The organism is Candidatus Pantoea formicae (assembly GCF_011752625.1).
Classification (GTDB): Bacteria; Pseudomonadota; Gammaproteobacteria; order Enterobacterales; family Enterobacteriaceae; genus Pantoea; species Pantoea formicae.
Window position 1 is genome coordinate 171,816 of record NZ_VWXD01000005.1, and the last position, 115,343, is coordinate 287,158.

The following is a 115,343-nucleotide window of genomic DNA, read 5'->3' on the forward strand; positions in this document are numbered from 1 at the left end:
AATAGGTGGTACCCAAGGCGATGCGGTAGGCATCGTGGTAGCCTTCATCTTTGTAGAACAGCGTTTGGCCATTGCTGCCAGTGGCTTTCAGCTCCTGGAACTGACTCCAGCTGGTGTAAGCCATGCTGTAGTGAACTGCCCACTGTGGCGCCACTTTATGCCAGCCAGATATTTCCCACATTTCTGGCAGATTGAGCGTCAACGAACCTGGAATCGTCGCTCCACCGGTACCATAAGGCAGTCCTAACAACTGCGCTTGCGGTAAGGAGTTAACAAAGGTAGGTAAGTCGCTGCGGTAGTTGCCGTCGAAATCGATTTTTACCTCAGAACGGTAGGTAAAGCCGAAGCGGTTGTTTTTGTCCACTTCATACAAAATACCTGCGTTCCAGCCGTATCCCCATTTATTACCGTTCAGGTGTGCCACTTTGGTGTCAGCTGGCAGGCCCAGTGCAGAACCGGCTTCACCGGCATAACGTTCGATTTTGGCTTTGGCATAAACCGCATCAAATCCAAGGCCGAAGCTGAAATGCTCATTCAAACGATAAGCCGTACTGATGTTAAAGTTACCGGTCTGCAGATCGGTTTTACCGCCGTATCCGCCTGCGGTGTAACCATCATTAAACTCTGTTGCCAGGCCATAGTTCGACGTAACAGATGCACCAACCCACCATTGATCGTTAATCGGTTGGACATAATGAATATTGGGCACCCACTGATTCGGCGCAATATTGCTGGCATTCAGGCTGCGTCCGGTAGGGCTTTGGCCCGTAATATTCACATCAGGGTCAATATAAACAGCACCGATAGAGAACGAAGGGCGATCCATCAGTGCCATGGTCGCGGGGTTGCGGCTGGCGGATGCAGCGGTATCGCCCATCGCACCTTCACCCGAATATGCACGACCTAAACCAATTGCTGAGAATTCATTAAGTTGAAAGCCTGCGGCGTAAACTTGGGATGAAATGAGCGCCACTGCAGCTGCCACAGCTGACTTTGCAAACAGGTTCTTATGGTTCATGACCACAACCTCATCTAGATTTATTATTAAACGTTGTTACGTCGCGTAACAAAGGACGGCGGATTGTAGGGACTGACGATAAAGACACATATCAGACCAGTGCGACGAGTATAGGTCCGACCTGTGTATTTGTTGCAATATTGTTTTTTAAATATTTCCAATTTGATCGATAAAATCAGATCTGCTTAACAAAATCTTGTCGGTGCTCATTCAGCATAGCGGTCAAATTTGTTCTGGATCAATTTTTAGTGTGATATTCGTCACTTAGCCGCAGGGAGATAGATGGCAGCCCGCATGGGGCGTACAATTTGCGTTAGGAAATGATCCGCTTGAATTGATTTATCGTCAGGAGAGAGCAATGACTGATGCCATTAAAAAATGCAGTGCTAACGAAACCGCAGCCTGCTGCTGTGTGGATGTGGGCACTGTGATGGACAATACCGATTGTACCGCCAGTTGGTCTGGTGTGTTCGCTGACCGCCATGCCGCGGAGGCGATGTTGGTGCACCTGAGCGACAAAGCGCGTCAGGTGGAATCCGATCCCTGTGATATTCGCTCCGCTTTTATCGAGGAAGCAGCTGGGGTACGCCTCAATGTTGATTTCACCTTTGCTTGCCAGGCTGAAACCCTGATTTTCCAGCTCGGCTTACGCTAATCCTACTGCTGCCGGAAGCCCTTTCGGCAGCGTTTTCTCTTTTTCGTGTCTTCCCTCGCACTTTTTTTCTTCTGTTATTGGCGACTTAGTGACACCTGGTTAACACTGATGATCAGGTCAGACCTGTTTGGCAATGATGCTACGGTCGTAAATTACAGGTGAGTGCAATGAGCAAAGCGCAGCCGCTGCTGACGCGTCAGGGCGAACGTATCGCCATAACCCACGGATTACGCACACCTTTCGCACGTCAGGCGAGTGATTTTCACGGCATTCCGGCGTTAGAGTTGGGACGCATGGTGGTATCTGAGCTAATGGCACGCAGCGAATTACCGGTTGAGGTGATCGATCAACTGGTATTTGGTCAAGTGGTGCAGATGCCGGAAGCGCCGAATATCGCGCGCGAAATTGTTCTCAGCAGCGGGTTGAGTGTGCACACCGATGCCTACAGCGTCAGCCGCGCGTGCGCCACCAGTTTTCAGGCGGTGGCCAATGTGGCGGAGAGCCTGATGGCCGGTACCATTGATGCCGGCATTGCAGGGGGAGCGGATTCCTCTTCGGTACTGCCGATTGGCGTCAGCAAAACGCTAGCACGCGCATTGGTCGATCTCAATAAAGCACGGACCTTCAGCAAAAAACTGCAAATTTTACGCCGTCTGCGTCCGCGCGACCTGTTGCCGGTGCCACCCGCGGTGGCGGAGTTTTCTACCGGGTTGCGCATGGGAGATACCGCAGAGCAGATGGCAAAAACACATGGCATCACGCGCGAGCAGCAAGATGCGCTGGCGCTGCGATCGCATCAACATGCGGCACGCGCCTGGCAGTCCGGTGTATTGGCGCAGGAAGTGATGCCCGCGTTTGTACCACCGTGGAAAGCGCCGATTGAGCAGGATAACAATATCCGCTTCAACGCCAGCGCCAGTGATTACGCCAAACTCCGCCCGGCATTTGATCGTCGCCATGGTTCAGTTACTGCCGCTAACAGCACGCCACTCACGGATGGCGCAGCGGCGATGATATTAATGCGTGAAGGTCGCGCACGTGAGCTGGGTATCACTCCGCTTGGCTATCTACGTAGCTACGCCTTCACCGCAATCGATGTCTGGCAGGACATGCTGCTCGGTCCCGCTTATGCCTCACCGCTGGCGCTGGAACGTGCGGGGATTACCCTCAACGAGTTGACGCTGATCGATATGCATGAGGCTTTTGCTGCCCAAACCCTGGCCAATTTGAAAATGTTCCGCGATGAGCGCTTCGCCCGCGACGTGCTCAATCGGCCGCATGCGCTGGGTGAAGTCAATGAAGAGCGTTTCAATGTGCTGGGCGGTTCGATTGCTTATGGTCACCCCTTTGCTGCGACGGGTGCGCGTATGATCACTCAAACATTGCAGGAACTGCGGCGACGCGGTGGAGGACTGGGATTGGTCACCGCCTGTGCGGCGGGGGGGTTAGGCACCGCAATGGTTCTGGAGGCCGAGTAATGAGTTCATCCGCATTCCATTTACAGATGCGCCTCGATCATGTGGGTGTCATCACCATCGATGTGCCTGGCGAGAAAATGAATACGCTCAAGGCCGAGTTTGTACCACAAATAAAAGCGGTGCTGGCCGAAGCGCGCAGCAACCCGCAATTAGCAGGATTGGTGCTGATTTCGGGTAAGAGCGATAACTTTGTGGCAGGTGCTGATATCAGCATGATTGCCAAATGCCAGACCGCAGAGGAAGCTGAAGGATTGGCACGGCAGGGGCAGGAAGTGATGGCGGAAATTGCCGCGTTACCCTTCCCGGTGGTGGCGGCCATTCATGGCGCTTGCCTCGGTGGGGGGCTTGAACTGGCGCTTGCCTGTAGTGCCCGCATCTGTACTCTGGATGAGAAAACCCGGCTAGGACTGCCAGAGGTGCAGTTAGGTTTACTGCCGGGTTCAGGTGGCACACAAAGGCTGCCAAAGCTGATCGGCGTGCCACAGGCGTTGCCGTTAATACTCAGTGGCAAACAGCTGCGTGCCAAGCAGGCGTTAAAGCTTGGCGTGGTTGACGATGCGGTTCCGCTGTCCATTCTGCTTGAGACAGCAATTGCACAGGTACATAAAGGAAAGGTTTTACGGCGTGAGCTAACACTTCGCGACCGCATCATGCAGGCTCCCTTGGTGCGTTCCTTACTATTTGCGATGGCAAAACGTCAGACCGACAGCAAAACCCAGGGCAATTATCCGGCAACAGATCGCATCCTGCAGGTCGTTCGCATAGGGCTGGATCAGGGCAGCAACGCCGGGCACGCTGCCGAGGCACGTGCTTTTGGTCAGTTGGCGATGACGCAGGAATCAGCCGCACTGCGTAGCCTGTTTTTTGCGTCGACCACCATCAAGAAAGAGGCAGTGGCGGACGCAGAACCACGGCCACTGAAACAAATTGGTGTGCTGGGTGGTGGGCTGATGGGCGGAGGCATTGCCAGCGTCACTGCGCTGAAAGCCGGTTTACCGGTGCGTATTAAAGATGTTGATCTCAACGGCGTGAATCATGCGCTGCAGTACAGCTGGGATCTGCTAAGCCAAAAGGTGAAGCGGCGCCAGATGAAACCTGCTGAACGGCAACAGCAGATGGCTCGCATCAGCGGCGGGACTGATTATCAGGGGTTTAGTCATCGCGATGTCGTGGTTGAAGCCGTATTTGAAGATTTGGCGCTCAAACAGCAGATGGTGGCGGAGGTTGAGAATCACTGCCAACCGCAGACGATTTTTGCTTCTAACACCTCATCGTTGCCGATTGGGGATATCGCAGCCAATGCGCAGCGACCAGAGAATGTGATTGGTCTGCATTATTTCAGCCCCGTCGACAAGATGCCGCTGGTGGAGGTGATTCCTCATGCGGGGACTTCAGCCGCAACCCTGGCAACCACCGTACAACTGGCGCGCCAGCAGGGCAAAACAGCGGTAGTGGTGGCGGATCGCCCTGGTTTCTACGTCAACCGTATTCTCGCACCCTATATAAATGAAGCCATGCGCTGTCTATTGGAAGGCGAACCGGTTGAGCATATTGACAGATCACTGGTGAAGTTTGGTTTCCCGGTCGGACCGTTGCAGTTACTGGATGAAGTGGGTATTGATGTCGGCAGCAAAATCAGTCCCATCCTAAAGCAAGCTTATGGTGAGCGATTTAGCGCGCCAGAAGCGGTGAATGCTATCCTCGCCGACGGCAGAAAAGGGCGCAAAAACAACAAAGGTTTCTACCTTTACACGCGTTCGCGTTGGCCGGGGAAGCGCAAAGTTGATGACAGCCTCTATAGGTTGCTGAATATCAAACCTCAGGCAAAACAGAGTGAAGAGCAGATTGCAGAGCGCTGTGTGATGATGATGCTAAACGAAGCGGCACGTTGCCTTGATGAGGACGTGATCCGCAGTGCGCGCGATGGTGATATTGCTGCTGTGTTTGGCATCGGTTTCCCCCCATTTCTGGGTGGTCCGTTCCACTATATGGATCAACGTGGCGGACTTGACATCACCAACACATTACGCGCATTAATGCAGCAACAGGGGGAGCGTTTTGCGCCCTGTGAAGCATTGATGACATTGTCAGAAACGCAAACGAATTTTTACACTTCTGCACAATCATGAATAGGCGCACAGATTCAGCGGGTTAGTTATGGCGTGATGGAGTAGGTGCTGCGGCGCCATTCTGAGATATGCTTATTTAATAAACAACCGGTTGACTATACTGAAGCCATTGGGGTAAAACACAGCGTTCATTCGTAGAATGACGCGTCTGGTGCTGTGGTACCCGACGATATCGACAAACAACAGCGGTGCTTTATGCAAGTTTTTATCATGCGTCATGGCGACGCAGCTCTGGAAGCAGCGAGTGATTCGGTTCGCCCTTTAACGATCTGTGGTTGTGACGAATCGCGTCAGATGGCGAGCTGGCTGAATGGCCAGGCGCTGGATATCGAACGGGTGTTAGTGAGCCCTTATTTGCGTGCTGAGCAGACGCTCGCCACGGTGCGCGAAGCCCTGAAGTTACCGGAAGGGCAGGATGTGTTGCCTGAACTGACGCCGGGTGGCGATCCTGGCATGGTGGCTTGTTATCTCCAGGCTCTGGCACAGAAGGGTGTAAAATCGGCGTTGGTTATTTCGCATCTGCCGCTGGTGGGTTATCTGGTCTCAGAACTTTGCCCGCAGGAAGCGCCACCGATGTTTGCGACCTCGGCTATCGCCTATGTGAACTTTGATGCAGAAGCCTGCGAAGGCAAACTGGAGTGGCAGGTCAGCCCGTCCAAATTGGCCAAAGCGATGTAAATTCGCCGTTCTATGGGCCGCAGCAGCGGCCCTTTCCTTTTCCCCGTTATCACTGCCGCATCCACTCCAGTCACTTACGCCTGTAAGCCCGCGGGGAGCCTTTCGCTTACCACCTTATTACCGTTTGAATCACTGCGGATGAAAGTGCTGCGTGTTGATTTAAGGCAGTTCCGGCGGTTGCCACTCTTCCACTTCAATCAGCACCAGCAATGCGGCATCGCCACCAAACAGTTTTGGCGCCTGATGGAACGCCATCACATGCGGATGCTGCGCCAGCCACAGCGGAGTCTGCTGCTTGAGAATATGCTTGCCATGTCCAGTCATCACACTGGCACAGAACAAGTGTTCGCGGCGGCAGGCGGCAATCAGTGCACCTAACTCTTGTTTCGCCTGTTGCTGTCTTAACCCGTGCAAATCTAAAAAAATCTCTGGGGTGTAATCGCCACGACGTAATTTCTTTAATTCGTAGTGGCTGACATCCGCGCGGACATAACGCATCGGGCCGTCACTGGAGAGCAGCGGCTGAAATTCATCGGAGAAGTAGTGGCTATTATCGGCTTGCTCAGAAAGCAGTCTTTTTAACGGTACTTCACGTGTTTTCACTACCGTTTTATGTACGATAGTGTCTTGTTTCAACTTGCGCGTCCCACTCATTAATTCGCGGAACAGTGACTGATCGTCCTGGCTTAGCGGCGTTTTCTTACTCATGGCTCGACAATAGGGTTAAAAGGCTGGTTATCAGCCGGTGACATACCTTAACGCGGGGCGTTAACAAATGTCAGCTTTTTCGCCTTGCTGCGCTGAATTCTGCCCGGCTTCGTGGCACACTATCGGCCGATTGATTTTAAGGCCTGCGGAGGGCTACGTGGACAAGATTTTCGTCGATGAGGCAGTGAGTGAACTGCACACCATTCAGGATATGCTGCGCTGGGCTGTTAGCCGTTTTTCGGCGGCAGGCATTTGGTACGGCCACGGCACGGACAATCCCTGGGACGAAGCAGTCCAACTGGTTCTGCCTACGCTCTGGTTGCCGCTGGATATTCCAGAAGATATGCGCCACGCGCGCCTCACCGCCAGTGAGCGTCACCGCATTGTTGAACGCGTGATTCGCCGCGTCAACGAGCGTATTCCGGTCGCGTATCTGACCAACAAGGCTTGGTTCTGCGGTCACGAATTCTATGTTGATGAACGCGTACTGGTGCCACGTTCCCCGATCGGCGAGCTGATTGAGAATCGGTTTGCCGGCCTGGTGAGCGAGCAGCCCCATCATATTCTCGACATGTGCACCGGCAGCGGCTGCATTGCCATTGCCTGCGCTTACGCCTTCCCAGAAGCTGAAGTGGATGCGGTCGATATTTCTACTGATGCGCTGGCGGTGGCCGAGCAAAACATTGAAGAACATGGTTTGATGCACCACGTCACGCCGATTCGCGCCGATCTGTTCCGTGGTCTGCCGCAGGTGAAATATGACCTGATCGTCACCAATCCACCGTATGTTGATGCGGAAGATATGGACGACCTGCCAAACGAATATCGTCATGAGCCAGAACTTGGCTTAGCGGCGGGCAGTGATGGCCTGAAACTGGTGCGCCGTATTCTTGCCTGCGCGCCAGATTACTTGAGCGAGCAGGGCGTGCTGATTTGTGAAGTCGGCAACAGCATGGTGCACATGATTGAGCAGTACCCAGATGTGCCATTCACCTGGCTGGAGTTTGATAACGGTGGTGACGGCGTATTCATGCTGACGCGCGAGCAAATTGTTGCAGCACAGCATCACTTCTCCTTCTATAAAGACTAAAAATCGGGGCGAGCGCTCGCCCGCAACATCGCAACAAGGAACCACAATGGCCGGAAACAGCATCGGACAAGTTTTTCGCGTAACCACCTTTGGCGAGTCGCACGGTATTGCGCTGGGCTGCATTGTTGATGGCGTGCCACCTGGCATTCCACTGACGGAAGCGGATATTCAGCACGATCTCGATCGCCGCCGTCCTGGCACATCGCGCTATACCACGCAGCGCCGTGAGCCGGATCAGGTGAAAATTTTGTCTGGCGTGTTTGAGGGCGTCACCACGGGCACCTCTATCGGCCTGCTGATTGAAAATACCGATCAGCGTTCGCAGGACTACGGTGCAATCAAAGATCTGTTCCGTCCAGGCCATGCGGATTACACCTACGAGCAGAAATACGGCCTGCGTGACTATCGCGGCGGCGGTCGTTCGTCCGCACGTGAAACCGCGATGCGTGTTGCCGCAGGTGCAATCGCCAAGAAATATTTGCAGATGAAGCATGGTATCCAGGTGCGTGGCTACCTGGCGCAGATTGGTGATGTTGCCTGCGAGCTGAAAGACTGGAGCATTGTTGAAGAGAATCCGTTCTTCTGCCCGGATGCATCAAAGTTGGAAGCACTGGACGAACTGATGCGTGGCCTGAAGAAAGAGGGTGATTCCATCGGCGCGAAAGTGACTGTGATGGCGGAAAACGTGCCGCCAGGTCTGGGCGAGCCGGTATTTGATCGTCTCGATGCCGATCTGGCGCATGCCTTGATGAGCATCAATGCGGTGAAAGGCGTTGAAATCGGTGACGGTTTTGCCGTGGTGAGTCAACGTGGTAGCCAGCATCGTGATGAAATTCGTGCCGACGGCTTCCAGAGTAACCACGCGGGTGGCATTTTGGGCGGAATCAGCAGCGGTCAGACCATCAGCGCTAATCTGGCCATGAAGCCGACTTCAAGCATCACCGTACCGGGTAAAACCATCACCCGTGATGGCGAAGAAGTGGAAATGATCACCAAAGGTCGCCACGATCCTTGCGTCGGTATCCGTGCGGTACCGATTGCCGAAGCGATGATGGCGATTGTGTTGATGGACCACCTGCTGCGCCAGCGTGCGCAAAACGGTGACGTCAACAGCAGCGTACCGCGCTGGTAAGCCAATGATGCGCCGCCTGCTCACCACCGTTGCCGCGCTGTTGTGCAGTGCGGCCGCCTTTGCCGCCACTCCCTGGCAGCAAATCCATCAGCCCATTGCGGGCAGCCCGCAGTCGATTGGTGGTTTCGCCAATGGCTGTATCGTTGGTGCACAGCAATTACCGCTCAACTCACCGAACTATCAAGTGATGCGCCAGGATCAACGGCGCTACTACGGCCATCCCGATCTTATTGCATTTATTCAACGCCTAAGTACGCAGGTGCATCAACTGCAGTTAGGACAGGTGTTGATTGGTGATATGGGCATGGCGGCAGGTGGGCGCTTTAGTAGCGGGCATGCCAGTCATCAAACCGGTTTGGATGTTGATATCTGGCTGCAACTGCCGCAAACGCGCTGGACGGCGCAGCAACTGTTGAAGCCGCAGCCGTTGGATCTGGTGGCAGCAGACGATAAGCAAGTTATCGCGCGTCACTGGCAGCCGCAAATAGATAGTTTGATAAAACTAGCAGCGAAAGATGATGAAGTGACGCGCATCTTCGTCAATCCAGCGATTAAAAAGCAACTATGTGCCGATGCGGGAAGCGATCGTGCGTGGTTGAATAAAGTCCGCCCCTGGTTCGCGCACCGTGCGCACATGCATGTGCGTTTGCGTTGTCCTGCGGGCAGTCTGGAGTGCGAAGATCAGGCCGCTCCGCCGCCAGGTGATGGTTGCGGTGCTGAACTTGATAGCTGGTTCTTGCCCAAAAAACCAGGCAGCACACCGCCAGTGAAGAAAGCGCCACCGCCGTTGCCGCCATCCTGTCAGGCACTGTTAGATCGCCATTTATTATAACAATTTGTAGAGGCATGCCAGGTTGCGCCAGCCGGTGGCTTCAAGGCCCCTCTACGCTGTATTTTAAGGATTATCATGGAGTGGTTTGTTGTCAGCCCGTGGATTCTCTGCGTGCTGTTTCTGGTTGCGGTGCTGGCGGCGTTTATCGACTCCATCGCCGGCGGTGGCGGTTTACTCACCGTACCTTCTTTACTCGCCGCAGGACTTTCCCCCGCGCAGGCCTTAGCCACGAATAAGCTCCAGTCGGTGGGCGGATCCTTCTCCGCTAGCCTCTACTTTGTTCGGCGTGGCGCGGTGAAATTGCGCGAACAGCGGCTCAATATCGCGATGACCTTTATTGGCGGTGTATGCGGCACCGTATTGATCCAGCATATTCAGGCCGATGTGCTGCGACAGATCCTGCCGATCTTGCTCATCAGCATTGGTCTATGGTTCCTGCTGATGCCACGTTTGGGTGAAGCGGATCGCGAACATCGTCTGCAAGGATTTGCCTACGCATTGGTGGGCGGCGGCTGCGTCGGCTTCTACGATGGCTTTTTTGGACCGGGTGCCGGTTCATTCTATGCGCTGGCATTTGTCACACTGTGTGGATTCAATCTGGCCAAAGCAACTGCCCACGCCAAAGTCCTAAATTTCACCTCTAACTTCAGCAGTCTGCTGTTCTTTATGTTCGGCGGAAAAGTGGTGTGGGGCACCGGCGTGATTATGCTGATTGGCGCATTTTTAGGTGCACGCCTGGGCGCAAGGCTGGTGCTGAGCCGCGGCCAGAAGCTTATCCGTCCGATGGTGGTGACGGTCTCAGCGGTCATGAGCGCCAAATTGTTATGGGATAGCCACGGCAGTGCGATACTGGCGTGGATGGCCACCCTGTAAACCAATACTCGTCAAGACGGGCGACCAGTGCGACAATGGCAGTAATTTTTTTAAAGATTAAAATATTATGAGTACAGAACATCATTACCAGCAGCTGGTGGACATTTTTGATGGCTGCTTTGTTGACGACTTTCAGACCCGTCTAATTAAAGGCGACGATGAACCTATCTATCTTCCAGCGGATGAGGAATCACCGTGGAACCGTGTGGTGTTTGCTCATGGCTTTTATGCCAGTGCGCTGCATGAGATTTCCCACTGGTGCATTGCAGGTGAAGCACGCCGCAAGTTGGTGGATTTTGGTTACTGGTATTGCCCGGATGGACGCGATGCGCAAACGCAAAGCCAGTTCGAGTCGGTAGAGGTGAAACCACAGGCGCTGGAATGGCTGTTTTGTGTTGCGGCAGGCTTTCCCTTCAATGTTAGCTGTGACAACCTCGAAGGAGATTGTGAGCCGGATCGCATCGCATTCCAGCGCAAGGTCCATGCTCAAGTGATGGCCTATTTCGAGCAAGGAATCCCGGCACGTCCCGCTCGATTTATCGATGCGTTAACAAACTATTACGGTACACCTGCGCTGACGGCGGCACATTTTCCGTGGCCGGAAGATCTGTGATTTGCCAGCCCATAATTAAAGGATAGAAAAGATGATCGTAGAATTCGAAACACGCATCCTGGCTCTGATTGACGACATGGTTGATCACGCCAGTGACGATGAGCTATTTGCCGGTGGCTATCTGCGTGGTCATCTGACCCTGGCGGTGGCTGAGATTGAGGTCAGCGGTGAACACACGCCCGAAGCGCTGCAAATTCACGTGACCAACAGCCTGCAAAAAGCCATTGCAGCGGGTGAACTATCGCCACGTGATCAAGCTTTGGTGATTGGCATGTGGGATAACCTGTTCCAGCAGGCCCGCCAGCCTGCATAACAACATGGGGCGTTCTCTCGCCCCTTGGTTTACCGTCCGGCTTTCTTCCCCTTAAGCAATTTCCTTATCCAGTAGCGGTTCGGATTCATGGCCGACAACGTCGTGGTGTCTAACGGTTGCGGCTCACCGCTCATCTGCGCTGCTAGCACTTCTGCCGCCAAAGGAGCACTGCACAAACCGCGTGAACCGAGCGCACCCAGTACAAATAAGCCGCGATGGGTAGGCGCCTCGGCAATGTTTTCGCCCCGTACACGCTGCTCCGGCAAATCCGCATATTGTGCCAGCGTTGCTTCATAATCTGGCGCGCTGCCGCTCATCGGCAAATGATCGCGCGTTGCGCAACGGACCCCATTACGTGCTTCATTCTCGCTGATATCCACCTGTAACGGCCATTCCGCATCGGGTAAGCAATCAATGAGTCGCTGGCGGTTTTCCTGCTGGTCGTCAAGGCGGAATGCGGTGGCGGTATCTCCACGGTGGTAGCTGGCACCAACACAATGCGTATTGAACGTTGGGCTAACCGGGGTGAGATATCCGTCGTAACAGAGTACCGTTTTCAGGCTACCCAGCAGCGGTGCGGTGGGGACATGGCTGACCTGGCCGGCGACGGCATAAACTGGTAGGTCCTTGCTCTGATCGATCTCCAGCAACGCATGGCCATTAGCAAGGACCACCTGCGCATGTTGCACGGCTGGCTGGTCACTGAATTGCAGAGTCCAGTTATCATCGTGACGTTTCAGTTGCGTTACGCGATGCAACCAGTGGACGCGTAAGCCCAGTGTTTGCGCATACTCCAGCAGATTGCTGGTGAGTTGCGAAGGGGAAAGCCATCCCCCCTGAGGATAGAAAATCCCACCCCATTGCGTATCGACCCCCGCCAACTGCTGCGCTTGTGCTACATCAACGCCGTAGGCGATATCGTGCGGCAGCCCCATGTTCAGCATCTGAGCGATCTTCTCGGCGCTTTTACTGTCCCAGCCAAGTTGTAAAACGCCGCTCCAGTCATGCTCAAACATCACGGGCAATTGATCGTATAAACGGCGGGCAAAGGTGAACGCAGCAGGGAAAAAGGTGGCCAGCGCCGGATCGTGCTGGTTGAGCAGCGGATAAAGCGCACCCTGACGATTACCTGAAGCCCCCAATGCCGGTGCTGCATCTGCGCAATAAAGAGAGACATTCCAGCCTCGGCGTAACAGCGCCAGCGCCAGAACGGCACTGGCTACGCCACCACCAACCAGCGCGACGTCGTGGCTACTGGCGGCGGGTCGCGCATACCAGGGCTGGCTATGAGGCAGATCAATCGTCTGTTCCATTACGCCTGTTAACATTTCACGCTTGTGGCCGAAGCCTTTACGCTTCGCCACGGTGAAACCCGCTTCTTGCAATCCGCGGCGGACAAAACCGGCGGCGGTAAAAGTGGCCAGCGTCCCGCCCGGTCGGGCCAGACGTGCCATGGCGGCGAACAGTTCAGGTGTCCACATTTCCGGATTTTTCGCGGGTGCGAAGCCATCTAAAAACCACGCATCAACCTGGGCGTTAAGACTGTCATCAAAGGTATTAATTAGCGCGTTAATATCTCCGAGCCAGAGGTCGAGCGTGACTTTACCACCGTTAAACAGTAAACGCTGGCAACCCGGTAGCGCTTGGGGCCACTGTTGCTGTAACTGCTCTGCCCAAGGCGCCAGCTCTGGCCAGTGAGCATGGGCTGCTACCAAGTCGGTTTGCGTCAGTGGGAATTTTTCGCAGCTAATGAAGTGCAGGCGCTTAAGTGTGGCGTCGGGATGTTCGCTACAGAAGCGATCGAATGCTTGCCACAGGGTAAGAAAATTCAGACCCGTCCCAAAACCGCTTTCTGCGACAATAAAAAGATCGTGTGCATGTTCGGCAAAGCGGGCCGGAATGTGGTTGCCATTAAGGAAGACATAGCGCGTCTCTTCCAGTCCATTGTCATTGGAGAAGTAGACATCGTCGAATGCTCGGGAAACAGGTGTACCCTGATCATTCCAATTTAATTGCGCGTGTTCAACCGGGGATAACTTCACGGGAAAGGCTCATTTTTCAGGCAGTGGCGCGATTTTAACGACTGCCGTCACATGACGCAAATTTACAAAAGGAAATGGCTGATCGGACTTGTTCGGCTTACAACTGTAAGCTAGAGTGCACGTCAATCCAAAAGAAGTGGAATGAGGACTATTGAATGAAACGTGCAGTGATTACTGGCCTGGGTATCGTTTCCAGCATTGGTAATAACCAGCAAGAAGTGCTGGCTTCTCTGCGTGAAGGCCGTTCGGGTATCACCTTCTCTGAAGAGATGAGAGATATCGGTATGCGCAGCCACGTATGGGGCAACGTCAAACTGGATACCAACGGGCTCATCGATCGCAAAATCGTGCGTTTCATGAGTGATGCTTCAATCTACGCTTATCTGTCTATGGCAGAAGCGATTCAGGATTCCGGTCTGACTGACGAGCAGTATCAGAACAACCCACGTGTGGGTCTGATTGCCGGTTCAGGCGGTGGTTCTCCGCGTTATCAGGTGTTCGGTGCTGACGCAATGCGTGGCCCGCGCGGCTTGAAAGCGGTCGGTCCTTATGTGGTGACCAAAGCCATGGGTTCAGGTGTGTCAGCGTGTCTGGCTACGCCGTTCAAAATCCACGGCGTAAACTACTCGATCAGCTCTGCGTGTGCGACTTCAGCACACTGCATCGGTAATGCGGTTGAGCAGATTCAGTTGGGCAAACAGGACATCGTGTTTGCTGGCGGCGGCGAAGAGCTGAGCTGGGAAATGGCCTGTGAGTTCGATGCGATGGGCGCACTGTCCACCAAATACAACGAAACCCCAGAAAAAGCTTCTCGTACCTATGATGCAAACCGTGATGGTTTCGTGATCGCAGGCGGCGGCGGCATGGTAGTGGTCGAAGAGCTGGAGCATGCTCTGGCACGTGGCGCACACATCTATGCAGAAATCGTTGGCTACGGCGCGACTTCTGACGGTGCTGATATGGTGGCTCCTTCAGGTGAAGGCGCAGTGCGCTGCATGAAGATGGCCATGCAGGGCGTTGATACCCCAATCGATTACCTCAACACCCACGGCACTTCTACGCCAGTCGGTGATGTAAAAGAGCTGGGCGCGATTCGCGAAGTGTTTGGTGATAACTCACCGTACATCTCTGCCACCAAAGCCATGACCGGTCACTCACTGGGTGCGGCGGGCGTGCAGGAAGCGATCTACACCTTGCTGATGCTGGAGCATAGCTTCATCGCGCCAAGCATTAACATCGAAGAGATTGATGAAGCCGGTAAAGGCCTGAACATCGTGACGCAGCCGACTGAAAAAGCGCTGACCACCGTGATGTCCAACAGCTTTGGTTTCGGCGGCACCAACGCTACCTTGACCATGCGTAAGCTGTCAGCGTAAATACCCGTCATACTTCAACATGCAGACCCGCTCACTGATTTCAGTCAGCTCTGGGGATGTAAATTGAATGCTACAGGGTCGTTGATTGCGTAGTTCTAAGGGCCGGTTAATCCGGCCCTTGTTGTTTTTGACATTTGCCCCGCCGCTTGCCTACACTCTTCCCGTTGCCTCAATGAAACAAAATAATCGTTTGCGCACTTTGTGAATCAAATCACCCATTTCTGCCTCGTGCAGTCAATGGATGTATTGCGCATGCCCTGAACAAGGAGTTCCTACCATCATGACCACGGCTGCCGATACGCAGACGCAATCTGTGCTGCCCTTAGGCTGTATCTCATTTGCGGTCTTTCTCACCTACCTCACCGCTGGCCTGGCGTTGCCGGTTATCCCGCTGTATGTGCATCAAGAATTAGGGATGAGCAATCTGATGGTGGGCGTCGCAGTGGGGATTCAATTTTTTGCCACGCTGCTGACACGCAGTTTCGCTGGGCGTCGCGCCGATCAGCACGGTGCCAAACTTACGACCCAACACGGAATGATCGCTATCGCTTTGGTGGGCGTGGCTTATCTGGCTGCGGCATTGCTGCCGGTGTCGCCATGGGCCAAGTTTGGTCTACTGGCATTGGGGCGTCTGCTGCTGGGTTTTGGGGAAAGTCTATTGCTGACAGGCAATCTGACCTGGGGCATGGGCTTGGTGGGTAGCAAACGCTCCGGATTGGTGATGTCGTGGAACGGTATGGCGATCTATGGTTCGCTGGCGGCGGGCGCACCGCTCGGTCTGCTGATCAACCAACAGGGTGGATTCGCCGCCTTGGGCGCGGTAGCACTGCTGCTTCCGTTGTTGTCCTTGGCCATCAACAGCTGGGTTAACAAAGTACCGGTGGTCGGCGGGGAGCGTCCCTCACTGTTTAGCGTGGTGAAAACCATTTTCCAGCCGGGTATGGCGCTGGCGCTGCAAGGCACGGGTTTCGCGGTTATCGGCACCTTTACCTCACTCTACTTTGCTGCTGAAAACTGGGGAAATGCCGGTTTTGCCCTGACCGCATTTGGCTGTGCTTTTGTCTTGGTGCGGGTTTTTTTTGGCGGTTTACCCGATCGTCACGGCGGTGTGCGTGTGGCGATGGTTTCTCTGCTGGTGGAGACGGTGGGTTTATTGTTGCTGGCGCGTGCGACGTCGGGCGGGATGGCGCTAATTGGCGCCGCACTGACGGGTAGCGGTTGTTCACTGCTCTTCCCGGCACTGGGTGTGGAAGTGTTAAAACGCGTGTCACCGCAGATTCGGGGAACGGCGTTGGGCGGCTTCTCCGCTTTTCAGGATATCGCTTACGGTGCCAGTGGGCCGCTGACCGGCCTGCTGGCGACGGCCTTGGGTTATGGCTCCGTCTATATTGCGGGAGCGTGCTGTGCCGCATTGGGCATACTGGTTACCTGGTCGTTTGCGCGTAGCGCGACAACAGCATAACCAGCGTATCGCAGGCACTGACGATCTCACCGGGCGTCAGTGCAGCGAACCCCAGTATCCAGCCTTTCTGCGAGGTGTTTCCGGCATAGAGCGGCGACAGACGGGGGAGCCGCAGGCCCAGTTCTGCGGCATGCTGAGTCAACTTTACTTCTTCACCCTGCTTTAGACAAACCGTCAACTGCAATCCGCCCGCAGCCTGTAGTGGCTTTAGCCAAGGCTGCATGCGTGTGTTGATTTGCTCCAGCAACCGATCGCGACGGCTATGATAGAGCTGACGCATCAAGCGCAAGTGACTGGCAAAATAGCCTTGCTGCATAAACTCGGCGGTAATCGCCTGAGGCAGCAAAGCGCTATGACCATCCATCACACTGCGTGCGCGGCCCAGGGCATCAACCAGCTGTGGCGGCACCACCATCCACGCCAGCCGCAGCGAGGGAAACAACATCTTAGAGAAAGTGCCAAGGCAAATGACCCGACTGTCACTCTCCAACCCCTGAAGCGCTGGGGCGGGACGATCGTCATAATGAAACTCACTGTCGTAATCGTCCTCAATCAACCAACTCTGCTGTTCGCGTGCCCAGGCAAGCCAGTGTAAACGGCGTGCCAGGCTCATCGGAATGCCAGTGGGGTAGTGGTGCGCGGGTGTCAGATAGACCAGCTTGGCGCGTCCACTTAGAGGTATTGCGCCTTCGCTATCCAGCGGCATTGCCCGACAGCGCGCACCAGCGGCGAGAAAGGCGTTGCGCGCGCCGGGATAGCCAGGTTCTTCGAGCCATACCTCATCGTCATTATCGAGAAACATCAGCGCCAGCAGCTGCAACGCTTGCTGTGAGCTGGTCAGCATCACCACTTGTTCAGCTGAACACCTTACACCACGCGACAACGCCAGATAATCGGCCACAGCCTGACGCAGTGGCTGATAGCCCACCGGGTCGCCATAACCCATCACCTGGCTGCCTAAGCGACGTTGAACACTGCTGCTGATGCGGCGCCACTGTTCATGCGGAAAGGCGCGTAATTCTGGCGAGCCCGCCGCGAAAGCGTGGGGAAAGGGTGGATCCTGACAGCCACCGGTGGCCAGAACTTGTTCGCCCCGGCGGGAGAAGGGGGGAGAATCTTGGCTGGCGCTGGAGGCAAGACGCTGTGGTATGGCAATCGACACAAAGGTGCCGCGTCCGGCCCGTCTTTCCAGATAGCCTTCGCTCTCTAACTGCGCATACGCTGCTTCCACCGTCACGCGCGACAATGATAAGTCGGCTGCCATCTGGCGGCTGGAGGGCAGTCGCGCATGATGCTGCAAATGACCTTGCGTGATGGCCTGGCGTAACATCATGCACAGGCGTTCACGCAATCCGCCTTTGGGCTGGTGGTTAAACAGGGCCAAAAATTGCTGGCTCATGGTGGTCTTATCATCTTGGAGAAAGTGGTATCAGTTTAAAGACCACTTTGCCGTAAACTGAGTCCCAATCACAACAGGAGAATGCCATGTCATCAGTGTTACGTTTCCCCGCAGCCAGCCCACAAGAGAGCCTTGCCTATTTGCAGCACAAACTCAGTTATTACACCGATGCCTGGGACCTGGCTGAAGATCTGGCGCAGGGCATCAAGGCGATTGTGGTGATCGATGCACGTGCCAGCGAGGTGTACCAGGCGGGGCATATCACCGGCGCGATTTCATTTCCTCATCGCACCATGAATGCCGAATCCACTGCACAGTTAGATCGCGGCAAAGTGTACATCACCTATTGCGATGGTATTGGCTGCAACGGATCAACCAAAGCGGCATTGAAGCTGGCCTCACTGGGTTTCCAGGTGAAAGAGCTGATTGGCGGGTTGGATTTCTGGAAGCGAGATGGACATCCACTGACGTGGGGCGAGGCACCCGGAGAATGGCCGCAAGCCACCCCCGGTGCCCATTGTGGTTGTTAAGCTACAGGAACAGCCACAGTAGGAAGAAGAACAACGCTAAACCCAGGATCAGCGTTAAGGCAGGACGCTGCGCCAGCGGGCGCGGCAAAATCTCAACCCATGGCGACCAGATGGGCTGCGGACGCAATTCGCTGGCAGCATGCGGTTGCTCCAGCATTTTCTCAGCGCGGCGGCTGAATAACACATTGAGCAGATCTTGCGTTTGCGCAGGGGTCAGAACCGTTTGTGGCGTAGTCTGGAAACGTTGCTGGCTGTAATCCTCCAGCAGGCGCTGTTCATCATGCGTCAGCGGCTGCTTCAGCGAGCTTTCCAGCATTTGCAGCGTTGGCGCACTGTGTTGGGCCAACGTCTGGCGTACCTGAAGATATTGCGTCAGCAGCGGGAAGTGGCGTGAAGGAATCGGATCGCCACTTTTCAAATTGACCAGTTTCAGCGTATCGGCCAGCAGTTTGACCGGTGATTCCCCGGTCGTGGCAGCAAGGCGTGTCACTTGTTGATTGAGCGACTGCTGTTCGGCAGGGAGCAGTGTACGGTCGGAAACGCGCGTCTGTTGCGGCTGGGGGATCGCCATCTGCCCATTTTGCAGCATCGTCAACACCTGCCGTAGCTGGTCTTGAGACAAGGCGCTTAACACGGTCTGATTAAATTGCTGACGAATAAAGTCGCTCACGGCTTGGCGATTGTTACCCTGTGGCAATTTTTCTAACAGCTGCTGCAATAACTGGCGCGTCGCAAGGCTATTTTGTACCTGCGTCAATCGACCATTCAGATGCTGTTCGGCGACGGGGAAATGGCGCGATTGCAGCTCCGCATCATTTTTAACCCCCACTTCATGGCGCACCCCGGCCCAAAGTTCAGGAGCTTTCAATGTGCTGAGTGACATGATGCGGACAATCAAGCGTTCGAGCGTGGTGCGCTGCGCAGGTGATAACGGCTGTTCACCTGCTGGTCCGCCGGGGCGAGTAGGGCCAGTCGCGTTAGTGAGCGTTGAACGATCGCCCGCGGGCACACCGGGACCGCTAAGAGGTTGCATGGCGGAATCCTTGAAAAACGAGGTCAGATCCGGGTGCGCCGGAAAAACGAGGACATATGATAGCAAAAGCCCCCGGGAAATCCACGGGGGCTAGGGGCTTTCAGGGCAATAAAATCAGGCCGCAGGATCGGGAAGGGTGGTCTCACGCGGCTTGCGCAGCGGTGTTTTCAGGCGTTGCGCCAGAATCACCCCCACTAACGTCATCCCGCCACCAATCCAGTGATACGCATGCAACTGCTCGTGCAGGAACATCACCGCGATAATGGCGGTAAAGGCGGGCACGAAATTCATAAAAATACTGGTGGTGCTGGCGCCAAGTCGCTGCACGCCAAGGATCCACAAAAAAGGCGCAACAATCGAAGCAAAGAGTCCAGCAAACAGCACCAGCGGAACATTATGCACATTGAGCGAGACATCCGGCGCACGCAGGAAACCGGGCAGCAACAGCAGTACACCGAAGAAAATTTGCACGTACAAACTCTGCCACGTTGGCAGGGGAATCGCCCAGCGTTTGGTGAGCACGCCGTAAAGTGCGTAAGACGTGGAAGCCGCCAGCATCATCAACTCTCCGTTGCCAAGACGCTGATTCAGCAACTGAGCCGGGTTGCCCTCACTTACCAGCCACACCAAACCGGCAAACGACAGCAGGCCACCAATCAAAATTCCGCGCGTGGGCGCCAGGCGCAGGACGAACAGGCTGAGCAGGATGGTCAGCAGTGGAATCGTCGCGCCAAGGATCCCCATCATGACGGCGGAGACGCTGTGCGCCGCATAGTAAGCAAGACTTTGATACAGCACCATGCCCAGCAGACCAAGGATCAGCAGTCGCCATAGATTCGCCCGGATGGTATGCCGATGCCGCCATACGCCGGGTAGGCAAAACGGTGCCAGAACTACTAACGCCAGTAACCAGCGATAGAAGGAGATGGCGGCAGGATCAATGCTCCCGGCAGAAAGTTTGCTGACGATGGTGTTGATCGACCAGATCATCACCGCGACCAGCGGAAACAGCAAATTCATAGTACGGCTCCTGAAGTTTATCGCGAACAGTTTACGTTTGACCGGTTTAAACCAGATAGTTAAAATCGGACAATATTCGTTAGCCACCGGACAGAATGAATCTACAAGTCGAGTATCAAGCACCTGTTGATGCACCGCTGCTGCGCTTCTTTATGCGTTACGACGAAGCCAATGCGAAAACCGAATATCTGCCGCATGCTCACGACTGGGGACAGGTGATTTTTGTCACCAGCCACATATTGGAGATGGAAGTCGCGGGTGAGCGCTTGCTCGCACCTTCTGACATGCCGATTTGGATCCCTCCTGCACACCGCCACAGTAGTTATAACCACAACCACGCGCGTTTTCGGACCTTAAATATTGCAGCGGAGCTCTGTACGGGCATGCCGGAAAAAGCCTGTTTACTGAACGTCGATGCCATTGTCCACGCCGTCATGAATGACTTTGCTCGCCGTGCGTTGGAGCAGCCGTTAAGTGAGGCTGACTGGCGTTTATGTGAGGTACTGGTGGATCGCCTGCGTCTGGCACCTGTGCACACCAGCTATTTACCCATGTCGGATGACAAATTCCTCGCACCTATTTTGCGCGCGCTGGAAGAGAACCCCGGCGATAACACCACACTGGCACAATGGGCGAAGCGCGTATTCACCACCGAGCGTACGCTGGCTCGACGCTGCCAGCAGCTGTTGAAAATGTCATTTAGCGAGTGGCGACAGCGCCTACGTTTTCTGCGCACTATTGCGCTGCTGGAGCAGGGCTGCAGCGTGCAAGGTATCGCGCACCAACTCGGTTACAGCTCGGCGTCCGCATTGATTGTCATGTTCCAGCAGCAGGCGGGCACCACGCCCGATCGCTATCGCAGTCGGTTAGGTTAATCCCCGGCTTTATGGCAGACTATGCGCCTCAAAATCTTCAGCAGACAGGACCGCCGCAGTGAAAATTCTCGTCGATGAAAATATGCCTTACGCCCGTGAGCTGTTCAGCCGTACCGGAGACGTGCTGGCGGTGCCAGGACGCCCATTACCGGAAGCGGAATTACAGGACGCCAGCGGACTGATGGTGCGCTCGGTTACCAAAGTGAATGCGGCACTGTTGGCGGGTACGCCGGTGAAGTTTGTCGGTACGGCCACGGCAGGCACTGACCATATTGATGATGCATCGCTGGCGGCGGCGGGAATTGCCTTTTCTGCGGCACCCGGCTGTAACGCCATTGCCGTGGTGGAGTATGTGTTCTCTTCTTTACTGCTGTTAGCCGAACGCGATGGCTTTGCGTTACGCGATCGTACCGTGGGCATTGTCGGTGTCGGCAATGTGGGGGGGCGTTTGCAGAAACGTCTCGAAGCCTGGGGGGTGAAAACCCTGCTGTGTGATCCGCCGCGTGCCGATCGTGGCGATCAGGAAGATTTTCGCTCGCTCGATGAGCTGGTTGCACAGGCCGATATTCTGACGTTCCACACCCCGCTGTTCAAAGACGGTCCCTACAAAAGCTGGCACCTGGCTGACATGGCGCTAATGATGGCGTTAAAACCTCACACCATCCTGATCAATGCCTGCCGTGGGCCGGTGGTGGATAACGCTGCGCTGCTGGAAGTCTTAAAAATGCGCAGCGATCTTAGCGTGGTGCTGGATGTGTGGGAGCCTGAGCCGGACCTGAATCTGGACCTGCTGGACAAGGTGGATATCGCGACCGCACACATTGCCGGTTATACCCTCGAAGGCAAAGCACGCGGCACGACACAGGTGTTTGAAGCCTGGTGTGACTTTATCGGCCAGCCGCAGCAGGTAGCGCTGGAAAGCCTGCTGCCGGCACCTGAGTTTGGCACCATCACCCTGCATGGCAAGCTCGATCAGCCTACGCTGAAACGGCTGGTACACCTGGTGTATGATGTGCGCCGCGATGATGCGCCGCTGCGGAAAGTGGCCGCCCAGCCGGGTGAATTTGACCGTCTGCGCAAGCAATACGAAGAACGCCGCGAATGGTCATCTTTGCAGGTGAAATGTGATGATGCCGAGACGGCTGCGATGCTGGAAAAACTCGGTTTTCGCGCCAGTTTGTAAAGTTAAATCAATCCCCTGCGATTTCGCGCGGGAAAAGTCTTAAATGTCAGGCGGTCTGAGTACCGCCTCTATTTTTTATGTCATTGTCTGGAGTAAACCAACATGTCTGACGGCTGGAATATCGCGCTTTTAGGCGCAACAGGCGCAGTAGGGAACGCTGTACTGGAACTGCTGGCTGAACGCCAGTTCCCGGTTGGTGAATTGTATCTGCTGGCGAGTGAGAACACCGCCGGTGAAAATGTCCGTTTTGATGGACGCACCTTGTTTGTAAAAGATGCAGCAGATTTCGACTGGACGCAGGCGCAGTTGGCATTTTTCGCGGCCGGACGTGAAGCTTCAGCGCGTTATGCGGATGAAGCTGCCAGTCAGGGATGCCTGGTGATCGACAGCAGCGATCTGTTCGCGCTGGAGCCGGATGTGCCACTGGTGGTGCCGGATGTGAATCCACAGGTGCTGGCCGATTACCGCAATCGCACTATCGTGACGGTGGCCGATGCACTGGTCAGCCAACTGCTGAGCGCCATCAAACCTCTGGTGGATACGGCCGGTTTAAGCCGTTTGCAGGTGACCAATCTGCTCTCCGTGTCGAGCCACGGGAAGGCGGCAGTGGATGGTTTGGCGGGTGAGAGCGCTCGCCTTTTGAACGGCGTACCAGCGGATGAGCACTATTTTGGCCGCCAGTTGGCGTTCAACCTGCTGCCACAGTTAGCGGATAACAATGGTAGCGTCGAAAGTGAACGTCGCTTAGTGGATCAGGTGCGCAAGGTATTGCAGGACGAAGGTTTACCGATTGCGGTCAGCAGCGTTCAGGCACCGGTGTTCTACGGCAACACCCAGATTGTCCATGTGGAAAATTTGCGTCCGTTGTCGGCTGAAGAAGCACGTGATGAACTGGCGCGTGCCGAGGACATCAATCTGAGTGAAGACGGCGAGTATCCCACGCCCGTCAGTGATGCGTCAGGCAACGATGCACTGAGTATTGGCAATGTGCGTAACGATTATGGTGTACCTGAGCTACTGCAGTTCTGGTCAGTCGCTGACAACATCCGCTTTGGCGGTGCGCTGATGGCAGTGAAAACCGCCGAGAAATTGGTGCAGGAGTATTTCTATTAATGTTGTCTGAAGCTACGACATTTAAGCTGGCGTTAGGGATTGAGTACGACGGCAGCCGTTACTATGGCTGGCAGCGACAAAATGAAGTTCGCAGCGTGCAGGAAAAACTGGAAAAAGCGCTCTCGAAAGTGGCGAATCATCCTGTGGTAGTGTTCTGCGCGGGACGTACCGATGCCGGTGTACATGGGACGGGGCAGGTGGTGCATTTTGAAACCACCTCACAACGTGCGGACAGCGCCTGGACGCTGGGTGTTAACGCCAATTTACCTGACGACATTGCGGTGCGTTGGGTGAAAGCGGTGCCGGATGAATTCCATGCCCGCTTCAGCGCCACGGCGCGTCGTTACCGCTATGTGATTTTCAATCAACGCCTGCGGCCGGCGATTCTTGGCAATGGTATCACCCATTTTTATCATCCGCTGGATGCCGAAAAAATGCAGCGTGCCGGACAGTGTTTGATCGGCGAGAACGACTTTACCTCGTTCCGGGCTGTGCAGTGCCAGTCGCGGACGCCGTGGCGTAACGTGATGCACCTTAACGTCACACGTTACGGGCCTTATGTGATTGTCGATATCAAAGCGAATGCGTTCGTGCACCACATGGTGCGCAACATCGTCGGCAGCCTGATGGAAATTGGCTGCGGCAACCAGCCGGAAAGCTGGATGGCTGAGTTGCTGGCGGCAAAAGATCGTACTCTGGCGGCAGCGACCGCTAAAGCCGAGGGGTTGTATTTGGTGGCGGTGGATTACCCATCTCACTTTGCGTTACCTCAGCCTGCGTTAGGACCTTTGTTCCTCGCAGATTAATTTAAATGAGTAAGGATGTTTGGGAGCCGGAACATTATGGAATTTATCCACTTTTTGATCGACTTTATCCTCCATATTGATGTGCATTTAGCCGAACTTGTGGCGCAGTACGGCGTGTGGATTTACGCCATTCTGTTCCTGATCCTGTTTTGTGAAACGGGTCTGGTTGTTACACCTTTCCTGCCAGGGGATTCGCTGCTGTTTGTTGCTGGCGCGCTAGCGGCATTGCCAGGAAACGATCTTAACGTGCATCTCATGGTCACGTTGCTGGTGATTGCCGCTATCCTTGGTGATGCGGTGAACTACACTATTGGTCGGTTGTTCGGTGAGAAACTGTTCAGCAACCCGAACTCGAAAATATTCCGTCGCAGCTATCTGGATAAAACCCACGCGTTTTACGATCGCCACGGTGGCAAAACCATTATACTTGCGCGCTTTGTACCAATCGTGCGAACCTTTGCCCCCTTTGTGGCGGGAATGGGACACATGTCTTATCGCCACTTCGCACTCTTCAACGTAACGGGTGCGCTGTTATGGGTGTTGCTGTTCTCTTACGCGGGCTACCTGTTTGGCGACTTACCGGTAGTGCAGGAGAACCTGAAATTGCTGATTGTGGGCATTATTGTCGTCTCCATACTGCCAGGCGTGATTGAAGTGTGGCGCCATCGCCGTCAGGCGCGTCAGCAAAAGCCACAGTAAACCCATAACCAGATTTTTATCCACAGCGAGAACGGGTTGTGGTTTAATGAGCGACATTTACGGCCTGCTGGAGGTGATTTCAGCAGCCACAAGAAGACTGGACCAGGTCAGCATTAAACAGAAAGGTCATCAATGAGCTGGATTGAACGCATACTGAATAAAAGCACTACCACGCCAACGCGCAAAGCCAGTATCCCGGAAGGGGTCTGGACTAAATGCGATAGCTGCGGCCAGGTGCTGTACCGCGCCGAACTGGAGCGTAACCTTGAGGTCTGCCCGAAGTGCGACCACCACATGCGCATGCACGCCCGTGAGCGTTTGCACAGCATCTTGGATGAAGGTTCTCTGGTTGAGTTAGGCAGCGAGCTGGAACCGAAGGATCTGCTGAAATTCCGCGATTCTAAGAAGTACAAAGATCGTCTGGTTGCCGCGCAGAAAGATACCGGTGAAAAAGATGCATTGATCACCATGAAAGGCACGCTGCATGGTATGCCAGTGGTGGCCGTGGCCTTTGAGTTCTCCTTTATGGGTGGCTCAATGGGCTCTGTGGTTGGCGCGCGCTTCGTACGCGGTGTTGAGCAGGCACTGGAAGATAACTGCCCGCTGATCTGCTTCTCTGCCAGTGGCGGTGCGCGTATGCAGGAAGCGCTGCAGTCGCTGATGCAGATGGCGAAAACCAGTGCAGCCTTGGCGAAGATGCAAGAGCGCGGCTTGCCGTACATCTCTGTGTTGACCGATCCTACCATGGGCGGTGTATCTGCCAGCTTCGCCATGCTGGGTGATTTGAACGTGGCGGAACCGAAAGCGCTGATCGGCTTTGCCGGTCCACGTGTTATCGAACAGACCGTACGTGAAAAACTGCCACCTGGCTTCCAGCGCAGTGAGTTCCTGATTGAAAAAGGCGCGATCGACATGATCATCCGTCGTCCGGAAATGCGCTTTAAGCTGGCAAGCTTGCTGGCGAAAATGATGAACCTGCCAGCGCCGCTGCAGGATGGTGATCAGCCTTCTACGGCTGTGCCGGAGAGCAACGAGGCCTGACAGGCAACGAAAAGCGGTTTTTAAACGCTTTTCACCAATGAACCGTAAACACGACATCATTCGAGTTGCAGCAAGGCGGCAAACGAATGAATCCCAGGGCGCTTACACCGATAAGCGACTGGGGTGATTGAGTGCAGCCAACGCCGCTGCGGCTTGAATGATGATGTGTAAGATGAGAAAACGGGACACATGGACACTCTTCATCTTCCTCAAGCCACGTCGCCTTTGGCCACGTGGCTTCATTATCTTGAGCACTTGCATTCTCAGCCCATTGAACTGGGCCTGGATCGTATTCAACGCGTCGCAGCACGCCTCGATCTGCTCAAGCCCGCTCCGTTTATCTTCACTGTCGCCGGAACTAACGGCAAAGGCACCACCTGTCGCACCTTGGAAACGCTGTTGATGGCCGCAGGCTACCGCGTGGGGGTGTACAGTTCACCACATTTGGTTCGTTACACCGAACGTGTGCGCGTACAGGGTGCAGAACTGGATGAAGCGATGCACAGCGCCAGCTTTGCCAGCATTGAAGCCGGACGCGGTGATATCTCCCTGACCTATTTTGAATTTGGTACGCTCTCGGCACTTAATCTGTTCCGCGATGCCAGTCTGGATGTCGTGATCCTCGAAGTGGGCCTTGGCGGTCGTCTTGATGCCACCAACATTGTGGATGCGGATGTGGCGGTCATCACCAGCATTGCCTTAGACCATACCGACTGGCTTGGCCCGGACCGCGAAAGCATTGGGCGTGAAAAAGCCGGTGTATTCCGCGCGGGCAAGCCTGCGGTCGTTGGCGAAGCGGATATGCCGCACACCATTGCTGAGGTCGCGGCAGAGAAGGGCGCGCAACTGTTGCAGATCAACCATGACTGGCAATGGACGAAGCAGGAGAGCAGTTGGACGTTGCAAGATGCCGATGGTGAACTGCGCGATCTCCCGTTGCCGCAAGTTCCGCTGCCCAATGCGGCGACCGCACTGGCTGCACTGCGCGCTTCTGGTCTTAACGTCAGTGAAGCGATCATTCGTGAGCACCTACCTTTGGCGATTTTGCCTGGCCGCTTCCAGACGGTCAGTGAGCATCCGCGAGTGATTCTGGATGTCGCGCACAACCCCCATGCCGCGAATTATCTGGCTTCACGACTGGCAGAGCTCCCCAACAAGGGTAGCGTCCATGCGGTGGTGGGCATGCTGCATGACAAAGATATCGCGGGTACTTTGGCGGCGTTGTCGCCGCAGGTGGATTACTGGTACTGCGCGCCGCTGGATGGCCCACGTGGCGCCACCGCCGAGGAGTTAATCGCGCATCTTGATGGCGCTAATGCCTATGCGCATGTCGATGCGGCATGGCAGGTGGCGCGTCAACGGGCAGCGACTGAGGATGTGATTCTGGTGTGCGGATCTTTCCACACCGTCGCACAGGTTATGGAATCGATGGCAGCGGAGAACGGCAGTGGCAAGTAAGTTTCAAAATCGCTTAGTCGGTACCGTCATTCTGGTGGCGATTGGCGTCATCGTTTTGCCGGGTTTGTTGGACGGCAAGAAGAAGCATTATAAAGAAGAGTTCGCGGCGATCCCGCTGGTGCCGAAGCCGGACGATCAGCAGGACAGCGAAACGGTGCCACCGGTCACGCAGCCTTTACCCGCGCAACCGCCGGAAGGGGCCAATGCTGCGCAGAATCAAGACAATGGCAAAGCGACGAGCAACGCCAGCAACGGCAGCGCACAACCTGCGCAGAACAACGAGCCAACGTTGGTGACACCGCCGCCGGTGCATCAGCAGGTGAAACCGGTTGAGCAATCGAAGCCAAAGCCTGTCGAGCAGCCCAAACCGAAACCGGTGGAGCAGCCGAAGCCGAAACCAGTAGAGCAACCTAAACCTAAGCCGGTGGAACAGCCGAAAGAGAGAGAGGTTGAGCAACCTAAAGCCGTGGAAGCGCCGAAGCAGAGTGAACCGGAGTCAGCTCCTGCTGGCCAGGCTTACGTGGTGCAATTAGGGGCGCTCAAAAATGCTGCGAAGGTCAATGAAATTGTGGCTCAGCTGCGTCTTTCGGGTTATCGCGCCTTTACAGTGCCGTCAACGCCGGTTCAGGGACAGATCACCCGTATTTATGTCGGACCGGATGCGTCAAAAGCGAAGCTGCAGAGTTCGCTGAGTGAACTGCAGGGCATTTCTGGCCTCGGTGGGGTGATAAAACCTTACGGCACACGTTAACAGATTGATAAGCCGCGCCGATGGCAGAAAAAGGCGCGGCACAGCACAAGCTGTTCATCAAAATGTTATGAAAAAATGATTTTATATCAGCAGGTTAAATCGCTGGTGACACTCAGGGCGAGGAAAGTTTTTTTCATCGCCCTTTTTATGGATGCAGAACCGGAAAACCCTACGCAAACGTTTTCTTTTTCTGTTAGAATGCGCCCCGAACTGGATGCAGGGGTGCTTAGCACTGGGTTGGAAGCGTTCATGATCTGGATTGATTACGTCATTATTGCGGTAGTTGGTTTTTCGGCTCTGGTCAGCCTGATTCGTGGGTTTGTCCGGGAAGCCTTATCTCTCGTTACCTGGGGATGCGCGTTTTTTGTCGCCAGTCATTACTACACCTACCTTGCAGTCTGGTTTACAGGTTTTGACGACGAACTGGTTCGTAATGGCATCGCGATTGCGGTGTTATTCGTTGCTACCCTGATTGTGGGTGCCATCGTGAACTATGTGATCGGCTCGCTGGTGGAAAAAACCGGCTTGTCGGGAACCGACAGGGTGTTGGGGGTCTGTTTCGGGGCGTTGCGTGGCGTGCTGATTGTTTCCGCTATGCTCTTCTTCCTCGATACATTCACCGGCTTTTCGAAAAGCTCTGACTGGCAACAGTCGCAACTTATTCCCCAGTTCAGTTATATCATCAGGTGGTTTTTCGATTACCTGAAAAGCACGTCCAGTTTTATACCCCGGTGACACCATCGGGAGTGCGGCTAATGAGGAAATGACAACATGTGCGGTATTGTTGGTATCACCGGTTTTATGCCAGTAAACCAGTCGATCTATGACGCGTTAACGGTGCTGCAGCACCGCGGGCAAGATGCCGCCGGCATTTGTACCATCGATGCGCTTAACTGCTTCCGTCTGCGTAAAGCGAATGGTCTGGTGAGCGATGTCTTCGAAGCACGCCACATGCAGCGTTTGCAGGGTAACATCGGGATTGGCCATGTTCGCTATCCAACAGCGGGCAGCTCCAGCGCTTCTGAAGCACAGCCATTCTATGTTAACTCCCCTTATGGCATTACGCTGGCGCACAACGGCAACCTGACCAATGCGCACGAGCTGCGTAAGCATCTGTTCGAAGTGGGCCGCCGTCACGTTAACACCACCTCTGATTCTGAAATCCTGCTGAACATCTTTGCGCAGGAGCTCGATCGTTTCCAGCATGACCCGCTGGAAGCTGACAACATTTTTGCTGCGGTGGCGGCAGTGCACCAACATGTGCGCGGCGCTTACGCAGTGGTTTCAATGATCATCGGGCACGGGATGGTGGCGTTCCGCGATCCGAACGGTATCCGTCCGCTGGTGCTGGGCAAACGCGTGATCGAAGATGGCCGTACCGAATACATGGTGGCGTCTGAAAGCGTAGCACTGGATACGTTAGGCTTCGAGTTCATCCGCGATGTCGCGCCAGGCGAAGCGGTTTACATCACCGAGCAGGGCCAGCTGTCTACCCGCCAGTGTGCTGAAAACCCGAAAACCAATCCTTGCCTGTTCGAATACGTCTACTTTGCGCGTCCAGACTCCTTCCTTGATAAAGTTTCTGTGTACAGTGCGCGTGTGCGCATGGGCACCAAACTGGGCCAGAAAATTGCCCGCGAGTGGGAAGACCTGGATATCGACGTGGTCATTCCGATCCCGGAAACCTCTACTGATGCTGCGCTGGAAATCGCCCGTATTCTTGACAAGCCATACCGTCAGGGCTTCGTGAAAAACCGCTATGTGGGCCGCACCTTTATCATGCCGGGCCAGCATATGCGTCGTAGCGCCATTCGTCGCAAGCTGAATGCCAACCGTGCTGAGTTCCGCGATAAGAACGTCCTGCTGGTCGATGACTCGATTGTGCGTGGCACAACCTCCGAGCAGATCATCGAGATGGCACGTGAAGCGGGTGCCAAGCGCGTCTATCTGGCGTCGGCGGCACCGGAAATTCGTTTCCCGAACGTCTATGGTATTGATATGCCAAGCGCCACTGAACTGATCGCCCACGGTCGTGAAGTGGAAGAGATTCGCCAGCTGATCAAAGCGGATGCGCTGATCTTCCAGGACCTTGATGATCTAATCGAAGCCGTGCGTGAAGAGAACCCGGATATTGCACAGTTTGAGTGCTCGGTGTTCAACGGCGTGTATGTGACGAAAGATGTCGACCAGCAGTACCTTGAGTATCTGCAGTCACTGCGTAACGACGATGCGAAAGCGATTCAACGTCAGAACGAAGTGGAAGGTCTGGAGCTGCACAACGAGGGGTAATCTACTCGTTGCGGCAAATTAAGACAGGGCGGGAGCAATCCCGCCCTGTTTGTTTTTGTATTTTTGTTCAGTGAGCAGCTATCATTGCCGCAATCTGAACGGGCAAGGCTGAATTATGAAACGACTCATCATTGGAATTTCCGGCGCCAGTGGCGCGATCTACGGCGTGCGCATGTTGCAAGTCTTGCAACCGTTAGCCGATGTGGAAACCCACTTGGTGATGAGCCCTGCGGCACGCCAGACGCTGGCTTTGGAAACAGACTACAACCTGCGCGATGTGCAGGCGCTAGCCGATGTGGTGCACGATGTGCGTGACATTGCCGCCAGCATCTCATCAGGATCGTTCAAGACCCTCGGCATGGCGATATTGCCCTGTTCAATGAAAACCCTCTCCGGCATTGTGCACAGCTACAGTGATAGTCTACTGACACGTGCGGCGGATGTGGTGCTGAAAGAGCAGCGCAAACTGGTGCTGTGTGTGCGTGAAACGCCGCTGCATCTGGGGCACCTGCGTATGATGACCACCGCGGCCGAGCTGGGGGCGATGATCATGCCGCCTGTTCCAGCGTTCTATCATCGTCCGCAGCGGATTGAAGATTTAATCGATCAAACGGTCAATCGTGTCATCGATCAGTTTGATATTGAGCTGCCTGAAGACCTGTTCACCCGTTGGCATGGCGCATAATGGTGCAAAAGTGCACTCATTGTGTGCAAAATCGCGCGCCCGATCACTCTTCGTGCATCTTGTGCACCAAAAGTTAACAATGTCGCTTTTTCTTCCTCACACCGCTGTTATATTCCCCTCACAAACTAAGTGCTTGCGCCCGTAAGGCGCGCGGTATTTAGTGCGCCGGAGCACGCTTTCGCCGTTTTGCATAACTGGCATGAAACCTGCAAATCATTCAGCGCAAACACACATCACGACCATATAACAATAAGCACTTCACTTGAGGGTTACCTATGAAAAAGCGAGTTCTGGCTCTTTCCCTGTTGCTGGCAATGACCAGCGCTGCGAGCGTGTTCGCTGCGGTACCAAAGACGCTGCGTATCGGGACGGATCCAACCTACCCACCGTTTGAATCCAAGAATGCACAAGGCCAGTTAGTGGGTTTTGATATCGATTTGGCGAACGAAATCTGTAAACGTATTGATACCAAATGTACGTATGTGGAAAGTGATTTTGATGCGCTGATCCCCTCGCTGAAAGCGAAGAAGATAGATGCCATCATCTCTTCTCTCTCCATCACCGAGAAACGCCAGGAAGAGATCGCCTTCTCTGAGAAACTGTACGCAGCCAATGCCCGTTTAGTGGCGAAAAAAGGCTCAACTCTGCAACCGACTATTGAATCGCTGAAAGGCAAAAACATCGGTCTGTTGCAGGGCACCACCCAGGAAACTTATGCCAATGAAAACTGGCGTCCAAAGGGTGTGACCGTCACGCCTTATGCGAATCAGGATCTGGTCTATCAGGATCTGAATGCAGGCCGTATCGATGCGGCATTCCAGGACGAGGTACAGGCTAGCGAAGGCTTCCTGAAACAACCGGTGGGTAAAGACTATGCGTTTGCTGGCCCAGCGGTAAAAGATGACAAAATTTTTGGTGTGGGAACCGGTATGGGTCTGCGCAAAGATGATGCTGACCTGAAAGCGGCTATCGATAAGGCGTTTGACGCCATGCGCAAAGATGGTACCTACGACAAAATTGCGAAGAAGTACTTTGATTTCAACGTATACGGCGATTAATTGTCCTGTTCTCTGACCTTGATGATTGATTTGCAGCAGGGTTGGTCATAACTATTCACTCCGGGCGCTTACTTATGTAAACTCCCGGGGTTCATACGCTTGCCGCCATCTACCCTGTGATTCAAATCCTGGTCAGGACTGTCCGTTAGTTGGGCAGCGTTTGTTATTTTCCTTCACGACAGGATCGAAACCATGTTGTATGGCTATTCTGATGTAATCCTCAAGGGCACGCTGGTGACCCTCGAGCTGGCACTCAGCTCGGTGGTGTTAGCTGTGTTGCTCGGCTTGATTGGCGCTGGCGCCAAACTCTCCCGTAATCGCCTGCTTTCAATGATTTTTGAAGGCTACACCACGCTGATCCGTGGCGTACCGGATCTGGTGCTGATGCTGCTGATTTTCTACGGTCTGCAAATCGCCCTCAATACGGTCACTGATGCGCTGGGTGTCGCCCAATTCGATATCGATCCGATGGTGGCCGGTATCATTACGCTCGGCTTCATCTATGGCGCGTACTTCACCGAAACCTTCCGTGGTGCTTTTCTTGCGGTACCAAAAGGGCAGATTGAAGCGGCGACCGCTTTTGGCTTCACCGGCTCGCAAACTTTCCGTCGTATCCTGTTCCCGGCGATGATGCGTTTTGCATTACCGGGCATTGGTAATAACTGGCAGGTTATCCTTAAGGCCACGGCGCTGGTGTCGCTGCTGGGGCTGGAAGACGTGGTGAAAGCCACACAGCTGGCGGGTAAAAGTACTTGGCAGCCATTCTACTTCGCGATTGTCGCTGGGGTGATTTATCTGGTGTTTACCACGCTGTCGAACTGCGTGTTGTGGTGGCTTGAACGTCGCTACACGGTGGGTGTGAAAAGGGCAGAGCTATGATCGATATTATTCAGGAGTATTGGAAACAGCTGCTCTGGACCGATGGTTACCGTTTTACCGGCGTCGCCATTACGTTGTGGTTGTTAATTCTTTCCGTAGTGATCGGCGGATGTATGGCGGTGTTGCTGGCGATTGCGCGCGTATCGCCTAATCGCTACATCTCCACGCCCGTCTGGCTGTTTACCTATGTGTTCCGTGGCACGCCGCTGTATGTCCAGCTGCTGGTGTTCTATTCCGGCATGTATACCTTGGAAGTGGTGAAAGGATCGGAGTTGCTAAACGCCTTCTTCCGCAGTGGCCTAAACTGTACGCTGCTGGCCTTTACGCTGAATACCTGCGCTTATACCACCGAAATTTTTGCAGGGGCCATTCGCGCGGTTCCCCATGGCGAAATTGAAGCGGCACGCGCTTACGGTTTCTCCCCGTTTAAAATGTATCGCTGCATCATACTGCCGTCGGCGCTGCGTACCGCTCTGCCAGCCTACAGTAATGAAGTGATCCTAATGCTGCACTCCACCGCGCTGGCATTTACTGCCACGGTGCCCGATCTGTTGAAAATCGCGCGTGATATTAACTCGGCGACCTACCAGCCGTTTACCGCGTTTGGCATCGCTGCGGTGCTGTATCTGATTATCTCTTACGTGCTGATTAGCCTGTTCCGCAAGGCGGAACGCCGCTTCCTGGCGCACGTGAAACCTTCTTCATCGCATTGAGTATCACTATGGCTGACAACAAATTAAGCGTTACCGAACTGCACAAGCGTTACGGTGAACATGAAGTTTTGAAAGGTGTATCATTGCAGGCCAATGCCGGCGATGTGATCAGCATTATTGGCTCGTCCGGTTCCGGGAAAAGTACCTTCTTACGCTGCATTAACTTCCTCGAAAAGCCGAGCGAAGGCACTATTTCGGTTAACAACGAGCAAATTAATCTGGTGCGCGATACCGATGGACAGCTGAAAGTGTCCAACAAAGAGCAGTTGCGTTCACTGCGCACTCGTCTGACCATGGTGTTCCAGCACTTTAATTTGTGGAGCCATATGACGGTGCTCGACAACGTCACCGAAGCGCCAATCCAGGTACTGGGGCTGAGCAAAGCCGAAGCGCGTGAGCGTGCGATTAAGTATCTGGATAAAGTTGGCATTGATGAGCGTGCGCGTGCTAAATATCCGGTGCATCTTTCGGGCGGTCAGCAGCAGCGTGTGTCTATTGCTCGTGCCTTGGCGATGGAGCCTGAAGTGCTGCTGTTTGATGAACCCACTTCTGCGCTCGACCCCGAGTTAGTTGGCGAAGTGCTGCGCATCATGCAGAAGCTGGCGGAAGAGGGTAAAACCATGGTGGTGGTGACGCACGAGATGGAGTTTGCTCGTCATGTTTCCAATCACGTGATTTTCCTGCATCAGGGCAAGATTGAAGAGCAGGGCTCGCCAGATGAATTGTTTGGCAACCCGAAAAGCCCACGCTTGCAGCAGTTCCTGTCGGGATCGCTGAAGTAAATTTTGCGCGATAGTTAAGGCGATGGAAGCGGGGGCAGAGGAGTAAGGCATCCCGCGCCAGGGATGGCGCGGGCCGAGGCTCAGGGAGGATTTATGCCGTCTTTACGATCTGCCCCCGCTTCCTGAGCAGGCGCTGAAAACTCACTCTCGCAGTAACTTCAGCGCTGTATCTTCATCGGTCACCAGTCCCGATACCCAGCCGCCCTGCAACGCAGCTCGAATCGCCGGGTACTTACGCTCGCTGCCAGAAAAACCAATAATCTTGCGCTGTGTCTGGCTCTCCAGCAATACGCTGGTCAGTAGCTCATCGGTTTCGCCCCACACGCGCTCACCTTGCTGATTGAAAAAGTGGCCGAGCATCTCGCCCACCACGCCGCGCGCATTCAGCGCTTTAACCTGTGCATCGGTGATAAATCCTTCGGCATTTAGCGGACAGCCCGGCATCACTTCCCCAATACCGACAAAGGCCACGTCTGCCTGTAATGCGCGATCGGTGACGCGTTGGTATACCTGATGCTGCACCCACATCGCTTTATCTTGTGGCGTATCAGCGTAGAGCGGCGCAGGAATGAAGTAATACTTGCCCTGCATTTTCTCCGCCATCTTCAGTGGCACGTCGTAGCGTGTTCCGGAATCATCGCGCGCAATGGCCCCAATCATCGAAACGCACTGATGCTGCGGGCGATCCACCCACGGCAATGCATCGATCATTGAGCGGAGAGTCTTGCCCGAACCAATGCCAAACACCTGCGGGGCTTCCTCATTGATGAACTGAGACATCACCGCCGCGCCTTCCACCGCCAGCATCTGTTGAATGGCGTCATCATTTAGATTGGCCGATGGCACTACGCGGCACAGATCCAGGCCAAACTTCTCCTGCACCTCGCGCGCCAGCTGCAAACAGTGCGTGACGGGATGATCGATTTTCACGCTCACCATGCCCATTTCACGTGCGCTGGAGACCAGGCGCTGCGCTACCTGACGTGATAATCCCAATGCCTGCGCAATCTCCTGCTGCGTTACGCCTGCGACGTAATACATCCACGCGGCACGCGCGGCCAGCTCCTGCTTTTTCTCTTCTCTGCTCATCACGCTGTTCCGTCAAAAACGATGCGTCATCTTAACGCGTGTTTTATGGAAAGCGTTAATTGAGCAAAAGCCCTAAAAAAGAGCAAAAGTATTATTTGTGATAAGGCTCGCAGAATGATCCTTACCTCGAGCACTATGCTACACGTCATCGGGCAAATGCCCTTTCATGTGGCAAATGTTTAATTGAGGCAGCTATGACCAATCAATCAGTGTGGATGCACATCGGCGCGGGATCATTCCATCGGGCACATCAGGCGTGGTATCTGCATAAACTGCGCGAGCAGGGTGACGAAAGCTGGAGCATCGCGCTCGGCAATATTCGCAATGACGCGGTGCCGTTGCTCAATCAGCTCGCGGCGCAGAATGGCGAATATGTGCTGGAAACCGTAACACCGGAAGGTGAGCGCGATTATGAAACCATCACTTCGCTGCGCAAAATCTTGCCGTGGGACAGTGAAATTAGCGCGCTGGTTGAGCAGGGGGCCAATCCGCAAACCCGTGTGATTGGCTTTACCGTGACTGAAGCGGGCTACTACCTGACACCTGAATTTAAATTGGATCTCAATCAGGCTGATGTGAAGGCCGATCTGGGTGGTGACATCCGCACTATTTATGGCGCACTCAGCCGTATCCTGACAGCGCGTGTTGCCCAAGGTGGCGCGCCGGTCACACTGCTGAACTGCGATAACCTGCGTCACAACGGCGAGCGTTTCCGTGAGGGTTTCCTTGCCTTTCTTGCGGCCAAAGGCGATACCGTGCTGGCGGACTGGGTGCGCTCGCACACCACTTCGCCGAATACCATGGTCGATCGCATCACGCCGCGTCCTACGCCGGATGTGGCGGAGCGAGTACAAGCAGCAACCGGTAAGCAAGATGGCGCAGCGGTGATGGCGGAATCCTTTATTCAGTGGGTGATTGAGGATGACTTTATTGCCGGGCGCCCGGCGCTGGAAAAGGCCGGTGTTGAGCTGGTGGAATCGGTGCTGCCGTGGGAAGAGGCGAAAATCCGCATCCTCAACGCGACGCATGCTGCGATTGCCTGGGCGGGCACGCTGATTGGCTTGAACTATATCGATGACAGCACACGTCATCCGGCGATTTATCAACTGGCGCACGACTACGTCACTCAGGATGTCATTCCCTCTCTGTCGCCCAGCCCGCTTGATTTAGCCGATTACCGCGACGTGGTGCTGGCTCGCTTTAGCAACCCATACATCAAAGACACCAACCAGCGCGTGGGTGCCGATGGTCTGTCAAAAATTCCCGGCATGGTGACGCCAACCCTGCAGGAGTGCTACCAGCGTGGTGCGCAGCCCAATGCAACGGCAGTGATTCCGGCGCTGTTCTTCCTGTTTATGCAGCGCTGGGCCAATGACGATCTGCCGTATTCCTATCAGGACGGTGCGCTACAGGCCGATGCGCTGCGTAACCAGTTCGCCAGTGCCGATCCGCTGAAGGCCTTCCTGAGTGATAACGCGCTGTTTGCGGAACTGGCAAACGACAAGGCGTTTCATGCGCTGGTGACGCGCCGTGTCGTGAGTTTGCAGCAATGGCTGAAACAGCCCGAACTGGCGGCGGTGTAATCATGTATCTCGGCATTGATATCGGCACCTCAGAACTTAAAGCGCTGATCGTTAATACAGACGGCGAGATTGTGGCGTCTCAGCACGCCACGCTGGCTGTGCAGCGACCGCATCCCCACTGGGCGGAACAGGATCCCGAACGCTGGTGGCAAGCCTGCGCCGAGGTGCTGGCGACATTGCGTCATCAATCCCCTGATGCGTGGGTCGAGATTCGCGCCATCGGCTTATCCGGTCAGATGCACGGCGCTGTGCTGCTCGATGCGGATGGCAAGGTATTGCGTCCGTGCATCTTGTGGAACGACACACGCAGTGCGCCGCAGTGTGAGGTACTACGGAAGTGCTATCCGCAGATGATGGCGATCAGCGGCAACATGATCATGCCTGGCTTCACCGCGCCGAAACTGCGCTGGGTGGCAGAGCATGAGCCGGCGATCTTCAGCCGCATCGATAAGGTTTTGCTGCCAAAAGATTACCTGCGCTGGCGTCTTACCGGGCGCTTTGTCAGTGAACCTTCCGATGCTGCCGGCACGTTGTGGCTGGATGTGGCGCAGCGTGATTGGTCCGATGAACTGCTGGGCATCACCGGACTGACGCGCGCCCAGATGCCCGAACTGGTGGAAGGCAGTGCAGTGAGTGGCCGTTTGCAGCCAGCACTGGCGAGCGAGTGGGGCTTATCCACTTCGGTGACGGTGGCGGGGGGTGGCGGTGATAATGCCGCTTCAGCGGTTGGCGTGGGCGCAGTGAATCCGGGCGATGCCTTTATTTCACTGGGCACGTCCGGCGTGATCTTCGTGGTGAACGATCGCTTACAGGCCGATCCCCAATCCGGTGTGCATGCCTTCTGCCATGCGCTACCGGGCCGCTGGCATCAGATGAGTGTGATGCTCAGCGCCGCCAGTTGTTTGCGCTGGCTGTGCAATCTGCTGTCGGTAAGCGAAAGCCAACTCATGGAGGAGATGGCACAACTCAGTGATGAACAACTGCGCAGCGCACCGGTTTTCCTGCCTTACCTGTCAGGTGAGCGTACACCGCATAACGACCCTGACGCCTCCGGTTCTTTCTTCAATCTACGCCACGAAACGCCGCGTGCCTTACTGGGCTATGCGGTGATCGAAGGTGTGGCATTTGGGCTAGCGGATGGGTTAGCCGTGCTCGGTGACGCCCAGCATCACATTCAGCAATGCAGCCTGACCGGCGGCGGTGCACGCAGCACGCTGTGGGCACAGCTGATTGCCGATGTGCTGCAACTGCCCATCGTTACCCATCCGGCCAGCGCATCGGGTGCACTGGGCGCCGCGCGTTTAGCCTGGCTGGCGGATGGCGGTCTTGAGCATGAGGTGTGTCTGAAACCTGCGGTACAGGCGCGCTATCAACCGGACGTGACGCGAGGTGCCGTGCTGCAACAGCGGCTGCGTCTGTTCCGCGAACTCTACATCCAACAACAACAGGTGCGCAGCTTGCTACCTGCATAACGGCTTACCGAACAGAAGGTGATTGTGATGCAATCGAACGAATACTGGTTTGGCTTACCGAAAAAGATGTTCTGGGGCTTCCTCGCTATCGCGATTTTTATGGCGGGTGATGGCTTTGAAATGGCGTTTCTGTCGCGCCATATCACGGATATGGGCTTTACCCCTGCGCAATCTGCGGTGGTGTTTACTTTCTATGGTTTAGCGGCGGCACTGGCAGCTTGGGCGTCTGGCGTGGTGGCTGAGCTGATCACCCCGCAGCGCGCGATGATGATTGGCTTTGTGCTGTGGATCGTGATGCATGCGCTGTTTATGTCGCTGGGGCTTGGCCTGCGTAATTATCCGCTGATGGTGCTGTTCTACGGCATCCGTGGGTTGGCTTATCCGCTGTTTATCTACTCGTTCATGATGATGCTGGTGCAGGTCTTGCCACGTGAGAAACTGGCAGCAGCAACCGGCTGGTTCTGGGCGATGTACTCCGTCGGCATCGGCGTGGTCGGCAGCTATCTGCCAAGTCTGACCATCCCGATGCTGGGGGAAACCGGCACGCTTTGGCTGGCGATCGTCTGGGTGGCCTGTGGCGGGATTCTGGCTTACTTCAGCCTGCGCAATGTGCCGGTGGATCGCTCGCGGGTGAATTTGCCGATGCGTGACAAAATGACTGAGATGTCGCGTGCCGTGACCATCCTGTTCACCAATCAGCATGTGTTTTATGCCTGCCTGATTCGCATCATCAACACGCTGTCGCTGTTTGGCTTTGCCATCATTATGCCGCTGCTGTTTGTCGATCGTCTCGGCTTCACCATCTCTGAATGGCTGCAGATCTGGGCGGTGTTCTTCTTCGTCACCATCTTCACCAACATCTTCTGGGGCATCACCGGTGAGAAGCTAGGCTGGATCCGTCAGGTACGCTGGTTCGGTTGTTTGGGAATGGCGATTTCCAGCCTGATGTTTTACTACCTGCCGCTGTATGCCGGTCACAACTTCTGGGTGGCGCTGATTCCGGCAGTGATGCTGGGGATCTTTGTGGCGGCGTTTGTGCCGATGACGGCGGTGTTCCCGACGCTGGAACCGCATCACAAAGGTGCCGCCGTCTCGATCTACAACTTGTCGGCGGGCCTGAGCAATTTCGTGGCACCAGCCATCGCTTCAGTGATGTTGCCGTTCTTTGATATTGTCGGGGTGGTATGGGCTTACACCGCGCTGTATGTGTTTGCGGGCGTGCTGACATTTATTATTCGCGTGCCGCAGCCGGGGCATACCCGAGAGGAGAGGGCGGTGAAATCGCGAGTCGCGGAGCAGCGTAGCTAATGGAAAAACGGCGGCCCAGGGCCGCCGTCTGTCTATCAGACCACATCCTGTAGCGCTTCCTGTAGATCATACCAACGGAAGCCAAAACCCGACTCCTCCAACCGTTTCGGTAATACGTGTTGTCCACCGAGCACCAACACCGCGGATTCGCCCATCATCAATTTAATCGCACTGGCAGGCGTGCGCATAAACGCCGGTCGATGCATCACGTGGCCAAGGGTGGCGGCGAACTGCTCATTGCGTACCGCATAAGGCGCGACCATGTTGAAAGGTCCACTCAGGTTGTTATTATCGATCAGCCAGATGATCGCGTTAACCAGATCGTCAATGTGAATCCACGGCAGATACTGCTTACCACTGCCAATTGGACCGCCGACGCCCAGTTTGAACGGCAGCTTCATTTTTGCCAGAGCGCCGCCTTCCTCTGCCAACACTACGCCAGTACGTAATAAGCAAACGCGGGTGCGATCGCTCTGTGCATTAAGCGCCAGCTGTTCCCAACGTGCACACAGGGCATGAGTGAACTCATCGTGACCGGGATCGTCTTCCGTTAATACCAGATCGCCGGTATCACCATAAAAGCCGGTCGCGGAACCGGAGATTAAAAAATGCGGTGGGTTGCTGCTGGCGTGGATCAGTGAAACGATTTGCTCTGTCATTTGCCAGCGACTTTCACATAGCCGCTGCTTCTGTTGTTCGGTCCAGCGCTTATCCGCGATCGGTTCGCCCGCCAGATTGATCACACCATCAATGCCATTGAGATCGGGTTGCTGATTGATGCCGGACCACAGCGAAACGCGGGGATCCAGTTTGTCCCGTGCAGCCGCGACATCTCGGGTGACGACGTTCACCTGATGGCCGAGTAACAGCAGACGCGGTATCAGATGGCGGCCAATCAAACCCGTACCGCCGGTTATAAGCAGGTGCATGTTGAGCCTCCTTGTAATTTATTTTCTGCTCAGATTGATCATAGAAGAGAAGCGTTCGGATAGCGTGACAGCGCTTACGCTAATGAAGAAAAAGGGAAAGTTTGTACTGGCCTTAAGGTCAAAGATCCGACCAGCACACCATTGCCTTAACAAATAAAAATCGGTAAATAGAAAGCACACCTGATGCTTATTGAGGCAGCCGATGAACTATCCATCCATCACCTTGTGGTCCGATTCATCCTTTTTCAGTCCTTACGCCATGTCGGTCTACGTTGCACTCACCGAGAAGGGCATTCCCTTCACCCTGAAGCGCGTGGACCTGGCGCAAAACGCACAGCTTGATGATGACTACCGCGCGCTGTCGCTGACGTGCCGTGTGCCTACGCTGCAAATTGATGATCTGGTGCTCAATGAATCTTCAGCGATTGCTGAATACCTTGAAGAGCGCTTTCCTGCCCCTGAATTTGAGCGTCTCTATCCGCGCGATCGTGAAAAGCGTGCGCATGCGCGTGAAGTACAGGCGTGGTTGCGCAGTGATTTAATGGCGCTGCGTGCTGAACGCCCGACGGAAGTGCTGTTTGCCGGTGAGCGCTTTGCACCATTAACCCCGGCAGGCGAGCAGGCCGCCAGCAAGTTGATTGCGGCGGTTCAACGCCTGCTGCCGGATGGACAACAAAACCTGTTTGGTGAATGGTCGATTGCCGACACCGATCTGGCCGTGATGATTAATCGTTTGGCGCTGCATGGCGACACGTTGCCGGTGAAATTGCAGCATTACGCCGAGTTTCAGTGGCAGCGCGCGTCAGTGCAATTGTGGCTGGCCGAATCGGGCAAATCTCGCTAAGCACGAAGAGCCTTGCGGAGGCGAAAAGAACGCTTTACCTTACCGCTCATTCTAATAAAGCATCGCAAACAGGCGCGTGCTGGGCACGCCGAAAACAGAAAAGGGTTACGGATGGTGGATCAAACGGCAGATAGCGGTATCGAGTGGGTTGATATCGTTAGTGAAGAGAACGAAGTCATTGCGCAGGCCAGCCGTGCGCAGATGCGCGCGCAGAATTTGCGTCATCGTGCGACCTACATCGTGGTGCATGATGGCATGGGCAAAATTCTGGTGCAGCGTCGCACTGAAATCAAAGACTTCATGCCGGGTATGCTCGATGCAACCGCTGGTGGCGTAGTGCAGAGTGGTGAAGACATGCTGGAATCTGCACGCCGTGAAGCGGAAGAAGAGCTAGGCATCGCTGCTGTGCCGTTTGCCGAACATGGCAAATTCTACTTCGAAGATCAGCACTGTCGCGTCTGGGGCGGTTTGTTCAGCTGTGTGTCGCATGGTCCGTTTGCCATGCAGGAAGAAGAAGTCGACGAAGTGTTCTGGATGACGCCGGAAGAAATCACCGCACGCTGCGATGAATTCACCGATGACTCGCTCAAAGCCGTATCACTGTGGCTGAGCCGTAACAGTGACGCCGCTCGTCGCAAGCAGAGCAGCGAATCCTGAGTTCCCGCTGCGATTGAACAAGGCGCCCCCTCGGCGCCTTTGTTGTTTCTAATGCTCGCGCATAATGTCTTTGAGCAGTTGCAGTGCCTTATCGAACTGCGGCTGCGGAATCGTCAGCGGATAAAGAAAGCGGATCACATTACTGTGCACGCCGCAGGTCAGCAAAATCAGCCCTTGTGCCAACGCCTGCAACTGAATCGCTTTGGTGATTTCCGCTGATGGCCGACCTGCGGCATCCTGAAACTCTGCCGCTATCATCGAACCGTAACCACGCACTTCAGCGAGCGACTGGCAGCCAGCTTCACGCAGGGTAGCGATGAGTTGTTCCCCCAGTTGATTGGCGCGTGCGCACAATTGCTCCTCATCAATGATATCCAACACCGCATGCGCTGCGGCTATCGCTGGGGGACTGCCCGCATAGGTGCCGCCCAAACCACCCGGCTCTGGGGCATCCATCACTTCGGCGCGCCCGGATACGGCTGATAGCGGGAACCCGCCCGCCAGACTTTTTGCCATGGTGATCAAGTCCGGCTGTACATCGTAGTACTCGCTGGCGAACAGCTTGCCGGTGCGCGCAAAACCGGTCTGGATCTCATCGGCAATTAACAAGATGCCGTGACGATCGCACAGGGCGCGTAATGCAGAAACAAACTCCGGCGGCGCAACATAAAAACCTCCTTCGCCCTGTACGGGTTCGAAAATGATCGCCGCCACCTGCTGCGGACTGATATCGCTGCGGAAAATGGCCTCAAGACTCTCGAGTGACTGATGCACGCTCACGTTGTGCAGCGCATTAGGATACTGGGCGTGAAATACCGAGCCGGCGAACGGCCCAAAACCGGTTTTATAAGGCACCACTTTACCTGTCAGCGACATTGTCATATGGGTGCGTCCGTGAAACGCGCCTGTGAATGCGATAATGCCAGGACGCCTAGTCGCCGCGCGGGCAATTTTCACCGCATTCTCCACCGCCTCCGCGCCGCTGGAGAAGAACGTGGTTTTCACCTCGCCGTGTATAGGCACGCGCTGATTAAGCCGCTCGGCGAGATGAATATAGTTTTCATAGGGGATGATCTGAAACGCGGTATGGGTAAAACAATCCAACTGCTGGTGCACGGCCGCCATCACTTTCGGATGACGATGCCCGGTATTTAGCACCGCAATGCCTGCCGCGAAGTCAGTATATTCACGCCCGTTCTGATCCCAAACCGTGGCGTTTTCCGCCTTCACCGCATAAAAATCACACATCACACCCACACCGCGCGGCGTGGCTTTCAATCGACGGCTGTGCACATCACTGTTGCTCATCATTCACCTCGCAATTCACGGGAGCCTGTCATCAGTGTGAGCGGCAGGGTGTTTTTTCGCCAGTGAATGGCTGCGTGAAAGTCGCCACGTTACATTCGCTCTGAATGCGAAGGTGTGCGCCACAGAAGTGATGATGAAGTTTGAAGGGCAGGGAAGGCCAGTGCCAACAGAAACGCGCAAGAACCCTCCTCACAAACGCTAAGAATGCGGAGGTGTGCACTGCAAAAGCGATGATATTTGAAAGGCAGGAAAGGCCAGTGCCAACAGAAACGCGCAAGAACCCTCCTCACAAACGGTAAGAATGCGGAGGTGTGCACTGCAAAAGCGGTGATGATCTTTGAAAGACAGGGAAGGCCAGTGCGAAGAGCGAAGCGTCCGCGCCACGGACGGCGCGGCCGATCTGCAGGGATGCGTTAATCCTTCGCGATCGGACTGGCCTTCCCTGTCGTTTACACCGGGCATTCAGCGACAATTGCACCCGGCCCGCAGCAACAATTACACCCGGCCCGCAGCAACAATTACACCCAGCCCACAGCAACAACTGCACCCAGCCTTCACCACCCACCAATCTTAAAGCAAAAAAAAGAGCACAAGGTTTAACCCTCATGCTCTCCACATTCAGCGGCAAGAAAAAGAAATTAGCCTTCCGCCTGCTGTGACTGAATCGCGGTCAGTGCGATGGTATAAACAATGTCATCCACCAATGCGCCACGTGACAGATCGTTCACTGGCTTGCGCATACCCTGCAGCATCGGCCCGATAGAAATCAGGTCGGCCGAACGCTGAACCGCTTTATAAGTGGTGTTACCGGTGTTCAGATCCGGGAAGATAAACACAGTAGCGCGACCTGCAACCGCTGAGTTTGGCGCTTTCGATTTCGCGACATCTTCCATAATCGCGGCGTCATACTGCAACGGACCATCGATCACCAGGTCAGGACGTTTCTCCTGCGCGATACGCGTCGCTTCGCGTACCTTCTCAACGTCGCTACCCGCACCGGAGTTACCGGTTGAGTAAGAAATCATCGCCACGCGTGGATCGATACCAAAGGCTTTGGCGGAATCCGCAGACTGAATCGCGATCTCTGCCAGCTGTTCTGGATTCGGATCCGGGTTAATCGCACAGTCGCCATACACCAGCACCTGCTCAGGCAGCAGCATAAAGAACACAGAAGACACCAGTGAGCTGTTTGGCGCGGTCTTGATCAACTGCAACGGCGGACGAATGGTATTCGCGGTGGTGTGCACGGCACCCGACACCAAACCGTCCACTTCGCCACGCTCCAGCATCATGGTGCCGAGCATCACGTTATCTTCCAATTGCTCCTGCGCAACCACTTCAGTCATGCCTTTGCTCTTACGCAACTCAACCAAACGCGGCACATAATTCTCGCGCACCACTTCTGGATCGACGATCTCAATGCCCTGGCCCAGCACCACACCCTGAGCGGCTGCAACACGCTGGATCTCGTCTGGATTACCCAACAGCACACAAGATGCAATGCCACGTTCGGCGCAAATCGCAGCGGCTTTCACCGTACGCGGCTCGTCGCCTTCTGGCAGCACAATGCGTTTGCCAGCTTTACGTGCCAGCTCGGTCAACTGATAACGGAAGGCTGGCGGTGAGAGACGACGGCTGCGTTCGGAAGTCGCAGTGAGTGATTCCACCCAATCGGCATCGATAAAGCTGGCGACATACTCCTGCACTTTCTCAATACGCTGGGTATCATCCGCAGGCACTTCCAGATTAAAACTCTGCAGGCTCAGTGAGGTCTGCCAGGTATTGGTTTTCACCATAAACACCGGCAGGCCAGTCTGGAAAGCACGCTCACACAGACGCGCAATCGGCGCTTCAATCTGATAACCACCGGTCAGCAACACGGCACCAATCTCGATTCCGTTCATCGCGGCGAGACAAGCGGCAACCAACACGTCGGGACGGTCAGCCGACGTCACCAGCAGTGAACCTGGACGGAAGTGCTCCAGCATGTGTGGAATGCTACGTGCACAGAACGTCACAGATTTCACGCGGCGGGTCTGAATCTCACCCTCGTTGATGATATCTGCATTGAGATGGCGGCACATATCGATGGCACGCGTAGCGATTAGATCAAAGCTCCACGGCACACAACCAAGAATCGGCAATGGGCTGTTAGCGAACAGCTGCTTAGGATCGATATTGGCAATGTTTGCTTTGGTCGAATCATCGAAGATTTCAGACAGGTCAGGGCGCGTACGACCCTGCTCATCCACCGGGGCGTTCAGCTTGTTAATGATCACGCCGGTGATGTTTTTGTTCTTACTGCCGCCAAAGCTGCTTTGCGTTAATTCAATTCGCTCTTTCAACTGTGCGGGCGAATCATTGCCCAGCGCCGTCACGAAAACGATCTCGGCGTTAAGGGTCTTGGCGATTTCATAGTTCAGTGAGGAAGCAAACTGATGCTTACGCGTTGGCACTAACCCTTCCACCAGCACTACTTCCGCGTCTTGCGCATTCGCGTGGTAGTTAGCAATGATCTCTTCCATCAACACGTCTTGCTGGTTCGAACCCAACAGTGACTCAACGCGTGACATCTGCAGCGGTTCAGCGGCAGGAATCGCGGAGTTCTTACGGATGATGGTGGTGGTCTGGTCCGGCGCATCGCCGCCCGCACGTGGCTGGGCAATCGGCTTGAATACGCTCAGGCGGACGCCTTTGCGCTCCATGGCACGGATCACGCCGAGGCTGACGCTGGTCAGGCCGACGCTGGTGCCGGTGGGGATGAGCATGATTGTACGTGACACTATTGAAACCTCTCAGGTGTTGCAGACTAGCCAAAACAACTCCGTCAGCCTGAGCTGACGGAGAGAAGTGTATTTACGCGGTAAGACGCGCGGCGTCTTGGGCGATGACCAACTCTTCATTGGTAGGAATCACCACCGCTGGGCGGGTGCCTTCCTTATTGATAAAGCCAGACTTGCCGAAGCGCGCGGCCAGATTACGGTCGTGATCCACTTCGAAGCCCAATAATGCAAGTTTTGCCAATGACAGCTCGCGCACCATCGCGGCGTTTTCACCGATACCGCCAGTGAAGACCACTGCATCCAGACGGCCATCCATCAGTGCGGTGTAGCTGCCGATGTATTTTGCCAGGCGATGACAGAACACATCCATCGCGCGCTTAGCATCTTCTTTCGTCGCATAGTTGTCTTCAACGTAGCGGCAGTCGCTGGTCACTTCAGTCAGGCCCAGCAGGCCAGACTCTTTGGTCAGCAGCTTGTTGATCGCATCCACGCTCATGCCCAGTGCATCGTGCAGGAAGAACACAATAGCAGGATCGATATCGCCACTGCGCGTGCCCATCACCAAGCCCTCTAGCGGTGTCAGACCCATTGAGGTATCGACACACTGGCCGTTACGGATGGCTGAAACCGAACCACCATTGCCCAAATGACAGGTAATGATGTTCAGCTCGCTAACGGGTTTGTTCAGCATCTTGGCGGCTTCCTGAGTCACATAATAGTGACTGGTGCCGTGTGCGCCATAGCGACGTACGCCATGCTCTTTGTACAGTCTGTACGGCAGCGCATAAAGATATGACTCTTCCGGCATTGTCTGATGGAAAGCTGTATCAAAAACCGCCACATTCTTATCCGACAAATGTGGGAAGTTCTTCAGAGCTTCGTCGATGCCGATCAAATGCGCTGGGTTGTGCAGCGGTGCAAATGAAGAGGCGTCTTTAATGCCCTGAATAACAGATTCATCAATGATGACCGATTTTGTCAGCTGCTCGCCGCCGTGAACAATGCGATGGCCGATTGCAGCGATTTGTGCAGAAAGCTCTGGTTTTTGTGCCAGAATAGTTTTAACGATGAAGTTCAGCGCTTCACTGTGTGCCGCGCCCGCGCCCAGTGGAGCTTCCTGTTTGCAGCCTTCCAGCTTCCATTTGATACGTGCTTCAGGTAAATGGAAACACTCGGCCAGACCTGACAGATATTCGTCACCGTTGGCCGGATTAAGGATGGCAAACTTAAGAGAGGAGCTGCCGCAGTTCAGAACCAGTACTAACTTCGTCGACATGGAAGTACCTATTGATTAAATAGTGGCTAAAAATAACGCAATCAGACTAACAGCGTAGCCCATGAATGCTGGTAGATTAATGATTAACATCATGCGGTAGTCAAAAAGAGACCGACATGCAAAAAAATTTAGGTAATTTTACGCGAATTTTTGAAACCCGCTTAGCGAAACATGGCTCTAAACCGCTCTTTAATTGAGCTGAAGCTTCCGGTAATGTTGTTAAAACGGCGTCAGAATACCCACTGTCACTCGCAAAGACAAAAACTTTTGAAGGATGTCACGTAAAGTTGTGTAGTTATCAGTTTATTTTAAACATTACAAAATTAGTTGAGGTCTATCATGTCGAATGAGACGAGTAATCCAGGCTGGTTCGGCTTATTTCAGAACGGTCAACGATACATGAAGACCTGGCCATCCGATAAGCGCCTGGCGCCAATGTTCCCTGAGAACCGTGTGGTCACCGCCACTCGCTTTGCCATTCGCTTTATGCCACCGTTGGCAATCTTCACGCTGACCTGGCAAATTGCCATGGGCGGGCAGCTCGGCCCAGCTATTGCCACCGCGTTATTTGCCTGCAGCTTGCCGATGCAAGGGCTTTGGTGGTTGGGTAAGCGCTCTGTTACGCCATTGCCACCCACTCTACTGCACTGGTTCCATGAGGTGCGCGCGAAACTGGAAGAAGCGGGCCAGGCCATTGCGCCGGTTGACGGCAAGCCGACTTATCAGGCATTGGCAGATGTACTGAAACGCGCCTTTAAGCAACTCGATCGTACTTTCCTCGACGATCTTTGATCGGCACCGCTATTCTTTTGAAGAGAATTTGCGCGCGATCCCGCTTCAAATCAAAGAAAAGTGGTGCGCACATACACGCATCGCTTTCCTTGTGTAATCATTTCCTCATTGTTTAAATCTTAAGCGGCCTTCCCGGCCCGGGAGTAAACCATGGAAATGACGCACGCACAGCGACTCATCCTCTCTAATCAGTACAAAATGATGGCCATGCTGGAGCCCGATAACGCTGAACGCTATCGTCGCTATCAAACCATCATTGAACGTGGCTATGGCCTGCAACTGCGCGAACTGGACAAAGAGTTTGGCGAGTTGACGGAGGCGACGTGCCGTCAGTTAATCGACATTATGGAAATGCACCACGCACTCCATGTCTCCTGGTCGAACCTCAAAGAGGCTAATGCGATTGAAGAGCGCCGTCTGGCCTTTCTCGGCTTTGATGCCGCAACCGAGGCGCGCTATCTCGGCTATGTGCGCTTCATGGTGAATGTTGAAGGGCGTTATACTCAGTTCGATTCCGGGACGCACGGTTTCAACGCACAAACCCCGATGTGGGAAAAATACCAACGCATGCTGGCAGTGTGGCACACTTGCCCACGTCAGTATCATCTCAGCGCAAACGAAATTGCGCAGATTCTTAATGCCTGAATAAGGAGTCGCGTGTGAAGTACAGGGGTTTTCTGTTTGATTTAGACGGTACATTGGTGGATTCATTGCCTGCGGTGATTCGCGCATGGTCATTGTGGGGCGAACGCCAGGGTATCGCGGCGGAAGAGGTCCTGAATTTTATACACGGTAAGCCAGCGATCAATTCGCTGCGCCATTTTATGGCAGGGCAATCAGAAGAGGCGATTCAAGCAGAGTTCCTGTGGCTTGAACGTCTCGAGGCCGAAGACACGCAAGGCGTTCAGGCGATTCCGGGCGCGAAAATGTTGCTGTCCACGTTGAATGAATTGCAGATCCCTTGGGCGATTGTGACGTCAGGGTCGATTCCGGTGGCGCATGCTCGGCACAAAGCCGCAGGTCTGCCGATGCCGGAAGTGTTCATCACGGCGGAGAACATCAAACTCGGTAAGCCAAACCCTGAACCCTACCTGCTGGGAGCTGAACGCCTCGGGCTGGCTGCGACCGAATGCGTAGTCGTAGAAGATGCGCCAGCTGGCATCATCGCCGGACTGGAAGCAGGTAGTGCCGTGGTTGCTGTCAACGCGCCGCTGGATGCCCCACGCCTCAAAGAAGTGGCTTGGCAGGTAAAAACACTGGAACCGCTGGTGGTGACGCAGGCGGATAACGGCACATTTACGGTGTCAGTCAAAGTCTAATTAAAGCGGGTTGTTACGTCTTCAATACTGGTTAGTTAAACATGTGGTGATAACGCAGTCTGGTGCCGCTTAGGGGCTGGCGGTACAGGTGATAACGCAGTCTGGAGCCGCTCTGGGGATGGCTGTCCTCGCGCCGCTGACGCGGTACCTTCACTTCACTCGTCCGCCTGACGGACCGGTGCAGAAGGGACTTTCCCTGTCCCGGCTGCACCTTTCGCCAGCATCCATGCTGGCTCTCCTGGCTTCCTCATTCCGTTCAGCGCTGCGAAATGCCATCCCCAGAGCGGCACCAGCCTGCTTGCTAACATCTGTTTACGCGGTAGGAAAGGGCACGATGACTCAGGCGATAGCGTTTTTACCGCTACAAAGGGCGCGATGGCTCAGGCGACAGCGCTTTTACTGCCACAAAGGGCACAGTGTCTGAGGCCGCAGCGCCTCTGATGCTGCAAGGGCTATTCGCAGCGCTGAGGCGGAGACGTTGTGCCAGGAGCCAGGCGCAGGGATGCGACAGGCAGTTCGGGTAGGCCAGGACGGCCGTACCCGAACGTTCCGGCCGGCACGACGTTGCAGCCGAGGGCACGGCCCGGCAGCAGCAGAGGTGCTGGGGCCCGCACCAACATGCTAAATAGTGCAAAAGAAAAGGCTGCCATTCCTGACAAAAGACAACTTCACTCGAACAGGAACTTAACTGACAAGCATTAAGCCTTCCCGGCCCGTCTTTATAATGGGGTATCCTGGGAAATTTCATCCAGAGACAGGCTAAAACTAGGAATAAAGACCTCTACGAAGTAATCCATCTCTGGCGAACGACGTTGCGAAAGGGTTTTTTCCAGTCGCGCCTTCGCCAGCAAAAACTCATTATTCCCCGCAGACAACTCTTCCAGACATTTCACATAGGCGCACAAGGCGTCGGCCTGTTTAACCACGGCTTGCTCACTTTCACTGTGCAAATGCTCATCGATCAATGGACGATACGCCTCCTGCAGCTCAGGCGGCAGCATATCGATCAATTTTTGCTGGGCAATCTTTTCGATCTTTTTATATTCATGGGCAATCTGCGCGTTGTAGTACTTCACCGGCGTGGGTAAATCGCCCGTCAAAACTTCACTGGCATCATGGTATAGCGCCAGCATCGCGATACGTTCTGCGTTGAGGTTGCCGTTGAATTTCTTGTTTTTAATGATGGCAAGCGCATGAGCAACCATCGCCACCTGAAGACTGTGTTCAGAGACGTTCTCGGTGCGCACATTGCGCATCAATGGCCAGCGGTTGATCAGTTTAAGACGGGACAGATGGGCGAAGAAGTGGCTACGAGTCATGGCGGATTCCTGTTCGCACGGCGGGGAGTATTAGACTCCCCGAAATGAGAACAGTATACGCATCACATATTACTGACGATAGCCTTGCAGGAAACGGCCAAACTTGCTGATCGCCATCTCCAAATCATCGACGCGCGGCAGTGTTACAATACGCACGTGATCCGGCCAAGGCCAGTTGAAAGCAGTACCCTGAACCAGCAGCACTTTCTCCTGCAGAAGGAAATCCAGCACCATTTTTTGGTCATCAAAGATGTTGAATTTCTTCGGGTCGATGCGCGGGAACATATACAGCGCACCCTGTGGTTTCACACAGCTCACGCCGGGAATGTCGTTAATCAGTTCCCAGGCGCGCTGGCGTTGCTCGTACAGGCGGCCACCAGGCGCAATGAACTCGCTGATACTTTGATAGCCACCCAGCGCGGTTTGAATAGCATGCTGAGCAGGAACGTTGGCGCAAAGACGCATTGACGCCAGCATCTCCAAGCCTTCGATATAGCCTTTAGCATGTTTTTTCGGACCGTTCAGTACCATCCAGCCCTGGCGGAAGCCAGCCACGCGGTAGGTCTTCGACAGACCGTTAAAGGTGACTGTCAGCAAGTCAGGGGCCAGTGCGGCAATCGAATGATGCTGTGCTTCGTCATACAGAATTTTGTCGTAGATTTCGTCAGCAAAAATAATCAGGTTGTGCTGACGCGCAATCTCAACCACTTCCATTAACAGCTCTTTGCTGTAAACCGCACCCGTTGGGTTGTTTGGGTTGATGATGACGATGCCACGTGTGCGGGGCGTGATCTTGCTGCGGATATCATCCAGGTCTGGGAACCAGCCAGCAGATTCATCACACAGATAGTGCACAGCTTTACCGCTCGACAGGGAGACGGCTGCTGTCCACAGCGGATAATCCGGAGCAGGCACCAGCATCTCGTCGCCGCTGTTCAGCAGTGCTTGCATCGCTTGCACAATCAGTTCTGATACGCCGTTACCGATATAGATATCTTCGACGGTCACATCGCGCATATCACGCGCCTGATAGTGCTGCATAATGGCTTTGCGTGCCGAATACAGTCCCTTTGAATCGCAATAACCCTGTGAGCTGGGCAGATTACGAATGACATCGACTAAAATTTCATCAGGGGCTTCAAAACCAAACGGGGCAGGGTTGCCGATATTGAGTTTGAGGACTTTGTTGCCTTCTTCTTCCAGACGCTTAGCTTCTTTCAGTACCGGGCCACGGATGTCATAACAGACATTTTCCAGCTTGCCGGATTTATCAATTTGAAAATTCATCATTACCGCCTTAATGGGCAGAGTCCTTTAACCTGCCACCAAAAACAAACCTGCCCAATTTACTCCTCTCACTGTAACAAAAGAAGGGCGCCGCTGGGTTTTGGCGTGTTTGCCAGTTATTCCTGCTAGCGGTGGCGGGAAACGCATTTTTGGTGCGTTATATTGGTTTATAAATCCAGTAAAATTAAAAAATGTGATATTTAATGCTGGTGAGTTAAGTTTAAGGTGTAAACCCTCATATCCATAGAAAAAGAAAGAGATTGAGAAGTTTTAAAATGGCATCCGCTAAAAATAATGGTTAGCGACCTGATGAAATAGTTAAAGGAATCTTGTTAGATGCCGAATAAGTGTGCAGCGATATTGAAGCAATGCATGGTGTCAGAGAATGCAGTGCATTCTTATTCACTAAAGTGCAGCAGATTTATCTCTCTGGAAGTGTAGGATTATGGCGTCAAAGCCGGGTTAAATAGCATTTGTACTGTCACTTTAGCGCGGGTTGTTATGATTCAGAACCAGGAGGGTTAAAAATTGCACAGCGTTGTGGCAGGATGTACCGGAAAAGCGTTTTGGTCAAAAATTACGATGATTAGAACAAAAACATTTCCCTTTAAAGCGTAAAAATGATTAAGTATAATTTATTATTTGATGCACTTTATCGCTTCGCATCTTCATAACATGATGTTATCACTTTTTGACCCGCAGGGCCTTTTCGCGGGAAACTAGACAACTACGCAGCTTCCAGCACCTGTGCGACATACGTCTTCGGACCCGAAGTTGTTCTGTCTTTTATAGATGGCGCTCCTCTGTTTGCAGAGTGACGTTTCCGTCGGCATCCGCCTTACACGATTTTTTTATGACAGCCTCCACACAGGGCTGTCATTAAGCACCATTACCTATTATCTATTTGATAAATAAGGTAATACACCAGGGTAGTAGTTTTAAAAAATCTTATAAGTGAAGAAAAAACATGACTAATGCAAATCGTCCGATACTGAATCTCGACCTCGATCTGCTGCGTACTTTTGTTGCCGTTGCTGACCTCAATACTTTCGCAGCCGCCGCTGCAGCAGTATGCAGAACGCAATCCGCAGTAAGTCAGCAGATGCAACGTCTGGAACAATTGGTAGGTAAAGAGCTGTTTGCCAGACATGGACGTAACAAACTGCTGACGGAGCATGGCATCCAACTGCTGGGCTACGCCAGGAAGATCCTTCGTTTTAACGACGAAGCTTGCACCTCTTTAATGTACAGCAACATCCAGGGCGTGCTAACCATCGGCGCCTCAGATGACACTTCCGATACTATCTTGCCGTTCCTGCTTAACCGGGTAACGTCGGTGTATCCAAAGTTGGCCATTGATGTCCGTGTTAAGCGTAACCCGTTCATGATGGAAATGCTGAACCAGGGTGAAGTCGATCTGGTTGTAACCACGTCCAGCCCGGGTAATTTTACCCATCAGGTTCTGCGTACATCACCAACGCTTTGGTACTGTGCGGCGGATTACATCTTCCAGCGCGGTGAAGCGATTCCTTTGGTCCTGCTGGATGAGCCAAGCCCTTACCGTGACATGGCGATTGATCACCTGAACGAAGCCGGTATTCCATGGCGTATCTCCTATGTCGCGTCAACGCTGGCTGCTGTTCGTGCTGCCGTGAAGGCCGGATTAGGCGTGACGGCACGTCCTGTTGAAATGATGAGTCCAGAATTGCGTGTGATGGGCGCGGCAGAAGGTTTGCCTGTTCTGCCAGATACGCAGTATCTGCTGTGTCGCAATCCAGACAGCGACAATGAACTGGCTCTGGCTATTTTCAATGCGATGCAGTCGACCAATGACCCTTATAATCTGACAGCGAATCCAGACGGCACTTTGCTGCTGGATGATGAAGAGTAAGGTTAACGTTAACGGGTAATTCCTCGCAAATAGAATGCCTGGTAATTGTTAAAACATAGAAAAATAAGCCTTAGACTGATTATCTTCAGCTAAGGCTTTTTTTTATGCCTTTTACCCTGCATTTTCTGACGCTATTCGCGCCTTGTAATTTTCCCACCTTCCCGAAAAATGAAATGCGTTCCATTTCTGAACAGAGTGGAACTTTTTTGTCATTTCGTGCCATCTTTTCCAGGGCATACGCCAAGAGAAATTGGCGTTTTTAACAGCAAAAAACACCGTTATGTGTCCTGGATCAAAAAAATACCCCCTATAAGGGGGGGGAAATCCAGGCAAGACCTGTCAAAATATGTTTGTTAAATGCACGATCCATGCATGTGAATACCCGCTACACTAAAATTAACCTCACAAACTGAAGCGATTTAGCTGGCATGGCGGGGTTCATTTGTTAATAATATGATGCTGGTGTTAATTAATGTTTGAATGCTTTTGTCAAAGTTGACAAAAGGTTATAGAAAGGAGTAAAAAACCACATAAAAGTGCTGCTTATTTGATAAGACAGCATAGTTTATAGGGTTTATTATCCTTCCCTTGAATCGACGTGGTGTGTTTGCTGCACAGTGCAGGATGCCAGCGCCACTTTTGATGAGTAAGCAATGAGTATGTCAACAACCACAGAAGTCATCGCCCACCACTGGGCATTTATCGTCTTTATTGTTATCGCTTTTGGCCTGTGCGCCTTTATGTTGACCGGCGGCTGGTTGTTAGGGGGGCGCGCCCGAGCGCGTCACAAAGACACCCCATTTGAATCGGGTATCGAGTCCGTCGGTGATACTCATATTCGCCTCTCCGCTAAATTCTATCTGGTTGCGATGTTCTTCGTTATTTTCGACGTCGAAGCCCTCTATTTATACGCATGGTCGACATCTATCCGCGAAAGTGGCTGGGTCGGCTTTGTCGAAGCCGCAATTTTCATTTTGGTGCTATTGGCAGGCCTGGTTTATCTGGTGCGCATTGGTGCGCTGGATTGGGCACCTGCGCGTCGTCGCGTGGTGGTCAAATCAATCCCGGTCAGTCACAACCACACCAACCCTCATAAGCAGTAAAAGCGAGGCAATAAGATGGACTACACGCTGACACGCGTAGACCCGAACGGCGGCGGCGATAACGATCGTTATCCGCTGCAGAAACAGGAGATTGTTACCGATCCTCTGGAGCAGCACGTTCATCGCAGCGTCTACATGGGCAAGCTCGAGCACGCCCTGCATGACATGGTGAACTGGGGTCGTAAGAACTCTCTCTGGCCGTATAACTTCGGCCTTTCCTGTTGCTACGTGGAAATGACCACGTCATTCACTGCGGTGCATGACGTGGCGCGTTTTGGTGCGGAAGTTATGCGTGCCTCTCCGCGTCAGGCTGACTTTATGGTGATCGCCGGTACGCCTTTTACCAAAATGGCGCCGGTTATTCAGCGTTTGTATGACCAGATGCTGGAGCCGAAATGGGTGATCTCCATGGGCGCTTGTGCGAACTCGGGCGGCATGTACGACATCTATTCTGTGGTGCAAGGCGTGGATAAATTCCTGCCAGTTGATGTGTATATCCCAGGTTGCCCGCCACGCCCTGAAGCCTATATGCAAGCGCTGCTGCTGCTGCGTGAATCCATTGGCAAAGAGCGTCGCCCGCTTTCATGGGTGGTCGGCGATCAGGGTGTTTATCGCGCCAATATGCAGCCAGAGCGTGAAAGAAAGCGCGGTGAGCGTATTGCCGTCACCAACCTGAGAACACCAGACGAAGTTTAAGCTACCCGTACACGGATGGCATATCGGCCGCAGCAGAACATCACAATTTAATGTGCGCCGCCATCCTGACGCCTTCTTTTGAGTGCCTGATTACAGGCCGGAATGGTGAGTAACGTATGACAGATTTAACCACGCAAGATCTCGCACAGCCTGCATGGCAAACCCGCGATCACCTGGACGATCCAGTGGTCGGCGAGCTGCGTAACCGCTTTGGGCCGGATGCCTTTACCGTTCAGGCCACCCGCACCGGTATTCCGGTCGTCTGGGTGAAGCGTGAACAGTTACTGGAAATTGTCGAATTCCTGCGTAAGCTGCCGAAGCCGTACGTCATGCTCTATGACTTACACGGTTTCGATGAGCGTTTACGTACTAACCGCGCTGGTTTGCCCGCCGCGGATTTTTCCGTTTTCTACCACCTGCTTTCCATTGAACGCAACCGCGACATCATGCTCAAGGTGGCGTTGTCTGAAAACGATCTGAATGTGCCGACCATCACCAAGATGTTCGCCAATGCCAACTGGTATGAGCGCGAAACTTGGGAGATGTTTGGCATCACCTTTAATGGTCACCCGCACCTGACGCGCATCATGATGCCGCAGACTTGGGAAGGCCATCCGCTGCGTAAAGATTATCCGGCGCGTGCCACTGAGTTCGATCCGTTCGAATTGACCAAGCAGAAAGAAGATCTGGAGATGGAGGCGTTAACCTTCAAGCCTGAAGATTGGGGCATGAAGCGCAGCACCGCCAATGAGGACTTCATGTTCCTCAACCTGGGTCCAAACCACCCCTCTGCGCACGGTGCGTTCCGTATCATCCTGCAGTTGGATGGCGAAGAGATCGTCGACTGCGTACCCGATGTCGGTTATCACCACCGTGGTGCTGAGAAGATGGGTGAGCGTCAATCCTGGCACAGCTACATTCCTTACACCGACCGTATCGAGTATCTCGGCGGTTGTGTGAACGAAATGCCTTATGTGCTGGCAGTGGAAAAATTAGCCGGTATTACCGTGCCGGATCGCGTTAACGTGATCCGCGTGATGCTGTCTGAGCTCTTCCGCATCAACAGCCACTTGCTGTACATCTCCACCTTCATTCAGGACGTCGGCGCGATGACGCCGGTGTTCTTCGCCTTTACCGACCGTCAGAAAATTTATGACGTGGTTGAGGCGATTACCGGTTTCCGTATGCACCCAGCCTGGTTCCGCATCGGCGGTGTGGCACACGATCTGCCGAAAGGGTGGGAGCGTCTGCTGCGTGAATTCCTCGACTGGATGCCAAAGCGTCTGAAAGAGTATGACAAAGCCGCACTGCGCAATACCGTGTTGATGGGCCGTTCGCAAGGCGTTGCGGCGTACAACATGGACGAAGCGCTGGCGTGGGGAACTACCGGTGCTGGCTTACGTGCCACCGGCCTCGATTTTGACGTGCGTAAATGGCGTCCGTATTCAGGCTATGAAAACTTCGATTTTGAGATCCCGGTTGGCGCTGGCATTAGTGATGCCTACACCCGCGTTCAACTGAAAATGGAAGAGATGTGGCAGTCACTGCGCATTCTGGAACAGTGCCTGAAAAATATGCCGGAAGGCCCGTTCAAAGCGGATCACCCGCTGACCACGCCGCCACCGAAAGAGCGCACGCTGCAACACATCGAAACCCTGATCACGCACTTCCTGCAAGTATCGTGGGGCCCGGTAATGCCGGCCAACGAATCCTTCCAGATGATTGAAGCGACCAAAGGGATCAACAGCTACTACCTGACCAGCGATGGCAGCACCATGAGCTACCGCACCCGCGTGCGTACGCCAAGCTTCCCGCATCTGCAGCAGATCCCATCGGTGATCCGCGGCAGCCTGGTATCCGACTTGATCGTATACCTCGGTAGTATCGATTTTGTTATGTCAGACGTGGACCGCTAATTATGCACGATCAACAGATTGCTATTCACACTATCGACCCTGATGAGGTCTTTGTGCTGAGCGAGACCGAGCACCACGCTATCGAGCACGAAAAACACCATTACGAAGATGCACGCGCCGCTTCGATTGAAGCGTTGAAGATTGTGCAGAAACAACGTGGTTGGGTGCCAGACGGTGCCATCAATGCCATTGCTGAAGTGTTGGGCATTCCAGCCAGTGACGTAGAAGGTGTGGCCACGTTTTACAGCCAGATCTACCGCACCCCAGTAGGCCGTCACGTTATTCGTTACTGCGACAGCGTGGTGTGCCACATCACCGGTTTCCAGGGCATTCAGGCCGCACTTGAGCAGAACCTGAACATCAAGCCGGGCCAGACCACAGCCGATGGCCGTTTTACGTTGCTGCCGACCTGCTGCCTGGGCAACTGTGATAAGGGCCCAACCATGATGGTGGATGAAGATACCCATGTTCATCTGACGCCGGAAGGCATCGCCAATCTGCTGGAGCAGTATCAATGACCATTAAACAGATCATTCGTGCTGCGGAAACCCATCCACTCACCTGGCGTCTGCGTGATGACAAGCAGCCGGTGTGGATTGACGAATATCGCAGTAAAAACGGCTATGTCGGGGCGGAAAAAGCCTTAAAAGAATTCAGCCAGGACGAAATCGTTGCGGCAGTGAAAGACTCCGGCCTGAAAGGTCGCGGCGGCGCAGGTTTTAACACCGGCCTGAAGTGGAGCCTGATGCCGAAAGACGAATCCATGAACATCCGTTACCTGCTGTGTAACGCCGATGAAATGGAACCGGGCACCTATAAAGACCGTCTGCTGATGGAGCAAATGCCGCATCAGCTGGTGGAAGGCATGCTGATCAGTGCATTCGCGCTGAAAGCCTACCGTGGTTACATCTTCTTGCGTGGTGAATACATCGAAGCGGCCGTGCATCTGCGCCGCGCGATTGCCGAAGCCACCGAAGCAGGCTATCTCGGTAAAAACATTCTCGGCACCGGTTTCGATTTTGAACTGATCGTGCACACCGGTGCTGGACGCTACATCTGTGGTGAAGAGACCGCGCTGATCAACTCACTGGAAGGTCGCCGCGCAAACCCGCGCTCGAAGCCACCGTTCCCAGCGAGTGCGGGCGTGTGGGGCAAGCCAACCTGCGTCAACAACGTGGAAACCTTGTCCAACGTCCCAGCCATCTTCCTCAATGGCGTTGACTGGTATAAGAACATCTCAACCAGCGAAGACACCGGCACCAAGATGATGGGCTTCTCTGGACGCGTGAAAAATCCAGGCGTGTGGGAACTGCCGTTTGGCACCACCGCGCGTGAGATTCTGGAAGATTATGCCGGTGGCATGCGTGATGGCCTGAAGTTTAAAGCCTGGCAGCCAGGCGGTGCAGGTACTGACTTCCTGACCGATCAACATCTCGACCTGCCAATGGAATTTGCCAGCATTGGTAAAGCCGGTAGCCGTTTAGGTACTGCGCTGGCGATGGCGGTCGATCATGAGATTGGTATGGTGTCGCTGGTGCGTAACCTCGAAGAGTTCTTTGCGCGTGAGTCCTGCGGTTGGTGTACGCCATGCCGTGATGGCTTGCCATGGAGCGTGAAGATCCTGCGTGCGTTGGAGCAGAAAAAAGGCCAGCCGGGTGACATCGAAACCCTGCTGCAACTCTGCCGCCAACTCGGCCCAGGTAAAACCTTCTGTGCCCACGCACCGGGTGCCGTTGAGCCATTGCAGAGCGCGATTAAATATTTCCGTGAAGAGTTTGAAGCCGGCATTGCGCCGCAGGTGTTTGGCAATACCCGATCGATCGGTGGTATTCAGCCCAACCTGCTGAAAGCGCGCTGGTAATCAGCCGCCGTACACGGAATTCACCCTGAGCCTTTACGGCTTGGGGGACAGAATTAGATGTTTAACGCTCGTCTTAGGGCGAGCCTTACGGAAGCATGTTCACTATGGCTACAATCCATGTAGACGGTAAAGAATATGATGTGAACGGAGCGGACAACCTGTTGCAGGCGTGTCTCTCTCTGGGCCTTGATATTCCTTATTTTTGCTGGCATCCGGCGTTGGGAAGCGTCGGTGCCTGCCGCCAGTGCGCGGTGAAGCAATTCCAGAATGCCGAAGATACCCGCGGTCGTCTTGTTATGTCCTGCATGACGCCGGCGTCAGACGGCACCTTTATATCCATCGACGATGGCGAAGCGAAAGAGTTTCGTGAAAGCGTGGTGGAGTGGCTGATGACCAACCACCCGCATGACTGCCCAGTCTGTGAAGAGGGCGGTAACTGCCATCTGCAAGATATGACGGTCATGACGGGCCACAGTTTCCGTCGTTATCGCTTCACCAAACGTACGCACCAGAATCAGGATCTCGGCCCGTTCATTTCGCATGAAATGAACCGCTGTATTGCCTGCTATCGCTGCGTGCGTTACTACAAAGATTATGCTGATGGCAAAGATCTCGGCGTTTACGGTGCCCACGACAACGTGTATTTCGGTCGTCCGGAAGATGGCACGCTGGAGAGCGAATTCTCCGGTAACCTGGTCGAAATCTGCCCGACCGGCGTATTCACGGATAAAACCCACTCAGAACGCTATAACCGTAAATGGGATATGCAGTTCGCGCCAAGTATCTGCCAGCAGTGCAGCGTGGGTTGTAACACCAGCCCAGGCGAGCGTTATGGTGAACTGCGTCGTATCGAAAACCGTTACAACGGTACCGTAAACCACTACTTCCTGTGTGACCGCGGTCGCTTCGGTTACGGCTATGTAAACCGCAAAGATCGTCCACGTCATCCAGTACAGAAACGCGGTAACGATTGGGTCAGCCTCAATGCTGAACAAGCAGTGAATGCGGCGGCTGACGTACTGCGTCAGGCGAAGCGTGTGATCGGGATTGGATCACCGCGTGCCAGTATTGAAAGCAACTTTGCGCTGCGTGAACTCGTCGGCGCGGAAAACTTCTCCACCGGTATGCCTGCGAGTGAGCAAGCTCGTGTTGAGTTGATGCTGAAAGTCTTGCAGGAAGGCGGTATCTATACGCCTTCGTTGCGTGAAATTGAAAGCTACGATGCGGTATTGGTGCTGGGTGAAGACCTTACTCAGGTCGGTGCGCGTGTCGCGCTGTCTGTTCGTCAGGCCGTTAAAGGCAAAGCCCGTGAAATGGCTGCCGCGCAGAAAGTGGCTGACTGGCAAATCGCAGCAATCCTGAACATCGGTCAGCACGCCAAACATCCTCTGTTTGTTACCAACGTGGATGAAACCCGTCTTGATGATATCGCCGCGTGGAGCTATCGCGCACCGGTGGAAGATCAGGCGCGTCTTGGCTTTGCGATTGCTAACGCGCTGGATGAAACGGCTCCGGTAGTGAGCGGCTTCGACAGCAAGCTGAACGGCAAGCTGGATGTGGTGGTACAGGCGTTAGCCGGTGCGAAAAAACCACTGATTATTTCCGGTACCCACTCTGGCAGCATCGCCATGATTGAAGCGGCAGCCAACGTGGCGAAAGCGCTGAAAGGTCGCGGTGCCGATGTCGGTATCACCTTCCTTGCAGGTGCAGCCAACAGCTTTGGTCTCGGCCTGATGGGTGGCCAGTCACTGGACAGCGCACTGCAACAGCTGGATAAAGGCGAAGCGGAAGCGCTGGTGGTGCTAGAAAACGATCTTTATCGCCACGCACCGAAAGCCACCGTGGATGCGGCATTGCATAACACTGCACATGTGATTGTGGTTGATCATCAGCGTACCGCCACGCTGGAGAAAGCCGGTCTGGTGCTCTCCACGGCGAGTTTCGCCGAGAGCGACGGTACCTCAATCAACCAGGAAGGCCGCGCACAGCGCTTCTTCCAGGTTTACGATCCGGCTTACTACGACCACAGCATTGTGATGCTGGAGAGCTGGCGCTGGCTGCACTCGCTGCACAGCACCGTCGAAAGCCGCCAGATCGACTGGACGCTGCTGGATCACGTGATTGACGCCACCGTTACGGCGCTGCCACAGCTGAAAGGCATCAAAGATGCTGCTCCAGATGCCAGCTTCCGTATTCGTGGTCAGAAACTGGCGCGTTCACCGCACCGTAACAGTGGCCGTACCGCGATGCGTGCCAATATCAGCGTGCACGAACCGCGTCAGCCGCAGGATAAAGACACCATGTTTGCCTTCTCAATGGAAGGTAACAACCAACCAAGCGCACCGCGTTCGCAGATTCCATTCGCCTGGGCACCAGGCTGGAACTCCCCGCAAGCATGGAACAAGTTCCAGGCTGAAGTTGGTGGCAAACTGCGTCACGGCGATCCGGGTGTGCGTCTGTTTGAAGCGAGCGAAGGATCACTGCCGTGGTTCACCGCCGTGCCAGAAAGCTTTGTTGAAGGCAGCCAATATCGTGTTGCGCCTTACTATCAGCTGTTCGGTAGTGAAGAAATGACTCAGCGTTCGCCGACCTTCCAGAAGCGTATGTCGCCAGCCACATTGGTGATTAACCCGGCTGATGCGGAGAAACTGGGCGTCAACAACGGCTCTGCGGTTGAACTGGTCTGTGCCGGTGAAACGCTGCGTCTGCCAGTACGCTTCTCAACTTCCCTGCAAGCAGGGCAGGTGGGTCTGCCGCTGGGTATGCCAGGTGTGCCGCCGTTCCTCTCAGGTGCGCAAGTTGACAAACTGCAGGAGGCTGCACAATGAGCTGGCTGACACCGGACGTTATCGACATCCTCATCCAGATCCTGAAAACCATTGTGATTCTGCTGGTGGTGGTGGGTTGTGGTGCCTTTATGAGTTTCGCCGAGCGTCGTCTGCTCGGCTTATGGCAGAACCGTTATGGACCGAACCGTGTTGGCTGGGGCGGCTCGCTGCAGCTTGCGGCTGACATGATCAAAATGTTCTTTAAAGAGGACTGGGTTCCGCCGTTTACCGATCGCTTCATCTTTACCCTGGCACCGGTTATTGCCTTTGTCTCGCTGCTGCTGGCGTTTGCCATCGTGCCGGTTTCGCCGACCTGGATGGTCACAGACCTGAATATCGGTCTGCTGTTCTTCCTGATGATGGCGGGTCTGGCCGTTTACGCCGTGCTGTTCGCCGGTTGGTCGAGTAATAACAAATACTCGCTGCTGGGTGCGATGCGTGCGTCGGCGCAGACGCTGAGCTACGAAGTGTTCCTTGGCCTGTCGTTGATGGGTGTGGTGGCGCAAGCCGGTTCATTCAATATGAACGCCATCGTCGAGAGCCAGGCGCACTTGTGGAACATCATTCCGCAGTTCTTCGGTTTCATCACCTTCTGCATCGCGGGCGTTGCGGTTTGTCACCGTCATCCGTTTGACCAGCCAGAAGCCGAACAGGAACTGGCTGACGGTTACCACATCGAATACGCCGGTATGAAGTTCGGCCTGTTCTTCGTCGGTGAATACGTGGCGATCACCACCGTTTCAGCGCTGATTGTGACGCTGTTCTTCGGTGGCTGGCATGGTCCATTCCTGCCGCCATTCATCTGGTTCGCGCTGAAAACGGCGTTCTTCATGGTGATGTTTATCCTGATTCGTGCTGCGCTGCCGCGTCCACGTTATGACCAGGTGCTGTCGTTCGGCTGGAAAGTGTGTCTGCCGTTGACGTTATTGAACCTGCTGGCGACCGCCGCAGTGATTCTGTACAGCGCGCAGTAAGGGGTTTTGAGATGACTTTAAAAGATATTGTCGTTGGCTTCGGCACGACAGTGCGCAGTATCTGGATGATAGGCATGCACGCCTTCGCCAAGCGCGAAACCCAGATGTATCCAGAAGAGCCGGTATATCTGCCGCCGCGCTACCGTGGTCGTATCGTGCTGACGCGCGATCCCGACGGTGAAGAGCGTTGCGTTGCCTGTAACCTTTGTGCGGTAGCCTGCCCAGTGGGTTGTATCTCACTGCAGAAAGCGGAAACGGTTGATGGTCGTTGGTATCCGGAGTTCTTCCGCATCAACTTCTCACGCTGCATCTTCTGCGGCCTGTGCGAAGAAGCCTGCCCGACCACGGCGATTCAGCTGACCCCCGATTTCGAGTTGGGTGAGTTCAAGCGTCAGGATCTGGTGTACGAGAAGCAGGACTTGCTGATTTCCGGTCCGGGTAAATATCCGGAGTACAACTTCTATCGCATGGCGGGTATGGCGATCGACGGGAAAGAGAAAGGCGAAGCGGAAAACGAAGCCAAGCCAATCGACGTCAAAAGCTTGTTACCTTAAGGAGCCAGGTATGGAATTTGCGTTTTATCTTTGCGGACTGGTGGCGGTGCTGACGACATTACGCGTCATCACGCACACCAATCCGGTACATGCGCTGCTGTACCTGATTGTTTCGCTGCTTTCGATTGCGGGTGTGTTCTTCTCGATGGGCGCCTACTTTGCCGGTGCGCTGGAGATCATCGTTTACGCCGGTGCCATTATGGTGCTGTTCGTGTTCGTGGTGATGATGCTGAACCTGGGCAAAACCCAGCAGGACCAAGAGCGTGAGTGGCTGAAGCCTTCGCTGTGGATTGGGCCTGGCATCGTCTCCCTGTTGCTGCTGGTAGTGATGATTTACGCCATCAGCACCGCGCACGATCAGGGTATCGATGGCACCGTCATCGATGCGAAAGCGGTCGGTATCAGTCTGTTTGGTCCTTACGTACTGGCGGTTGAGCTGGCGTCAATGCTGCTGTTGGCCGGTCTGGTGGTGGCCTTCCATATCGGACGTGAAGAGCGTCAGGGCGAAGTGCTGAGCAATCGCCATGCTGATGCACATGCGAATAAGGAGGATCACGCATGATCCCGTTACAACACGGCCTGATGTTGGCTGCTGTGCTGTTTGTTCTCGGCCTGACCTCGCTGGTACTGCGCCGCAATTTGCTGTTCATGCTGATTGGTCTGGAGATCATGATCAACGCTGCGGCACTGGCGCTGGTGGTAGCAGGTAGCTACTGGGGACAAGCTGACGGCCAGGTGATGTACATTCTGGCGATCAGCCTCGCGGCGGCGGAAGCCAGCATTGGCTTGGCCCTGCTGCTCCAGCTCTATCGTCGTCGTCAGACGTTGAACATTGACACAGTGAGCGAGATGCGCGGATGAATCTTCTCTATTTAACCGTATTATTTCCGCTGATTGGCTTCCTGCTATTGGCGTTTTCCCGTGGTCGCTGGTCGGAGAACCTGTCAGCTGCGGTGGGAATGGGATCGGTGGGTCTGGCGGCATTGACCACTGTTTATGCCGGTTTTGACTTCTTTAACCAGGGCCAACAGCCGTTTACCCAAGCACTGTGGACGTGGATGCACGTTGGTACCTTTGATATCAAAGTGAACCTGGTGCTGGATGGCTTGTCACTGACCATGCTGTCGGTGGTCACGGGCGTCGGTTTCTTCATCCATATGTTTGCCTCTTGGTACATGCGCGGTGAAGAGGGCTACTCGCGCTTCTTCGCTTACACCAACTTGTTCATCGCGAGCATGGTGGTGTTGGTGTTGGCCGACAACCTGATGCTGATGTATCTCGGTTGGGAAGGCGTGGGCCTGTGCTCCTACTTGCTGATCGGTTTCTACTACAGCAACCCAGAAAACGGCAAAGCGGCGATGAAAGCCTTTATCATCACCCGTGTCGGTGACGTGTTCCTGGCGTTCGCGCTGTTCATTCTTTACAACGAACTGGGTACGCTGAACTTCCGCGAATTGGTTGAGCTGGCACCGGCACACTTCGCCGCTGACAATCACATGCTGCAGTGGGCAACCCTGATGCTTTTGGGTGGTGCGGTCGGTAAATCTGCACAGCTGCCGCTGCAAACCTGGTTGGCCGATGCGATGGCGGGTCCAACACCGGTTTCAGCACTGATTCACGCCGCCACCATGGTGACGGCGGGTGTCTACCTGATTGCGCGTTCACACGGCCTGTTCCTGTTAACACCGGAAGTTCTGCATCTGGTGGGCATTGTGGGTGCGATCACCTTGGTGTTGGCGGGCTTTGCTGCCTTGGTGCAAACCGACATCAAACGCGTGTTGGCTTACTCCACCATGAGTCAGATCGGCTACATGTTCCTCGCGCTTGGCGTGCAGGCATGGGACGCGGCTATTTTCCACTTAATGACGCACGCTTTCTTTAAAGCACTGCTGTTCCTTTCTTCTGGTTCGGTCATTCTGGCCTGCCACCACGAGCAGAACATCTTCAAAATGGGCGGCCTGCGTAAGAGCATCCCATTGGTGTACACCTGCTTCCTGGTCGGCGGCGCAGCGCTGGCGGCACTGCCGCTGATTACCGCAGGTTTCTACAGTAAAGATGAAATCCTGTTTGGTGCGCTGGCGAATGGACACATCAATCTGATGGTGGCGGGTCTGGTCGGTGCATTCCTGACCTCAATCTACACCTTCCGCATGATCTTCATCGTGTTCCACGGCGAAGAGAAAATTCATGCGCACGCTGGCAAAGGGATTACTCACCATCTGCCACTGATTGTGCTGCTGGTACTCTCCACCTTTATCGGCGCGATGATCACACCGCCATTAGCGGGTGTACTGCCGCAGAACGAGTTTGGTGAAGGCGGCAAAGTGGCGCTGGAAATCACCTCAGGCGTGGTGGCTATTGTCGGTATCTTGATTGCCGCGGCTCTGTGGCTCGGCAAACGCCAACTGGTGACCAGCGTTGCTAACAGCGCGCCGGGCCGTTTCTTCGGTACCTGGTGGTTTGCGGCATGGGGCTTCGACTGGCTGTATGACAAGGTGTTTGTGAAACCTTATCTCGGCATTGCCTGGCTGCTGAAGCGCGATCCGCTTAACTCACTGATGAACCTGCCTGCGCTGCTGTCGCGTATTGGTAACAAAGGTTTGGTGGTAAGCGAGAACGGCTACCTGCGCTGGTATGTGGCTTCCATGAGTGTTGGCGCCGTGGTGGTGCTGGCGCTGATGCTGGTGATCTAAAGATTGATGAGCGGGGGCGAAGCGTTGTGTAACGCCCCTGATGAAGAATGTTCAAAATTGTCTGATGCACGAGCGTTATCGGCGCAGCCAGTTTTGTCACCGCCAGCGCGCAGCAACCGGAGCGTACTTGAGTACGTGAGAATTGCGAGCACTGCCGGGGACAAAAACGGCAAGCAAGATAGCTCGAACAGAGACGAATAATAGGGAAGTATGCCGTGTTATTACCTTGGCTAATAATCATACCCTTTGTTGGGGGCTTACTCTGCTGGCTAGCAGAACGCCTCGGTGCGAAAGTACCACGCTGGATCGCCATGATCACCATGGGCCTGACGCTGGCGCTTGGCCTGCAGCTTTGGTTGCAGGGAGGCTATTCATTAACGCAGGCTGCAGGGATTCCGCAGTGGCAGTCAACCTTCTCGGTGCCATGGATTCCACGCTTTGGCATTAACTTCCATTTGGCGATCGACGGTCTTTCACTGCTGATGGTAGTGCTGACCGGCCTGCTGGGCTTAATGGCGGTACTCTGCTCCTGGAACGAGATTGAGAAATATCAGGGCTTCTTCCACCTCAACTTGATGTGGATCCTCGGTGGTGTGATTGGCGTGTTCCTCTCCATCGATATGTTCCTGTTCTTCTTCTTCTGGGAAATGATGCTGGTGCCGATGTACTTCCTCATCGCGCTTTGGGGTCATAAAGCCTCTGACGGTAAAACCCGTATCTCGGCGGCGACCAAATTCTTCATCTACACACAGGCTTCAGGCCTTGTGATGTTGATTGCGATTTTGGCGCTGGTGTTCGTGCACTACAACGCCACCGGCGTGTGGACCTTCAGCTACGAAGAGCTGCTGAAAACGCCAATGTCGCACACCGTTGAATATCTGCTGATGCTCGGCTTCTTTATCGCCTTCGCCGTCAAAATGCCAGTGGTACCACTGCACGGTTGGTTGCCAGATGCACACAGTCAGGCGCCGACCGCCGGTTCGGTTGACCTCGCCGGTATCTTGCTGAAAACCGCAGCCTACGGCTTATTACGTTTCAGCTTGCCGCTGTTCCCTAACGCGTCAGCAGAGTTTGCGCCTATCGCCATGTGGCTCGGCATCATCGGTATCTTCTACGGTGCCTGGATGGCGTTCTCGCAAACCGATATTAAACGTCTGATTGCCTATACCTCTGTTTCGCACATGGGCTTCGTGCTGATTGCCATCTACACCGGCAGCCAGCTGGCGTTCCAGGGCGCGGTCATTCAGATGATTGCGCACGGCTTGTCTGCTGCGGCACTGTTCATCTTGTGTGGCCAGCTGTATGAGCGTCTGCACACGCGTGACTTGCGCCAGATGGGCGGTTTGTGGGGACGTATCAAATGGATTCCAGGCTTGTCACTGTTCTTCGCCGTCGCCAACTTGGGTATGCCGGGCACCGGTAACTTTGTCGGTGAATTCATGATTCTGACCGGCAGCTTCCAGGTCGTTCCGGTGATCATCGTGATTGCCACCTTTGGCTTGGTGTTTGCTTCGGTTTACTCGCTGATCATGATGCAGCGTGCTTACTACGGTGAAGCGAAATCAAAAGATCCGCTGCCGGGCATGTCACCGCGTGAATTCATGACCATCGGGGTACTGGTGGTGCTGCTGGTTCTGCTGGGTATTTATCCTCAGCCGATCCTCGACACGTCCCATGCTGCGATGAGTAATATTCAGCAGTGGTTTACCGCTTCAATTTCAACTACAAGGCCGTAATTCGCCATGACAATAACTCCTCAACATCTGATCGCGTTGCTACCGCTGTTGATCGTCGGATTGACGGTGGTGGTGGTGATGCTGTCCATTGCGTGGCGACGCAACCACTTTGTTAATGCCACGCTGACCGTGATTGGACTTAACATTGCTCTGTTCTCACTGTGGTTTGTCGGTCATGTCGGCGCCATGGATGTCACGCCGCTGCTGCGCGTTGACGGCTACTCGATGTTCTATACCGCGCTAGTGCTGCTTGCCAGCCTCGCGACCTGCACCTTTGCTTATCCTTGGCTGGCCGGTTTCCCGGATAACAAAGATGAGTTCTATCTGCTGGTGCTGATTGCGGCTCTGGGTGGCATCGTACTGGCCAGCGCCAATCATCTAGGGGCGCTGTTCATCGGTATCGAACTGCTGTCACTGCCGCTGTTTGGTCTTATCGGTTACGCCTTCCGTCAGAAACGTTCGCTGGAAGCGGCACTGAAATACATGATCCTGTCCGCTGCAGCGTCCTCGTTCCTGATCTTTGGTATCGCGCTGATTTATGCCGATTCGGGCAGCCTGAGCTTCGTACAGTTAGGTAAGAGCCTGAATGACAGCATGATCCAGCAACCGCTGCTGCTGGTCGGTTTGGGCATGATGATTATCGGCCTCGGCTTTAAACTGTCACTGGTTCCGTTCCACCTGTGGACGCCAGACGTTTATCAGGGTGCACCAGCGCCGGTTTCAACCTTCCTGGCGACCGCCAGCAAAATCGCTATCTTTGGCGTGGTGATGCGTTTGTTCCTGTACGCGCCAGTGACGGACAGTGAAGCCGTACGCACCGTGTTGGGCGTGATTGCCTTCGTGTCGATTCTGTTCGGTAACCTGATGGCGATTTCGCAGAGTAATATCAAGCGTCTGCTTGGTTACTCCTCAATCGCACACCTTGGCTATCTGCTGGTGTCGTTGATTGCGGTGAAAACCCATCAGCTGTCACTGGAAACGGCGGGTGTTTATCTGGCCGGTTACCTGTTCAGCAGCCTCGGCGCGTTCGGTGTGGTCAGCTTGATGTCCAGCCCGTACCGTGGTCCAGATGCGGATACGCTGTACTCTTACCGTGGTCTGTTCTGGCACCGTCCAATTCTGTCCGCGGTAATGACCGTGATGATGCTGTCGTTGGCTGGTATCCCGATGACCTTAGGCTTCATTGGTAAGTTCTATGTGATCGCTTCCGGTGTGAATGCGCACCTGTGGTGGCTGACTGCGGCTGTGGTTGCTGGTAGTGCGATTGGTCTTTACTACTACCTGCGCGTGACGGTGAGCCTGTACCTCAGCCCACCTGAGATGCACACCCGTGACCGTGATACGCCAGCCAACTGGGCGTTCACCGCCGGTGGTGTGGTGGTGCTGATCTCTGCGATTCTGGTGCTGCTGCTCGGTGTCTATCCGCAGCCACTGATTTCGCTGGTGCAAATGGCACAGCCACTGATGTGATTTGACGTCATACAGACAATCAGGCCTCCGGGCCTGATTTTTTTTGCCCTGAAATCTGAGACATTGATCACGTTGCACCAGGGAGTCATTCCCAACATTTGACGCTCGCTGCTGAAAAGCGGCTCACTATGATATTCTCGGGGGATCACTTTTTTTGCTCTGACAAGGAAGCACTATGGATATCCAGATGCAATGGTTTGATTGCCACCACAGTGAACTCAGTGCGCAACAGTTATACAGCGTGCTGGCACTGCGGAATCACGTTTTTATTGTGGAACAAAACTGCCCTTATCAAGATGTGGATGGTCAGGATTTGCAGGCTGATAACCGTCATATCATGGGATTCCTTGACGGCAAACTGCTGGCCTATGCACGTGTGCTGACACCCTCGCTGGAGTCTGCTCCGGTGGTGATTGGGCGAGTGATCGTCTCGGAAGAGGCGCGGGGTTTAAAACTCGGCTATCGGCTGATGGAACATGCGTTGGAAAGTTGCGAAAACCACTGGCCTCAACGCGCAATCTATCTTTCTGCGCAGGCGCACCTTGAAGGATTTTATGGCCGCCTTGGCTTCAAAGCGGTGGGTGAGGTGTATCTGGAAGATAACATTCCGCATATCGGTATGCAGAAAGATTAAAGGCGAGGATGACTCCTCGCCGCTTATACCCGTCATCATTCAAATTGCAGGTGCGTTGGCTGCTCTCGCTCACCCGAATCACATACTTGAGTAAGCTCATCGGGACTCACTCGTTTGCCGCCTTCCTGAAATTCGAATTATCTTGGGTATATATCAGCCCGGTGTCATCTGCCGATCATCAGTGTATTTACGTTGATCCGGCGGTGGCGGGAAATACTGATACAACCAGGTCTCACTCAACGTCTCGTCTTTGGTACGCAGGAACAGGCGCATATCGACCGGTTTGGTAGAGTCACTGTTGGGATACCAGTCAAACAGAATGCGGTAACCGTTGATCGGCTCCACATACAAGATCTCGACCTGTTTGATGGTGCCAGCATTCACCGTAATAACCGGCTCAATACCTTTCGGCGCAGCGGCTTTCAGGTCGCCACCGACGAAGTCAATCGCGAAACGACGGCTCCACTGATCTGGGAAATGCTCGCCCGGAGCCCAACCTTCTGGGAATCCACCAATACCGGTGCGCGTGGCATCCACGCGCGCCAGTCCGCTGCGCACTGGCGGCAGCTGGCTCCAGTAAAGCTTGTACTGGAAGTTAAATTCGCTGCCCGCTTTAACCGGTTCCGTTGGCTGCCAGAAGCACACCACGTTATCCAGGGTTTCACCCGTTGTAGGGATCTCCATCAAATTGATGGCGCCTTTGCCCCACTTGCCAATCGGCTCAACCCACAGGCTTGGACGCTTGTCGTACCAGCCGATCACGTCCTGATAGTCTTTGAAGTCATGATTCAACTGCAACAGACCGAAACCGCGCGGGTTTTCATCCTGATAGGCGTTGAACTGCAAGCGCTGCGGGTTATTCAGCGGGCGCGCAATCCACTCACCGCTGCCGGTCCACATTGCCAGACGGTCAGAGTCGTGGATTTGCGGGTGATAGGTATTACACATGCGACGCTCATTGGTGCCGCAGCTGAACATACTGGTCATCGGTGCGATACCGAGCTGACGAATTTCGTTACGTGCGAACAGGTGATTCTCCACCTCCATCACTACGCGTTTTTCTTCGCAGTGGATGGTGAACTTGTAAGCACCGGTCACGCTGGCTCCGTCCAGCAAGGCATAGACCACGAAGGTGGTGTCTTCGGCTTTCGGTGTTTCAAACCAGAAGGCAGTAAAGTCCGGGAACTCTTCATGGCCGTTGCTGAAGGTGTTGACCGCCACGCCACGTGCGGACAAGCCATATTGATAGGTCTCATCCACGGCACGGAAATAGCTGGCACCCAGGAACGAAACGATATCACGGCGTGCCAGCTCAGGCTTTTTGAAGGCACGGAAACCGGCAAAGCCCAGATCGGTTTTGCCTACCAACTGCTGGGTATCAACGTTGGCGTTGTGGTAGTTAAACAATTCTGGGCGGAAGTGGATTTCGCGCGCTTCGCGGCTGGTGGCATCCACTGAGAACATGCGGATACGGCGTTTGAAGCCCATCCCCACGTGGAAGAACTGCACATCCAATTCGCGATCGGGAATGTTGTTCCAAAGCGAATGGTTGGCGTCGTACTGAATTTCGTTATAGGCCTGAGGAGTCAAATTGGCCAGTGTATCGGGCAGGGGGCCGGGTGCGCCGCCCCAGGGCTGTTTCGCCAGTGCGGACGCTTTCTTTTTCAGAACATCGAAATCGAAGCGAACCGCGGTACCGTCGGCGATACCATCATCGGCCCAGGCGGACTGTGCAAACAGCGAGGAGAGCCCGGTCATGCCGCTAACGGCAGAGAGGGCCATGGACGCTTTCATAAATTTTCTACGATTCATGCCGGAAATCTAATCCTTAGCTGCTCTGGTGTGTTGAGACTGTGTAAGACGCTGAGCGTCAGGCTACAGGGGGTTACGACAGTCGCGAAATTAAAAAATTCAGTCTGAGGAAAATTTATCAGATTAATCAAATAAGCGAAGCAGATTTAGCGCGACAACACCAGGGTTCACATAACTTTGCATTGAATCGGGTAAAACCAGGTGCATTCCTGGCGGCTCTCTCCCGGCAAAGCTGGAATTAATGACTATAGTTAAACGACGATAAGTTACGACCATGGAGGAAGTACAACGTGTCATCTTCAGACCAATTTGAAACTCGCCTTGATGACGATCTCGTTTTGCTGACGGAAACGCTGGAAGAAGTGCTGAAATCGTCGGGCGATCCTGCCGATCAGAAGTACATCGAGCTGAAACTGAAAGCAGAACAGGCGCTGGAAGACGTTAAGAATCGTGTCAGTCAGGCCTCGGATAGCTATTACTACCGTGCGAAAAAAGCGGCCTATCGCGCCGATGACTATGTCCACGAAAAACCGTGGCAGGGTATCGGGATTGGCGCGGCGGCTGGCTTGTTCGTCGGCTTACTGCTGGCGCGACGTTAATCCAAAGGGCGCGACATCATCCGCGCCCGATTCCTCGCTTTTCTGCCTTTTTAACGCCCATTTGTTTCAAATCTTTGTTTCGCCACCTTTGCGATTGTGTTTCGCGTGGGCGCTTTCTACAGTAAAGCGACAGGGAAAAGGAGAACGCAACGTGATACGTGTTGAAATGCTCTCGACGGGCGATGAAGTGTTACATGGGCAGATAGTGGATACCAATGCGGCCTGGCTGGCGGATGTGCTGTTTCAGCACGGTTTGCCGATGACCAGCCGCAGTACCGTGGGCGATGCGATGTCCTCTTTAGTGGACGCGCTACAGAGCCGTAGCCAAATTGCTGATGTGCTGATCGTCAACGGCGGCCTCGGCCCAACCAGCGATGATCTCAGTGCACTCGCGGCAGCCACCGCTTGTGGCACAGAATTGGTGATCCAGCAGGAATGGCTGGAGAAAATGGAAGCCTGGTTTGCCAGCCGTGGACGCATCATGGCGCCAAGCAACCGCAAGCAGGCAGAAATCCCCTCTAACGCCGAACTGATTGATAATCCGGTGGGTACAGCGTGTGGTTTTGCGCTACAACTGAATCGCTGCTGGATATTCTTTACGCCGGGCGTGCCCTCCGAATTCAAGGTGATGGTCGAACAGGAGATCATTCCGCGTTTGAAAGCGCGCTTTGATTTACCAGAGCCACCGCTGTGCCTGCGCCTGACCACCTTTGGTCGTGGCGAGAGCGACATTGCCGCCGAACTGGAGCCACTGCCGCTGCCTGAAGGTGTGGTGATGGGCTATCGCTCGTCGATGCCGATCATCGAAATCAAACTCACCGGGCCGGCCAGTCAGCGTGTGGCCATGGAGCAGGCGTGGCAGCAGGTAAAACTGCTGTTGGCAGAATGCACTATTTTTCATGGCACCGAAGGGCTACCGCCTTTGATCACACGCGAATTACAGAATCGCGGATTCCGTCTGGCGTTAAGTGAACAATACACCGCAGGATTGCTGAACTGGCAGTTGGCATCAGCAGAGGTGCCGTTAAGTGCGGCGGAAATTCTGCCGCCACATGCTGAGACGTTGGAAGCTCAGGTTGAACGCACTCGGGCCTTGGCGGCACAGCAGGGTACAGTATTGGGGCTCTCTGTTGGGAATTTGGAAGAGGGCGAGGTGTCAATTGCGTTGCACACGCCAGAAGCCAGCTGGGGTCAACGTGTCAAATTCACGCACGGACGCCACAACGTCGAAACGCGACAAAAAGTGGTGGCAATGATGGCAATGAACATGCTGCGCCGTTGGTTACATGGCAGCGAAGTGAGCACCGGGCATGGCTGGATTGATGTGCTGGAGACGGTGAAATAGTAAAGTTGTGGGCAGGTGCGCATAAATGCGCAGCCTACGAAATCCACAGGGTCGCCATTGGTGGCGACCCGTCGGTTACAGCTCGATCTCAATCTCCCCTTTGGCGCGGCAGCAGCAGGGCAAAATCTCGCCCTGTTGAATAAACGCCAGCGGGGTTTCCGCGTAAGCCACTTCACCTTTCAGCAAACGCATCCGGCACGATCCGCAGTAGCCTTCACGACACTGAAACTCCACGCACACGTTGTGCGCTTCCAGCGCAGTCAGCAGATTGGGATGATCTTCTGCGCACTCCAGTCGGGAGCCGGAACTGCGCAGAATAACAACAGAACGGCTCATGCTTACAGCTGGAAGTCGTTAAAGTCGTCTTCGCCCACTTCGGCGTCGATCTGGCCAACCAGGTAAGAACTGACTTCCACTTCTTGCGGTGCAACCTGCACGTTGTCTGACACCAACCAGGAGTTAATCCATGGAATCGGGTTAGAGCGCGTCTGGAATGGCAGATCGAGACCTACAGCCTGCATGCGGATGTTGGTGATGTACTCAATGTACTGGCACAGAATGTCTTTGTTCAGACCGATCATTGAGCCACCGCTGAACAGGTAATCTGCCCACTCTTTCTCTTGTTCGGCGGCTTTCTTGAACAGGTCAAAACACTCATCACGACACTCAGCAGCGATCTCTTTCATCTCAGGATCGTCCTCACCGGTGCGCAGCAGGTTCAGCATGTGCTGAGTGCCGGTCAGGTGCAGAGCCTCATCGCGCGCAATCAGTTTGATGATTTTGGCGTTACCTTCCATCAGCTCGCGCTCAGCGAAGGCGAATGAACAGGCGAAGCTCACGTAGAAGCGAATCGCTTCCAGCGCATTCACGCTCATCAGGCAGATATACAGCTGCTTTTTCAGCGCGCGCAGATTCACGGTCACGGTTTTGCCCGCTACTTCGTGCGTGCCTTCACCCAGCAGATGCCAGTAGCTGGTCATCTCGATCAGATCGTCGTAATACTTCGAGATATCCTGCGCGCGCGCCAGAATCTGCTCGTTAGTCACGATGTCGTCGAACACCAATGAAGGATCGTTGACGATGTTACGGATGATATGGGTGTAAGAGCGCGAGTGGATGGTCTCAGAGAACGCCCAGGTTTCGATCCAGGTTTCGAGTTCTGGAATCGAAATCAGTGGCAGCAGGGCCACGTTGGGACTGCGACCCTGGATTGAATCCAGCAGCGTCTGATACTTCAGGTTGCTGATAAAGATGTGCTTTTCGTGATCGGGCAGCGCCTGATAATCGATACGATCGCGTGAGACGTCCACTTCCTCTGGACGCCAGAAGAAGGAGAGCTGCTTTTCGATCAGCTTTTCAAAGATGTCATATTTCTGCTGGTCGAAACGCGCAACGTTCACTGACTGGCCAAAGAACATCGGTTCTAACAGCTGGTCATTTTTGTTCTGCGAAAATGTGGTGTAAGCCATGACTAAGTCCAAAAAGTAAGAGGGGCCGACGTGTGTCGGCCCTGACATGAGAGGGCGTTTGCCGGATTAAATCTTACAAGCGCCGCTTTCGCAGCCATCATCCTGAATGGACGGGGCCAGATCGTCCTGCGCATCTTCCGCACCATCACGGGTGTTTTGGTAGTACAGGGTTTTCACGCCAAACTTATAAGCGGTCAGCAGATCTTTCAGCAGCTGTTTCATTGGCACTTTGCCATTGGCGAAACGGCTTGGATCGTAGTTGGTGTTCGACGAAATCGCCTGATCGATAAATTTCTGCATCACACCAACCAACTGCAAGTAACCGTCGTTAGAGGGCATTTCCCACAGCAGTTCGTACTGATCTTTCAGACGCTCATACTCTGGCACCACCTGACGCAGAATACCGTCTTTGGATGCTTTGATGCTGATGTGACCGCGCGGTGGCTCAATACCATTGGTGGCGTTTGAAATCTGCGAGGAGGTTTCAGACGGCATCAGGGCAGAGAGCGTGGAGTTACGCAGACCGTGCGTAACGATCGACTCACGCAGCGCTTCCCAATCCAGGTGCAGCGGCTCGTTGCAAACGGCGTCGAGATCCTTTTTATAGGTGTCGATTGGCAGAATGCCCTGAGAGTAGGTGGTCTCTTTGAACCACGTACAGGCACCTTGCTCTTTCGCCAGTTCGTTCGACGCTTTCAGCAGGTAGTACTGAATCGCTTCGAAAGTTTTGTGCGTCAGATTGTTGGCGCTGCCATCAGAGTAACGCACACCGTTCTTCGCCAAGTAGTAAGCATAGTTGATGACGCCAATACCCAGAGTACGACGGCCCATTGCGCCGCGTTTTGCCGCCGGGATGGGGTAATCCTGGTAATCCAGCAGTGCATCCAGTGCACGTACCGCGAGGGTCGCCAGCTCTTCCAGATCGTCGAGGCTGTCAATCGCACCGAGGTTAAAGGCAGACAGCGTACACAACGCGATTTCACCGCTTTCGTCATTCACATCGTTCAGCGGTTTGGTCGGCAGCGCGATTTCCAGGCACAGGTTAGACTGGCGGACGGGCGCGATAGCCGGATCAAACGGGCTGTGGGTGTTGCAGTGATCGACGTTCTGGATGTAGATACGGCCAGTAGAAGCACGTTCCTGCATCATCAGTGAGAACAGTTCAACTGCTTTCACGCGCTGTTTGCGGATGCTGTCGTCTTTCTCATATTTGGTGTACAGACGCTCAAACTCGTCCTGATCGGCGAAGAACGCATCGTACAGACCTGGCACATCAGACGGACTGAACAGGGTGATCTCTTCACCTTTCAACAGACGGGTATACATCAGTTTGTTGATCTGTACGCCGTAGTCCATGTGACGCACGCGGTTGCCCTCAACGCCACGGTTGTTTTTCAATACCAGCAGGCTTTCCACTTCCAGATGCCACATTGGGTAGAACAGGGTCGCTGCACCACCACGTACGCCGCCTTGTGAGCAAGACTTTACTGCGGTCTGGAAATGTTTATAGAACGGGATACAACCGGTATGGAAGGCCTCGCCGCCACGGATTGGGCTACCCAGCGCACGAATGCGACCGGCATTGATACCGATACCCGCACGCTGCGACACGTATTTCACGATGGCGCTAGAGGTGGCGTTGATTGAATCAAGGCTGTCACCACACTCGATCAGTACGCAAGAGCTGAACTGACGGGTTGGGGTACGTACGCCAGACATGATTGGCGTCGGCAGTGAGATCTTGAACGTAGACACGGCATCATAGAAGCGACGCACGTAATCCATACGTGTCTCGCGTGGATAACCAGAGAACAGGCACGCAGCGACCAGGATGTACAGGAACTGTGCGCTCTCGTAGATTTCACCGCTCACACGGTTCTGCGCCAGGTATTTGCCTTCCAGCTGCTTCACCGCGGCGTAAGAGAAGTTCATGTCGCGCCAGTGGTCGAGGAACGCGTCCATCTGTTCGAACTCTTCTACGCTGTAGTCTTCCAGCAGGTGACGGTCATACTTGCCCATCTCAACCATTTTCACTACCTGATCGTACAGCTTCGGCGGCTCAAACTGGCCGTAAGCCTTTTTACGCAGGTGGAAAATAGCCAGACGTGCAGCCAGGTACTGGTAATCCGGCGCATCACGGGAGATCAGGTCTGCAGCTGCTTTGATGATGGTCTCGTGGATATCAGAAGTACGAATTCCATCGTAGAACTGAATGTGGGAGCGCAGCTCAACCTGAGACACAGAGACGTTGTTCAGCCCTTCAGCTGCCCAATCCAGTACTCGGTGAATCTTATCGAGATCAATGCGTTCCTGACGGCCATCGCGTTTAGTAACGAGCAGACTTTGGTTCATGTCGCGTGTTTACCTGTCCATGAAAAGATAATTATCCCCCATCTATTCACAAGGTCTATGCACAAGCCGCTCGTTGTGAGTAAGCCTGTGGATAAACACTATATATAGGGGGTGCGGGAAGTTTGAACAACAATATGGTGAGTATTCTAGTCAGCATTCTGATCATCACAAGAGTTGATTTTCGCAAAAAAATCCGTCCTGGGGGGTGGCGAAATTCCTGGATCCCCATTCCATAAGGCTTGCCAATGGTGTCAACTGCCAACGACTTTTTTTTCACTTTTTGATCGAGCGCGTGTTTATTGTGCAAAGGTTCCCATCGCGGAAATTTCTGAAGTAAAAAAAGCCCTGACAAGGCCGCCACTAGCGAACTTATCTAAAATTGCTTATGAATTTTTTGTGACCAATCCAGCCTACAAAAAAGGGTGGTTCGCGTCTAAAAGGAAATTGATCTGGATAGCAGTGAGTTACAAACCTGGCGCTTTCCACATCGAGGTGGTTAACCCACTGTCCACCAAGGTGAGTTGGTCGGCATAGACTTTCTGCCAGTTGGCTTTTTGCTTCTGATAGAGTTGATGATGTTCTGCATTGGGATGAAATTCGCGTTCCCAGCGTACTAACTGCTGTCCCGTTTCCTGCAAACTGCGGTACACCCCAGCAGCAACACCTGCAGCGATAGCGCAGCCCAAGGCGGTGGCTTCTTTCACCTGCGGCACTTTCACCGTTAACCCCGTCACATCACTTAATATCTGGCTCCACAGTTTCCCTTTGGAGCCGCCACCCGCAAACACGAGTTGTGAGGTGTGGACACCGGAAAAGGCGGCCACCTGATCCAGATTGCAGGCCGAAACAATGGCGGCATTCTCTTCCAGCGCCCGAAATAACGTCTGTTTATTGCAGCGTTCAGGATCAATGGAAAGATTAATAAAGGAAGGCGCAGCGTGATACCACTTGTTAAAGTGCATCGCATCGGAGAACACCGGCATCACGCCCCACGAACCGGCGGGGACGCGTGCCGCCATCTCTTCTAGCAAGCTGTAGCAATCCACACCCAGGCGTTCTGCCAGCAGTTTCTCTTCGCCGCAAAACGCATCGCGGAACCAGCGCATGGTCAGGCCGGTAAAGAAACTGATCGCTTCCGCCTGTACCATACCGGGGATCACATGCGGGTTAACGCGAATGTTCATTTGAGGATCAACCTGCGGTTGTGGCAAGTTCACGACTTGTTGCCAAAAGGTGCCCCCCAACACAGCGGTTTCACCCGCATTCACGACGCCTAACCCCAGTGTGCCAAGCTGCACATCACCGCCGCCCATACCGACCACCGTGCCTTGCTCAAGGCCACACTGGCGAGCAGCTTCGGCCGTAATCTCTCCTAGCTTGCTGCCGGTTTCAGCCACCGGGGACAAGATATCCCCGCGCAATCCCGCCATCTCTAGCAGGTCAGGGCGCCATTGCCGCGTGTGTAAATCCAGCAGGCCGGTGGTGCCAGCGTTTGAAGGGTCCACGGCGAGTTCACCGCTGAGACATTTCGCCAGCCAGTCGCTGATCATGGTTAAGGTGGCGGCCTGACGATAAACATCAGGTCGATGATGCGCCAGCCACAGCAGACGCGGCATCGCGCCCAGTGCCAGCGTTTGTCCTGAACACTGATAGATTTCGCGCTCAAACTGGCCGTGGTGAATTTCCTTAAGTTCACTCACCTCGCGGCTGGCACGGGCATCCACATTGGCGCATGCCCAAATTGCCTCGCCCGCTTTGTTATAAAGCACAATACCTTCGCGCATTGAACAGCAGGCCACGCTCCGTATTGCCTTGGCAGGCAACTGTGACTGTTGCAGCACCTGGCGAATGCACTGACAGGCAAGTTGCCAGTTGTGTTCAAGATCAAACTCCATTGAGCCTGGCACATCGGGCAGGGCGAGGTGACGCCATTCAGCTTGCGCCACGGCGACCTGCTCACCCTGAAGATTGAAAATCACGGCGCGAATACTACCGGTGCCGGCGTCGAGCGCCATCAAATGCGGGGCGTGTGTCATCACGAAACTCCTGTTGAGAAGGAAAGAGTGCTCCACACCGACGGCCCAACGGGTGTTACTGCAAAGATAGTTGTGAGTGGGTGTTTTCACCTCCAGATGAAGGGCTTAGCCCACCGTTGAAAGTTTGAACTGTGATCGCTGCGAGAGTTTTATTCAACGAGCTTGGCCAGGATTGCCACTCTGCAAATCGTGATGAAAGGAACAAGCCGATGGAAGTAACGCTGGTAGAGATCAACGTGAAGCCCGACTGTATCGACGAGTTTTTGCGGGTGTTTAAGCTCAATCATTTAGGGGCATTACAGGAGCCTGGCAATCTGCGTTTTGACGTTTTGCAGGACAGTAGTGAAGCGACACGCTTCTATATTTATGAAGCTTACACGGATCAGGCCGCGGTGTTAGCACACAAGAAAACGCCGCATTATCTGGCCTGCGTCGATGCGCTAGAGGCGCTGATGAGCGAACCGAGAAAGAAAACCGCGTTTAAGGGGATTTTTCCCGAGTAATGCAATGGGCATAGCGTGATGCTTGTCTGTTAAGCAATCAGTGATAATGCAGTCTGATGCGGCTCTGGACTGATGGCACAAGTGATAACGCAGTCTGGTGCCGCTCTGGACTGATGGCACAGGTGATAACGCAGTCTGGTGCCGCTCTGGGGCTGGCGGTCCTCGCGCTGCTCACGCGGTACCTTCACTTCACTCGTCAGCCTGACGGACCGGTGCAGACGGGACTTTCCCTGTCCCGGCTGCACCTTTCGCCAGCATCCATGCTGGCTCTCCTGGCTTCCTCATTCCGTTCAGCGCTGCGAAATGCCCGCCCCAGAGCGGCACCAGCCTGCTTGCTAACATCTGTTTACGCTGCTGGAAAGGGCGCAATGACTCAGGCGATAGCGTTTTTAATGCTACAAAAGGCGAGATGGCTCGGGCGATAGCGTTTTTACTGCCACAAAGGGCACAGTGTTTGAGGCCGCAGCGCCTCTGATGCTGCAAGGGCTATTCGCAGCGCTGAGGCGGAGACGTTGTGCCAGGAGCCAGTCGCAGGGATGCGACAGGCAGTTCGGGTAGGCCAGGACGGCCGTACCCGAACGATCCGGCCGGCACGACGTTGCAGCCGAAGGCACCGCGCAGCGGCGCGAGGACGGCCCGGCAGCAGCAGAGGTGCTGTGGCCCGCACCAACATACTCAATCGCACATGTAAAAAGACTGCCATTTATTAAAACGGCAGCCTCACCTGAGCAGGAACTTAACTGACAAGCATTGTGCCATGCACAGCAACCGTTCAGCAGTTCGGCACAGCTTAATGAAGAGTGGGCAGCAGGAAGATCAATCCTGACGATGTGTATGCACCATGTAATTCACATCCACACCACGTCCCAGACGGAACTGATTGGTCAGCGGATTGTAGTGCAGGCCAATCATCCCCCTCTCGCGCAATGGCGTCTCATCAACCCAGTTCAGCAACTCTGAGGGGCGGATAAACTTTTTCACGTCATGCGTGCCGCGCGGCACCATGCGCATCACGTATTCGGCACCGAACACTGCGAGTAACCATGCCTTAGGATTGCGGTTAATCGTCGAGAAGAACACTTCGCCACCCGGCTTCACCAACTGCGCGCAAGCCAACACCACAGAACGTGGATCAGGAACGTGTTCCAGCATCTCCATGCAGGTCACGACGTCATAGGCACCCGCATGGCTAATCGCATGATCTTCCACGGTCTGCTGCACATAGTTCACGCTCACACCGCTCTCCAGCGCATGTAACCGTGCCACTTCCAGCGGCTCGGCACCCATGTCCAGCCCGGTCACGTTGGCACCTTCGCGTGCCATACTTTCTGCCAAAATCCCGCCGCCACAGCCGACATCCAGCACTTTCTTACCAAACAGGCCATTGCTGTGCTGGGCAATCCAGTCAAGACGCAGGGGATTGATGCGGTGTAACGGCTTAAATTCACCCTCTAAATCCCACCAGCGCGATGCCACTGCTTCAAACTTGGCAATCTCAGCGTGGTCGACGTTTTGGCGGCTTTCCTGCGGTTGTTCACTCATTGAATCACGACTCCTGACAAAATATTCCCTCAGTATAAACGCTTAACTCTTGCTAGCGCATCTCTCACCTGTAAGGAAAAGCGGCATTAAACCCTGCTTTACGTTCACCGAGGGCAACCACTGTGATATACTTTCGCACCATTAAAAACCGGCATTATGTAGAGGGATAGCGGCTCCATGAGCGACCTTGCGAGAGAAATTACACCGGTCAATATCGAAGAAGAGTTAAAAAACTCCTACCTCGATTACGCCATGTCGGTCATCGTTGGCCGAGCTTTACCCGATGTGCGTGATGGCTTGAAGCCGGTGCACCGCCGTGTGCTTTTTGCCATGAGCGAACTGGGTAACGACTGGAACAAACCTTATAAGAAATCGGCCCGTGTGGTCGGTGACGTGATCGGTAAATATCACCCACACGGTGATTCCGCGGTTTACGAAAGTATCGTTCGTATGGCCCAGCCGTTCTCCCTGCGCTACATGCTGGTAGATGGTCAGGGTAACTTCGGTTCCGTTGATGGCGACTCCGCCGCAGCGATGCGTTATACCGAAGTGCGCATGGCGAAGATCTCTTCCGAACTGCTGGCGGACCTCGAAAAAGAGACCGTCGATTTCGTGCCGAACTACGATGGCACCGAACAGATCCCTGAAGTTCTGCCGACCAAAATTCCAAACCTGCTGGTGAACGGCTCGTCCGGTATCGCCGTCGGTATGGCCACCAACATACCTCCGCACAACCTGACGGAAGTGATCAACGGCTGCCTCGCCTTTATCGAAGATGAAGACATCACCGTTGAAGGCCTGATGGAGCACATCACCGGTCCGGATTTCCCGACTGCGGCGTTCATCAACGGCCGTCGTGGTATCGAAGAGGCCTATCGCACCGGTCGCGGTAAGATTTATATCCGCGCACGCGGTGAGATTGAAACCGACGCCAAAACCGGCCGCGAAACCATCATCGTCAATGAAATCCCGTATCAGGTAAACAAAGCGCGCCTGATCGAGAAAATTGCCGAGCTGGTGAAAGAGAAGCGTGTTGAAGGCATCAGCGGCCTGCGTGATGAATCTGACAAAGACGGTATGCGTATCGTCATCGAGATCAAACGCGATGCGGTCGGTGAAGTGGTGCTTAACAACCTCTATTCGCTGACGCAGCTGCAAGTCTCCTTCGGCATCAACATGGTGGCACTCCATCAGGGCCAGCCGAAGATCATGACGCTGAAAGGCATCATTGAAGCTTTCGTGCGCCACCGCCGTGAAGTGGTGACGCGCCGTACTATCTTCGAACTGCGCAAAGCCCGCGACCGTGCACACATCCTTGAAGGCCTGGCGATTGCGCTGGCTAACATCGACCCGATCATCGAATTGATTCGTCGTGCGCCAACCCCAGCCGAAGCGAAAGCGGGCCTGTTGGCACAGCCATGGGATCTGGGCAACGTGGCCACCATGCTGGAACGTGCCGGTGATGATGCGGCGCGTCCTGAGTGGCTTGAAGCCCAGTTCGGTATCCGTGACGGTCAATACTACCTGACCGAACAGCAAGCTCAGGCGATTCTGGATCTGCGTCTGCAGAAACTGACCGGCCTGGAGCATGAAAAACTGCTCGATGAATACAAAGAGCTGTTGGACCAAATCGCTGAGCTGATCCACATCTTGCAGAGCGCAGAGCGCTTGATGGAAGTGATCCGTGAAGAGCTGGTAGCAATGCGCGATCAGTTTGGAGATGAGCGTCGTACTGAAATCACTGCTAACAGCGCTGACATCAACATCGAAGACCTGATTAATCAGGAAGATGTTGTGGTCACGCTGTCGCATCAGGGTTATGTCAAATATCAGCCGCTGACCGACTATGAAGCGCAGCGTCGTGGTGGCAAAGGCAAATCCGCAGCACGTATTAAAGAAGAAGACTTTATTGATCGTCTGCTGGTGGCTAACACCCATGACACCATTCTGTGCTTCTCTAGCCGTGGCCGTCTCTACTGGATGAAAGTTTACCAGTTGCCAGAAGCAAGCCGTGGCGCACGTGGTCGCCCAATTGTTAACCTGCTGCCACTTGAAGCCAACGAACGTATCACCGCTATTCTGCCAGTGCGTGAGTACACTGAAGGCTTTAACATCTTCATGGCCACCGCTGACGGTACCGTTAAGAAAACCGCTCTGCAGGAATTCAGCCGCCCACGTAGCGCCGGTATCATCGCCATCAACCTGCGTGAAGATGATGAATTGATCGGTGTTGCACTGACCAACGGTAGCGATGAAGCCATGCTCTTCTCTGCCGCCGGTAAAGTGGTGCGCTTCGCGGAGACCGCAGTACGTGCCATGGGCCGTTCAGCCTCGGGCGTGCGGGGTATCAAGCTGGCTGAGAACGACAAAGTGGTGTCCTTGATTGTGCCGCGTGAAGAGGGTGCCATCCTTACCGTGACGCAAAACGGCTACGGTAAACGTACTGCCAACAGCGAGTACCCAACCAAATCGCGTGCGACACAGGGTGTCATCTCCATTAAAGTCACCGAACGTAACGGGCCAGTGATTGGCGCGGTACAGGTGGTGGATGGCGATCAGATCATGATGATCACCGATGCGGGTACGCTGGTGCGTACGCGCGTGTCGGAAGTCAGCGTGGTAGGGCGTAACACCCAAGGTGTTATCCTGATCCGTACAGCAGAAGATGAAAATGTTGTGGGTCTGCAACGTGTCGCTGAACCGGTGGAAGAGGAAGAACTCGATGCCATCGACGGAAGCGTCGCGGAAGGCGAGGATGATATCGCGCCGGAAGTAGACAGCGACGATGCGCCGGAAGCGGATGACGAAGAGTAATCCACCACGGATAGACGCTAAATAGTGAAGCGGCAGGTCGGGTAACTGACCTGCCGTTTTTTTGTCTGAGATTTACTCCCAAAGTCGCGTCCTGACTGGCTTTTTAGGGCCGATAAAGCTAGTGTATGAGAACTTTTCACTATCCTGACCACCCCTTGCTGCCAGTGAGTCTCCTTTGAAATATCTCGTCTCCTTCCGTACCACGCTCCGCATATCGCGCTATCTGTTCCGTGCGCTGGCGCTGCTGCTTTGGACGCTGGGTGCCTTACTGACCACCTTCTTCATTATTAATGTGCTGCACGAGAAAGAGAACGCGGTTCGTCAGGAGTTTGAGACCAATTACGGTCAGGCGGAGTGGTATGTACGCCACTCCGCCGATGTCATGCGAGAGTTGAAGTACATCACCGAGAATCGCTTGAGTAACAGTGCCAACGGGTTGGATGTGCTCAACGGCTTACCCACCAGCAAAGGCACACTGCCGCAATTCACGCCGCTGTTTTCCGACGGGGATTGCACATCAATGAGCAATACTTGGCGCAACTCTCTTGATTCGCTGAGTTACTTCATCAATTACTGGAAGAGCAATTTCGCCTCGGCCTATGAACTGAACCGCGTGTTCTTTATTGGTGGTGAAAATCAGTGCCTGGCAGATTTCTCGATTGGCAGTAACAACTCGGTTGACCGTGAACGCAGTCTGAAAGCATTGCGTGAGCGTGTACTGCATTATCGCAGTGGCAACGAAGATGAGCGTCGTAATCCGATGTACTGGATTACCGCCAGCAGCCAGCCTGGCGTCGGGAATTTCTATATGGTGATGCCAGTCTACGTGGCGAATAAATTGCAGGCGTTGCTGGGTGTTGAACAAAATATTCGTCTGGATGAGTTTATTCAACCGGGCGGTTTGCCGCTGGTGGCGACCATTACAGATGAAAACTACCGTCCTCTGCTCAGCTCCATCCGTGGTGGACCTGGCTATTCACTCGATGATTTACCCGATGACAGCTCCTGGTTTGGTTATCTGGATGGTTATCGTCAACTGGTACTAAAAAAACCGCTGCCGCCATCCAATCTAAACGTAGTCTGGTCGCTGCCGACTAATGTGCTGATGGATCAGCTGAAGCTGATGCTGATTAATGCGCTGTTGCTGAATATCCTCAGTGCGCTGGTGCTGTTCACGCTGGCATGGGTTTTTGAACGCCGCATGTTCCTGCCCGCAGAAGACAATGCACACCGCCTGGAAGAGCATGAACAGTTCAACCGCAAAATTGTTGCCTCAGCCCCTGTCGGCATCTGTATTCTGCGCACCAGCGATGGCACCAATATTTTGAGTAACGAACTGGCACATAACTACCTGACGTTATTGACGCAGGAAGATCGCCAGCGTTTGAATGAGATTATCGGTGGTCAGCAGGTCAACTTTGTGGATGTGCTGACAGGCACTAACACTAACCTGCAAATCAGCTTCGTGCATTCGCGTTATCGTAATGAAAATGTGGCGATTTGCGTGTTGGTCGATGTCTCAGCGCGTGTGCGCATGGAGCAGTCGCTGCAGGAAATGGCGCATGCCGCAGAACAGGCTAGCCAGTCGAAGTCGATGTTCCTTGCCACCGTTAGCCATGAGCTGCGTACACCGCTGTACGGCATTATTGGTAACCTCGATCTGTTGCAAACCAAAGCGTTGCCGAAAGGTGTCGATTCTCTGGTCACCGCGATGAACAACTCGTCGAGCCTGCTGCTGAAAATTATCAGCGATATTCTCGACTTCTCGAAAATTGAGTCTGAGCAACTCAAGATCGAGCCACGCCCGTTTTCACCTCGCGAGGTGGTCAACCATATTGCCAGCAACTACCTGTCACTGGTGGTGCGTAAGCGCCTCACGCTCTATGTCTTTATCGAAAACGATGTGCCGCTGACGCTGGACGGCGACCCGATGCGCCTACAGCAGGTGATATCTAACCTGCTGAATAACGCCATCAAATTCACTCATACTGGCTGCATCATTCTGCATGCTTATGTGAAAGAGGGCTATCTGGCCTTCCGCGTGCGCGATACCGGTGTGGGTATTCCGGCCAAAGAGGTGACACGCCTCTTCGATCCGTTCTTCCAGGTCGGTTCAGGCGTACAGCGCAATTTCCAGGGAACCGGCCTGGGATTGGCGATCTGTGAAAAGCTGATCAACATGATGGACGGTGATATTGAGGTCGATTCTGAGCCGGGTATGGGCAGCCAGTTTGTGGTGCGTATTCCAATCTACTCAGGCCAGCAGCCTGCGCCGCCCCTGCTGGATGGTTTACAGGAAAAAGCTATCTGGCTGGATCTGCGCAATGATTATCTCGCCAGTTTCCTGCAGCGGTTGCTGCAACAGCAGGGAATTCAGGTGGCCTATTACCACGGCCAGGCATCCAGTGATGATGTAATCATCAGCGATCACGATGACCTCTCCGAGCAGACGGTGTTGGCGCGTATTCGTCTGTGTGGGGAACACATTGACATGCCGCAGGAGACGGCGCCTAACCAATGGATTCACAGTACCGCGACCTTACACGACCTCCCTTTGCTGTTGGGACGTATTTACCGTATCAATATCAATAGCGAAACCACCACAACCCTGCAGCTGCCAGTCCCACAGGAAGCCGCGAACTACGACGATATTATGGTCCTGATTGTCGATGACCATCCTATTAACCGAATGTTGTTGTCAGAGCAGTTGGGCACCTTGGGCTATCAAACGAAAACGGCGCAGGATGGCGTGGATGCGCTCAATGTGCTGAGCCGCAACCATATCGATATCGTATTGAGTGACGTCAACATGCCGAACATGGATGGCTATCGTCTGACTCAGCGCCTGCGTCAGTTAGGACATGCCTTCCCGGTGATCGGGGTTACAGCGAATGCGCTGGCAGAAGAGAAACAGCGTTGTATGGATGCGGGGATGGATAACTGTCTGTCTAAACCGGTCACGCTGGATGTGCTGAAAACCACACTGGCGGTATACGCTGAGCGGGTCAGGAAGAGCAGGGAAGGGTAACTGCGCGAGTGACTGGGATATTTTCTTGCAGGTAAAACAATCAGGCGCACCGAAGTGCGCCTGATGTGATTACTCTTTATCGACCTGGGTGGCGCTAACAGAAGAGAGGTAATTCAGCAGCGCTATATCGTTATCTACGCCCAGTTTCATCATGGCAGACTTCTTCTGGCTACTGATGGTCTTAATACTGCGGTTGAGCTTTTTGGCAATCTCGGTCACGAGAAAACCTTCAGAGAACAGACGCAGTACTTCACTCTCTTTCGGTGACAGACGCTTATCACCGTAACCGCCAGCACTGATTTTCTCCAGCAGTTTTGCCACGCTTTCCGGCGTGTATTTCTTGCCTTTCTGCAGAGCAGCCAGCGCTTTTGGCAGGTCCGTAGGTGCGCCTTGTTTCAGCACGATCCCTTCGATATCAAGATCCAGCACGGCACTTAGGATCGCTGGGTTATTGTTCATGGTCAGAACGATAATTGAGAGATCCGGATAGTGGCGCTTAATATATTTGATCAGGGTGATACCATCACCGTACTTCTCGCCGGGCATGGAGAGATCGGTGATCAGAACATTAGCGTCCAGTTTGGACAGGCTGTTAATCAGTGCTGTTGAGTCTTCAAACTCACCTACAACGTTGACCCATTCGATCTGTTCCAGAGACTTACGGATACCGAACAGAACGATCGGATGGTCATCGGCAATAATTACATTCAAGTTATTCATCTTATTGGTTACCTTGCTGCAGCAGTTGGTTGACATAGTCGTCAATTTCACTGGTGGTATTTTTAATGGTTAAATCGTCACATGCTTTTATGTGTTGTTCTAACGCTTCACATAGCAGTTTACCTGGTACCAGATTTAACATGGCAAACACGCCTTTCAGGCGATGTGCTGTCTGAGCAAGCGAGGGATAATCCTTTTCCGCGGCTTCAGTATACAGTCTCTTCACATCAGGCGGTACTGTCTCGGTAAACAGCTGGAAATAGCCGCCGCTTAATAGCGGGGTGGCAGCTTCATCTTCGCTACTCTCCTCTATCAAATCATGCGCCAGTTGTTTCTCAATCAGCGCGAGCAAGGCATCCAGCAGCGCATTGCTCAGGTTGAAATTGACCCGAATTTGTTGCTCGTTTAACGCGTGGTGCCCCATCTCATCATCGGCAAGCAATAATGCCCAACCGTTCAGACGAGCGGGATCATCCGTGATAAAGACATCATGATCTTGTCCCGACAGGCGTTCATCAGACGTCAGGCACTTCGCACCCCAATTTTCGAGGTGGCGACAAACAATTTTATGCACGTCTTCAACGGCAATATCGACAAGGGCGGTGACGCCCTCAAGTAACTTCTCTTCCTGCTCACTCTGCTGCTCAAGTGCCAGCGGCAGTTGAATGTTGTAGCGCGAACCGATGTCGGGTTTGGCAATGATCTCAAGCTGTCCCCCCATCTGTTTGCACAGCTGTTTGCACAGGAAAAATGCCATGCCGGAGGCCTGACCATATCGATCCTGCGTGGTTTCGCCCAGATAAGGGAAATCCACGTTCGCCAGTTCGTCCACGCTCAGGCCGGAACCCGTATCCACCAGCTGGAGTAGCACAGTATTGGGTTTGTTCTCACTGGCTTTAATCTCGAGCGAGATCTTACCCCACTGCGTGGTGGTCAACGCGTAATGCATCAGAGTCGTCAGCACTTTACGCAATGCACGGCGATCGCCAAAACGCATCTCGTCATTGGCAAGGTGGTTGTTCAGCACAAACGACAACCCTTTACGGCGCATCAGCGGCAGGCTTTCCAGCGCGATTTCGTCCAGCAATTCTTGCAGGTTGAATACGCTGCTATCCGGAGACCAGTCGTGCGCTTCCAGCCGGTTCAGCAGCACAATGTCATCCACCAAACGCGCCAGACTTTGGCTCTCATCAAGCAGATCTAATACGGTTTCATCATCATCGCGTTGGCTGAGCTGGACCAACTGCGCCACCATGCTCTCTAGCGGGCGATTCAGCGCATGTCCCAGGTTTTGCATCAGCTGCTGGCGCATTTGGTGGTTACGATCCAGTACCTGTTGCGCCTTTTGCAGCTTTTTATTTACCAGTAATTCGCGGTCCTGATCTCGCATCATAAACAGCTGAGTGTGTGGTGATAGCACGCTGCGCGCGTGACGAATCTCATACACTTCGTTATTGATGGTCGCCTGCAACACGCCCTGATGTTGATCGGACATATTGATGATTTTTTGCAGATTCAGGTGCGGCAACAGGTGTTCAGCGATTTTGTTGCTCAGTAGCGTGCGATTGGTAGCAAAGTCATAAACCAGTAAGCCGACCGGCAAACTCGCCACAATCTCTTCATTTAACATTCGCAGCGAATCAAGCTCTGCACTCTGGTTCTCATTCGGACGCAGCGACTGTTGGCGTAACAAGGTGATACCGGCAATCGACAGCAGTAACAGCACCAAGTTGATCAACAGGGGCCACATCAGGTTGTGCAGTGTGTCCAGCGCCAGGCTGGTCAGCGGTACGCGATAAACTAGCTGCAGCGACGTACTTGGCAGTGAGGCAGCAATCTCAAGATTTGGATTTGCCAGCGTGACGTGAGTGTTCTCACTGGTGGTATCATCACTGCTGCTATTAGTGGTTTGGGTGGCATCCTGAATTAACTGGAAGTTTTCCAGCGGCATACTGCGTGGGATTAAATCGTTGATAGGCAGATCAAACGCCACCACGGTGGCCAAGTGGCCTGGCTGATTAAAGGTGGTACGCAGGGTAAAGTAGTGATCGTTCTGCCAGGCGAAGTGACGTAGCGGAGAGAAACTCTCACGTTCATCGAGCGCATTGGCCTGCTGCAACATTTCCGCGCGACGGCTATCGACCAGCGTATTGATCGCGTTTTCTTTATAACGCGTTGCCATGTCTTTCAGCGGTAGGGTTGAGATCATGATCAGGCTATTATCCTGACCATTAAGGAAATACATGGACCAGGTCGGGTTCTCCGCGCCCCACAACGTATCCAGGTAGCTGGACATTCGCATTGTCATGTCGAGCGTGCTGCTGTCATGCGAACCAAAAATCAGCGCTTCTGTTTTGCGGCGGGTTTTTTCCAGATAGTAGACATCTGGGCGTAAACGCGTTTCCTGCAAATTGCTATTAGGGGTTGAACCAGCGGCTGTGGTGGCGAGATTCTCATAGATTTGCCAAGTGGCGAAGCGTGAAGCATCAATACGTTTCTGCACGGCACGTGCCAGATCGGTCATCGCGTAGCGTTTATCGGTGATCCACGCGTTAACGCTGTTATGCACCATGGCACCCAGCGCAAGGAATAGCACCAGGTTGAACACCACAAAAAAGCGGGTGACGTTACCGGAGGTCAAAGGAAATTTGTAAGGCAGCATAGCGTCTCAGGATCCTGCGATTAGCGCGCAACCAGGCGAGCACTGGCGGCAACGGCCAGCAGCAGCAGGGCGATAACTAAAAATGCGCCATTCAGACTGAGCCACTGGGAAATAAATCCGATTAAAGCCGGACCTGAAAGAATACCTGCATAGCCTAATGTTGTCATGGCCGAAATCGCCCGATTTGATGGCATATCGCGTTGATTCCCCGCCGCATTGAACAACATCGGCACCGTGTTTGCCAGGCCGAAACCCACCAGCAAGAAAGCGCATAACGCCGCCTGTGGCCACGGCAACATCACTGCCAGCGTCATCCCGGCGGTAGCGGCCAACGCGCCCGTTAACATCACCGGATAACGACCAAAGCGCTGAATGACTTTATCTCCGGTCAGGCGGCCAATGGTCATGGCGATGGAGAAGATGGCATAACCAAGGCCAGCATGTACCACGCTCATCTCTGGATTCTGCAACAGCAGCAGGGCGCTCCAGTCGAGCACCGCGCCTTCTGCCAGGAACAGGATAAAGCACAGCAGACCCAGGAAAGCCACCCAACCGCGCGGGATGACCAGCCACGGCTGGTCGGGTTGGTGCAAACGTTCTGTCATCAAGGTTGGCAGGCTGATCACCAGTAAGATGATGATCAGTGCCATCACCACCGCCACGGCCTGAAGCGGGGTTAATCCACTGCCGAGCAGCAGGCTAACCGCACCGGCACCGATAATCCCGCCCAGACTAAAAAAGCCATGGAAACCTGACATCATCGGTTTACGTGCCGCTTTCTCCACTTCGACTGCCTGCACATTCATGGCAACATCCAGCATGCCCAGCCCTGCGCCGAAAACCATCAACGCGACCGCCATCAGCCACATCACATTGAGCGTGGCGAGCAGCGGAAGTATTGCCAGTACCACCAGCGTGGAGCACAGCATGACACGCCGGCCGCCAAAACGTGCAATCAGCGCACCCGTCACCGGCATAGCAGCCAACGAACCGATGCCGAGGCATAACAGCAAACCGCCCAAAGAAGCACCGCTCAGCGCCAGACGCTGGCTGGCAAAAGGCACCAATGGCGCCCATGCCGACATGGCGAGTCCGGCAATCAGGAAAACGATACGCGTCCCCAGATTGACACGCTGATGTAAGTTGCTGTGCTGTGCGGCGTCCAGTGCTGTCATAAAAGTTATTTTTTCATTAGCTGTTAAAGCGACGAAGTTTAGCATCAAAGCTGGCATCGCACCGCTGCCGGGAACCGATCGGTTCGCCTGTGATGATCGCCAGAAACAGGCATATTACCGATATTTTATCTGGCGTTGCGCTTTTCCAGAACTTTCCTGGCTGCTGCCAATCATTTCTGGAGTGACTTAACTAAAATTTCCACTTCTGATAGTTGCAGTATACTGATGATACAAGCCGCTTCGCAGGCGGCCTCCACACTGATTTTCTGGCGCGCTCGCAAAGTTACGGTTTCCAGATTTTCGCCAGTAGGCAACGACCAGATAAAACCGATATGTTAAGCACCATCCCGGCTAATTAAGCGGATTAAAGCGAGATCGTTTTTATTTCTCCCTCAGGGGAGACTTTTTGTTGTGCCTTAATTCACTCCTTGTTACCTGCGGGTAACCCGTTTTCATCAGGCGAAACGGGCCACTTTTATGTGGCCTACAAGGCGTGCCGGTACGCTTAAATCATTAGTGGATTTAATGACTGGTGCGAAAGTTTTCCTGCAATGAGGTTACCCATGTCTTCATCTCAAAATGAGTTACAACTGACTGCGATTCTTCAGTCAGCCGCGACACTCTATCCGGTCGCTGACGAATCAGTCGCTGTGCAAACGCTCAGCGTCGATACCACACCACCCGCAGCATTGCGTCCTTATGAGCCCGTCGCGCAGGATGGTGTCATAGCGGCCTGGGAGGCGAACAACAACATTCATCTGCGTGGTCGAGCAGAATCAGAGCCTGGCGCAACCGTCACCTTAGCCTTCAACGATCAGAGCTGGACCAGTACGGTGAATCAATGGGGATACTGGAACGCTTCCATGCCGCCATCGGTATTAAGTGGGCTGGCCGACGGCAACTATAGCCTGACGCTGACCATCACCGATAAAGCGGGTAACAGCACCGATACCCAGGTCGATTTTGGCGTTTATGTCGATAAAAGTATCAAACCCACGTTGACGCTGAACCCAGTAAGCGGAGATAACGCGGTGAGTGTCTCCGAAGGAGTTTACGATCTGGTAATCCGCGGTACGTCAACGCATATGCCGACTGGCAGCCATGTCACGCTGACATTAGGTGACAAAACGTATCTTGGTGATGTCAATGCGAACGGTAACTGGCGTGCCTCTATCAGTGCGGATGATTTACACGATTTCCAGGATGGCGTGTACACACTGAAGGTCACCGCAACCGATCCAAATGGCAAAACCACCTCCACGCAGCACGATCTCACCTTAATCACACACGCCAGTAGCTTGCCGGAGATCAGCTTCGACAGCGTCACCGATGACAACGTGATCAACAAAGAGGAAAGCCAAAGCGATCTGACGTTGAGCGGCAGCTTATCGGTGTTGGCTCCGGGACAGCAAGTGAGCGTTTGCAGCGGCGATGCCGTCTATCAGGCACAGGTAGGGAGTGATGGTCATTGGCAGGTCACTATCCCCGCTGCCGAGGTCGCCAGTTTCATCGCACCAGGCGAAGTGCGTGTCTATGCCAGCGATGCCGCGAATAACAGTACGGATGCCCTGCTGGAACTCCATGTGGTCACCCAGTTGCCCGATATCTATTACGAGATCGATATCGGTGGCGATACCACACTGAATTTTGCCGAAGCGCAGCACGATCTGAGCTTCTATACCGAAAATATTAATCAACTCACCATTAACGGCAAAACCTACACGCCTGTCGATGGCATGGTGACGCTCAGCGCTGCCGATTTGCAGGCGCTGCCAGACGGGGCAGTCTCTGCTATTGCCGCGCAAGCCGATCAATATGGCAATCACGATACGCAAACCATCGACACGCTGTTCACTGTTGCAACCCATCAGTTGCCGACCCTGACGCTCAATCAACCTTTCGATGACGGTGTGATTGATGCCGCAGACGTGAATACATGGCACCTGATTCAGGGCACCAGTACGCATCTTGATCAGGGAAGTGTCGTGACCGTCAGCTTGGGTGACCAAAGCTACAGCGCCACGGTGAAAGCGGATGGCAGTTGGTCATTCACTGTTCTGGCGGGCCAGTTGGCGACGCTGGATGACGGCAGTTATCAGATGAAAGCCAGTGCGCAGGATAAAGCCGGGAATGTGGCCAGTGCGAGTCAGCCTGTGTCGGTGGAAAGCCACGACAGCAACGCCAGCTTGAGCAGTGAGCAGGTGGATGCCTTGTTGGTCAATCTCAGTGAGAGTGACGCCAGCCACAGTAGCCAGCCAAGTGATGCGGCGGTCAGTCGGACATTGGATACCCACTACAGTGCCAGCGATAGTGGATACACCCTCGCCGATCATCTGCAACAGCAGCACACCGCACAAACCATGGTGTAAGGCATACGTCGCCCGTGTCAACAGCGGGCGCTTTCGTTATACCTTTCAAGGAAATTCCAGGGATGAACTCACAATCGAATCACAGCGACAATCTGATCGCTGCCATGCTGCGTGCCGCCGCGCATTGGGGTAAACCCGCTGATCACCTTAGATTACAGCAGCAGATGCGCTGGTTTGCACATCTGGCGCCGCTGCAACAACTAGCACGCATGGCTGAGTTGCTTGGCCTGCACTGTACCTCTGTGACACAGCAGCAACTGCGTTGGGGACCCGACGTCACGCCCATATTTTTGATGCTGAATAACGGTGGGATTGCGTTGCTGGAAGAGATTAATCACGCCGGAGAGGTGCGTTACTGGTTAAGTGAGGGGGGTAATGTCATACGCGAAGGTCAACTCAGCGAGTTACTGGCGCAGAGCCTACCGGAAGTCGGTGTCATCGGTGTAGCGGCCCGCGGGCGTGACCAACGCATCGATGAGTTTATGCAGCCCTATCAGCCGCATTGGTTCTGGCACCATTTTCGTGGCATGCAGCGGCGTATCGTCGAAATCAGCCTGGCTTCCGTGGTCGGGAATGTGCTGGCACTGGCAGGGATTCTGTTTTCAATGCAGGTCTATGACCGGGTTATCCCGGCGCAATCGCAATCCACTTTGTGGGTGCTCTTCTCGGGGGTGTTATTGGCGGTAGGAATCGAGTATCTGATTCGTTTAATGCGCACTCAAGTGGCGGATCTCATGGGCAAGCGTATCGACTTGAAACTCTCTTCGATGCTGTTCGCACGCGCCATGAATATCCGTAATGAGGCGCGTCCTCGATCCACTGGCGCATTTATTGCGCAACTGCGTGAAATCGACCAAGTTCGAGAATTGCTGACCTCTACCACCGTGGGTGCAGCAGCCGATCTGCCTTTTGTGCTGCTGTTTTTATTCATCATGGCGTCCATCGGCGGCTGGCTGGTGATCATTCCACTGCTGGCTATCCCGCTGATTGTGATCCCCGGTTTACTGATACAAATTCCGATGGCTCGGCTGGCACAGGAAGGTCTTCGTGAGGGGGCGTTGCGTCAGGCGGTATTGGTGGAAACGTTGGAAGGTGTAGAAGATATTAAAGCGCTGCAAGCGGAACCTTATTTTCAGCGCCAGTGGGAGCAAACGCACGAAGTCAGTGCCGCCGTGAGCAATCAGCAACGGCTCTGGGGGGCACGCTTAACCGGGTGGGCGGCCAGCGTGCAACAACTCACCTATGCCAGCATGCTGGTCTTCGGTGTCTACCTGATTTTAAACAACCAGATTACGACAGGTACGCTGGTGGCCAGTAGTTTGCTCTCTTCACGCACTCTCGCTCCACTCATGCAACTCACCATGGTGTTTTCCCGCTGGCAGCATGCTAAATCAGCCATGAAAGGGCTCGATGCACTGCTGCAAAAACCGCTCGACCGCCCGGAGCACCAAAGCCTTGCGCACTGCCCCGTGTTGAGAGGCCACTTCCAGTTGCAAGATGTGCGCTATCGCTATGAAGAAGAAAGTCACCTGAGTGTCCTGAATATTGCGCAGCTGGAGATTCATCCCGGTGAGCGAGTGGCGATTCTCGGCAAAGTGGGGGCGGGAAAATCGACGCTGCTGAAAATGTTGGCCGGTCAGGCGCAAGCCACGCAGGGGAGGGTCTGGGTAGATGGTGTGGATATGGCAGGGATTGATCCTATCGATCTGCGCCGCCAACTGGGTTGGTTGTCTCAGGATGCGCGTTTGTTTTTCGGGACGCTACGTCAGAATTTGCTACTCGGTAATCCCCATGCGAGTGAACAAGAGATGCTGCAAGCGTTGCGCATCAGCGGGGCGCTCGCGATGGTGCAACAAGATGCCGCGAGCCTTGATCGGGTGATTCAGGAAGGTGGGCGCGGCTTATCGGGTGGGCAACGGCAAATGATACTGCTCAGTCGATTAATCTTGCGGCAGCCCCAGGTGGTGCTGCTGGACGAACCCACAGCGGCGATGGATGAGGCGCTGGAAGCGCAGGTGATTCGTCAGTTGTCTCAATGGATGACGGACCGCACGCTGGTGTTGGTCACCCATCGCCCAGCTCTGCTGCGGATGGTGGAGCGAATTGTGGTGATGGATAACGGACGTATTGTGGCCGATGGTGCTCGCGAGGAGATATTACGCCATGCTGTGGGCATGAAAGGCGGTGCGGCATGAATCGGGCGATGGTGAATCAAGCCCTGGCTCAGCGTGAGCGTAAAACCTCCGCGATTATCTGGATGTGTACACTCACGCTGCTGTTGTTTCTCGTGTGGGCCCACTTCGCCGTGCTGGATGAGGTCACGGTGGGCTCCGGCAAAGTGATCCCTTCAAGCCGAGCCCAGGTGATCGACAGCCTCGACGGGGGCATAATCAAACAGCTCAATGTGCATGAAGGCAGTATTGTAGAGCGCGGTCAGGTGCTGGCGGCATTAGACGCAGCCCGCTTTGCCTCCAGCTTCGGCGAAGCCATTGCTCGTGTGCGCATGTTGCGTGCCTCCGCGCAGCGGCTGCACGCCGAACTGAACGATCAGCCGCTGACATTTAGTGCGGATATCCTACAACATCCTCAGCTAGTGGCGCGTGAAACTCAGCTTTACCAGTCACGACGGCAGAATCTCACCGAAAGTCTTCGCAATCTGCAGCAGTCATTAAAACTGGTGCAGGATGAGCTCAATATCACGCAACCTCTGGTGCTGCGCGGGGCGGCGGGCAAAGTGGACCTTATTCGATTACGCCGTCAGGTCAGTGATTTACAGGGCAAAATTGATGAAGTACGTAATGACTATTATGTCCGGGCTCATGAGGAACAGGTCAAGAATGACGGTGAACTGGATGCCCAGCAACAGGTCGCAGCGGGTAAACAGGATCAGTTAGCGCGCACCGCGTTGCTTTCACCGGTGCATGGCATTGTAAAAGACATTCGCGTGACAACCGTTGGTGGTGTGTTGGAGCCAGGTAGCAAGTTGATGGAAATCGTCCCGCTGGAGGATCAGTTGCTGATCGAAACCCGCATCAGTCCGCGAGATATCGGCTACATTCGGCCTGGTTTGCCGGCGGTGGTCAAGGTGACGGCTTATGATGCGGCTATCTATGGTGATTTGAAAGGCGAAGTGGAAAACGTGTCACCGGATACCTTGCAGGACGAGGTTAAACACGAGCAATACTATTACCGCGTGTATGTCAGAACGCAAAAAGCAGAACTCTTCAGCCCTCAAGGTCAGAAATTTGCCATCATGCCCGGTATGGTGGCTGATGTTGAGATAAAAACTGGTCAGAAATCCGTGATGGATTATCTCCTTAAGCCGCTGAATAAAGCCAAAGAATCTCTCAGAGAGCGTTAAGTATACGGGCCGGATAATATTTCAGCGATCTTTGTTACGGGCGGAAATTAACATTTCCTATTTAATGCTAAGCAATTAACAAAAAGTGCGAAAATAAACAAATAATGTGAAAATAAGGTGATGTTAATTTAACCCTTAAAACTAACTTTACTTGGTATAAGAAGGGATGGCGCGAATCGTAGGCAAAAAAATGCCGGACAATCATGTCCGGCGGGAATTAGGGTAAAACAACTCATTCGGGGTGAATGAAGGTAATAATGAAATAAATGATGATAGCGGGGGTAATTGTATGCGCAGAGTGGATTTAAGTTTTGTCATTCAGTGCGGCATTGAGTCGTATGTAATTAATTGAATTTAAACGATTAAAAAATGGTTTATCAATGTGTGCTGTATTTTTTGTTGATCTGTGCTGGTTATAAGTTCCACGTTATTTACATTTTGAAATAACTATTAAATACAATGAAACACTTTCGGAAATTTAGTATCATTTTCGTGATAGATTATTGCCCTGTATAAAATAACAATGGCTTGCCGGCTGAATTTTTAATCGTTCAGTTAGCAGTGGCATAAATAAAGGCACATTCAAGAGGGTAATAAAATGAAACGTCGCGTTCTCTCCCTGATGATCCCTGCATTGCTGGTTGCAGGTTCAGCAAGCGCAGCTGAAATTTACAACAAAGACGGCAACAAATTAGACCTTTACGGCAAAGTTGATGGTCTGCACTATTTCTCTGATAACTCTAGCAACGACGGTGACCAGTCTTACCTGCGTTTTGGCTTCAAAGGCGAAACCCAGATCTCTGATCAACTGACCGGTTACGGCCAGTGGGAATATCAGGCTGCTCTGAATACCTCAGAGAGCGAAGGCACCGCCAACAGCTTCACACGTGTGGGCTTTGCGGGTCTGAAATTCGGTGATGCCGGTTCATTCGACTACGGTCGTAACTACGGCGTAATTTATGATGTTGCAGGCTGGACTGACGTACTGCCAGAGTTCGGTGGCGATACCTACGGCGCGGACAACTTTATGTTCCAGCGCGGTAACGGCATGGCGACCTACCGCAACAGCAACTTCTTTGGCCTGGTGGATGGCTGGAACTTCGCGGTTCAGTATCAGGGCAAAAATGATAACCCTACCGAATCCTCTTCAGGTCGTGATGTACTGGGTGAGAACGGCGACGGTTATGGCCTGAGCACCACATATGATCTGGGTTCAGGTTTCGGTATTGGCGCAGCGATGTTCCAGTCTGACCGTACTAACAACCAGAACACCGGTGATATCTTGGGTCGTGGTGATAAAGCTGCAGCCTATACCGGCGGTCTGAAATATGACGCCAACAACGTCTACCTGGCCGCGATGTATACGCGTTCTTACAACGCGACTCGCTTCGGTTCAAGCAGCGGCGACGTTTACGGCTACGCTAACAAAGCGGATAACTGGGAACTGGTTGCACAGTATCAGTTCGACTTCGGCCTGCGTCCATCTCTGGCATACGTGACCTCTCGCGGTAGCGATATCGAAGGTTACGGCAGCCAGAACCTGAAAAAATACATTGATGTAGGTGCGACCTACTACTTCAACAAAAACATGTCGACCTATGTTGATTACCAAATCAACCTGCTGGACGACAACAACTTCACCAATGCGACCGGCATCAACACCGACGACATTGTGGCGCTGGGCTTGGTTTACCAGTTCTAAGTGTGGTGGAGCGTGGCCAACGGGTCACGCTCCAGTTTTAAGTCACAGCATCAAAGCCCGCTGCAAACTTCGACTACCACCACTGCTTGTTCCCTATCTGCATCTGTACTCATCCTACTGCATCGATCGCCATTTTTTGGCTTTTGGCGCAGGTTGCAACGACGTATTGAGCGTTGGCGCACTACCTTCCAGTGCGACGCCTGCCAGTGTGAACGCTGAGAAACGCAACCAGCGCTGCCAGGTCTGTTCACTTTTCGTTTTTTCCATTTTGCACCTCGCTGATGTTCAACTCAGCATCAACGCTGCAGAATTCATGCCAGCTAACCGCTCTCAGCGCCACGCGGGCCGGACGGGGTTTGCTACACTGCGCCAGCGCTGATGTGGTGCAAAGGGTGTGTTGTGGTGCAGAAAATTAACGCCGACGCGAAGGGTAGTGCTGGATCAGACGGTGGCGGTAAGTCTGCCAGCAGCGATAGGCCCCGAAGATAAACAGGCCGGCGGATACGGCAACAATCATATAAATCATCATCTGGCGTTCCTGTATTCGTTGTCGTGCGGGAACGCGTTATCCTGAGTCAACCTGAGTGCAACATCAAGCAGCTTTAGCCTGTTTTACAAGCGATTTATGCTTTGAAACAGGATGAATTAATGCGTTACAGATGAGGAAAGAATGGGATTTAAGAACATTCTGCTAATAAGTGTATTGGCTGCAAGCTTGAGTGGTTGCGATCGACAAGAGACGCGATCCGCGCTGGTGTTGGAAGGGAAAACCATGGGTACCGTATGGCGTGTGAGCCTTGCGGGTGTTGACCCCGGACGTCAAGCGGATTTGCAGCACGTGATCCAACAGCAACTTGATGACGATGATCAGACGCTTTCAACCTGGAAGAAAGATTCGGTTCTGTCACGCTTCAATCAGTATCAAGGCAGTGACCCACAGCCCGTCAGTGCTGATATGGCCGATATCGTGGTCGAAGCCTTGCGCATCGGTAAGAAAACCGAGGGTGCAATGGATATTACCGTAGGCCCGCTGGTCAATCTTTGGGGCTTTGGTCCGATGAAGCAGCCCACGCATACCCCAACGGATGCGGAGATTGCCGCTGCTAAGGCGCAGACTGGATTGCAACATCTGCACGTTATCCAGAACGTTGAAGGGCAGTGGCTACAAAAAGATCTGCCTACACTTTACGTGGATCTCTCAACGATGGGGGAAGGTTACGCCACTGACCACCTGGCGCGGCTGATGGAGCAACAGGGCATTACCGACTATCTGGTATCGGTCGGTGGTGCAGTGCTGAGCCGTGGCAAGAACGCCAGCGATCAACCCTGGCGCGTTGCCATCCAGAAACCCACCGATCGAGAAAATGCGGTTGAAGCGCGTGTTGACTTGCAGGGGCATGGCATCAGCACGTCAGGCAGCTATCGCAACTACTATGAACTCGATGGTAAACGTATTTCTCACGTGATCGATCCCGCGACGGGACGGCCAATCGACCATAAACTGGTGTCGGCAACGGTGATTGCCACGACGGCGCTAGAGGCAGATGGTTGGGATACCGGCTTAATGGTGCTGGGGGCCGAACGTGCTAAGGCACTGGCGTTGAAGGAACACTTAGCGGTGTATCTGATCAGCAAGCAGGGTGATGGTTTTGCGCATTGGATGTCACCACAATTCAAATCTTTCCTGATTGATCAGGAAGATAAGTAATTTCGGGAGACGTGTATGTTGGATCTGTTTAGTGAAGAGGCGCCGTGGCAAGAACCCTTAGCAGAGGGCGCGGTGATTTTGCGTCGTCGCGCACGCGATCATGCCGATGCCTTACTGGCGGCAGTTCATGAGATCGCTGGCCAAAACCCGTTCGCACACCGCATTACGCCGGGTGGCCACCGTATGTCGGTGGCGATGACCAACTGCGGTGATTTGGGCTGGTCGAGCGACTCGCGTGGTTACCAATATACTGAGCAGGACAACAGCAGCGGACACAAATGGCCACCGATGCCTGCGCTTTTTCGTGAACTTGCTCAGCGAACGGCGGAGGAAGCCGGTTTTCCTGGTTTCAATCCTGATGCTTGCCTTATCAACCGCTATGAACCGGGCGCAAAACTGACGCTGCATCAGGATAAAGATGAAAAAGATCTGCGCCAGCCGATTGTGTCCGTCTCTTTGGGATTGCCTGCCGTGTTTCAGTTTGGTGGTTTCGAACGCGGTGATGCCACACAACGTGTGCTGTTAGAGCATGGCGATATCGTGGTATGGGGAGGACCTTCCCGGCTGCGCTACCACGGGATTCTGCCGCTCAAACCCGGTATTCATCCTGATGCAGGTGCCTTTCGCTACAACCTGACTTTCCGGCGCGCCCATTAACGGCGCGCAGGCTGAGAATTATTCTTGCTATCAATCGATCCGCCATTAAACTGCAGGCTGCTTTATTGACCTTCGGAATCTGTTAATGGCATTGCTGCACGTGGTTTATCGCCAGTATCGCTGGCCTTTCATTGGTGTCATTCTGCTTACGTTGTTAAGCGCTGCACTCGGCATCGGCCTTATTGCCTACATCAATAACGAGTTGATTGTGGCAGTCAATACTTCCATTTCCGTGTTGCCTAGCTTTCTTGGCCAGCTGTTTCTGCTGATGGCGGTCACGTTGGGCTCGCAGTTGGCACTCACTCAACTCGGACATCACTTCGTCTGGCGTCTGCGCGGCGAATTCATTAAACGCATCCTTGATACGCGTGTTGAGCGCATTGAGCAGATTGGCAACGCTCAGTTGTTAGCTGGCCTCACCAGTGATGTGCGTGCCATTACCATCGCTTTTGTGCGTCTACCGGAACTGATTCAGGGCATCATTATTACGCTGGGTTCTGCGCTCTATCTGGCGTGGCTGTCACCCAAGATGTTGCTGATGACCTCACTGTGGCTGGTGATCACCTTGGTGGGCGGTTGGTTGCTGGTGTCGCGTGTATATCAGCACATGGCAAAACTGCGTGAAATTGAAGATGATCTGTACCGAGATTTTCAGACCATCATTGAAGGTCGCAAAGAGCTGCAACTCAACCGTGAAAGAGCACAGCTGATTTATGACACCGTGTATCAGGAGAACGCCACCCGTTATCGCCACCATATCGTGCGTGCCGATACGTTCCATCTGAGTGCCGTTAACTGGTCAAATATCATGATGTTGGGTGCGATCGGCATTGTGTTCTTTATGGCCAACGGTCTTGGCTGGGCTAATACCGCCGTGGCAGCGACTTATTCATTAACGCTGCTGTTCCTGCGTACGCCGCTACTGGCGGCGGTGGGCGCATTGCCCACATTACTGAGCGCGCAGGTGGCCTTTCGCAAAATCAACACCTTCGACCTCGCCCCTTATGATGCGCAGTTCAAAGCGCTGCCACAGGTCAGTGAGTGGCAAACGCTGGAGCTACGTGATGTGTGCTTCCATTATGGCGAACACGGTTTTCAGGTGGGCCCGATTAACCTGACGTTGCGTCGCGGTGAGCTGGTCTTTTTGATTGGCGGTAACGGCAGCGGTAAATCGACCCTGGCGATGCTGTTGACCGGCCTCTATCAGCCGCAGTCAGGCAGCCTGCTGCTGGATGGGAAAGTGGTGGACTGGCATAACCTGGATGCCTATCGCAAACATTTCTCAGCGGTGTTTACCGATGTGCACTTGTTTGACCGTCTCATCACTCAAGGGGGCCAGCCTGCCAATCCTGCCTTGGTCCAGCAGTGGCTGGAACGCCTGAAAATGCAGGACAAGCTGAAGTTAGAGGGCAACAAGGTGCTGAATCTGCAACTGTCAAAAGGCCAGAGTAAGCGCTTGGCGCTGTTGCTTGCGGCGGCGGAAGAACGCGACATTTTGCTGCTCGATGAATGGGCTGCGGATCAGGATCCGCATTTTCGGCGCATTTTCTATCGCGAATTATTGCCTTGGCTCCAGGCGTCGGGCAAAACCGTGTTTGCGATCAGTCATGACGATCACTATTTCATTCATGCTGATCGATTGCTGGAGATGCGGGAAGGTCAACTGAGCGAGCTAACAGGCAATGAGCGCGAGATGGCGACGCTGGATGCGGTAAAACGCACCGACACCGGCCATTAACGCCAGGCGGGATAGCTTAGCGAAAACCCTTATTGGGCAAAGTGTTGGCAGGCAGGTAAGGTGAATTTCAACAGAGATTCCTCGTCTCTGTCTCCCTGGAACACTTCTGTCGTCTTGTGTTGTCACCGGCTCGGGTTTATTTCTGAGCCGGTTTTTTATTGCCTGAAAGCGGGTGCGTGACCAGTGTGATGACCCGATCAGCGTTTTGCCAAAATTCTGCCTGCATAACGGTATGGGTGTTAAAGCTGGCAGAGAAATCCTGTGTTAACCGCAGTGTGGCCCGACCCTGTGGCACATTCAGTTCAATTAATTCCGCTTGCAGAAAATCCATGGGCTGATGCAGCTGTGGCCATAATGCTTTATACAGGCTCTCCTTAAGTGAGAACAGCAGTGTGGCAGCCAGCGCAAAGGGCAGGGAGCGTGTTTCCAGCAGCTTGCGTTCGGCCTTATTCATTAACAATTCCACTGTCTCTTGCGCCGTTTGTTCTGCCATCACCTGTTCGACATCGATGCCGATACACAAGGGATGCCGTGTAGCAGCGACGACGGCCATTTGCTGAGAATGTGAAAGCGATGCCTGAATGCCTGCGGGCCATATAGGTGAGCGATCGGGCGCATTACGCAGGACAAAATCGGGCATATCAAAAGTAGAGAGCATTTGCTGTGCCAGCCAGCGGCTAGCCAGATGTTCAGCTTTGCGTTTGATGACTGCACTTTGCAAGGCCAGAGGGAGCGGTAATTGCCACTGATGGTGCAGGTCTTGATGCCACTGTTGCTGATCAAAATGGCACCACGCGATAGCCACCGGATTCTGCCACAGAGCCGCCGCAGTAATAAAAGAGGGAGCGGGCAGAGCAAGTGCGGTTTCAGAAGGGAACATAAAGCATCACGGCTGACGGAAAAACGTAGTTTTACCAGTCAGCCGCGAGGAGAGCAAGCCAAAGGGGCTCACCCACTATTAGTGGTTTGGCGGAATCGCCATGCCTTTAATTTGCACGACGAAGTGCTGGTTGCCTTTGGTGATGCGTGCACCGCGGTCGCACCAACGTGAGGCCAGACGGAAGAAATCGTCGCTGCCGATATCGTAAGCCAGTTCAACTTTGCTGATACCTGAGTGCAGGAGTTCTTCCGCATCCTGCAGGTTTTTTGCTTTGATGACCATAATCATTGTCCATCGAAAAACAGGAGACATTAGAATAGTTAATTAATATGACAGTTTTGTTTCAAATGGATGAAGGCGACGATATTTAGTGATAAATGTGATCCCGCTCCGCTTTGATTGCTTTCGGTAAGTGATTGAATGTTTATCAAAAGGGGGCTGGTGTTATTGTACTAATCAGTTCAGGCCTTGTTTAGATGAGGCTGTTATTTTGAGGAATGGCAGCCTTTTTCACATGTGCGTTTGAGTGCGGGCCACAGCACCTCTGCTGCTGCCGGGCCGTCCTCGCGCCGCTTCGCGGTGCCCTCGGCTGCAACGTTGTGCTGGCCGGATCGTTCGGGTACGGCCATCCATGGCCTACCCGAACTGCCTGTCGCATCCCTGCGCCTGGCTCCTGGCACAACGTCTCCGCCTCAGCGCTGCGAATAGCCCTTGCAGCATCAGAGGCGCTGTGGCCTCAGACACGGTGCCCTTTGTGGCAGTAAAAGCGCTATCGTCTGAGTCATCGTGCCCTTTCCTACAGCGTAAACAGATGTTAGCAAGCAGGCTGGTGCCGCTCTGGGGCGGGCATTTCGCAGCGCTGAACGGAATGAGGAAGCCAGGAGAGCCAGCATGGATGCTGGCGAAAGGTGCAGCCGGGACAGGGAAAGTCCCGTCTGCGCCGGTCCGTCAGGCGGACGAGTGAAGTGAAGGTACCGCGTCAGCGGCGCGAGGACAGCCAGCCCCAGAGCGGCACCAGACTGCGTTATCACCTGTACCGCCAGCCCCAGAGCGGCACCAGGCTGCGTTATCACCTGTATCGCCAGCCCCAGAGCGGCACCAGACTGCGTTATCACCTGTATCGCCAGCCCCAGAGCGGCACCAAACTGCGTTATCACCAGTGGCTTAACCGACAACTTTCAAGCAGGTAACTCCATTTTTTGATAATACTTAATAGATTAACCAAGGAGGTCATAATGGAAGTCCCCCGTCTGGAAACCCCGCGTCTTCTTCTTAAGCCGTTAGAAAGTGAGGATGCTGTGCAGGTACAACAGGTCTTTCCGCGTTGGGAAATTGTTCGCCATCTGGTGAATTCTGTACCTTGGCCTTTCCCGCCGGATGGTGCAAGCCGATATATTGATGGGATGGCATTGCCTGCCATGCAGGCAGGGCAGGCGTGGCACTGGAGTTTGCGCCATCGTTCCGATCCTGAAACATTGATTGGTCTGATTTCATTACGACTCGGCCCGGAAGATAACCGAGGTTTTTGGCTGGTACCGGAGTGGCAGAAACAGGGCTTAATGAGTGAAGCCTGTGAGGCTGTAACGGCATTTTGGTTTCTTGAGTTGCAGCAAACGCGCCTGCGTGTCCCTAAAGCAATGGATAACCAGGCCTCTCGTCGCATTTCCGAGCGAACCGGCATGCGCTTAGTCGATACCTATCGCAAAACGTTTGTTGAAGGGGAACTGTTAGCAGGGACCTGGGAGATCACGCGTGAGGAGTGGCTGGCGCGGAATGGCGTGAGATGATCACAAATAAATGTAAAAGCAGTGTATTAAGCGTATTTGGATTGAATTTTCGATTCTCGAAATGACAGAGATAACCAAATGAAATGGATTTTGCTCATGATATCCACGCTGCTATTAAGCGGCTGTCCCGGCACGAGAGACCGCATACCCTCAACAGAAAAAGCAGACGTGATATTACCAAAGAATGAGGTTTGTGTCAGGGTCCAACCTCATGACGATGAAAAGCTCGAGGCGATATCGATTTATCGCTTGAGTCAATCTCAGGAACGTACCACACGCTTCTTCTCGCCGATGATGAGCGTCAACGCGACAACTTGTTTACCCAATAATGAGTTTGTTTATGAGGACAATGTTGCTTATCACTACTCTGCGAAGCTGACTTCAGCCAAAAAACAATCAGCTCAGCAATGGCCTTTCAGTCGTGAATTTAAGGTCGAATTTAGAGTAAAAAAATCGGATGGCAAAATGCAGATCGAAACGCTTGCACCACAGAGGTAAGGGGAAAAATTTCCGATAAAAAAAGCAGCCATCTAGGCTGCTTTTTTTGGGAATTTGGTCGGCACGAGAGGATTTGAACCTCCGACCCCGGACACCCCATGACCGTGCGCTACCAGGCTGCGCTACGTGCCGAACGTGGAGAAGTAGTCTACTGGTTCTTCAACCGATTGCAAGATGGGCAGGTGTTAACTGTCTCATAATTAATCAGTTTGCCGTAAAGCGCTTCTCTTCTGTGAGTACCTGCAACAACAGCGCTAACTGCGGTTTATGATCCTTAAGTAGCTTACCTTGGGCATCATAGGCGCTGTAACTGCCATTGTTGTTCAAGACCAGCGTGACGGTTGGCGTTGTCACCACTAATTTGCCGTCTTCACTACTGGCCACCCAATTGTGGCTGCGTTGGGCGGCAAACAGGTCTTCACCCTGTGAATAGTTGGCCGGGTTAGTGCGAACATGCAGCAAGCGTTGCATCAGCGTCGTCATTACGTCCTGCTGATCGGTCAGACGATCGATGGTTTGTGCAGGCGTATTCGGCCAATGCACCACCAGTGGCACTTGCAGTGTGGCTCGATTACCAGGATTGTCATCATTTCCATCGATCGTCACCGCGCGCTGCGCAGTAATCACGACAACGGTATTCTTGAGCAAGTCACGCTGTTGAAGCGTTTGTAGCACCGCAGCAATCTGTTCATCAATGCCAGAAGCTTGACGCTGGTAGCTGCGCTGACGCACTTTGGCACTGTCGCCAGTGACGTTCACGCCGTTCAATGCAATCCATGAGAACCAAGGCGATCCATTGCCTTTCTCGCCATTGAGCCAGTTTTGCCATTGGCTGACCGTCGTACTGTTCGGTTGAGTGGTGGCTTCAGGCAGGCTGTAATCAGCCAACAGTGCCTGGCGATAGAGTGGCTGACTAAAGCCATCCGATGCGAACAGGCCGAACTGATAACCTTGCGAATTCAATGCACTTAACAGCGATGAAGGCATACGTGCGGCTAACACGCCATCCATGTAGCTGGAAGAGATGCCGTAGAAGAGACCAAACAGGCCTTTTTCCGGCTGAAGACCGGCACTGTAGTGCTGGGTAAAGCGCACGTTATCGCGGGCAAACTGATCCAGCGACGGTAACGCTTTATCAAGGTTGCTGTTACTTAAGCCATCAACGGTCAGCAACAACAGGTTATGGCGTGTGCCCGCATCGCGGAAGGTAATGTCACTCAGCGGATACTGCACCGACAGGGCTTCTGGGTCACCTTGCTGCACCAGGCGGCGCTGATATTCCTGCGCATCCAATAAACCATGGCGTTCAAGAAAACGTCGTGCGGTCATTGGATAGGAGAGCGGTAGATTGGCGCGCTGCATGGTAATCGGGCGATAGAAGTTCGCATCGGCCCAGATGTATAGCAGGTGGCTGGCGAAGAAAGCGCAGATAAACAGGGCAGCCAGCGGTTTGCCGAACGAGCGGCGATTCAGGCTGCGCAGCTTCTGCCAGCTCCAGGTGGCAAACAGCATCTCCACCAGGAAAATCAAAGGAACACTGATAAACATCAGCTGCCAGTCACGCGCCATCTCGCTTTGGTCGGGGTTGATCACCAGCTCCCACACCACCGGATTAAGGTGAAGATGGAAACGGTTGAACACCGCACTGTCGACCATAATCAGCGTCAGCCCAGCGGTAGCGATAATGGCGGATAGCACCCTGAGCAAGCGTTGCGACATCACCACAAAGGTCAGCGGGAAAATGACAAGCAGATAACCGGCGAACACGATAAAGCTAAAGTGACCAATCCAACTGGTATAGGCATAAATACGACCCGCGAGTGACGCAGGCCAGTCGGCGACCAACAGATAGCGGCTACCTAAAATCAGCGCGAAGATGATATTAAACAGAGCAAACCAGTGCCCCCAGCTGATCATCTGGGAGACTTTTTCGCGATAGCGCTGCCGGTTGGTTACCATATTTATGAGGTCAGATCTGCAATTTAGTGGGCGTTGTCATCGCGAACGGAAGACTGCAACGCTTCCGCGAAAGATTTCGCCAGGCTGCGGCGCTGGGCCGGCGAGACACTGGTGTTGATCAAGTTAGTTACCATGTTCCCTAATACCATCAGGGAAAGGTCGGTTGGCGCTTTGTCTTTTTCAAGAATCTGCGCCATCTGCGCGAGAAGCTTCTCTACACGCTCGTCGCTATAACGGGATGATTGTGGCATATCGTCGACTAATCAAGTGTGAAAAGGCGGTATATTACCGTAACAACGCACTTTTTTCCGCAATTTTATCGCAAGCAGAGCGATCAGTTTGTGCGTGCAGTTGAAAGCAGCGGCGGGCGGTGTTTGAATACGCGCCTGAGCCTAAAGGAGAGTCTACCATGAGTCTGGATATCGACCAGATTGCCCTGCATCAGTTAGTTAAACGTGATGAAAACCAGCTGGAGCTGGTCCTGCGTGACACGTTACTGCCTACTACCCGTGCGGTAGAGGAGATGGCGGAAGAGTTGCATCGGGTATATAGCGCGAAAAGCAAAGCTTACGGTCTGTTTAATGAAGAAAGCGAGCTGGCCGATGCGCTGCGCAATTGCCGCAAAGGGCAAGATGACTTTCTGGCTTTCAGCCGTGCGGCGACCGGCCGTCTGCGCGATGAGTTGGGCAAATACCCGTTTGCGGAAAGTGGCGTGGTGCTGTTCCTGCACTATCGCTATCTGGCGGTGGAATATTTGCTGGTGGCTATGCTGAGCAGCCAGTCGAGCATGCGCGTCAATGAGCAGTTGGATATCAGCAGCACCCATTATCTCGATATCAATCATGCGGATATCGTGGCGCGTATTGATCTCACTGAGTGGGAAACCAATCCCGAGTCCACTCGTTATCTGACCTTCCTGCGCGGACGAGTCGGGCGCAAAGTGGCCGATTTCTTTATGGATTTCCTCGGTGCCAGCGTAGGCCTGGATACGAAAGCACAGAACCGGGGGTTGCTGCAGGCGGTAGATGATTACTGCGCGGAATCGAATCTCGATAAGAACGAGCGCCAGAACTATCGTCAGCAGGTCTACAGTTACTGCAATGATCAACTGCAGGCAGGTGAGGAGATTGCGCTGGAAGATTTGTCCAGTGAACTGCCGCCGCTGGGAGAGAAAACGTTCCAGGCCTTTACCCAAGAGCAGGGCTATGAGTTGGAAGAGCATTTCCCGGCTGACCGTAGCACATTGCGCCAGCTGACCAAGTTTGCTGGCAGCGGTGGCGGCCTGACGCTGAATTTTGATGCCATGCTACTGGGAGAGCGCATCTTTTGGGATCCTGCGACCGATACCCTGACCATCAAAGGCACACCGCCTAATCTGCGCGATCAGTTACAGCGCCGAACCGGCGGTAACTGATTTTCAGGCAAAAAAAACGCCGCGTAAGCGGCGTTCTCTTTTCAACTCGTTGGCGATTAAGCGCGAACAAAGTCGATGTGGTGCAGTTTTGGCTTGAACGGATGACGCTGTACCGCCTGAGCTTTAACTTTAACTTCTTTACCATCAACAACGATGGTCAGCACGTCGGTGTAGAACTCAGGCTTAGCCTGCAGGTTCATTACAACGTCGTGGTCCAGTTCGATAGCAACTGGAGCTTCGTTTCCGCCATAGATGATGGCTGGGAATTTATTTGCTACACGCAGACGGCGGCTCGCACCCTTACCCTGCTCTTTACGTACTTCAGCGTTGAAAGTGGTCATTTGATTTCTCTTCAATCATTTCTGCTACAGGCGACCCAGCAACAGACGGTTATTCATACGCTTTTACGGATGCAAAAGCGGGCGGCATTATAGCCGCAATAGAAGACGCGGGCAAATGATTCCGTCGCTTAACGCAGCTCATTCGCGCGTCGATAACGTCCCTGATAATCGAACATCTTCTCGCGAATTTGCCAGAAATGACCTTTAGCACGTGCCACCACAAAATCGGGATGACGCAGCAGTGGCTGCAAAGCGATAACATCCGCAGCAGTTTGCCAACCGAGTTCCACGCCGGGTGCGCGCTGGTGTGGGCGCATAAACAGCTGCTCGAAGGCTTTACGTTGTGCAGGCGTTTGCAGACGAAAACGTTCACTGACGCTGGTGCCATCTTCATCAAAGTAGGTCGCTTTTAGCCATTCGCCTTTCTCGTCTCGCCCTTGCTCCAGCGTCATGCCGCCGCAGCGCAGCACGCGTGCATCTTTGAGCTTTAACGCGGCTTTCAACATATCATCAGGGTCGACCATGATGCGATCGCACTGATGGCAGCGGCGAGCCGCTATATCGTTTTCTGCACCGCAGTCGGGACAACTTTTAAAGCGGAAGCGATAGTCGCACTGTTCACGATTGCCCTCATCATCCTCCATCACGCCCTGGCAGCGACGACCAAAATGTTCAATGATGTGGCCATCTTCGGTGGTTTTTCCCCAGAAGGTATTGGCGAAACCACAGGCGGGGCAGAACACCTGCACCGGCTGGTTGTCACTGGCGCCTTTTGGCGTGCCGACTTCCGGTGTAAAGAGATCGTGCGGATTGCCTGCGTAATCCAGGATCAGGCAATCGGTTTTGCCCGGTGACAAACGCAGGCCGCGCCCGACGATTTGCTGATACAGGCTGACAGATTCAGTAGGGCGAAGAATGGCGATGAGATCGACGTGTGGCGCGTCAAAGCCGGTGGTCAGTACCGCGACGTTCACTAAAAACTTTAACTGCTGCGCTTTAAATTCGCTGATCAAACGGTCGCGTTCTTTCACCACTGTTTCCGCAGAGACCAACGCGCTGTTCTCGGGCAACAGAGATAAAACCTCACGCGCATGTTCTACCGTGGCGGCGAACACCATCACACCACGGCGATCTTCCGCGAACTCCACGATCTGTCTGATGATGTGCGGCGTCACGCGATTCTGCTGCTTCAATTCGCGATTGAGATCGGCTTCGCTGAATAAGCCGTTATTCTGCGGGATCAGGCGGCTGAAATCGTACTGTACTACCGGCATATCCAACCGTTCAGGAGGGACCAGAAACCCGTGTTTGATCATATAGCGCAGCGGCAATTCATAAATGCAATCCCGGAATAGCGCATGCTGATCGCCGCGCACCATGCCGTGATAATGGAATTGATAAATCCAGCCTTTACCCAGGCGAAAGGGTGTTGCGGTGAGTCCCAGCAGGCGCAGTTGAGGATTGTGTTGACGGAGATGCGCAAACAGTTGTTGATACTGGCTCTCTTCGTTGTCGCTGATGCGGTGGCACTCATCCACGATCACCAGAGAGAAGGCGCTGTCGAAGCGATCCAGATTGCGCGCCACGGATTGCACGCTGCCAAATACCACTTTGCTTTCGCTCTGTTTGCGCTGCAAACCGGCAGCAAAAATATCGGCTTCCAGACCATACGCCTGATATTTACTGTGATTCTGCTCGACCAGCTCTTTCACATGCGCCAGCACCAGCACACGGCCTCTGGCAATCCGCGCCAGTTCAGCGATCACCAGACTTTTACCGGCACCCGTGGGTAACACGATCACGGCGGGCGCATCATGGCGGCGAAAATGCTGGAGCGTGGCGTCAACCGCCTCTTGCTGGTACGGGCGCAGGGTGAAGGACATCAGGGCAAACTTTTTTCTTCAAACGGACACGCATTATGCCATGAAAACACCCGAAACGCAGGCGCGGTACTGTTAGCAGGCGAAGGATCAAGCTATACTGCCCACACTTTTTTAACGGTTTAAAAACGCCGTTTCAGTTCCCTCCGTAGTAACAGGCAAAAGCGAATTCATGCGACTCGAAAAATTCATATCTCAGCAGCTGGAAGTCAGCCGTGCTATCGCTGGCCGCGAAATCCGCGCCAGAAAAGTCACCATCAACGGCGAAGTGGTTCGCGATGCGGGCTACAAAGTGTTGCCAGACGACGAAATCGAATATGACGGCAACCCACTGGTGGTGCAAACCGGCCCACGCTACTTCATGCTGAATAAGCCGCAGGGTTATGTCTGCTCCACTGACGATCCCGATCATCCCACCGTGTTGTTCTTCATTGAAGAACCGGCTGCTTTCAAGCTGCATGCGGCGGGCCGTCTGGATATTGATACCACTGGTCTGGTTCTGCTGACCGATGATGGTCAATGGTCGCATCGCATTACTTCACCACGCCATCACCTCGAAAAAACCTATTTGGTTGAAGTTGAGGAGCCTATCGATCCTGCGTTGATCGAGAAGTTTGCGGCCGGTATTCAGCTGCACAATGAAAAAGAGCTGACCAAACCGGCAGTGTTGGAGATCCTCGATGAAAAGGCCGCGCGCTTGACCATCAGCGAAGGGCGCTATCACCAGGTCAAACGCATGTTTGCAGCCATGGGCAACCATGTATCAGCGCTGCACCGCGAAAGCATTGGTGACATTGTGCTGGATGAGGATCTGGATGAAGGCGAATACCGCGAACTAACAGCGGAAGAAATCGACAGTATCGGTTTGCCTGAAGAACTTAAAAAGCGCAAATAGCGGGAGAAAGTGGTGCGTAAGGAAAAGAATTCACCGGTCGGTTTGGTCGTGATTCTGGGTTTGCTGGCAATGCTGATGCCGCTGTCTATTGATATGTATCTGCCAGCGATGCCGCAAATCGCACGCGAATTTGCGGTTTCGGCGGGCAGCGTACAGATGACGCTCAACCTTTACATCCTTGGCTTTGCAATTGGTCAGTTAGTATATGGCCCACTGGCAGACAGCTACGGGCGTAAACCGGTGATTGTGCTGGGCACATTGATCTTTGCCTGCGCGGCAGCGGCTTGTGCGCTGTCGCAATCCATCGATCAACTGATCTTTATGCGCTTCCTACACGGCTTATCCGCGGCGGCGGCCAGCGTGGTCATCAACGCCTTGATGCGTGATAGTTACTCGAAAGAGGATTTCTCGCGCATGATGTCCTTCGTGATGTTAGTGACCACTATTGCACCCTTGCTGGCACCGATCATCGGGGGTTGGTTGCTACTGCTGTGGAACTGGCATGCGATTTTTTGGACGCTGGCAGTCGCTGCGCTGATTACCACGGTACTGGTGGTGACGCAAATCCGTGAAACGCTCAAGCCTGAGCAACGGCAGCGTTTTCATTTACGTACCACGATAAGTAACTTTGTGGCGCTGGTCAGGCATAAGCGCGCGTTCAGCTATATGCTGGCGAGCGGCTTCTCGTTTGCGGGATTATTTACTTTCCTCAATGCAGGGCCGTTTGTTTACATCGAAGTCAATCACGTTTCACCACAGAACTTTGGCTATTACTTTGGCCTTAATGTGGTGTTCCTGTTTGTGATGACATTGATTAACAGCCGTGCGGTGCGCCGTTTTGGCCCTTTAGCGATGTTCCGTATCGGGCTGATCATTCAGTTTGCGATGGGTATCTGGTTGCTAATCGCCAGTGCCTTGGATCTCGGTTTCATGTCGCTGGTGTTGGGTGTCGCCATGTTTATCGGCTGTGTTTCCACTGTTTCTTCGAATGCGATGGCAGTGATCCTGGACGAGTTTCCACATATGGCGGGTACGGCATCTTCATTGGCCGGAACCTTGCGC

Annotated in this window: 98 protein-coding genes and 1 tRNA gene (2 of these 99 cut by a window edge); 68 read left to right on the top strand and 31 right to left on the bottom strand. The window is 53.9% G+C overall.

Annotation, left to right across the window (positions count from 1 at the left end; all coding sequences use genetic code 11):
- Positions 1–1,018, bottom strand: the 5' portion of a protein-coding gene (gene fadL, locus F3J38_RS16580) for a long-chain fatty acid transporter FadL (protein ID WP_167140214.1). The gene continues 266 nt to the left of window position 1, outside the view; the window shows 1,018 of its 1,284 coding nt (coding positions 1–1,018); it begins with the start codon at positions 1,016–1,018; its stop codon lies off the left edge, out of view.
- 358 nt (positions 1,019–1,376) lie between these two features.
- On the opposite strand from fadL, the gene F3J38_RS16585 reads away from it, so the two are divergent.
- The 4 genes from F3J38_RS16585 to sixA all read left to right on the top strand — a co-directional run bounded on the left by F3J38_RS16585 (position 1,377) and on the right by sixA (position 5,958).
- The gene (locus F3J38_RS16585) at positions 1,377–1,673 is read left to right on the top strand and encodes a YfcZ/YiiS family protein (RefSeq protein ID WP_167140216.1); all 297 of its coding nucleotides are present in this window, start codon (positions 1,377–1,379) and stop codon (positions 1,671–1,673) included.
- A 167-nt stretch (positions 1,674–1,840) separates the two neighbouring features.
- The gene (gene fadI / locus F3J38_RS16590) at positions 1,841–3,151 is read left to right on the top strand and encodes an acetyl-CoA C-acyltransferase FadI (protein ID WP_167140218.1); all 1,311 of its coding nucleotides are present in this window, start codon (positions 1,841–1,843) and stop codon (positions 3,149–3,151) included.
- The gene (gene fadJ / locus F3J38_RS16595) at positions 3,151–5,280 is read left to right on the top strand and encodes a fatty acid oxidation complex subunit alpha FadJ (RefSeq protein WP_167140220.1); all 2,130 of its coding nucleotides are present in this window, start codon (positions 3,151–3,153) and stop codon (positions 5,278–5,280) included. The genes fadI and fadJ overlap by 1 nt, the downstream gene beginning before the upstream one ends.
- 195 nt (positions 5,281–5,475) lie before the next feature.
- Positions 5,476–5,958, top strand: a complete 483-nt coding sequence (gene sixA, locus F3J38_RS16600; RefSeq protein WP_084934564.1) for a phosphohistidine phosphatase SixA — start codon at positions 5,476–5,478, stop codon at positions 5,956–5,958.
- 159 nt (positions 5,959–6,117) lie between these two features.
- On the opposite strand, the gene smrB is transcribed toward sixA, so the two are convergent.
- Positions 6,118–6,666, bottom strand: a complete 549-nt coding sequence (smrB, locus tag F3J38_RS16605) for an endonuclease SmrB (protein WP_167140222.1) — start codon at positions 6,664–6,666, stop codon at positions 6,118–6,120.
- Positions 6,667–6,823: 157 nt separating this feature from the next.
- Here smrB and prmB point away from each other — a divergent pair, with 157 nt between their 5' ends.
- From prmB to F3J38_RS16635, 6 genes are all read left to right on the top strand, one after another.
- Positions 6,824–7,756, top strand: coding sequence for a 50S ribosomal protein L3 N(5)-glutamine methyltransferase (prmB, locus tag F3J38_RS16610; protein ID WP_167140224.1), 933 nt, complete (start codon positions 6,824–6,826; stop codon positions 7,754–7,756).
- A gap of 46 nt (positions 7,757–7,802) precedes the next feature.
- Positions 7,803–8,888 carry a chorismate synthase gene (aroC, locus tag F3J38_RS16615; RefSeq protein ID WP_167140226.1) on the top strand — a complete coding sequence of 362 codons (1,086 nt, stop codon included), beginning with the start codon at positions 7,803–7,805 and terminating at the stop codon, positions 8,886–8,888.
- Between the two features lie 7 nt (positions 8,889–8,895).
- Positions 8,896–9,720 (top strand): penicillin-insensitive murein endopeptidase, encoded by an 825-nt coding sequence (mepA, locus tag F3J38_RS16620; protein WP_167140499.1) that lies wholly within the window; start codon positions 8,896–8,898, stop codon positions 9,718–9,720.
- Between the two features lie 75 nt (positions 9,721–9,795).
- Positions 9,796–10,593 (top strand): sulfite exporter TauE/SafE family protein, encoded by a 798-nt coding sequence (locus tag F3J38_RS16625; RefSeq protein ID WP_167140228.1) that lies wholly within the window; start codon positions 9,796–9,798, stop codon positions 10,591–10,593.
- Between the two features lie 67 nt (positions 10,594–10,660).
- A complete protein-coding gene (locus F3J38_RS16630) occupies positions 10,661–11,206 on the top strand; it encodes an elongation factor P hydroxylase (protein WP_167140230.1) in 546 nt (181 codons plus the stop codon).
- Positions 11,207–11,237: 31 nt separating this feature from the next.
- A complete protein-coding gene (locus F3J38_RS16635; RefSeq protein ID WP_167140232.1) occupies positions 11,238–11,519 on the top strand; it encodes a YfcL family protein in 282 nt (93 codons plus the stop codon).
- 29 nt (positions 11,520–11,548) lie between these two features.
- Here F3J38_RS16635 and mnmC read toward each other — a convergent pair whose 3' ends face one another.
- On the bottom strand, positions 11,549–13,561 hold the full coding sequence (gene mnmC, locus F3J38_RS16640; protein WP_167140234.1) for a bifunctional tRNA (5-methylaminomethyl-2-thiouridine)(34)-methyltransferase MnmC2/FAD-dependent 5-carboxymethylaminomethyl-2-thiouridine(34) oxidoreductase MnmC1: 2,013 nt from the start codon (positions 13,559–13,561) through the stop codon (positions 11,549–11,551).
- A 155-nt stretch (positions 13,562–13,716) separates the two neighbouring features.
- On the opposite strand from mnmC, the gene fabB reads away from it, so the two are divergent.
- Positions 13,717–14,937 carry a beta-ketoacyl-ACP synthase I gene (gene fabB / locus F3J38_RS16645; RefSeq protein WP_167140237.1) on the top strand — a complete coding sequence of 407 codons (1,221 nt, stop codon included), beginning with the start codon at positions 13,717–13,719 and terminating at the stop codon, positions 14,935–14,937.
- A 280-nt stretch (positions 14,938–15,217) separates the two neighbouring features.
- Entirely contained in the window at positions 15,218–16,399 is a 1,182-nt protein-coding gene (locus F3J38_RS16650) for an arabinose transporter (protein WP_167140239.1), read from the top strand.
- Here F3J38_RS16650 and pdxR read toward each other — a convergent pair.
- Complete coding sequence (gene pdxR / locus F3J38_RS16655) at positions 16,362–17,798, bottom strand: MocR-like pyridoxine biosynthesis transcription factor PdxR (protein ID WP_167140241.1); 1,437 nt, start codon at positions 17,796–17,798, stop codon at positions 16,362–16,364. The genes F3J38_RS16650 and pdxR overlap by 38 nt on opposite strands.
- A gap of 86 nt (positions 17,799–17,884) precedes the next feature.
- Here pdxR and F3J38_RS16660 point away from each other — a divergent pair, with 86 nt between their 5' ends.
- Positions 17,885–18,328 carry a rhodanese-like domain-containing protein gene (locus tag F3J38_RS16660; protein WP_167140242.1) on the top strand — a complete coding sequence of 148 codons (444 nt, stop codon included), beginning with the start codon at positions 17,885–17,887 and terminating at the stop codon, positions 18,326–18,328.
- 1 nt (position 18,329) lies between these two features.
- Here F3J38_RS16660 and flk read toward each other — a convergent pair whose 3' ends face one another.
- Together flk and F3J38_RS16670 are read right to left on the bottom strand one after the other, a co-directional pair.
- Positions 18,330–19,361 (bottom strand): flagella biosynthesis regulator Flk, encoded by a 1,032-nt coding sequence (gene flk / locus F3J38_RS16665; protein ID WP_167140244.1) that lies wholly within the window; start codon positions 19,359–19,361, stop codon positions 18,330–18,332.
- Positions 19,362–19,475: 114 nt separating this feature from the next.
- Positions 19,476–20,381, bottom strand: a complete 906-nt coding sequence (locus F3J38_RS16670) for a DMT family transporter (RefSeq protein ID WP_167140246.1) — start codon at positions 20,379–20,381, stop codon at positions 19,476–19,478.
- Between the two features lie 95 nt (positions 20,382–20,476).
- On the opposite strand from F3J38_RS16670, the gene F3J38_RS16675 reads away from it, so the two are divergent.
- The 15 genes from F3J38_RS16675 (at position 20,477) to hisP (ending at position 34,713) form a co-directional block, all read left to right on the top strand.
- Positions 20,477–21,256: an AraC family transcriptional regulator gene (locus F3J38_RS16675; RefSeq protein ID WP_167140248.1), complete on the top strand. Its 780-nt coding sequence runs from the start codon at positions 20,477–20,479 to the stop codon at positions 21,254–21,256.
- Between the two features lie 58 nt (positions 21,257–21,314).
- Entirely contained in the window at positions 21,315–22,439 is a 1,125-nt protein-coding gene (gene pdxB / locus F3J38_RS16680; protein WP_167140250.1) for a 4-phosphoerythronate dehydrogenase PdxB, read from the top strand.
- Between the two features lie 102 nt (positions 22,440–22,541).
- The gene (locus tag F3J38_RS16685; RefSeq protein WP_167140252.1) at positions 22,542–23,552 is read left to right on the top strand and encodes an aspartate-semialdehyde dehydrogenase; all 1,011 of its coding nucleotides are present in this window, start codon (positions 22,542–22,544) and stop codon (positions 23,550–23,552) included.
- Positions 23,552–24,358, top strand: a complete 807-nt coding sequence (gene truA, locus F3J38_RS16690) for a tRNA pseudouridine(38-40) synthase TruA (RefSeq protein ID WP_167140254.1) — start codon at positions 23,552–23,554, stop codon at positions 24,356–24,358. Before F3J38_RS16685 ends, truA begins: the two co-directional genes overlap by 1 nt.
- A 36-nt stretch (positions 24,359–24,394) precedes the next feature.
- The gene (locus tag F3J38_RS16695; protein ID WP_034825120.1) at positions 24,395–25,057 is read left to right on the top strand and encodes a DedA family protein; all 663 of its coding nucleotides are present in this window, start codon (positions 24,395–24,397) and stop codon (positions 25,055–25,057) included.
- Positions 25,058–25,189: 132 nt separating this feature from the next.
- Positions 25,190–26,098, top strand: coding sequence for an acetyl-CoA carboxylase, carboxyltransferase subunit beta (gene accD / locus F3J38_RS16700; RefSeq protein WP_167140256.1), 909 nt, complete (start codon positions 25,190–25,192; stop codon positions 26,096–26,098).
- 189 nt (positions 26,099–26,287) lie between these two features.
- Positions 26,288–27,556: a bifunctional tetrahydrofolate synthase/dihydrofolate synthase gene (gene folC / locus F3J38_RS16705; RefSeq protein ID WP_167140258.1), complete on the top strand. Its 1,269-nt coding sequence runs from the start codon at positions 26,288–26,290 to the stop codon at positions 27,554–27,556.
- Entirely contained in the window at positions 27,546–28,307 is a 762-nt protein-coding gene (gene dedD, locus F3J38_RS16710; protein WP_167140260.1) for a cell division protein DedD, read from the top strand. The genes folC and dedD overlap by 11 nt, the downstream gene beginning before the upstream one ends.
- Positions 28,308–28,556: 249 nt before the next feature.
- Entirely contained in the window at positions 28,557–29,042 is a 486-nt protein-coding gene (cvpA, locus tag F3J38_RS16715) for a colicin V production protein (RefSeq protein WP_167140501.1), read from the top strand.
- A gap of 36 nt (positions 29,043–29,078) precedes the next feature.
- Positions 29,079–30,596: an amidophosphoribosyltransferase gene (gene purF / locus F3J38_RS16720; protein ID WP_167140262.1), complete on the top strand. Its 1,518-nt coding sequence runs from the start codon at positions 29,079–29,081 to the stop codon at positions 30,594–30,596.
- Positions 30,597–30,711: 115 nt separating this feature from the next.
- A complete protein-coding gene (locus F3J38_RS16725; RefSeq protein ID WP_167140264.1) occupies positions 30,712–31,281 on the top strand; it encodes a UbiX family flavin prenyltransferase in 570 nt (189 codons plus the stop codon).
- Positions 31,282–31,556: 275 nt separating this feature from the next.
- Positions 31,557–32,339, top strand: a complete 783-nt coding sequence (gene argT / locus F3J38_RS16730; protein WP_167140266.1) for a lysine/arginine/ornithine ABC transporter substrate-binding protein ArgT — start codon at positions 31,557–31,559, stop codon at positions 32,337–32,339.
- A gap of 192 nt (positions 32,340–32,531) precedes the next feature.
- Complete coding sequence (locus F3J38_RS16735) at positions 32,532–33,218, top strand: histidine ABC transporter permease HisQ (RefSeq protein WP_167140268.1); 687 nt, start codon at positions 32,532–32,534, stop codon at positions 33,216–33,218.
- Positions 33,215–33,931 (top strand): ABC transporter permease, encoded by a 717-nt coding sequence (locus tag F3J38_RS16740; RefSeq protein ID WP_034825106.1) that lies wholly within the window; start codon positions 33,215–33,217, stop codon positions 33,929–33,931. Before F3J38_RS16735 ends, F3J38_RS16740 begins: the two co-directional genes overlap by 4 nt.
- Before the next feature lie 8 nt (positions 33,932–33,939).
- Complete coding sequence (hisP, locus tag F3J38_RS16745) at positions 33,940–34,713, top strand: histidine ABC transporter ATP-binding protein HisP (RefSeq protein ID WP_038645703.1); 774 nt, start codon at positions 33,940–33,942, stop codon at positions 34,711–34,713.
- 141 nt (positions 34,714–34,854) lie between these two features.
- Here the strand turns inward: hisP and F3J38_RS16750 are convergent, their stop codons facing one another.
- Positions 34,855–35,802 (bottom strand): sugar-binding transcriptional regulator, encoded by a 948-nt coding sequence (locus tag F3J38_RS16750; protein ID WP_167140270.1) that lies wholly within the window; start codon positions 35,800–35,802, stop codon positions 34,855–34,857.
- A gap of 194 nt (positions 35,803–35,996) precedes the next feature.
- Between F3J38_RS16750 and dalD the strand changes: the two genes are divergently transcribed.
- Genes dalD through F3J38_RS16765 form a run of 3 tightly spaced genes read left to right on the top strand, consistent with a single transcriptional unit; the run spans position 35,997 to position 40,165 of the window.
- Positions 35,997–37,385, top strand: a complete 1,389-nt coding sequence (gene dalD / locus F3J38_RS16755) for a D-arabinitol 4-dehydrogenase (protein ID WP_167140272.1) — start codon at positions 35,997–35,999, stop codon at positions 37,383–37,385.
- Between the two features lie 2 nt (positions 37,386–37,387).
- On the top strand, positions 37,388–38,857 hold the full coding sequence (xylB, locus tag F3J38_RS16760) for a xylulokinase (protein ID WP_167140503.1): 1,470 nt from the start codon (positions 37,388–37,390) through the stop codon (positions 38,855–38,857).
- Between the two features lie 27 nt (positions 38,858–38,884).
- Entirely contained in the window at positions 38,885–40,165 is a 1,281-nt protein-coding gene (locus F3J38_RS16765; protein WP_167140274.1) for an MFS transporter, read from the top strand.
- Between the two features lie 35 nt (positions 40,166–40,200).
- Here F3J38_RS16765 and F3J38_RS16770 read toward each other — a convergent pair whose 3' ends face one another.
- Complete coding sequence (locus tag F3J38_RS16770) at positions 40,201–41,094, bottom strand: TIGR01777 family oxidoreductase (RefSeq protein ID WP_167140276.1); 894 nt, start codon at positions 41,092–41,094, stop codon at positions 40,201–40,203.
- Between the two features lie 202 nt (positions 41,095–41,296).
- Between F3J38_RS16770 and yfcF the strand changes: the two genes are divergently transcribed.
- Complete coding sequence (gene yfcF, locus F3J38_RS16775; RefSeq protein WP_167140278.1) at positions 41,297–41,938, top strand: glutathione transferase; 642 nt, start codon at positions 41,297–41,299, stop codon at positions 41,936–41,938.
- A 111-nt stretch (positions 41,939–42,049) separates the two neighbouring features.
- Positions 42,050–42,595 (top strand): NUDIX hydrolase YfcD, encoded by a 546-nt coding sequence (gene yfcD / locus F3J38_RS16780; protein ID WP_084934596.1) that lies wholly within the window; start codon positions 42,050–42,052, stop codon positions 42,593–42,595.
- Between the two features lie 48 nt (positions 42,596–42,643).
- Here the strand turns inward: yfcD and F3J38_RS16785 are convergent, their stop codons facing one another.
- From F3J38_RS16785 to ackA, 3 genes are all read right to left on the bottom strand, one after another.
- Positions 42,644–43,903 (bottom strand): 4-aminobutyrate--2-oxoglutarate transaminase, encoded by a 1,260-nt coding sequence (locus F3J38_RS16785; protein WP_167140504.1) that lies wholly within the window; start codon positions 43,901–43,903, stop codon positions 42,644–42,646.
- A 638-nt stretch (positions 43,904–44,541) separates the two neighbouring features.
- Positions 44,542–46,686: a phosphate acetyltransferase gene (gene pta / locus F3J38_RS16790; RefSeq protein ID WP_369411012.1), complete on the bottom strand. Its 2,145-nt coding sequence runs from the start codon at positions 46,684–46,686 to the stop codon at positions 44,542–44,544.
- A gap of 73 nt (positions 46,687–46,759) precedes the next feature.
- Positions 46,760–47,962 (bottom strand): acetate kinase, encoded by a 1,203-nt coding sequence (gene ackA / locus F3J38_RS16795; protein WP_167140281.1) that lies wholly within the window; start codon positions 47,960–47,962, stop codon positions 46,760–46,762.
- 339 nt (positions 47,963–48,301) lie between these two features.
- Here ackA and yfbV point away from each other — a divergent pair, with 339 nt between their 5' ends.
- From yfbV to F3J38_RS16810, 3 genes are all read left to right on the top strand, one after another.
- Entirely contained in the window at positions 48,302–48,754 is a 453-nt protein-coding gene (yfbV, locus tag F3J38_RS16800) for a terminus macrodomain insulation protein YfbV (RefSeq protein ID WP_084934599.1), read from the top strand.
- Positions 48,755–48,904: 150 nt separating this feature from the next.
- On the top strand, positions 48,905–49,399 hold the full coding sequence (locus F3J38_RS16805) for a YfbU family protein (protein WP_167140283.1): 495 nt from the start codon (positions 48,905–48,907) through the stop codon (positions 49,397–49,399).
- 14 nt (positions 49,400–49,413) lie between these two features.
- Positions 49,414–50,073 carry a sugar phosphatase gene (locus F3J38_RS16810; protein ID WP_167140285.1) on the top strand — a complete coding sequence of 220 codons (660 nt, stop codon included), beginning with the start codon at positions 49,414–49,416 and terminating at the stop codon, positions 50,071–50,073.
- 719 nt (positions 50,074–50,792) lie between these two features.
- Here the strand turns inward: F3J38_RS16810 and yfbR are convergent.
- Positions 50,793–51,392: a 5'-deoxynucleotidase gene (yfbR, locus tag F3J38_RS16815; protein WP_167140287.1), complete on the bottom strand. Its 600-nt coding sequence runs from the start codon at positions 51,390–51,392 to the stop codon at positions 50,793–50,795.
- Between the two features lie 69 nt (positions 51,393–51,461).
- Positions 51,462–52,679, bottom strand: a complete 1,218-nt coding sequence (locus tag F3J38_RS16820; protein ID WP_039336479.1) for a pyridoxal phosphate-dependent aminotransferase — start codon at positions 52,677–52,679, stop codon at positions 51,462–51,464.
- A 967-nt stretch (positions 52,680–53,646) separates the two neighbouring features.
- Here F3J38_RS16820 and lrhA point away from each other — a divergent pair.
- The 15 genes from lrhA (at position 53,647) to F3J38_RS16895 (ending at position 71,035) form a co-directional block, all read left to right on the top strand.
- Positions 53,647–54,570: a transcriptional regulator LrhA gene (gene lrhA / locus F3J38_RS16825; protein WP_034825076.1), complete on the top strand. Its 924-nt coding sequence runs from the start codon at positions 53,647–53,649 to the stop codon at positions 54,568–54,570.
- A gap of 653 nt (positions 54,571–55,223) precedes the next feature.
- Positions 55,224–55,673, top strand: coding sequence for an NADH-quinone oxidoreductase subunit A (locus F3J38_RS16830; protein ID WP_167140289.1), 450 nt, complete (start codon positions 55,224–55,226; stop codon positions 55,671–55,673).
- A 15-nt stretch (positions 55,674–55,688) separates the two neighbouring features.
- On the top strand, positions 55,689–56,369 hold the full coding sequence (locus F3J38_RS16835; RefSeq protein ID WP_007889318.1) for a NuoB/complex I 20 kDa subunit family protein: 681 nt from the start codon (positions 55,689–55,691) through the stop codon (positions 56,367–56,369).
- Positions 56,370–56,485: 116 nt separating this feature from the next.
- Entirely contained in the window at positions 56,486–58,285 is a 1,800-nt protein-coding gene (nuoC, locus tag F3J38_RS16840) for an NADH-quinone oxidoreductase subunit C/D (RefSeq protein WP_167140291.1), read from the top strand.
- Positions 58,286–58,287: 2 nt separating this feature from the next.
- Positions 58,288–58,803, top strand: coding sequence for an NADH-quinone oxidoreductase subunit NuoE (gene nuoE / locus F3J38_RS16845; RefSeq protein ID WP_034825068.1), 516 nt, complete (start codon positions 58,288–58,290; stop codon positions 58,801–58,803).
- Positions 58,804–58,805: 2 nt separating this feature from the next.
- Positions 58,806–60,146: an NADH-quinone oxidoreductase subunit NuoF gene (gene nuoF / locus F3J38_RS16850; protein WP_369411014.1), complete on the top strand. Its 1,341-nt coding sequence runs from the start codon at positions 58,806–58,808 to the stop codon at positions 60,144–60,146.
- Positions 60,147–60,250: 104 nt separating this feature from the next.
- The gene (nuoG, locus tag F3J38_RS16855) at positions 60,251–62,974 is read left to right on the top strand and encodes an NADH-quinone oxidoreductase subunit NuoG (RefSeq protein ID WP_167140295.1); all 2,724 of its coding nucleotides are present in this window, start codon (positions 60,251–60,253) and stop codon (positions 62,972–62,974) included.
- Positions 62,971–63,948 (top strand): NADH-quinone oxidoreductase subunit NuoH, encoded by a 978-nt coding sequence (nuoH, locus tag F3J38_RS16860; RefSeq protein ID WP_167140297.1) that lies wholly within the window; start codon positions 62,971–62,973, stop codon positions 63,946–63,948. The genes nuoG and nuoH overlap by 4 nt, the downstream gene beginning before the upstream one ends.
- A gap of 11 nt (positions 63,949–63,959) precedes the next feature.
- Entirely contained in the window at positions 63,960–64,502 is a 543-nt protein-coding gene (nuoI, locus tag F3J38_RS16865; protein ID WP_034825061.1) for an NADH-quinone oxidoreductase subunit NuoI, read from the top strand.
- A 10-nt stretch (positions 64,503–64,512) separates the two neighbouring features.
- Entirely contained in the window at positions 64,513–65,064 is a 552-nt protein-coding gene (nuoJ, locus tag F3J38_RS16870) for an NADH-quinone oxidoreductase subunit J (RefSeq protein ID WP_034825059.1), read from the top strand.
- Positions 65,061–65,363, top strand: a complete 303-nt coding sequence (gene nuoK / locus F3J38_RS16875; protein ID WP_034825057.1) for an NADH-quinone oxidoreductase subunit NuoK — start codon at positions 65,061–65,063, stop codon at positions 65,361–65,363. Before nuoJ ends, nuoK begins: the two co-directional genes overlap by 4 nt.
- Entirely contained in the window at positions 65,360–67,195 is a 1,836-nt protein-coding gene (nuoL, locus tag F3J38_RS16880; RefSeq protein ID WP_167140299.1) for an NADH-quinone oxidoreductase subunit L, read from the top strand. Before nuoK ends, nuoL begins: the two co-directional genes overlap by 4 nt.
- Before the next feature lie 215 nt (positions 67,196–67,410).
- Positions 67,411–68,931 carry an NADH-quinone oxidoreductase subunit M gene (gene nuoM / locus F3J38_RS16885; RefSeq protein ID WP_039328358.1) on the top strand — a complete coding sequence of 507 codons (1,521 nt, stop codon included), beginning with the start codon at positions 67,411–67,413 and terminating at the stop codon, positions 68,929–68,931.
- 6 nt (positions 68,932–68,937) lie between these two features.
- Positions 68,938–70,401: an NADH-quinone oxidoreductase subunit NuoN gene (nuoN, locus tag F3J38_RS16890; RefSeq protein ID WP_167140301.1), complete on the top strand. Its 1,464-nt coding sequence runs from the start codon at positions 68,938–68,940 to the stop codon at positions 70,399–70,401.
- A 175-nt stretch (positions 70,402–70,576) separates the two neighbouring features.
- Positions 70,577–71,035 carry a GNAT family N-acetyltransferase gene (locus F3J38_RS16895; protein ID WP_240156020.1) on the top strand — a complete coding sequence of 153 codons (459 nt, stop codon included), beginning with the start codon at positions 70,577–70,579 and terminating at the stop codon, positions 71,033–71,035.
- A gap of 153 nt (positions 71,036–71,188) precedes the next feature.
- On the opposite strand, the gene F3J38_RS16900 is transcribed toward F3J38_RS16895, so the two are convergent.
- Positions 71,189–72,847, bottom strand: coding sequence for a glucan biosynthesis protein D (locus F3J38_RS16900; RefSeq protein ID WP_167140303.1), 1,659 nt, complete (start codon positions 72,845–72,847; stop codon positions 71,189–71,191).
- 290 nt (positions 72,848–73,137) lie between these two features.
- Here F3J38_RS16900 and elaB point away from each other — a divergent pair, with 290 nt between their 5' ends.
- Entirely contained in the window at positions 73,138–73,446 is a 309-nt protein-coding gene (gene elaB / locus F3J38_RS16905) for a stress response protein ElaB (protein WP_167140305.1), read from the top strand.
- 151 nt (positions 73,447–73,597) lie between these two features.
- Positions 73,598–74,791, top strand: coding sequence for a nicotinamide mononucleotide deamidase-related protein YfaY (locus tag F3J38_RS16910; RefSeq protein WP_167140307.1), 1,194 nt, complete (start codon positions 73,598–73,600; stop codon positions 74,789–74,791).
- 75 nt (positions 74,792–74,866) lie between these two features.
- On the opposite strand, the gene yfaE is transcribed toward F3J38_RS16910, so the two are convergent.
- The 4 genes from yfaE to lsrK all read right to left on the bottom strand — a co-directional run bounded on the left by yfaE (position 74,867) and on the right by lsrK (position 80,648).
- A complete protein-coding gene (gene yfaE, locus F3J38_RS16915) occupies positions 74,867–75,127 on the bottom strand; it encodes a class I ribonucleotide reductase maintenance protein YfaE (protein ID WP_167140309.1) in 261 nt (86 codons plus the stop codon).
- A 2-nt stretch (positions 75,128–75,129) separates the two neighbouring features.
- Positions 75,130–76,260 carry a class Ia ribonucleoside-diphosphate reductase subunit beta gene (gene nrdB, locus F3J38_RS16920; RefSeq protein ID WP_034825039.1) on the bottom strand — a complete coding sequence of 377 codons (1,131 nt, stop codon included), beginning with the start codon at positions 76,258–76,260 and terminating at the stop codon, positions 75,130–75,132.
- 66 nt (positions 76,261–76,326) lie between these two features.
- Complete coding sequence (gene nrdA / locus F3J38_RS16925) at positions 76,327–78,612, bottom strand: class 1a ribonucleoside-diphosphate reductase subunit alpha (RefSeq protein WP_167140311.1); 2,286 nt, start codon at positions 78,610–78,612, stop codon at positions 76,327–76,329.
- 464 nt (positions 78,613–79,076) lie between these two features.
- On the bottom strand, positions 79,077–80,648 hold the full coding sequence (gene lsrK / locus F3J38_RS16930; RefSeq protein ID WP_167140313.1) for an autoinducer-2 kinase: 1,572 nt from the start codon (positions 80,646–80,648) through the stop codon (positions 79,077–79,079).
- A 209-nt stretch (positions 80,649–80,857) separates the two neighbouring features.
- Between lsrK and lsrG the strand changes: the two genes are divergently transcribed.
- On the top strand, positions 80,858–81,151 hold the full coding sequence (lsrG, locus tag F3J38_RS16935; protein WP_167140315.1) for a (4S)-4-hydroxy-5-phosphonooxypentane-2,3-dione isomerase: 294 nt from the start codon (positions 80,858–80,860) through the stop codon (positions 81,149–81,151).
- Positions 81,152–81,967: 816 nt separating this feature from the next.
- Here lsrG and ubiG read toward each other — a convergent pair.
- Positions 81,968–82,693, bottom strand: a complete 726-nt coding sequence (gene ubiG / locus F3J38_RS16940) for a bifunctional 2-polyprenyl-6-hydroxyphenol methylase/3-demethylubiquinol 3-O-methyltransferase UbiG (protein ID WP_167140317.1) — start codon at positions 82,691–82,693, stop codon at positions 81,968–81,970.
- Between the two features lie 177 nt (positions 82,694–82,870).
- On the opposite strand from ubiG, the gene gyrA reads away from it, so the two are divergent.
- On the top strand, positions 82,871–85,507 hold the full coding sequence (gyrA, locus tag F3J38_RS16945) for a DNA topoisomerase (ATP-hydrolyzing) subunit A (protein ID WP_167140319.1): 2,637 nt from the start codon (positions 82,871–82,873) through the stop codon (positions 85,505–85,507).
- Positions 85,508–85,682: 175 nt separating this feature from the next.
- Complete coding sequence (gene rcsC / locus F3J38_RS16950) at positions 85,683–88,535, top strand: two-component system sensor histidine kinase RcsC (protein ID WP_167140321.1); 2,853 nt, start codon at positions 85,683–85,685, stop codon at positions 88,533–88,535.
- Positions 88,536–88,604: 69 nt separating this feature from the next.
- On the opposite strand, the gene rcsB is transcribed toward rcsC, so the two are convergent.
- The 3 genes from rcsB to F3J38_RS16965 are packed head-to-tail and all read right to left on the bottom strand — an operon-like array spanning position 88,605 to position 93,092.
- Entirely contained in the window at positions 88,605–89,255 is a 651-nt protein-coding gene (gene rcsB / locus F3J38_RS16955) for a response regulator transcription factor RcsB (protein ID WP_167140323.1), read from the bottom strand.
- Position 89,256: 1 nt separating this feature from the next.
- Positions 89,257–91,914 (bottom strand): phosphotransferase RcsD, encoded by a 2,658-nt coding sequence (gene rcsD, locus F3J38_RS16960; RefSeq protein ID WP_167140510.1) that lies wholly within the window; start codon positions 91,912–91,914, stop codon positions 89,257–89,259.
- Between the two features lie 23 nt (positions 91,915–91,937).
- Complete coding sequence (locus F3J38_RS16965; protein WP_167140325.1) at positions 91,938–93,092, bottom strand: MFS transporter; 1,155 nt, start codon at positions 93,090–93,092, stop codon at positions 91,938–91,940.
- Between the two features lie 563 nt (positions 93,093–93,655).
- Here F3J38_RS16965 and F3J38_RS16970 point away from each other — a divergent pair.
- From F3J38_RS16970 to ompC, 4 genes are all read left to right on the top strand, one after another.
- The gene (locus tag F3J38_RS16970; protein ID WP_167140327.1) at positions 93,656–95,461 is read left to right on the top strand and encodes an Ig-like domain-containing protein; all 1,806 of its coding nucleotides are present in this window, start codon (positions 93,656–93,658) and stop codon (positions 95,459–95,461) included.
- Positions 95,462–95,523: 62 nt separating this feature from the next.
- A complete protein-coding gene (locus F3J38_RS16975; RefSeq protein ID WP_167140329.1) occupies positions 95,524–97,656 on the top strand; it encodes a type I secretion system permease/ATPase in 2,133 nt (710 codons plus the stop codon).
- On the top strand, positions 97,653–98,822 hold the full coding sequence (locus tag F3J38_RS16980) for a beta-barrel domain-containing protein (RefSeq protein WP_167140331.1): 1,170 nt from the start codon (positions 97,653–97,655) through the stop codon (positions 98,820–98,822). Before F3J38_RS16975 ends, F3J38_RS16980 begins: the two co-directional genes overlap by 4 nt.
- A gap of 598 nt (positions 98,823–99,420) precedes the next feature.
- Complete coding sequence (ompC, locus tag F3J38_RS16985) at positions 99,421–100,524, top strand: porin OmpC (protein ID WP_084934634.1); 1,104 nt, start codon at positions 99,421–99,423, stop codon at positions 100,522–100,524.
- A gap of 114 nt (positions 100,525–100,638) precedes the next feature.
- Here the strand turns inward: ompC and F3J38_RS16990 are convergent, their stop codons facing one another.
- Together F3J38_RS16990 and F3J38_RS27960 are read right to left on the bottom strand one after the other, a co-directional pair.
- Positions 100,639–100,791 carry a hypothetical protein gene (locus F3J38_RS16990; protein ID WP_167140333.1) on the bottom strand — a complete coding sequence of 51 codons (153 nt, stop codon included), beginning with the start codon at positions 100,789–100,791 and terminating at the stop codon, positions 100,639–100,641.
- A gap of 145 nt (positions 100,792–100,936) precedes the next feature.
- Positions 100,937–101,053: a response regulator gene (locus F3J38_RS27960; RefSeq protein ID WP_231568828.1), complete on the bottom strand. Its 117-nt coding sequence runs from the start codon at positions 101,051–101,053 to the stop codon at positions 100,937–100,939.
- A 141-nt stretch (positions 101,054–101,194) separates the two neighbouring features.
- On the opposite strand from F3J38_RS27960, the gene apbE reads away from it, so the two are divergent.
- From apbE to F3J38_RS17005, 3 genes are all read left to right on the top strand, one after another.
- Positions 101,195–102,232 (top strand): FAD:protein FMN transferase ApbE, encoded by a 1,038-nt coding sequence (gene apbE / locus F3J38_RS16995; protein WP_167140335.1) that lies wholly within the window; start codon positions 101,195–101,197, stop codon positions 102,230–102,232.
- A gap of 15 nt (positions 102,233–102,247) precedes the next feature.
- Complete coding sequence (gene alkB, locus F3J38_RS17000) at positions 102,248–102,889, top strand: DNA oxidative demethylase AlkB (RefSeq protein ID WP_167140337.1); 642 nt, start codon at positions 102,248–102,250, stop codon at positions 102,887–102,889.
- 85 nt (positions 102,890–102,974) lie between these two features.
- Positions 102,975–104,627, top strand: coding sequence for a multidrug ABC transporter permease/ATP-binding protein (locus F3J38_RS17005; protein WP_167140339.1), 1,653 nt, complete (start codon positions 102,975–102,977; stop codon positions 104,625–104,627).
- A 136-nt stretch (positions 104,628–104,763) separates the two neighbouring features.
- Here F3J38_RS17005 and F3J38_RS17010 read toward each other — a convergent pair whose 3' ends face one another.
- Both F3J38_RS17010 and F3J38_RS17015 read right to left on the bottom strand, forming a co-directional pair.
- A complete protein-coding gene (locus F3J38_RS17010) occupies positions 104,764–105,507 on the bottom strand; it encodes a 4'-phosphopantetheinyl transferase family protein (RefSeq protein ID WP_167140341.1) in 744 nt (247 codons plus the stop codon).
- 78 nt (positions 105,508–105,585) lie between these two features.
- Positions 105,586–105,789, bottom strand: a complete 204-nt coding sequence (locus F3J38_RS17015; RefSeq protein ID WP_084934641.1) for a hypothetical protein — start codon at positions 105,787–105,789, stop codon at positions 105,586–105,588.
- 953 nt (positions 105,790–106,742) lie between these two features.
- Here F3J38_RS17015 and F3J38_RS17020 point away from each other — a divergent pair.
- Positions 106,743–107,294: a GNAT family N-acetyltransferase gene (locus tag F3J38_RS17020; RefSeq protein ID WP_167140343.1), complete on the top strand. Its 552-nt coding sequence runs from the start codon at positions 106,743–106,745 to the stop codon at positions 107,292–107,294.
- Positions 107,295–107,372: 78 nt separating this feature from the next.
- The gene (locus tag F3J38_RS17025; protein WP_167140345.1) at positions 107,373–107,792 is read left to right on the top strand and encodes a putative T6SS immunity periplasmic lipoprotein; all 420 of its coding nucleotides are present in this window, start codon (positions 107,373–107,375) and stop codon (positions 107,790–107,792) included.
- A gap of 55 nt (positions 107,793–107,847) precedes the next feature.
- On the opposite strand, the gene F3J38_RS17030 is transcribed toward F3J38_RS17025, so the two are convergent.
- From F3J38_RS17030 to F3J38_RS17040, 3 genes are all read right to left on the bottom strand, one after another.
- Positions 107,848–107,924, bottom strand: a tRNA-Pro gene (locus F3J38_RS17030).
- A 72-nt stretch (positions 107,925–107,996) separates the two neighbouring features.
- Positions 107,997–109,751, bottom strand: coding sequence for an LPS biosynthesis-modulating metalloenzyme YejM (yejM, locus tag F3J38_RS17035; RefSeq protein ID WP_167140347.1), 1,755 nt, complete (start codon positions 109,749–109,751; stop codon positions 107,997–107,999).
- A gap of 23 nt (positions 109,752–109,774) precedes the next feature.
- Positions 109,775–110,002: a YejL family protein gene (locus F3J38_RS17040; protein WP_034824987.1), complete on the bottom strand. Its 228-nt coding sequence runs from the start codon at positions 110,000–110,002 to the stop codon at positions 109,775–109,777.
- A gap of 158 nt (positions 110,003–110,160) precedes the next feature.
- Between F3J38_RS17040 and yejK the strand changes: the two genes are divergently transcribed.
- Positions 110,161–111,165, top strand: a complete 1,005-nt coding sequence (gene yejK / locus F3J38_RS17045) for a nucleoid-associated protein YejK (RefSeq protein WP_167140348.1) — start codon at positions 110,161–110,163, stop codon at positions 111,163–111,165.
- Between the two features lie 56 nt (positions 111,166–111,221).
- On the opposite strand, the gene rplY is transcribed toward yejK, so the two are convergent.
- Both rplY and radD read right to left on the bottom strand, forming a co-directional pair.
- The gene (gene rplY, locus F3J38_RS17050; protein ID WP_034824983.1) at positions 111,222–111,506 is read right to left on the bottom strand and encodes a 50S ribosomal protein L25; all 285 of its coding nucleotides are present in this window, start codon (positions 111,504–111,506) and stop codon (positions 111,222–111,224) included.
- A gap of 128 nt (positions 111,507–111,634) precedes the next feature.
- A complete protein-coding gene (gene radD / locus F3J38_RS17055; protein ID WP_167140350.1) occupies positions 111,635–113,389 on the bottom strand; it encodes a DNA repair helicase RadD in 1,755 nt (584 codons plus the stop codon).
- 169 nt (positions 113,390–113,558) lie between these two features.
- On the opposite strand from radD, the gene rsuA reads away from it, so the two are divergent.
- Both rsuA and F3J38_RS17065 read left to right on the top strand, forming a co-directional pair.
- A complete protein-coding gene (rsuA, locus tag F3J38_RS17060; protein ID WP_167140352.1) occupies positions 113,559–114,281 on the top strand; it encodes a 16S rRNA pseudouridine(516) synthase RsuA in 723 nt (240 codons plus the stop codon).
- 12 nt (positions 114,282–114,293) lie between these two features.
- Positions 114,294–115,343, top strand: partial view of a Bcr/CflA family multidrug efflux MFS transporter gene (locus F3J38_RS17065; protein ID WP_167140354.1) — the 5' portion only. Its footprint extends 141 nt past the window's final position; 1,050 of the gene's 1,191 nt are visible here — the first part of the coding sequence; the start codon lies at positions 114,294–114,296; the stop codon falls past the right edge of the window.

Coding starts and splice junctions, on each gene's coding strand:
- F3J38_RS16585 (WP_167140216.1), top strand. CDS start 1,377: ATGACTGATGCCATTAAAAAATGCAGTGCTAACGAAACCGCAGCCTGC.
- fadI (WP_167140218.1), top strand. CDS start 1,841: ATGAGCAAAGCGCAGCCGCTGCTGACGCGTCAGGGCGAACGTATCGCC.
- fadJ (WP_167140220.1), top strand. CDS start 3,151: ATGAGTTCATCCGCATTCCATTTACAGATGCGCCTCGATCATGTGGGT.
- sixA (WP_084934564.1), top strand. CDS start 5,476: ATGCAAGTTTTTATCATGCGTCATGGCGACGCAGCTCTGGAAGCAGCG.
- smrB (WP_167140222.1), bottom strand. CDS start 6,666: ATGAGTAAGAAAACGCCGCTAAGCCAGGACGATCAGTCACTGTTCCGC.
- aroC (WP_167140226.1), top strand. CDS start 7,803: ATGGCCGGAAACAGCATCGGACAAGTTTTTCGCGTAACCACCTTTGGC.
- mepA (WP_167140499.1), top strand. CDS start 8,896: ATGCGCCGCCTGCTCACCACCGTTGCCGCGCTGTTGTGCAGTGCGGCC.
- F3J38_RS16625 (WP_167140228.1), top strand. CDS start 9,796: ATGGAGTGGTTTGTTGTCAGCCCGTGGATTCTCTGCGTGCTGTTTCTG.
- F3J38_RS16630 (WP_167140230.1), top strand. CDS start 10,661: ATGAGTACAGAACATCATTACCAGCAGCTGGTGGACATTTTTGATGGC.
- F3J38_RS16635 (WP_167140232.1), top strand. CDS start 11,238: ATGATCGTAGAATTCGAAACACGCATCCTGGCTCTGATTGACGACATG.
- fabB (WP_167140237.1), top strand. CDS start 13,717: ATGAAACGTGCAGTGATTACTGGCCTGGGTATCGTTTCCAGCATTGGT.
- F3J38_RS16650 (WP_167140239.1), top strand. CDS start 15,218: ATGACCACGGCTGCCGATACGCAGACGCAATCTGTGCTGCCCTTAGGC.
- pdxR (WP_167140241.1), bottom strand. CDS start 17,798: ATGAGCCAGCAATTTTTGGCCCTGTTTAACCACCAGCCCAAAGGCGGA.
- F3J38_RS16660 (WP_167140242.1), top strand. CDS start 17,885: ATGTCATCAGTGTTACGTTTCCCCGCAGCCAGCCCACAAGAGAGCCTT.
- flk (WP_167140244.1), bottom strand. CDS start 19,361: ATGCAACCTCTTAGCGGTCCCGGTGTGCCCGCGGGCGATCGTTCAACG.
- F3J38_RS16670 (WP_167140246.1), bottom strand. CDS start 20,381: ATGAATTTGCTGTTTCCGCTGGTCGCGGTGATGATCTGGTCGATCAAC.
- F3J38_RS16675 (WP_167140248.1), top strand. CDS start 20,477: ATGAATCTACAAGTCGAGTATCAAGCACCTGTTGATGCACCGCTGCTG.
- F3J38_RS16685 (WP_167140252.1), top strand. CDS start 22,542: ATGTCTGACGGCTGGAATATCGCGCTTTTAGGCGCAACAGGCGCAGTA.
- truA (WP_167140254.1), top strand. CDS start 23,552: ATGTTGTCTGAAGCTACGACATTTAAGCTGGCGTTAGGGATTGAGTAC.
- F3J38_RS16695 (WP_034825120.1), top strand. CDS start 24,395: ATGGAATTTATCCACTTTTTGATCGACTTTATCCTCCATATTGATGTG.
- accD (WP_167140256.1), top strand. CDS start 25,190: ATGAGCTGGATTGAACGCATACTGAATAAAAGCACTACCACGCCAACG.
- folC (WP_167140258.1), top strand. CDS start 26,288: ATGGACACTCTTCATCTTCCTCAAGCCACGTCGCCTTTGGCCACGTGG.
- cvpA (WP_167140501.1), top strand. CDS start 28,557: ATGATCTGGATTGATTACGTCATTATTGCGGTAGTTGGTTTTTCGGCT.
- purF (WP_167140262.1), top strand. CDS start 29,079: ATGTGCGGTATTGTTGGTATCACCGGTTTTATGCCAGTAAACCAGTCG.
- F3J38_RS16725 (WP_167140264.1), top strand. CDS start 30,712: ATGAAACGACTCATCATTGGAATTTCCGGCGCCAGTGGCGCGATCTAC.
- argT (WP_167140266.1), top strand. CDS start 31,557: ATGAAAAAGCGAGTTCTGGCTCTTTCCCTGTTGCTGGCAATGACCAGC.
- F3J38_RS16735 (WP_167140268.1), top strand. CDS start 32,532: ATGTTGTATGGCTATTCTGATGTAATCCTCAAGGGCACGCTGGTGACC.
- F3J38_RS16740 (WP_034825106.1), top strand. CDS start 33,215: ATGATCGATATTATTCAGGAGTATTGGAAACAGCTGCTCTGGACCGAT.
- hisP (WP_038645703.1), top strand. CDS start 33,940: ATGGCTGACAACAAATTAAGCGTTACCGAACTGCACAAGCGTTACGGT.
- F3J38_RS16750 (WP_167140270.1), bottom strand. CDS start 35,802: ATGAGCAGAGAAGAGAAAAAGCAGGAGCTGGCCGCGCGTGCCGCGTGG.
- dalD (WP_167140272.1), top strand. CDS start 35,997: ATGACCAATCAATCAGTGTGGATGCACATCGGCGCGGGATCATTCCAT.
- xylB (WP_167140503.1), top strand. CDS start 37,388: ATGTATCTCGGCATTGATATCGGCACCTCAGAACTTAAAGCGCTGATC.
- F3J38_RS16765 (WP_167140274.1), top strand. CDS start 38,885: ATGCAATCGAACGAATACTGGTTTGGCTTACCGAAAAAGATGTTCTGG.
- F3J38_RS16770 (WP_167140276.1), bottom strand. CDS start 41,094: ATGCACCTGCTTATAACCGGCGGTACGGGTTTGATTGGCCGCCATCTG.
- yfcF (WP_167140278.1), top strand. CDS start 41,297: ATGAACTATCCATCCATCACCTTGTGGTCCGATTCATCCTTTTTCAGT.
- yfcD (WP_084934596.1), top strand. CDS start 42,050: ATGGTGGATCAAACGGCAGATAGCGGTATCGAGTGGGTTGATATCGTT.
- F3J38_RS16785 (WP_167140504.1), bottom strand. CDS start 43,903: ATGAGCAACAGTGATGTGCACAGCCGTCGATTGAAAGCCACGCCGCGC.
- ackA (WP_167140281.1), bottom strand. CDS start 47,962: ATGTCGACGAAGTTAGTACTGGTTCTGAACTGCGGCAGCTCCTCTCTT.
- yfbV (WP_084934599.1), top strand. CDS start 48,302: ATGTCGAATGAGACGAGTAATCCAGGCTGGTTCGGCTTATTTCAGAAC.
- F3J38_RS16805 (WP_167140283.1), top strand. CDS start 48,905: ATGGAAATGACGCACGCACAGCGACTCATCCTCTCTAATCAGTACAAA.
- yfbR (WP_167140287.1), bottom strand. CDS start 51,392: ATGACTCGTAGCCACTTCTTCGCCCATCTGTCCCGTCTTAAACTGATC.
- F3J38_RS16820 (WP_039336479.1), bottom strand. CDS start 52,679: ATGAATTTTCAAATTGATAAATCCGGCAAGCTGGAAAATGTCTGTTAT.
- lrhA (WP_034825076.1), top strand. CDS start 53,647: ATGACTAATGCAAATCGTCCGATACTGAATCTCGACCTCGATCTGCTG.
- F3J38_RS16830 (WP_167140289.1), top strand. CDS start 55,224: ATGAGTATGTCAACAACCACAGAAGTCATCGCCCACCACTGGGCATTT.
- F3J38_RS16835 (WP_007889318.1), top strand. CDS start 55,689: ATGGACTACACGCTGACACGCGTAGACCCGAACGGCGGCGGCGATAAC.
- nuoC (WP_167140291.1), top strand. CDS start 56,486: ATGACAGATTTAACCACGCAAGATCTCGCACAGCCTGCATGGCAAACC.
- nuoE (WP_034825068.1), top strand. CDS start 58,288: ATGCACGATCAACAGATTGCTATTCACACTATCGACCCTGATGAGGTC.
- nuoG (WP_167140295.1), top strand. CDS start 60,251: ATGGCTACAATCCATGTAGACGGTAAAGAATATGATGTGAACGGAGCG.
- nuoH (WP_167140297.1), top strand. CDS start 62,971: ATGAGCTGGCTGACACCGGACGTTATCGACATCCTCATCCAGATCCTG.
- nuoI (WP_034825061.1), top strand. CDS start 63,960: ATGACTTTAAAAGATATTGTCGTTGGCTTCGGCACGACAGTGCGCAGT.
- nuoJ (WP_034825059.1), top strand. CDS start 64,513: ATGGAATTTGCGTTTTATCTTTGCGGACTGGTGGCGGTGCTGACGACA.
- nuoK (WP_034825057.1), top strand. CDS start 65,061: ATGATCCCGTTACAACACGGCCTGATGTTGGCTGCTGTGCTGTTTGTT.
- nuoL (WP_167140299.1), top strand. CDS start 65,360: ATGAATCTTCTCTATTTAACCGTATTATTTCCGCTGATTGGCTTCCTG.
- nuoN (WP_167140301.1), top strand. CDS start 68,938: ATGACAATAACTCCTCAACATCTGATCGCGTTGCTACCGCTGTTGATC.
- F3J38_RS16895 (WP_240156020.1), top strand. CDS start 70,577: ATGGATATCCAGATGCAATGGTTTGATTGCCACCACAGTGAACTCAGT.
- F3J38_RS16900 (WP_167140303.1), bottom strand. CDS start 72,847: ATGAATCGTAGAAAATTTATGAAAGCGTCCATGGCCCTCTCTGCCGTT.
- yfaE (WP_167140309.1), bottom strand. CDS start 75,127: ATGAGCCGTTCTGTTGTTATTCTGCGCAGTTCCGGCTCCCGACTGGAG.
- nrdB (WP_034825039.1), bottom strand. CDS start 76,260: ATGGCTTACACCACATTTTCGCAGAACAAAAATGACCAGCTGTTAGAA.
- nrdA (WP_167140311.1), bottom strand. CDS start 78,612: ATGAACCAAAGTCTGCTCGTTACTAAACGCGATGGCCGTCAGGAACGC.
- lsrK (WP_167140313.1), bottom strand. CDS start 80,648: ATGACACACGCCCCGCATTTGATGGCGCTCGACGCCGGCACCGGTAGT.
- lsrG (WP_167140315.1), top strand. CDS start 80,858: ATGGAAGTAACGCTGGTAGAGATCAACGTGAAGCCCGACTGTATCGAC.
- ubiG (WP_167140317.1), bottom strand. CDS start 82,693: ATGAGTGAACAACCGCAGGAAAGCCGCCAAAACGTCGACCACGCTGAG.
- gyrA (WP_167140319.1), top strand. CDS start 82,871: ATGAGCGACCTTGCGAGAGAAATTACACCGGTCAATATCGAAGAAGAG.
- rcsB (WP_167140323.1), bottom strand. CDS start 89,255: ATGAATAACTTGAATGTAATTATTGCCGATGACCATCCGATCGTTCTG.
- F3J38_RS16965 (WP_167140325.1), bottom strand. CDS start 93,092: ATGACAGCACTGGACGCCGCACAGCACAGCAACTTACATCAGCGTGTC.
- F3J38_RS16970 (WP_167140327.1), top strand. CDS start 93,656: ATGTCTTCATCTCAAAATGAGTTACAACTGACTGCGATTCTTCAGTCA.
- F3J38_RS16975 (WP_167140329.1), top strand. CDS start 95,524: ATGAACTCACAATCGAATCACAGCGACAATCTGATCGCTGCCATGCTG.
- F3J38_RS16980 (WP_167140331.1), top strand. CDS start 97,653: ATGAATCGGGCGATGGTGAATCAAGCCCTGGCTCAGCGTGAGCGTAAA.
- ompC (WP_084934634.1), top strand. CDS start 99,421: ATGAAACGTCGCGTTCTCTCCCTGATGATCCCTGCATTGCTGGTTGCA.
- F3J38_RS16990 (WP_167140333.1), bottom strand. CDS start 100,791: ATGGAAAAAACGAAAAGTGAACAGACCTGGCAGCGCTGGTTGCGTTTC.
- F3J38_RS27960 (WP_231568828.1), bottom strand. CDS start 101,053: ATGATGATTTATATGATTGTTGCCGTATCCGCCGGCCTGTTTATCTTC.
- apbE (WP_167140335.1), top strand. CDS start 101,195: ATGGGATTTAAGAACATTCTGCTAATAAGTGTATTGGCTGCAAGCTTG.
- alkB (WP_167140337.1), top strand. CDS start 102,248: ATGTTGGATCTGTTTAGTGAAGAGGCGCCGTGGCAAGAACCCTTAGCA.
- F3J38_RS17005 (WP_167140339.1), top strand. CDS start 102,975: ATGGCATTGCTGCACGTGGTTTATCGCCAGTATCGCTGGCCTTTCATT.
- F3J38_RS17010 (WP_167140341.1), bottom strand. CDS start 105,507: ATGTTCCCTTCTGAAACCGCACTTGCTCTGCCCGCTCCCTCTTTTATT.
- F3J38_RS17015 (WP_084934641.1), bottom strand. CDS start 105,789: ATGGTCATCAAAGCAAAAAACCTGCAGGATGCGGAAGAACTCCTGCAC.
- F3J38_RS17020 (WP_167140343.1), top strand. CDS start 106,743: ATGGAAGTCCCCCGTCTGGAAACCCCGCGTCTTCTTCTTAAGCCGTTA.
- F3J38_RS17025 (WP_167140345.1), top strand. CDS start 107,373: ATGAAATGGATTTTGCTCATGATATCCACGCTGCTATTAAGCGGCTGT.
- yejM (WP_167140347.1), bottom strand. CDS start 109,751: ATGGTAACCAACCGGCAGCGCTATCGCGAAAAAGTCTCCCAGATGATC.
- F3J38_RS17040 (WP_034824987.1), bottom strand. CDS start 110,002: ATGCCACAATCATCCCGTTATAGCGACGAGCGTGTAGAGAAGCTTCTC.
- yejK (WP_167140348.1), top strand. CDS start 110,161: ATGAGTCTGGATATCGACCAGATTGCCCTGCATCAGTTAGTTAAACGT.
- rplY (WP_034824983.1), bottom strand. CDS start 111,506: ATGACCACTTTCAACGCTGAAGTACGTAAAGAGCAGGGTAAGGGTGCG.
- radD (WP_167140350.1), bottom strand. CDS start 113,389: ATGTCCTTCACCCTGCGCCCGTACCAGCAAGAGGCGGTTGACGCCACG.
- rsuA (WP_167140352.1), top strand. CDS start 113,559: ATGCGACTCGAAAAATTCATATCTCAGCAGCTGGAAGTCAGCCGTGCT.